Origin of the sequence: Vibrio mangrovi, assembly GCF_024346955.1 — a bacterium.
In the GTDB taxonomy this organism is placed as follows: domain Bacteria; phylum Pseudomonadota; class Gammaproteobacteria; order Enterobacterales; family Vibrionaceae; genus Vibrio; species Vibrio mangrovi.
On record NZ_AP024884.1, the window covers coordinates 634,386 to 749,728 of the forward strand.

Below are 115,343 nucleotides of genomic sequence, written 5' to 3' on the forward strand. Positions count from 1 at the left end.
GGCCGGCGAACTACGTCGAACCCAAATCACCATTTGCCGATGGTTCATCAAATTATCTTGCTGAAATATTTGGGGTCTCTTATCGCTTATCCCATGACATGGGACTTACGGATAATCCGTCCGACTTTCTTCATGACACACTCAGATTACCGGATGATTTCGATTTTGAACCACTCTTGGATCTTAATGAGATCCCTATCAGCCCACGTGAATCTATGACTCTCGTTATTTGGCCGGATGGCGAAATAGCACTGACACGACACAGGCAGAAGAAATTTAAGCCTAACATCATTACCGGCCTGATCAACCCAGAACCGTCTCGTTACTATCAGGCTTATCTACATTGAGGTGAATTACATGCAAGTCTTTTTCATTAGTGCAACACATCGCTTTGGTACATCGTTTAAAAAGAGCCCTCAGGGAGTTCAGTATGACATCTGCAATCTGGCCTATGGCGATCCTGTCGAACCGGTAAGTCAACCGAATATGACCTTTTACGGTCATGGTGCTCAGGTCAGAGAAATTGGTCTGGCGAAAACGGCTATGTCGAGTTTTGAGACAGTGAAAGTCGGACAGCTTATTGAACTCATTTTTACTCCGAATCCGGAAAATCCCCGGATGAATATTGTGTCCGGCTGGAAACCGGTGAAGCAGGAAGGTTAATCCGGTATGGCTTTATGTGTAGAGCAAGGAGAACAGGGATATTTGTACATCTCCGGCTCTGCCATCAACGAATGTTCATCGTTGGTTGTTTTGACCGTCGATGAATATAAAGCAAATACAGTTCAGCTAAATCCTTCAGAAATTTCTAGTCTGTTCTTCTTTGCTTTTGGTCTTGTCCTCGTCTCTTACAAAATATCCTGGGTCGTGGGCGTTATGAAAAATCTCATTGGTAAAATATAGGTGGATTTATGTTCATTCAAAAAATTAAAACTTTCTTGATGGCTTCTTTTGCTATGGCCATTACCGCGCCTGCATTTGCGGAGGATCCTGCAACTTCAAATCCCGTTCAGCAATTGATGGACTCCATTGATATTTCAGGAGTCAGTGCGATCGTTGTTTCCTTTGGCGTGCTTATTCTTGGTGTGAAGTTTGGTGAGAAAGGGATCGTCTTTGCAAAACGTATGATTGGTAAAATCTGATGTATGTTGCGGTTGCCTCCATTCAGTTTTATTGCGTCATTCTGTTTCTGGGGGGACTTTGTGGAATTGCCTGCGTTATAGGCTTCAGGGGGTAACATACCCCTTTTTTACTTGTTAAACAGAGGACTAATTACATGATATTGAAAAAGTTCTTCGTTTACTTTTTTATATTGAATATAGTCATTCTCCCTTTGAAAAAGGCCAATGCGGTTGTTCCTTTAGTTGTGGGTATTGGATATGCGGTTGATGTAGCTGCTCCTATTGCGATTCGCTATCTTGCATCTGATATTGCTATTAGTGCCGTTGCCAAAGCTGTACAGGTTTCCAACGCTTACTATTCAGCGACAGCCACAGCTTCTAACGCAAAGTTTCTGAAATATTTTAAGGGGAAGGCTGCATTAGGAGTTGCTGCATTTGTTGGGGTTCTTGATGCACTTGGTTTATACCTGTCAAATGATAGCTTTTATTCCAAAGATGAGAGTTCTCAGGATCCCGGGGCAGCCCAACAAGGGTATTTCTGGAGCTCTCCGGATGGCCAACGTTCATCTGGTAGTGAAGTTGCTGATATTCGTATTTCAGACCTTAAAGAATCTCATCCAGATAATAATTACATCTATAGAATAGAATCCAGTTCTGACAACTCTATTCGTTATTATTTCTATCGGGTTGATACTGATACTCAAGGGAATGTTTCTGAAATTTATACCAGTGCCCGAACAGTATCTCGTCATGAATGTTCTTCGTCAAATGGGGTTGGTGTATCCAGTTGTTCTTCTGATTTTGATCCTAATTTTGGTTTAAAAGTCGAAGATTCTGATGTGCAGACTTCAGTTCTTGATTATTTATCTTCTCTTGATGAGTCTAAACAGTTGGAATTTTTTGCTGATCCTGATGGTGTTCTAGATTCAGCTTTGGTTGAAGATCTGACGGTTGACGATGCTCCTCCAATGCTTGATGGTGAGAGTCCTATTCCCAATATTGGCGATCAGTCATGGTCTGATGCCCATATGATTACAACGGGTGTCGCTCAGTCTTCAGATTCCTCTGCTGCAAATTATGTCCCTCAGGATGATTGGGATAATGCCTATTATCTGGCAAATACTGTTGCTAATGGGAATGACTATATTACCGGATTGAATTCTGGTGCAGTTTCTATTCCTGATACAACAGGGACGACGCCTAATACCACAACTGGTGAGGGCAGTGTGAAAGTTGATCTTTCCAGTATTGAATCTCGTATTGATACAACGAATTCCCTGAATCAGTCCATTCTTGAGGAATTTCAGAAGATCAATTCAACAACAACTCAGACTAAAAAGTCATTTGATGAGAGCAACCGTTATTCGTTCTGGACTCCTATTTATCCTAATGGATTTGAAGGTGTGTTGAATGCTTTCATTGAAAAAATGAAACAGACTGATGCTTATCAGTTTCTGAGTGGATTTACTTTGAATCTTTCATCTGGAGTCTATCCGGTGACTGAATTTTGCTTTACTGAACTTGGTTTTGGCTGCTTCGAGTTGAAGCTGGATGCGAATGTCTGGCTGGCAATTAAGTCGATGGTGATCCTTTTTTCTCTGGTAATGGCAAGACGTATTGTGTTTGGAGGTTAATCCTATGCTTAACTGGTTTGTGAACCGTTGGAATGACCTGATAGATATTATTTTCAGTGTCTTCCTTGATGTCTGGAATTTTTTAGTCGATATCTTCTGTTTTCTCTTTGAAACCATTTTTAATGTGGTCATTTCTTTGGTCTCTGGCCTCGGTACAGCGTTGTCTTCTGTTTCCGTTCCCCAGTATTTGACTTTTCTTCCTGAGTCGATGCTGAACGTCATGTCTATTGTCGGAATTAACGAAGCATCTGTCATTATTGTGACCGCATTGATTATCCGGTTTACGTTACAGCTCATTCCTTTTATCCGGCTCGGCTCTTGAGGTGAATTATGGCTATTACCTTAGTTAAAGGAACTCCCGGTAGTGGTAAATCCTACGAAACTGTTGTCCATCATATTCTTCCTGTTCTGAAAGATGGCCGGAAGGTAGTGACGAATATCCCGTTGAATATTGAAAGTTTCTGTATGATTTTAGGGGAGTCGGTCAGAGAACTGATAGAAGTTCATCCTTTTGATTTCAGTGATAGCACTCCGGCACTTGCTCATCCGGATGATTATATCCAGTACCAGGACTGGCGAAATGACAAGGGGCAGGGTGTCTTGTTTGTTCTTGATGAATGTCATTATCTGTTTCCCCTTCAGGGGCGCGGTAAAGTGATGACTGATCTCGCAGATGCCCAGGTTCGTTTTTTTTCGGGTCATCGTCATTATGGTTTTGATTTCATTTTTCTGACTCAGAGTGACCGGAAGATCAACAAACTTATTCGGGAAGATATCGAGATTTGTATTGAAGTCAGGAAAGTTAGAGCTGTAGGAGAAAAATCTTATCGTCGCTCTGTCTACTACTATGGTGATTCCAAGAAAAATGGGCTGATTGATCAGGGACTGCGGAAATATGAAGATCAATATTTTGTACTGTATAAATCTCATACAAAGACAGAACAGGTGGTTCAGGAAGCTGGGATTAAAGATGTGAAAAAATGGCATCAAAGCTGGTTCATTCGGTTTGGTATCGCTTTGACTGCATTTGGTGTCTTTTATGTTGGTAAGACACTGACTGGAATGTTTTCATCACATGATGTTCCTACTGTGGCTACCAGTGAAAAAGCGAAGGCTTCTCCCAGATTAATATCCAGTCCTAAACCACAATTCACCGGCCTACCGTTTGGTGATTTTGATATTTATATTGAAGGACATTCCGAATACACCTACCGGGATAAAAAAGATGTCTTCCATATCAGGAAACAGGTTTACTTCTCTGCCCGTAACAAAGCTAACTTTGAGTTGAACCTTAGACTGGAAGACTTCTATCTTGCCGGATATCAGGTTTCAGTTTATGGCCCCTGTATGGTCAGGCTGACATACGGAGATTCAAGCAAGCTTGTTTACTGCCACGGTAAACAACCAAGACCGGAATCCTCTTCAGACCCGGTTCAGAATATAGCATCATTGTAGGCAAGATGAATTCAGAAAAGGGGCCCCACGTCCCGTGGGGTTATTGTTTCTGAATTCATTTGCCGTTCTATGGAAAAATGTCTGAAGAGAACTGAAGCTCGATTTTTACTGCTATATGCTTGCATGTAGAGTAAAAATGAGCAGACAAGCGTAGCGCGTCAGCCTGATGGACAATGATGTTGCAGTACTGCAACTATCAAGCAGTTTGTCGTTCAACTTAGTTCTGTACATTAAGCATTATTTTGCATATAAAAGTTGCCTAAAAATTTATAGAACTGAAATCACACTGATTTATTTCATTATCTAAAGAGGTTTTTTGTGAGTAACAGAGACAAGAAATTATTAAAACGTAAGAGGAAAGCTCAGAAAAACAATAAAGCTAAAAATAAAAATGGTGGGCTATTTTTTACACCTAAAGGAATTCAGATAATGGAAACTCTTTCGTCTGTTGAAGACATGGATTGTTTCGATATACCTGTTCCAGAAGTTGGCGCATACAAAGATGATTTGGATCACTACTTTCGAATTTTATCTGTATCCGAAAGAGATCCTGAGGGGAATTTTATCGTGAGTTACTGCGATATTGTAGATGGTGTTGATATGCCTTCAGAAAATTTAAGTGCTAATGACTGGATAGAGCTTTCAGTGCTTTGTAGCCCAAAGTTATTGTAAAAAATAAAAATTATTTACTTAATTCTTAGTCAGTAGGCAGGTCTCATTTATGTCATCGAAAGACGGTAAGATTGTTTGGTGGGTTAAAGCAACAAAGGTCGCAGCAGAACCTAAAATTATCCACTGGACACCTAAAACAATCCCGAATCCGGATAGCCCGGAACCCGCAGAGAAAGCCCAATCGCTCACGCTCAAAGAACGTCTTGAAAAACAGCGGCTGGAGAATATCAAGGCGAATGATAAAGCATTTGAAGAAGTGCAGCACAATCAGCAACTCAAACGCTTTGCTAAATCGCTATCAATCCCTTCAGGTACTTGTGACATCGGTACACAACGAGAGCCGTTGTCTTCGATTGGTCAGTATGCCGCTTATACGGCATCGCTTAACAATGGTATAGCAGAAGCGGGCAGTGTATCCCGTGTTGCAGGCCAGGCGCTGGCTGAAATTGAAGGAATGGCTGTCCGGCTGATTGGTCTGGCTCCAGCCGCTGCGACTGTGGTGTTAGGTGTATTAATCCCCAATCAACTGGCAGACGGCACTTTGTATAAGGAATCAGAAATCCGACACAAATCAAAGGTGAAAACAAATATTCGTTTAGGGGCGGATGATAACGGCCAGCTCTATGGCTACCATGTCAACGGTACAGACATCCCAAGGCGTAGTGTTCGTCAGCAAGGTGATAAATTCGTTGTGGATTTAGAGCCGGGGATCACGATTGAGTGGGTGCCGGCTAGCGGAGATTTTGGCGGTAAACCGATCCTTGTTAATCCGATCCCGGACATGGAAAAGCTGGATGTCTGGGTGCATCCACAGGTCGATCAGGGTAAAGAGTTTGAAAAAACTTACATTACCCCGATTGAGGATACCGACCTAAAAGATTACATTCTGACATTCCCGGCAGATACCGGACTACCTCCGTTATATGTGGTTTATAAAGAAAGCCCCCGGAATGAATCGGGTGTTGTGACCGGGAACGGTGAAGATGTAACTGGCTTATGGCTGGAAGCAGCCGGAAAAGAGTTAGGTTCTCCGGTGCCATCACAAATTGCGGATAATCTCAGAGGTCGAGAGTTCAGTAGTTTTGACAGCTTCCGGAAAGCGTTCTGGCTGGCTATAAGTGAAGATGAAAATCTAATGTCGCAGTTTAATCGAAATAACCAAAAGAAAATTAGAGCAGGAAAAGCGCCGTTTGCTCCACAGGATCAGAAGTATGGTGAAACAATGAGATTTGAGATTCACCACATAGAAGAAATACAACATGGCGGTGCCGTCTATGATGTTGATAATATGAGAGTCGTTACCCCTAAGAATCATAAGAGAATCCATTATGGAGATAAGCAATGATGCAGTTTAAGAACAATCTCTCTGAGTATACGGAACAAGAATTTACTCAGTTTGTTGAACTTATTTGTGATAATGAATTGTCTGAATCGGAAGAAGATAAACTGGTTAGTCACTTTTCAAAGATAGTTGATCACCCAGATGGTACAGATTTAATCTTTTGGCCTAAGGATGGTCAGGATGATTCTCCAAAAGGCATTGTTGCTGAGGTTAAACGATGGCGAACGTCACAGGGTTTGCCATGCTTTAAGGACTGATTCAGTCTTTTTTTTAAATTCCTCATAGTGCGCATTATGTACGTTATGTTAAATAATATTTATTATACATATTATAATATTCAATCCATTGCCCTTCGTTTCTGTCTTTTGACAAAGCGGGTTTGTTTCCTCTTCTACTTTTAGAATACAGAGCGTGGTAATTAACCACGCTCCTACGATTGTCTGACGGTTTACTCTCCGTAATAGCTTTTACGGTATAAGTTTGTTACATCCTCGACTGTCGGTTGACCTGGATTTGTCAGTGTACATGGGTCGCCATGAGCTCGTTTACTCATCCTTGCCAGAACTTCAGTAAACTTCTCTTCATTAAAATCAACTTCATCGCAATCTTTAAAACATGTCGGAATATTCAGCGCTCTGTTGAGTTCTCTGACGGTTTCAGCCAAATCATTGATGCCGAGCACATTTTCAACTAATTGATATTTATTAGTATATTGTTTATTGAAATCAATAATATAAGGAAGAAGAATTGCATTTGCCAGACCATGTGTGACACCAAACTCCCCACCAATCTTATGGGCCAGTGAATGTACCAGTCCCAGAGATGCATTGGTAAATGCCATTCCAGCTAATGCAGAGGCATTGTGCATGTTATAGCGCGCTTCTTTATGAGTTGGTTCTTTGTAAGCTGTCTCAATATTGTCTATGACAAGTCTGATTGCTTCTATCGAGTAAGGATCTGTGAATGATGTTGCGGCTGTAGACGCTAAAGCTTCCGCAGCATGAGTCAAAACGTCCATTCCGGTATTTGCTGTAATATGAGCAGGCATGGTTTCAGGAAGTTTCGGATCCAGAATCGCAATATCAGGCACCATATCGGCAGCAACAATCGGATATTTTATGTGATTCTCGGTATCGGTAATTACTGAGAATGCGGTGATTTCAGATGCAGTACCGCTTGTTGATGGAATAGCAATAAACTTTGCTTTTTGCCGTAGCGCAGGCATAGAGCCGACTTCAATAATGTCCTCAAATTTCAAATGAGGATGTTCATAGAAACACCACATCACTTTAGCAGCATCAAGTGCAGAACCTCCGCCAATAGCCACAATCCAGTCAGGTTCAAAATTGATCATTGCTTCAGCACCACGCCATACGGTTTTCACCGATGGATTCGGCTCAACGCCATCAATAATAATGCTACTAATACCAGCCTGAGACAAATAATCCTGGCACTGATCTAAAAAGCCAAATTTTTTCATTGAGCTTCCGCCAGTGACAATGACAGCTTTTTTGCCCTGTAGCTTTGCCAATTCAGCTAAAGCCCCTTCTCCATAGACAATGTCCCGGGGCACTGAAAATCTCATGATGCTCATAGTTATCTCCTATATGTTTTCATATGAAAATGTGACTAGGCATACAATATGCTCACAGACGCACTGAAATACTGACATGAGTCATTAATAAGCAAGAAAGTTTATATAGATGAGGTAACTATATATTTTTTATACAGACAGGTGGAAAAATGGGTCACAGAGTGTTCGACCAGAGAAGGTAATAAAACGTAGTGGTGTTTCTGAGAAAGAAAGAGAAGCCTAAATGTGACGCTGTCACCAAAAGGCTTCTTTACATAGCTTTTAACCACCGGCGAGTTTGACAGTATGGCCTTTCTTTTCCAGAAAGACTTTAATTTTATCCCGGTCATCTCCTTGTATCTCAATATGACCATCTTTGACTGAGCCACCACAACCACAGTGTTTTTTTAACTCGGCGGCTAAGAGTTTTAATGCTGTATCTTCAAGATCAAGGCCAGTAATAATACAGACACCTTTGCCTTTTCGTCCTTTGGTCTGTCTTTGAATCCGAACGATTCCATCTCCTTTTGGTCTTGGAGCTTGTGGTTCTTCTGGTTTAATTCGGCCAACTTCTGTGGAATATACTAATGTCATGTTCAATTACTTCTTTGCTGCTGCTTTAGCCTGGCGGAGTTCCAGGATTGTTTTTTCGATGTGTTTTTCAATGGCGAGTTTAGAGCCTTTAATCAGCCGTCCGTTAAATATACAGTACCAGCCGTTTGGCTCACCGGTATCATTCTTTAAGGTAAAGCCGGCAAACTGTTCTTGCATACCTGTGGCTTGTTCTCTTTTTGCCTCTACGGCAGAGAATTCTTTCGGATCAATAATTGAGGCGGTGTCACACCACCAGTCAATACTCTTCTTTACGGCAGCTTTATTGCCGGAAAGAATATGATTCTTTATTTTTACTTGCCAGACCTCTGTGGATTGACCGGCAGATTTAAGGGTGAACCCTCGGTATGTTGCAACAGCCATAGTCTACTCAGCCCTTTTATGTCTTTTTAATATAATATTAATTGTAATCGGCATGTGATCAAGTATATTTAGAACTAATTATCTAGTTATAGTGCATTAGTATGTTGAAAAAACAAATCTTAATCACAAAAAAGACAATAATCGAAGATTATGCAAAACAACTTTGCTCTTTTATTCATAAAGATAACTTAAATGAGCTGACACAATATCAGTACTCAAACAGCTCATTGCTTGCAATGGTCAAGGACTGGAATATCTTTGTCGAATTCTGTCAGAATCAACAAGTCATGCCCTTCCCTGCTTCTCCGAATACAATACGTCTTTTTCTTGAAAAAGAGTCCCAGACAAGAAAATTTTCGACTTTACGGCGTTACACTGTCACTATTACTGTACTCCATAAACTTATAGGATATCCTGATCCGATTGCTCATCATGAGGTTCGCCTACTCTTGATGTCATTGAGGTTAGAAAAGAAAGGTGATAATGCTCAGGCAGATGCATTCAGTTTAGAACACCTTGAACAATTAGATGAATTACTCTCAAATTCGGAAGATATAAAAGATATCCGGGATTTGGCAATCTACTATTTGATGTTTGAGTGTATTCTCAAACGAGCTGAGCTCAGAGAATTGAATATCGGGCAGCTTTCTCTGGAATCGGAATCAGTCGTCTTGGTTCATCTGCGGGACAATCACTATCAACTCTCGCCTCAGGCCTCGCAAGCAATTCAACGCTGGTGTAATCTTATCGATACACTGACCTCTTCCTACGTTTTCCGAGCTATCGATCGTCACCAGAATATTGGTGCTGAAAAGTTAAATGATTCCTCAATCTATCGGATTTTAAGAAATGCAGGAGAACGTCTTGGGATTGCTCACCTGAAATTTTCAGGCCAGTCCACTCGTATTGGAGCCACCCAAGAGCTATATAAGCAGGGAATGAAAATTAAAGAAATTCAGTCATTCGGACGCTGGCAAAGTCCAGTGATGCCTTCTCAGTATGTCGGAAAGCATCACCAGGCTGAAATTGCAATCCAGCAGTTTAAATCGTTTAAACCCTGGAAATAGCTTCCAGCGAACGTTCTACACAATCCGCTAGAAAATCAGCAACCTTATGGCCATTATTTTCTAGCATCTTGGGGAACATCGATATCGGAGTCATACCCGGAAATGTATTGACTTCATTCAGATAAACCAGCCCTTCAGGAGTCAGAAAGAAATCAATTCTGGCAAGATGACGCAGTTTCATGTGACGGAACACTTTTTCGCTATACTCACGAATCGCCGAAAGTTGTTCGGATGTCAGCCCCTCAGCCTCAATTTTGGTGTATGAATGGCTCCCTGCACTGTATTTTTCTTCATAGGTATAAAATGCATCGGCAGGAGCAATCACCTCGCCCGGAGCAGAAACATAAAGTTCACCACCAATTTCATAAGCGGCAACTTCCAGCTCTCTCGGTCTGATTGCTTTTTCAACTAAAACCTGTTCAGAAAACTGAAATGCAGACTCAATTGACTGACGCAACTGGGACAAATCAGTGACCTTGTAACATCCGACAGAAGATCCCTGACGGGCCGCTTTGATAAACAACGCACCCCAGCGGTGGAATGCTTCCTCACTTCGTTCAATCGCCTGCTCAGTCAATTCAGACAGAAACAGATACGGTGTATTAGGAATCCCCAGAGCATCGTACCAAAGTTTAGATGTAATCTTATTAAAGCTATTTGTGCTCGCTTCAGGGCCACATCCCAGATATGGAATTCCGGCCAGCTCCAGCATTGACTGAATATCTCCGGTTTCTCCGGGATAACCGTGAATACATGGCACAACAAAGTCGATTTTCTGGCAACTGATGTCAGTATTTAATGTTGCCGCATTGGTATCTAAATATGCCAGATGCCCGTTTTCGGTAAACCATCCATCGCACTTCATTTCAATTCGTTCAACATGAAAGCGAGGATTCATTTTCAGTTGGTCCTGAACATAATCAGCCGAAACTAATGACACTTCATGTTCTGATGAACCACCACCACAGAGCAACAAAATATTGATACGGTCCATTATTCTTCCACAGTCCCTTTCAGTTTAAACACATCTATATCTTCGCCGCAAAATAACTACGCCTCAGAAACTGTATCTTAAAATCACTTGGGTTATATCATAGATAATTACAGATAAAGTTGTAGACCTAATCTTTCTAAAAGTATCCAACCGTTCACTATCTACACAAAAAAAGGGCCATTGGCCCTTTTTCACACTTAATTCAGCTTATTCAAAGTCGGATATTCCGAGTTTTTGATCGCATCAATACTTTTTACAAAAGGTTTGAGCTGACGAAAATCTGCCGGCAACATCTGAATTGCCTGATGAGCTTCAGCACGTGTGGCAAAATCACCATAGAGAACCGTGTACCACTTTGTACCATTGACCACTTTATAGTTTTCCCAGACTGGCTGACCATTTTTGGGTAACTTGGAAGCAAAACCATCAACTTTATTCTGACTTCCAACTGCGACAACCTGAATGGTGTAACCAAAACGAGGATTCATCGCGACTTGTTTTGCTGTCGGCGGAGTAATTGCAACAGATTTCTGGCTCGGCTGGGAAGCAGTCTGAGGTTTTGCCGGATGATCCATAGTCCGGATCACATTCATTTCTGTCACACCTTCAGCCGTTGTTCCCTGTTGAGAAACAACCGGTTGCTGCATCTTGGCTGTGGGATATTCTTCCTGGTAACTTTCAGTTGTCACATCCGTTACATAAGTACCAGAAGAGCATGCCGCCAACAGTAACGTAGACAATCCGAGAATGACTTTTTTTTCCATAATTTTCGTGCCTTTCATAAAGAGTGTATCAATCATGCCCATAGCCGACTCTAGAATCAAGTTTAGGTAATAAATTCAAATGAATAACATGTGATGTCAAACACAAAGTATTAAACAATTTTAAGCGAATATCCAAGTTTTGCTCACCATATTCCAGCTTTCATCGATCCAATTGTATAATCAGACAGATATCCTTGCTGATGTGAGAAATAAAAATGAACAATCTGTCTCATTTTTTAAGGCCCAGATCGGTCGCCGTTATCGGTGCCTCTAATCGTCCACTCAGAGCAGGTCATGTGGTGATGAAGAATCTGCTTAGCGGTAACTTTGACGGAACCGTGATGCCGGTGACTCCCCGTTACACCTCTGTATGTGGTGTACTGGCATACAAAACCATCGACTCATTGCCTATCATACCGGATATCGCGGTGCTGTGTACGCACGCTTCAAGAAATATTTCTCTCTTCCGGCAACTTGCCGAAAAAAAAGTCGCTTATGTTATCGTCCTCTCATCGGATATGTACGCCAATGACCCGGAAGAACATCAGATCCAGGAACAATGTCTGGCCATCGCAAAAGCCGCAAATATGCGCATTGTTGGCCCGAACAGTCTGGGAATCATTCTCCCCTGGATTTCATTCAATGCTTCTTTTTCGCCGGTCGCAGCGCTACAGGGAAATATTGCCTTTATTTCCCAGTCGGCAGCAGTGTGTACCACGATTCTGGATTGGGCAAATGAAAAACAGATCGGTTTTTCTGCTTTTATTTCTCTGGGCAATGCATCGGACATCGATTTCAGCGATCTGCTCGATCACCTCAGTACAGACCGGCATACTGATGCTATTCTGCTCTATATCGATACAATCCGGGATGCCAGACGGTTTATTTCTGCTGCCCGGGCCGCTTCCCGTAACCGAAGGATTCTGGTTCTGAAAGGTGGAAGAACTCTGGAAGGAAGAAAAGCCGCCAAAGCACATACCGGTGGAATCGATACATTAGATATTATTTATGACTCAGCTATCCGCCGTAGCGGGATGTTACGTGTTCAAAACACACATGAATTGTTCGCTGCCGTTGAAACACTAACCCATCCTCTGCCTCTCCGGGGAGAACGACTGGCTATCATTACCAATGGTGGTGGTCCGGCAATTATGGCGATCGATACCTTGCTCGAACGCGGGGGTAAACTGGCTCGGCTGAATGATGAAATTCTCCAGAAACTGAATCAGAGTCTGCCATCAAGCTGGTCACACGCGAATCCGATTGATCTGGTTGGTGACGCAGGCCACCAACGTTACGTTTCCGCATTGAATGCTGTATTGGACGCAGATGTTGCCGATGCAATTTTAATCATGCATTGCCCGTCAGCGGTTGCAGAGTCAGAACAAACCGCACAGGCGGTGATTGATGCGCTGAACCAGCATCCACGCAACCGCCAGTTCAATATTCTGACAAACTGGTCTGGGGAATTAACCGCCAGAGCTGCCCGGCAGCGCTTTTATCAGGCCGGAATTCCGACTTACCGGACACCGGAAAGCGCGGTGATCGCATTTATGCACATGGTAGAATATAAGCGTAACCAAAAACAATTGATGGAAACGCCAACAACTGCCGACTCTCTGCCACCTGAACAAATTCAGAAAGCGCAGGAATGGATTAATTATCAACTCGAACAAACCAACCAGCCAACTGTATTACTCGATACCCACCAGATTGGCGATTTATTAAAGTGCTTTGAATTTGATGTACTTCCGACCTGGATGGCGCAAGACAGCAGCGAAGCCGTTCATATTGCTGAAACTATCGGCTATCCGGTTGCGGTAAAGCTACGCTCTCCGGATATTGCACATAAGTCAGACGTTCAGGGAGTAATGCTCAACCTGAGAAATCGCTATGAAGTCGAAAGTGCATCACAGGCAATCCTTGACCGGGTCAGTCTTTCTTATCCGGCAGCACTGATTCATGGATTGGTTGTGCAGGCGATGGCAAAGCTCGCCGGTGGTGAAGAACTGCGAATCAAAGTCAAACATGATGAAACATTCGGACCCGTGATCCTGATTGGTCAGGGAGGCTCAGAATGGCAGGAAGCAACAGATGCCGAGGCTGCCCTTCCCCCGTTGAATATGACACTGGCAAGATATTTGATCGTTCAGGCAATAAAAAACAACAAGATCCGTTTACAAAAACTCCCGGTTCCGATTGATATTGCCGGACTCTCCAAGTTTTTGGTCCGGCTTTCACAGTTAATCGAGGCATGCCCGGAAATTCATGAACTGGATATTCATCCACTGCTGGTCAACGGCCATCAGTTTACCATTCTGGATGCAGACTTAACTCTCAAGCCCTATCATGGAGATGCCCAGCAACGACTGGCGATCCGCCCGTATCCGTCAGAGCTGGAAGAACATACGGTCATGAAAAATCAGGAATCGATCTTAATCCGGCCAATTCTTCCGGAAGATGAACCCGATCATGCTGAATTCATCAGCAAAGTTTCAAAAGAAGATCTGTACAAACGTTTTTTTACTGAAGTCGGTGAATTTAATCATGAAGCTTTGGCAAATATGACCCAAATCGATTATGACCGGGAAATGGCTTTTGTCGCGGTCAGATCTTCACCACAGCATGAAATAATCGGCGTATCCAGAGCATTGATTACTCCGGACAACAGTAATGCAGAGTTTGCAATTCTCATCCGTTCTGATTTAAAAGGTCAGGGACTTGGTCAGATACTCATGCGAAAAATCATCGCATACTGTAAAGCCAAAGGTACCGGGCAAATCTCCGGAATCACCATGCCAAGTAACCGCGGTATGCTATCACTGGCTCAAAAACTCGGATTTCAGGTAGAAGTGCACTTTGATGATGGCACCGCTGAAATGCAACTTCAGTTGAACCCTGATAACGAGACTAACAGTGAAACAAGGGATGATGAATAACGGACAGATAAGCAGTGACGGGTAAACCGTCACTGGCTTTACATCATGTTCTGATTCCAGTGGCTCTTCAAATACTGGATACACCAGGATTTGGCCTCTCCCATTTTATTACGGCGCCAGGCCAGAACCAGTTCCGCTTCTTGGGTTTCTGTCCCGTGGATCATTTGTAGCTTACCTGCTTCAATCAAAGGATCAGCAACCGATTTAGGTAATGTACCAATCCCAAGTCCATTCGTCAGCGCCTGACATTTAGCGGCAAAGTTTGTCACTGTCAGCCGGGGCTGTTTCTGCAAAATATTAACACTAATCGGCGGCTGTTCTCTGGCAGTATCCGCGATGGCAATAATACGGTATTTCTGTCTTGCACTTTCATCAAAAGCACCACTTCGCTTGTGAACATAATGCCCGGAAGCTGCAACCCAGACAAAAGACATCCTCCCCAGCGACTCAACTTTGACATCATGAGGCATCGTTTCAAGACGAGGACAAATCAGTAAGTCAGCCCGATCCGTTGCCAGTGATTCCCAGCATCCGGCCAGAATTTCTTCCTGAAGACGAACTCTGGTCTTACTGACATTACCGAGCGCTTCGACTAAAGGGAAGAAATTATCAACCGGGATAATACCATCATATGCCAGAGTAATATCCAGTTCCCAGCCATTCGCCAGAACCGTGGCATCATTCACCAGTTTGTCGGTTTCCGAGAGGATACGCCGACCATGATCAAGCAACAGGCGGCCGGCATCTGTGAAACTGGCTTTATGACCCGAACGATCGAAAATGATGATATCCAGATCTTGTTCCAGCTTTTGAATCTGGTAACTCAGGGAACTCGGCGCCCGGTTCATTTCATGAGCGGCGGCGGCAAAGCTGCCACGCCGTTCAATTGCATCGAGAATATAAAGCGCTTCTAATGTGATAGGACTATGCAAAATAAGTTTCCTTAAAACTATGTTCTTGAAAACAGAACCCAGACAGGTTCAGTATCAGACAAACTGTAATACTGTGACGTATGAACCCACCTCATTCAGCAATCGTCACTTTTTATGCACAACACATGAGCAAGCGGCTCTGATATCATGGCAGTATTCTAATCTGCGGCATCTTATTTGTGTTGGCATTGATACAAATTCCGGTAAAAACAAGCCTAAAACGAATGCTTCTAGTCAAGTTCCGGTTTGACCCACACCCGGCAAAAATCAAACCATCCTAATGCATTGCATTTAGCATTTTGTAGAGCACCACACTGGTCATGGCTCACCCCGAGCCAGCTATGGAATAATGGAACAATCTGATGTTTTTCAATCAGAGATTTGCCGATTTCTTTCGCCGGGAAAATCTGACTGTTTCCGGCCCGCCAGAAATCAATCAACTGCTGCCAGTAAGCAAAATCCTGCGGCTGACTTGTTTCACTGACATCGGAATAGTTCAGCAGCCAGCCAGCCAGCGCATCATCACGATGGTTCGAGATTCCCATCGCTTTAATCCAGATATCAACATCCTGCATAACCTGCACCGAATGTTCATAAGTCATCAGCTCAACCTGAATCCCATCCTGATTTAATAGCGTCTGAATGACCTCAATTAAATGAGGAAACATCGGATGCCGTGCGTGATAAGCGATCCTGAGTGGACGTGAGACAGGAGGAACAATCGGCTGTCTGCCGGGACGATGATGATACCAGCCCGGTTTCAGACCATGCGCCGGTAGCATTCCCCATTCAACAACGGTCTCTTCAGGGAAGAGCTTAAACAAGCTCAATGCACTCAGTTTGCTGCTCAGGTATTCCGCCCACACTTGATCCTGAGCAATTCCGTCTTTTCGGTTCAGTTGCAGATATATACATCCCGGGTCCAAATCAACATCTTCCCGTGAAGAACCCCGTCTCATTTTGATGGGAGTATTTAGAGTCGGAAAAACCAGAGATGAGTGTGCTTCATCAATAACGCAAACTTCAATTTTATCTAACAATGGACGATAACCGAAATAACCATCAAATGCCTGAAGGATTAAGCGCTTATCATCATTAATAACAATCTTAAACGGCCCGGTTCCTACCGGCATCAGATCGAATTCATTGTCCTGCTGAACACTGGAACTGACAATTTTGGCACACGTTTCTGCCAGTAAAACCGGCAGATGAACATCCGGCTTACTGAGATGAATATCAATCACCCAATCTCCCGGAGTTGTGACATCATCAATGTGCTCAAACAGGCGAAAACACTGCAACTCCCGCAGGCTATCCACAACCAGTTCAGAAGTGAGCTGTTCACCATTGTGGAACCGGACACCAGGACGTAAATAAAATCGCCAGTGCTTCTCAGACAGGCTCTGCCAGCTATGAGCCAGATCTGGCTGTAATGTTTCATTCTCATCTAATGTCGTCAGGCCGCTGAATACCTGCCGGGCAATATGTTGCTCTGAACGCCGCATCTGCTTACGGGGATTCAGCATAGACAACGGACGATAATACGGCAGCCGGACAACCTGAAGCCCTTGCTGATGCTGAACGCCAAGATAGCTTTGAATCACTTGGGTAAGCTTGGCTGCATTCTGATCCAGAACCGAAAGCGCCTGACCGAATTTTCCTTCTTCAAGATATCGCCTGGCCAGATTTTCACTGACATCGCTCCGGCTTCTCTTAAAAATCAGATGCGATAGTTTTCCCCGACCGGCAGCAGGATGCCATTCGATCCAGCCTTCTTCTTCCATTTTATTCAGGACAATACGGGCATTGCGTCGGGTGCAGAACAGAATGTCCGTGACATCTTCCAGACGAACTTCGGTGTTTTGCCCTTCAAAGTGTTCGAATAGCGTCTCAAACTGGACGCGTAACCTTGGACTACTCATAGGAATAAATGGGGAAATGGATCATATTTTTCATGGTTCTATATTTCCCTATTTTTCCCGTTTCTGCAAATATAGTCAGCATATTGTTGCTATTTTTTCTTTTTCACTGCAATCGTCAGACGACAGGTACAAACTAATCTGCCTCGTTCATCCTGAATATTGATCTGCCATACCTGAGTTGAAACCCCGATATGCATAGGCTGAGCTATGCCTGTAACTGTTCCGCTTCTGAGTGCCCGAATGTGATTGGCATTAATATCCAGACCGACGCAGTAAGAATCTTCACCAACACAAAAATTCGCCGCCACCGAGCCCAGAGTTTCCGCCAGAACAACAGATGCGCCACCGTGTAACATACCCAGCGGCTGATGGGTAAAATGACAGACCGGCATTGTGGCCGAAACCGTAGAATCAGAGACCTCCGTATACACAATTCCCAAGTGTTCAATCATGGTATTGACAGAAGTTTGATTCAATAAATCGATATCGATCGGCCTTTTCCAGATACTCATAATATACCTTTTAAAATGGATGTAAGGGTCAATGAACCCGAAGATTCAAGTTCAGAAAATATCATGACTGTCATGATGCATGCTATAAACAGATTGTATGCTATAGCAGAATAATGTAACGCAGAGCAGCTACGGAACCAGTTTGCCACCAGCACTCTATCCGATGATTCTCTCTAAAACTATATGCTGAGTGGATAAAAAACTTTAAATTATCTTCACAGCGTGGATAATACGCACTTGTTTTTTACAGGAGTCTAATCATATGGCAACAGAATCAGCGCTGCTTGAACGTTGTGAATCAAAGTGTGAACTATGTTCAGCAACATCCCCGCTTCAACCATTTGTTGTTGCACCACATACACAAATTACAGTCGATCATGCAGTGATGCTCTGTGAAACCTGTAAAACCCAAATCGAAAATCCGGAAGCAACCGACCCGAATCACTGGCGTTGCCTGAATGACAGTATGTGGAGCCAGACTCCAGCTGTTCAGGTTGTTGCATGGCGTCAACTGAAGCGTTTATCTGAGTCAGAAACCTGGGCACATGATCTGCTCGACATGATGTACCTTGAAGACGAAACCAAAACCTGGGCAGAAATCGGCATGGACGACGACGCAGATAAGCCACTTGACGTCAACGGCGTTGAACTGAAAAAAGGCGATGATGTTACTATCATCAAAGATCTGCCGATTAAAGGTTCCAGTCAGGTCATCAAACAGGGAACTGTGGTCAGAAATATCAATGTTTCTGCTGATGATGCCAAACATATTCAGGGTAAAGTGAACGGTCAGGCAATGTATGTCATTGCTGAGTACTGCCGTAAGAAATAATTTTCTGCCCCGGATAAACAATAAAACCCCGGAAACAAAATCTTGGTTCCGGGGTTTTTATATCAACAATGTTACTGATTCAGGTTCAGCTTAATCACGACTCTCCGGTCTGATTTTCTGTCCCGTCCATCCTGTTGAGATAACTCTCCGCGAATCACCAGTTTGTTACTGAGCCATTGACCATAAGGCTGTAGTGTCTCACTTTCAAACAAGACATTAGAAACGGCCAGAGCCCTTTTCACCGAGAGGTCATAATTATACTTATAAGCATCCAGATCATCTTTCGAACCTTTCCATTCTTCACTGGACAAGCCGATCACTTCCAGAGACTTAATCTGATCCGGATACTGTGAAAGGACATCAAATAATGGATTTAGTGTTGAAGTAATTGCCGCTTCAAATCTTGGTGAAACTGCAGACTCTCCGACTTTAAAATAACCATATGAGCCAAAATCCAGTGTCATCCGGTGATAATCAAATGATACCCGGTTTTGCTTAAATGCATCCGAGCTACTGGACTTAATCGCTTCAATTAAACTGTTCAGGTCGTGATTCAGTTGTGATTTCTCTGTATAAAATGCATCGGACGGCAATACAAAGTTAGCTGTCACCCGTTTATTCGCAAGGCTAAGCAGACTTTTGTCCCCTGCTCCGGTGAAAATAACATTCACATTATCAATTTTGCTGAAACTGTCATCGACAGAAGTCACCTGATAATCACTCAGATCGTTTTCGTCGATAATATTCTGAATCAACGGAATGTACTGCTTGTCGACATAAACCGAGACATGACTGTCTCTGACACCCATATTTTCCATTGCCGTATACAATGTATATTTGAACAGTCCCGGTACCAGCATGAAAGGTGTTAATAAAATAAACACGGTCACCAGACTATTAAAAATATTCTTATCTTTATGGTTGATATACATCTTACTGGCGATACCACAATAAAGCAGTGGTGTGAACATCAGTACCGTTGAAAACCAGTCTAAGTCACTTACGGTCGCATAATGAGAAAGAATATAAACCAGTGGAATCAACCACAAAAGACCCAGCAGGGAAATCGAGCCAATCCCGTGATCTTTGATAAAGTTTTTGATCATCCCGCCAAAAACCATTTGTCGCAGATGTTTCTCTTTTTTTGTCATCGACAAGGTTTTAAAAATAAAAGACGGAAGCTTAACCAGAAAGATCAGCGTATTGATCAGCGACAGGGACGAAACTGAAAATAAAAAGATAAATAATGCAGCTAAAAACCCAAATGAGATAAATACAAAACAGATGAATAATCCATCTCCTAATGTAAGTCCCTGAGGATAGAACCCCATAATTGAGCAATATATCAATATTATCACTGCGCCGAGAAAGAACCCAACCTTAGAAATAATGGATATGGATTCACTTATTTTTTGTGTAGTCATTATGAATATATACCTAGCAAAGATATGAAAAACAACGGACTGATCTTAAAGAGATCACCTGTTTAGGCAAGCATAATTCGTTTGATATTTGCTGTTTCTGCATGATTTTTTGGCCAATTCCGCAGAATACTATTGAAAGTGAGATATTGATTCCAATTCTATATAAATGAATTTAAAGGCAGATAACTTCTGCTGAAGAAATATGATGTACTGATGAACTTACCGGGTATACACAAAGCAGCTATCCAGACAAAATAAATAGCTGCCCGGTTCAGTTCATCTATTCATCTATTTAATAAAAACGATATTTTTAATGAAAACGGAAAACGATAGTGTTTACCGGGAACATCTGCCGGTCATGATAACCGACAGATTCAAATCCCTGAGTATGGAAGAAAGTAAACCAGTAATGACCAGATACTCACCCAACTGACAACCACCAGCGCATCAACCCAATCTTTGTGCCACATATTCCCTCCTCACGTATGAGGTGACTCAGACACAGTAGAATAAGCAAAGATGATGCCATTACAGAATATACCGGCATATCCGTTAGGCCAAATCATGAGCCTGAGCTGTCGGAACAGCTCCGTCTGACAGGTGAATCCAGTCCGGTTTATCCTGAAGCATCTCGATTAACGCATCGGCCATCGATACATTCGATACCATTCCGGGCTGGACCATCTCAAGGATTGCTTCATAACCTTCTTTACCTTTCATGGTATATGCTGATGATGTACCACAATAAACACTTGAATCACAAACAGATATCCAATTGCCGTCCTGATGGACTTTCAATTCCTGAATCCGCTCCCCGGCAGGCATTTCTGCCTGATAGTGGAAATCCAGACCATAACAATAAGGATAGCTGCCGGTCCCGGTACTTTCGGCCCGGTAACCTAATGCGTTATCAATAGCACCTTCAAGAAAACTTTTCAGGGTCGCTCCTGTGACATAATAAACACCGATGGGAATCGCAAATGGCAATAAATTACCGGCAATATCGGCAACTGTCAGTATGCCGGTCGGCAAAGAGCAACGCACTGCCCCGGCATTATGAACAGCAAACTGGACCGGATGTTCACGCTTATGCATCGCATAAAAGAAAGCCCGGGCAACCAGTGGCGCAATTTCACTCCCGCCATTCTCTCCGGGAATCCGGGTATGAAATAATGGCTGTGTCAACGTCACGACTTCTTTGGTCTGTTGCTGCCGGACAACCGGAAGATAATGCGAATTCAAGATATCCTGAATACGTGAGTCTTTGCCGCAGACACAAATCAGCGGGTGTTGTTCCAGATAATCACAGGCATGCTGATGTCGCCAGTCACTGCCCGGAGACTGTCTGGCAGCATCAACAAACAGACGCCTGCCGATTAATAGCTCATTTCTCCCCTGAAACCGAACGACTTTTCCTGATACATCGAAATCAATGTGGCAATGCCCCAGAGCCAAAGCATGACATCCGGCTTGCACGATATAGGTTTCTTTTACTCTGATCCCATAAGGATCCTCACAGGACAGGCCGATATCCGCAAGATCACCTTGCAAAACATGGCTATGTCCGCCAACAATCAGGCTGATGCCGGTCACTGATTCAGCAAGCTGCAGGTCCACCTCATACCCAAGGTGACTCAGCAGGATAATCTTATTTATTCCACTGTCCTGAATCGCTTTGACTGTCCGGTGGGCAACATCCAGCGCTGCCACAAACGGCGTATCAGCATCCGGATTTGAGATGTCATCCATCCGATCAAGTGTCAGACCAAAGATCGCAACGGACTCTTGCCCATATTCCCGGACCAGCCACTGAGCTGTCTGCTGACGGACATCATACCGGTAAACATTGTTCTGTTCAGACAGGCGATGTGGTTTTTCCTGTAACTCCTGACTTAAATCCCAGTTGCCGGCCAGTAACGGGAAATCGATATTCCGGGCAAAATGGGCGACCGCTTCGTTTCCCAGGTCCAATTCATGGTTTCCCAGCACCATGGCATCAACACCCAGCTCGTTGAGCAGGGTTGCATTGGCTTCTCCCCTGAACAGCGAGAAATATAATGTGCCCTGAAAGCAATCCCCTGCATGGAGTAACAAGAAATGACGCTCATCACTCCGGGCTTCACCCTTCAACTGATTGACCCTGGTCGCAATCCGGGCGAAACCACCGGCACTGACATACGGTGAAATCTTCTCATGGCGAACGGTCAGTTCAAGTTGCAACGATGAAGGCTCAAAGTACGAGTGTGTATCATTCAGATGAGCGATGGTCATGGAAAGTGGCTGGTGATGATGCATAAACTCAGAAAATTTTTTATATCATGGGTGAAAAATCATGACAGATTCACACGCATTTGTGAAATAGAGTTCAAACTTTTTCTGTATGAAAAGACAGTTGTCGTGTAGATATTGTCCATCTGTGATGTAAGTAACTAGTATCTCTGGCTTTTTATATTATTCTTTAAACATGACGCTATCTCTGGGAAGATGCCTATGCATTTAGAGCGAGTTGAAGTATCCGGTTTCCGAGGAATCCGCCGTTTATCGCTTAGTTTAGAAGAGCTCACAACACTTATCGGAGAGAATACCTGGGGGAAATCTTCGCTTCTGGACGCGCTCAGTATTGCTCTCCCGCCTGATGGCAGCCTGTATCATTTCTCACTCCAGGACTTTCATGTCAACTACGCTATTTCCCAGCCCCGGACGCAACATCTGCAAATTGTGCTCTGCTTTATTACCACGGAAAAAAATGAACCGAAATCCGGCCGTTACCGCAAGCTAAAACCTATCTGGCAACCGGCGCCCCGGGGATTCAACCGGATCATTTACCGGATCAGTGGTACCCGTGAACATGACAGAATTACCACGGTTCATCACTTTCTGGATCTGGATGGTGAACCACTCAAACTTCATCATTCAGAAAAACTTGCGCAAGAGCTAAGCAGTTTACACCCGGTGCTACGGCTCAGAGACTCCCGCCGTCTCCAGATCTCGGCCAATGGTATCAATCAGGGGAAAAATGCCAGAATAGAAAAAAGAATTAACAATACCTGCCGCCGTTTGCTGGCAACTCCCGGACATGTAAATAAAGGAGAAATAAAAAGCAGCCTCAATGCGATGAATGCTCTGGTTGAACACTATTTTTCATTTAAAAGCCGGAGTAAAAAGAAGCCGGCTTACGAGAGAACCAGTCTGGTATACGCTTCCCCGTCATCAGAAAAAACTTTCGTTCAGTATATTGAAGAAACGAAAAACCGTCAGAGCCGCCTTCTGCTGATGCGACTGTTAAATTCCTATCTACAGGCGAAAGGACCGACCGATCTCCGCCGGTGTGCCAGACCGATTCTGATTATTGAAGATCCGGAAGGTCGCCTGCACCCGACGCATCTGGCCCGTGCCTGGACAATTCTGCAATTGCTGCCGATGCAAAAAATTCTGACCACCAATAGTGGAGAACTGCTTGCTGCGGTGCCACTCTACTCAATCAGGCGTCTGGTCAGAATGTCAGACAAAACCAAAGCGCTGTCCGTACCGGAAAAAATGCTTTCTCAGGATGATCTGCGCCGCATCGGTTTTCACATCCGCTTCCATCGTTCCAGCGCCCTGTTTGCCCGCTGCTGGTTACTGGTAGAAGGTGAAACGGAAGTCTGGCTATTCAGTGAACTGGCACGTCAGTGTGGTTATGATCTGATGGCCGAAGGCATACAGATCATTGAATTTGCTCAATCCGGACTGAAGTCACTGATCAAAGTTGCAAAAGCATTCGGCATCGACTGGCATGTTGTCACAGATGGGGATTCCGCCGGGAAAAAATATGCGGCAACGGTTCATTCACAACTGGGACATGATCAGATACTGCATCGTCTGACCGAATTACCGGACCGGGACATTGAGCACTTCTTATATAACCACGGATTCGAATTTTTCTTTAAAGATATGCTCAGAATTCCTCACGATCACCCGATACCGGCCAAAAAAGTCGTAACCCGGGTGCTGAAAAAATACGCAAAACCCGATTTAGCTCTGGCGATTGTTTCCTATTGTGAGCAGCGGGATGTCGTGTGCATTCCGCATCTGCTCAGACAAACCCTGAAGCGGATCGTCACTATGGCAAAAGGCAATACCTGAGCCGTCCACCGGTATCAGGTATTATGAAAGCTGAGAGCGGCCTTCAACCATACGCAGGCCGGTTTCTCTGACACAATCAATCAACGGGTGTTCGCCGATGTCGGCACGCCAGACAAAAGATAAACTGCGATCCATTTTCAGTTGCGGCACATTTAAAGCAACTAACTGTTTACTCTCAATTAGCGGTTTCACTTCCAGATAAGGCAGACAGGTCAGATAATCCGAATGTGCCGTCAGGCTGCAAAGAACCGGAACAAAGTCATACTCCCGCCATACATCTAATTGATGCAGATGAGGATGAATCGCACTTTCAAACACCATCCGGGTTCCTGATCCGGGTTCCCGTAAGACCCAGCGTGCCTGCTCCAGTAACTCAAAACTCACGGACGGTAGTGCGGCATAGGGATGATCGGCTGATGCAACGATAGTCAGATGATCGTTACACCAGATTTCCTGACGTAACCGGTGATCATCGCAACGTCCCTCAATAATCCCCAGATCACTCCGGTAGCTCAATACATCCTCAATCACATTATGCGAACTTTTTACGCTGACTTTTACCCGGACATCAGGGTAGATGCGATCCAGTGAACTGACCAGTTCAGGAAGCAGGTGTTCTGCCGGAGTCTGACTGGCACATATTGTCAGCTCTCCACTAATCCCCTGTAATTCGGAAAACCCGGTTTCTATCTGTCTGGCATCCTGTAACAGGCGTTTGGCCCGTGGCCTGAGCCATTCACCCCAATGAGTCAGGCGCATCTGTTTTCCCTGCCGCTCAAATAAAGAACGTCCCAGCACTTTTTCCAGCTGCGATAAAGACATGCTGGTTGCCGATTGTGTCAGTGACAAATAGTCCGCCGCCTGACTGACACTGCCATATTCTGCAATCGCATCAAAGACCGCGATCTGTTTTAATGTATATCTCACCGACTTTCCCATCGTTATGACGTACTATTTGCTTTATTTTACGGGGCTTACTGCAACTATCAATCAAATTGATAGTTATCTTCAGAATTACCAATTTACCGTATGGCGTAAAATTAGGTACTCTACGCTCAGGAATGTGCAGTAGCACACGATTTAACGCTTAGAGTTGTATCTGGAGAGCGCATATGGCGAACAATACCGATTACTTAACTCCTGCTGAAATGATGGTTGAAGCAGAACATTACGCAAGTAGTAAAACCAAGAAATCAACAGGGACGATTTTAGGACTCGGGATGATGGCTGGCCTGTTTATCGGGCTTGCATTTGTTTTTTACATTACAGTCACAACCGGCTCCTCCGATATTCCCTGGGGACTGGCAAAACTGGCCGGAGGCATTGCTTTCAGCCTTGGTCTGATTCTGGTTGTCATCTGCGGCGGAGAATTATTCACCAGCTCGGTACTAACCATCATTGCCAGAGCCAATAAAGAGATCAATACCTCTCAGATGCTGTCTATCTGGGGAAAGGTATATGTCGGTAACTTCTTTGGTGCCATGTTCCTGCTGGTTTTAGTCATGGCTGCCGGTTTATATAGTGGTGCTCACGGACAATGGGGACTCAACGCACTCAACATTGCTCAGCACAAACTTCACCATACATTTATTCAGGCGTTCGCATTGGGAATCCTGTGTAACCTGCTGGTTTGTCTTGCCGTCTGGCTGACATTCAGCTCAAAAAATGCAGCAACTAAAGCACTGATGACTATTTTACCAGTAGCCCTTTTTGTCTCTTCAGGCTTTGAACACTGTGTTGCGAATATGTTTATGGTTCCACTGGGAATTGCGATTCAGACGTTTGCGCCGGATACTTTCTGGCATGCTGTCGGAACCGATGCCAGCCAGTATGCTGACCTGACCATCTCTCATTTTGTGTTTGCCAACCTGATCCCTGTAACTCTGGGGAACATTGTTGGTGGTGCTTTCTTTGTCGGACTCGCCAACTGGTTTATCTTCAGCCATCCATATCAAAAGAAAGAAACTCCGGTTAATCATACTGAAGTGATTGAAAATAAAGCATAACTCTGTAAGTAATCCGATCAAAAAAGCCTCTCTGTGAGAGGCTTTTCTTTATATTCAGCAGCATCGAATTACTGTTTAATACCTTCAACATAAAGCTGCATATCAACGGTATCGACCATTCCCATCGCCTTAATACCGAAATCTGCCAGTTGCAAAGTTGTCGTCCCTTCAAAACCGGCACGTTCTCCACCCCACGGATCAGCTCCCGCACCAATTAGTTTCGCATCAATACTGATTGGCTTGGTTTGCCCATGCAATGTCAGATCTCCATTCACAGTGAACTGGCCATTGCCTTGATCGACAATCCCGGTACTTTTAAACACGGCCGTAGCGTATTTACCGGCATCAATAAATTCTCCGCCACGCAGATGCTTATCACGCTCGGCATGGTTCGAATCCAGCGAAGTCGTATCGACACTGACCTGAACATTCGATGCGGTCATATTCTCCGGATCATAAGAAAAGGTTCCGTCGAACTGGTTGAAACGTCCCTGAATGTAACTATAACCCAGATGGCTGACTTTAAAGTTAATTGATGCATGGCCTCCTTCCGTATCGATTACATAATCGGCAGCGGCGGCGCCAAAAGATAAAGACGTCGTTAATGCTAACCCTGTCGCTAGTAATGCTTTCTTCATTTAGAGGCTCCTATCATTTTTCGTAGCGTGTCATCTTTAGAAATAAAGTGGTGCTGCAAAGCAGCCAGAACATGAAGAACTGCCATAATAATCAGTGTCCAGGCTGCAATTTCATGAACAACTCCGGCCAAATCAGCCTGCCCTTTAAAGAGCAAGCCAGCACCAGGAATTGTAATCCAGTGAAAAATATCAATTCCCCGGCCATCTTCGGTAGAAATCAGATAGCCAGAGACAAAGATAATGAATAAATCAAGATACATCGCATGATGAACGGCTTTCGATGCAACCTTTTCAAAACGAGACCCTGTCACTTTTGGTGAAGCTGTTGATGCTTTCCAGACAACTCGGAATATTGTCAGAAAAGCCAAAAGCATCCCTACAGATTTATGCCAGAAAGGTGCTTCGTGGTACCAAGTGCTGTAATAAGACAAATCAACCATCCAGACACCAACAGTAAACATCCCTATGATGACAATTGCCGATAACCAGTGCATCATTCTGGCAACAGCGTTATAGTTTTTTACATCGGTGCTCATAATGGCCCTTCCTCATTATTATTGCTTCCATGACATCATTATTGCTCCCACGACATCAGGAATAATTCGCATTCCCAACCTCGTTGTGGCGAGTATTTCTGATAACATCGGCAACGAATACCCAAATAAATTGATGAAGATGTTCTAATTCTTTGAACACCAAGCATACGCTAGCCTGCGCATAGCAAGGAATGTAATAAAAAGTGCTTATTTTGTTACAAAACTTTTCTTCTTCCTCAATCGCCACAGCACAAATGCGATAAAAACGTCACAAAAGCTCAAGATATTCAAGTGTAGATTCCTCCGGAAGATAATAAAAAAATCAAGTTCCGTATAAAATATGCTACGCTGAGCTGTGTCCTTCCATGGAGTGTCGATCTTGTTACTGGATATCCTGATTCAAAGTGTCAATGAATTTCAATCTGACTGTCTCAAGCTATGCGAAAAACACTATCCGACAATTCATAATCAGGGTATGACTGAACATCATCTTGCCAAAGCATTTTCCAGACGACTAACCCGCACCCTGATTGAATTCGGCCATTCCTGTGAATATATGCCGATTGAACTCCATGTACACCGGGAGCTGCCACACCATTTTCGGGTGACTTCAGAAATAGGAACCGTGTGGATTCTGACGCATCACCTTGTCAGTGCCGGAAAAGCATGCCGGGAGAAACTCATCCGGGACATAACAACCTGGAAAGAAGAATACGCCTATGCGATTCAGCCTTCCGATCTGTTACTTCTTCTGGCCGACCACTGGATCACCCGCGGCACTACCAGCCGGGAGTTGTTGTACTGGTGGATGGGACAATTACCGGATGAACTGGATGAATATAACGCTCAGGGAATTACACTTTACGAGAGTGATTCTCTTTTAAGTCAGCATCTGGAAACATGCCACGGCGTCTCACCCTGCTATATAAAGTACGGACATCCGCTCAAGCGTTCAAAAGATCAGCAACTGGTGCGTAAATATATTCAGCTTTATGCTGTATTACAGTGGGCCTGAGTACATTCTGATCAGGACCGACCAGAAACAGAGATGCGCTAAAGCCCACTTAAAATACTGCTTTTTACCAAATTCACAGAAAAAGATACGGCTTTTATTTTTACTAGGAAAATAAAACAACCCCGATTAGAATCGCTTCCCATAAAAATCCATAACAACAGTCATGCACCGTAACAGAAAATATCTGTGCAGATTATGACTGAATTCATACCTCAGGTATGAACTTAAGCCTCAACGTAAACAATAAAAAGGTCCCAAGAATAATGAGCCCAGAGAAACATCTACTCGACTGGCAAGCAGGCCAAACGATTGCGGAATCGATGTCGCCCCTGATCGGGCAGCTATACCGGAATCGCGGGGTTGAAATTATCTTATTCGGTAAAACACTGATCAATGCAGCCACCATTGAGATTATTAAAACACACCGAATTGCCCGCCGTTACACTGGTTCTCCTCTTGATTTACAACAAACCCTGCCTATTTTACAACAACTTACAGAATTAGAGCTGACACCAAGCCGGATCGATATTGGTCGGCTGGCTCATCAGTACTGGCAGAATCATGAAGATGAATCGGGCCTCAAAGATTATCTACAGACAGCGCTGTACGGCACCCTGAATGGCATCCCGAGCTCAGCACAAAAGGATGTCGTTTTATACGGATTTGGCCGTATCGGCCGCTTGCTGGCCCGTCTGCTGATTGAAAAAAGTGGTCCGGGTTATCCACTACGTTTGCGGGCAATTGTTGTCCGTGGCGGTAAAGATGGTGATTTGGAAAAAAGAGCCAGCCTGTTGCGCCGGGACTCTGTCCACGGCCTGTTCAACGGCAGTATTACCGTCGATCATGAGCGCAAAGCCATTATCGCAAACGGTAACTATATTCAGGTCATTTATGCCAACAAGCCAGAAGACGTCGATTATACCAGCTATGGGATCCACGATGCACTTATCGTCGACAACACAGGTGTATGGCGTGATAAAGAAGGTTTAAGTCAGCACCTTCAGAGTCAGGGAGCAGCAAAAGTTCTTTTGACAGCGCCGGGTAAAGGCGATATGAAAAATATCGTTTTTGGTGTGAACGAGTCTGTCATTCAGCCTGATGACACGATTATCTCAGCGGCAAGTTGTACCACAAACGCGATTACACCGGTATTAAAAGCGGTTCATGATCAGTATGGAATTTTGTCCGGCCATATTGAAACCGTACACTCGTTTACCAATGATCAGAATTTGATTGATAACTTCCATTCCGGTGATCGCCGTGGTCGGAGTGCCTCACTCAATATGGTACTGACCTCGACAGGCGCAGCAAAAGCCGTGGCAAAAGCCCTGCCAGAACTAGCCGGGAAGCTCACCGGAAATGCGATTCGGGTTCCGACACCCAATGTATCGATGGCAGTTGCCAACCTGAATCTGGCGACGGATACAGACCGGGACTCACTGAATAACTACCTGCGTGATATCGCACTGAATTCACCGTTGGCACCACAGATTGATTACACCGAATCAACAGAAATTGTTTCGACCGATCTGGTTGGTTCCCGCTATGCCGGTGTCGTCGATGGCGCAGCAACAATTGCCCAAGATTCACGCTGTGTTCTGTATATCTGGTACGACAATGAATTCGGCTACAGTGGTCAGGTTATTCACTGTATGGAACAAATGATGGGGGTTCGCTACAAAACCTATCCGGCGTAATCGTAATAACAGGTTTCATCTCCACAACATAACAATAATAACTGCCGGTGGTGTCGGTCTGTAACACCTCCTAACCATATACCGACAACACCGGAAATGCACCTGAGTGCTTGCCGCTTTCTCCACAAAAGCGGCTTTTTTTTCGATAAAATTCAGTAACAGCAACACTTAAAATGACGATAACGCCACCAGCTCCCGGGTATATTCGTGTTGAGGATTGGAGAAAAGAGCCTGAGTTTCCCCCTGCTCGATGATCTTTCCCTGACGCATTACAATGGTGTAATGGCATAACGATTTTACGACATTCAGATCATGACTGATAAACAGGTAAGTCAGACCATGCTTTTCCTGCAACGTTTTCAGCAGATCCAGAACCTGAGCCTGCACCGTACGATCAAGAGATGAGGTCGGCTCATCAAGTAAAATAAACCGAGGTTGTAGAATCAACGCCCGGGCAACAGCAATCCGTTGACGCTGACCACCGGAAAATTCATTGGGATAGCGGTTCCGGCTTTCCGGGTCGAGCCCGACTTCAGTCATCACATCGCAGATACGCCGATCGATTTCCTGTTCACTCAATGAATGGTGAACCCGCAGCCCTTCCCCAATCACCTGCGCGACAGACATTCTTGGATTCAGTGCCGAAAAAGGATCCTGAAACACCACCTGCATTTGATGCCGGAACGGTAACATGCCTTTACGATCCAGCGACTGTAGTTCAGTATCCCGGAAACGAATCACGCCTTCAGACTGAATCAGTTTCAGGAGAGCCAGCCCCGTCGTCGACTTTCCTGAACCACTTTCCCCGACCAAGCCAAGTGAATGCCCTTCCCGCAGGTTAAAGTGCATATCCGTCACCGCTTTAATATGACCAACGGTTCGTTTCAGTAATCCACCTTTGATTGCAAACCAGATTTTCAGATGCTCAACCTGAAGCAATGTGGGAGCCTGAGAAGAGACTCTCACTGGTTCGCCTCTGGGTTCGGCATTGATCAATTTGTGTGTATACGGATGCTGTGGTGCTTCAAATAACTGCTGAGTCTCACCAACCTCAACCAAACGTCCGTGTTGCATGACCGCAACACGGTCAGCAATGCGTCTGACAATACTCAGATCATGGGTGATAAACAACATCGCCATCCCCAGTTCCTGTTGCAGCTCTTTCAGCAAATCAAGAATCTGAGCCTGCACCGAAACATCCAGCGCAGTCGTCGGTTCATCGGCAATCAGCAGTTCCGGTTCGTTAATCAGAGCCATGGCTATCATCACCCGTTGGCGTTCTCCACCGGAAAGTTCATGAGGATAGGCACTAATTTTGTTCTCCGGGTTACGAATTCCGACTTTTTTCAGCCAGTGAAGTGCTGTGTCTTCAGCCTGACGCTGGCGTAACCCCCGGTGAATCGCCAATGTTTCCACCAACTGGCGACCGACCTTATGCAATGGATTCAGTGATACCATCGGTTCCTGAAAAATCATCCCGATACGACCGCCGCGAATTCCCCGTAACTGCCGGGCGGAACAACTGAGCGTGTTAATGCCATCGAAGCAGATATTCCCTTCAAGATAATGAGCCGCATGAGCAGGAAGTAACTTCAGAATGGCATTGGCTGTCACCGACTTTCCGGAACCGCTTTCTCCGACCAGCGCCAGTGTTTCACCTTTGCTGATCGAAAAAGAAACCTGATGTGTGACCTGTTCGATGCCGTCCTGACGACGAAAACCAATCGACAGGTTGTTAAGATTCAATACTTCCTGACTCATGATCTTTTCCCATACTGATGCGGATCGAAAGCATCACGCACTGCTTCACCGATAAAGACCAATAAGGTCAGCATCACCGATAAAACGACAAATGCAGAAATCCCCAGCCAGGGTGCCTGAAGATTGGCTTTTCCCTGTGCCAGCAGTTCCCCGAGAGATGGAGAACCAACAGGAAGCCCGAAGCCAAGAAAGTCGAGCGAAGTCAGCGTTGTTACCGAACCAGAGAGAATAAACGGCATCATGGTCAATGATGCAACCATTGCATTTGGCAGCATGTGACGCCGCATAATCCGGCTATCGGATACACCCATTGCCTGTGCTGCTCTGACATAATCAAAGTTGCGGCAGCGGAGAAACTCGGCCCGGACAATCCCTACCAGACTCATCCAACTAAACAGCACCATAATTCCCAGTAGCCACCAGAAGTTCGGCTCAACAAAACTAGACAGGATGATCAGTAAAAACAGCGTCGGCATGCCTGACCAAACCTCAATAAAGCGCTGACCGAACAGATCAATCCAGCCTCCGTAATATCCCTGAACCGCACCGACGCCGACACCAATCACCGAAGACACGACCGTCAGAACAAAACCAAACAACACCGAAATGCGAAAACCATAAATAATCCGGGCCAGCACATCACGCCCTTTATCGTCAGTTCCCAGCCAGTTAGTTGCATCAGGCGCAGATGGCACATTCCCGCTATCGACATTAAAATTAATCGTGTCATAACTGAAACGAATCAATGGCCAGACAATGAATCCTTTTTCCCGGATCAGTTCATCGACATAAGGATCAGTATAATCAGCTTCCGTCGGAAACTCGCCGCCAAACTGTGTTTCCGGATAAACATAAACCATCGGGAAATACCACTGATGATCATAGGAAATTACCAGCGGCTTATCATTGGCAATCAATTCCGCAAACAGGCTGAGCAGAAATATCAGACCGAAAATCCACAGCGACCAGTAGCCGCGCTTACTGTTTTTAAACCGCTGCCAACGTTCCGCATTCATCGGATTCATCTTTAATAACGACATCTAACGCGCCTCAAAATCAATACGCGGATCAACCCAGGTATAAGTCAGATCAGAAATAATCCCCAGCACCAGACCAAGCAACGTCATAATATAGAGAGAGCTGAACACCACCGGATAATCGCGCTGTAACGTCGATTCAAAACCCAGTAATCCGATGCCATTTAGAGAAAACATCACTTCAATTAACATCGAACCGGTGAAAAAAATACTGATAAATGCGCTGGGAAATCCGGCGATAATAATCAGCATCGCATTGCGGAAAACATGCTGATATAAAATGCTTCGTTCATCCAGCCCTTTTGCCCGGGCTGTCACAACATACTGTTTATTGATTTCATCAAGAAAAGAGTTTTTTGTCAGCATACTCAGTGTTGCAAATCCGCCAATCACCATTGCCATAATCGGCAATGTCAGATGCCAGAAGTAATCACCAATCTGCTGATACCAGGTCAGTTGATCGAAGTTGTCGGAAACCAGTCCGCGTAGTGGAAACCAGTCGAAATAATTACCGCTGGCAAATACGATAATCAGTAAAATGGCGAACAGAAACCCGGGAATTGCATAACCGACAATAATGGCAGCACTGGACCAGATATCAAAGCGGGTGCCGTGATGAATCGCTTTCATTATCCCCAGAGGAATTGAGATCAGATAAACAATCAGAGTGCTCCACAAACCCAGTGAAATAGAAACCGGTAGTCGTTCCTTAATCAAGTCGATAACATTGCCGCCTTTGAACAGACTCTGACCGAAATTGAAAGTCACATAGTTCTTCAGCATCTCAACATAACGCTCCAGAATCGGTTTATCAAAACCGAACTGGCGTTTAATCTCTGCAACAACTTCGGGATCCAACCCTCTTGAACCTTTGTATCCCGAGTGATCCGCTTTACTGTCTGACAGAGAAACCTCATGTCCTCCACCACTCAGACGCTCCATTACCCCGGAACCTAATCCCTGCATCTGAGCAATAGCCTGTTCAACCGGTCCGCCCGGGGCAATCTGAATAATGAAAAAATTAATGGTAATGATCGCCCACAAAGTTGGGATCACCAGTAGTAAGCGGCGGAAAATATACGCTGCCATAATTCCCTCTAATGGCTTTCGCTATTTGAAAGCGCCTTCTCTTTCTCTGCGGAAATCCACCAGCTATCAACGCCAAGCGAATACTTCGGCATCACATCAGGGCGTTCAAACTTATCCCACATCGCTATGTGATACGCACTCACATACCACTGAGGAATCATATAGAAATTCCACTGTAATACCCGGTCAAAAGCCCGTCCCAGTGCCAGTAGTTTTTCCGGGTCATTCTGATTTGCAGCAATAGCTTCGGTCAGCTTATCAACCACCGGCTCGGAGACTCCGGCCTGATTGTAGGTGGAATCCATAAAACCGGAGTTCCAGATAATCATCAGATCAGTCGAAGGGTACGCATTAGCACTATAACCTCTTGAAATCATATCAAAGTCCCGGTCCCGAAGACGTTTGGTATACTGTGTCGTATCCACGGTACGGATCTTCATGGTAATACCCATCAGCTTTAAATTTTTCTGCAAAGGAATCGCAATACGTTCCTCCGCCGGAGTATAGATTAACAGTTCAAATGACAGCGGCTGACCACTTTTAATATTGGTCATCACTCCGTCTTTCACCTGCCAGCCGGCAGTCTTGAGTAACCTGAAAGCTTTGCGCATCTGAGACCGGATTCGTCCGGAACCATCTGTCACCGGTGGCTGAAATTCCTGAGTAAACACCCGGGGAGGAATCTGAGCTTTGAAAGGGTTCAGAACTGCCAGTTCGGCTTCAGAAGGAAGCCCTTTCGCCTCAAAATCGGTATTCTGAAAATAGCTTCGTGTCCGGGTATACTGACTGTAAAACATGTGTTGATTCATCCACTGAAAATCCAGTGCATAAGTCAGCGCTTCCCGGACTCTCGGATCCTGAAATACAGGCCGGGTGATATTAAACACAAATCCTTTTGCCGGAGCGGGTTTCTGGTGAAGAATCTCTTCTTTGATGATATGACCATTATCAAAATTGACGCCGGTGTATGCCGTCGCCCACTGTTTGGCTTCTCCTTCCTGACGAAAATCGAATTCGCCCGATTTGAAAGCTTCCAGCATCACTGTGTCATCCCGGTAATAATCATACTGAACTACTTTAAAATTGTTTCGGCCGACATTTACCGGCAAGTCCTTCGCCCAGTAGTCCTCCACCAGCCCGTAAGTTACACTCTGCCCCATTTTATAGTCGATAATTTTGTAGGCACCACTACCGACAGGCGGTGTAGCAAGTGGTTCGGCAAAGTTTTTATCTTTCCAGTAATGAGCCGGTAGTACGGGAAGTGTCTCCGCCAGACGAAACAATTTCTCCCGGTTTGGCTGCGCCATTTCAAAGCGGACAGTGCGATCATTAAGAGCCAGCACCGATTTGACGTCTTTATAGTAAACCCGGAACTGAGGAACACCTTCAGTCATCAGTTTATGAAAACTGAACTCAACATCGTGAGCCGTGATCGGTTTTCTGTCATGAAACCGGGCCTTCGTATTCAGATCAGCTTCGAGCCAGAGATAATCATCGGAATAGCGAATTTTGGTTGCGATCAGTGGATAGAAAGTATCGATCTCATCATCGGGGGAATACATCAGGCTGTCATAAAGCTCACCACTGGCAACGGCAGGAACACCCCGGGAAGCATAACGATTAAAATTATCAAAAGTGCCGATCTGACCGTAAGTCATTTTGCCGTATTTCGGCGCATCCGGATTAACATAATCAAAATGCTGAAAGTTTTCCGGATATTTTGCCTGACCATATCCGACCAAACGGGTTGTTTCTATGACTTTGCCAAAACAGGCCACACTCAACATCATCAATCCACAACCCAGTAAAGCCGGTTTTATTTTTCCCATTCTGTTTAATTCCTAGATCAGTAATTCTTTTGCCGCCAGCCGAAGCAAGAATGTTTCTCTTGCCAGATTCTCACCATGATGGGACGGATCCATCATTGCCTGTTCATTATGTGCAATCGCCTGATGAATATCGAGCCAGACAGGTATACTTCCGTTTAGGATCTCATAATCTTCCGGGCTCGGAGTCCCGAGTTCACTATCAACTTTACAGGCATAACAGTAAGAAATGGTATGGAGAACCTGACCTTCCCGCGCCCTTTCCGGGCTGAACTCTTCATAAATACCCAAAGGCTGGATATGGTGGATGTTCCGGGCTCCGGTTTCTTCCTGTAACTCGCGAACCATGCCGGCAATCGGATCTTCACCTTCTCTTAACCCGCCACCGGGTAAAGTGTAATCATCAAAACGGCGGGTATAAAGTGTCAGTATTTCGTTTCGTTCGTTCAGCACAATCGCCCGGCTGGCCAGACGAACTTGTGTCTGAAAATCCTTTTGGGTTTGCACCTCAGGATCGACTGATGTTGCCAAATGTCTCATAAAGGCTTCTCCTTGTCTGTCCTTGCCAGCCTATTGAAATCAGGGATGAGAGTGCGTCATAAAAAACAATAGGTTAGCAATAAATAAAATGCAATGTTTAAGTACATCGTGTTCCATATCCCGAAACAAGTCGGCACAAAATACCATGAATCAGAGATGATTACTGTTTGATAAGGCATATTTTCTTTAATTTTCGTTTAAACATCGTTTTAAACGAACGGTTTGCTATATGCCATTGATTAATAAATATAAATTTTTGGAGATTGTCAATAACTGGTGACTATTATGAAAAATCAAATCTCACCTTCATGGAATCATGCTCAACATGAGCAACAAAAGAAGACCAAAAAAATACTAATTGATACAGGCATACTCATACTGAGTGTCCTCGGAGCAAGTTTGCTGGCGGTTGCATGCCTCTGGGTGGACTACCTTTACGGTGATCATTACATCAGTGAAAAATCAGTGACCGAGTATGTCCAACAGATTCTGTTAGGCATCGCTGTTGTTGCCTTCTATCGTATCAAGGTCGGTCATGAAGCTCTGCGCCATGCTGCAATTTTGATCAGTGGCTTCTTTATGGTCTTATTTATCCGGGAACTCGACTTCCTGTTTGATCATGTATGGCACGGTTTCTGGATTTATCCAGCTCTGTTGGTAACCCTTGCAGCACTGGCTTACGCATTCAGGGGAAGAGACCAAATCCTGCATGAATTTGCTGAGATTCTAAGTGTTCCCAACATGCGATTACTTGTGTGCAGTGTCATGATTTTAATCTCTTTTTCCCGGTTGTTTGGCATGGGAAGTTTCTGGCATATGGTGATGCATGAATACTATATCCGCGATGTTAAAAACATTGCAGAAGAAGGAATCGAACTGCTTTGCTATGCGTTGATCAGCTACTCAGCCGTATCTACTCAACTCTATATGAAAATACGTTATGCCGCGATCCGGAAACGAATGCAGATTAATGTAAATGAGAGTATTTATCATTAAATAAAAAAGGATTATACTCGGGATGTTCCATATCATATAGGATCATCCCGAAACTTCTTTTCAAACAAGCTATAACTGGCTTTATATACAAAGCATACAGATCTTTCGTGATGGTTTGACAACGCATTGCAGCACCTTTGTCTGCATGCTTACAACGAGAGAATCACATGAAGCCAAGAATTCCCCTGCCACTCACTGTAACCGAATCACAAATCATTTCCCCTTCCATCCGTAGAATTACTCTGCATGGTGAATCTATTGCCCATTTTGAACATGATGTTGCAGGACGTTACTTTAAATTTCTGTTCACCCCTGCCGGAACAACCGATTTGACGGAACTTTCGGACGAAGCCCGCCCCGTTATGCGTACTTATACAATTCGAAAGTATGACGCAAACAGCCATAAGATTGAGGTCGACTTTGTCCGTCATCAGATTGAAGATCTCGGTTGTGGCTTTGCTGCCCGCTGGGCCGAGTCAGCCAAACCCGGAGACATGATATCGATTGTTGGCCCCGGACAAAGCACTTATCCTTCATTCGAACATGACTGGGTGTTTTTTGTCGCCGACATGACAGCCCTGCCAGCAATGTCTGTTACATTAGAACGATTAGCAGACTCTGCCCGTGGTTATGCGGTGATTGAAATCGAAACTCAGGCTGATATACAAACGCTACACCATCCGGAAAATGTTGAAGTGATCTGGGCTATCCGGGACCAGCAACAGTCGCTGGAAGAAACCGTTAAATCCATAATCTGGTTAGACGGTCAGGCCGATGTCTGGTGTGCCTGTGAATTTGAAACGATGCGTTCATTACGTCACTATTTCAGAAATGAACGGGGAATTGAAAAAGAACATCTTTATATCAGTAGCTACTGGAAAGACGGCATTAGTGAAGACGGTCATAAAATATTAAAACGTCAGGATATGGAAAAATAACCATCTGACGAGAATAACTCGTCTCCACGAGTTTGATTTACTTGTTCACTCAGCAAACTGTATCTGAGGTCACGGTTAAAGTATCGTGGCGCCATATCGCAATCTCTGCGGCAACAGGTTGTTCCCCGCTATAAACTTTTCTTTCAATTACAATCGCTGGGGTTCCCGTTGCTGCGTGGAGCATTACAGCGGTTTCACCAGTCAGGCAACTTACAGTGACGCTGTCACTGATATGAATGTTTTTCAGTAATTCCCGCTGCCGTAGCCATGCAAACAGCTCCTCCGGAGTATCAACATCTACAGCAGTATTTTTTTCTGCGTGAACCCAGTAACGTACAAAACAAACCGGGCGCTTTTCCAGATAACGTAGCATTTCTACAGCATGAACTTCAGCAAAAGGGCCCAGTTGGAGTAATCCACTTACCTGCTTATTTGCCAGAGTATTTTGTACACGTATGACAGATAAACTTGCCTGGCGTGCCTGTTTTTCTGCCAGTACCAGAAAATCTTCAGCCGTTGACAGCGGAAAGTCGATACGCGGTGGCGCAATAAACCAGCCACGACGATCTTCCCGGAAAATAAGCCCTTCAGTTTCCAGCAACGACAAAGCTTCACGTAGTGTAACCCGGGTTGTTGTAAAAGTTTCTGCCAGTTGCCGCTCAGAAGGTAATTTCTGCCCCGCAGCCAACATCCCCTGCTCAATCTGTTCTGCAATGGTTTCTTTAATCTTAATATATTGCACGGATAACCAACTCAACGTGACATTGTCACAACAAATGGATGAATACTCTCAATTTAGCGGGCTTTCCCTATGGATACAATGAGATATTTCCAACGGATCTGATAAAAATCATTCCAGCCAGTGCTCAGGCAAAAATCACCGCCGATAACTCTGTCAGCGATTGAATTTCATAGTGACAGACAACATTTTCAGGCACAGGCTGCTTAGCCACATTCAGCCAGCAAGTCGTAAAACCATATTGATGACCGCCCTGTATATCCGCCAGCGGATTATCGCCAACCATTAATACTCTGCTCTTCTCGGGATAGCCGATTTGCTGATGGGTATAGGCAAAAATTGCCGGATCGGGTTTGGCAGCACCAATCTGCTCAGAAACGGTCACCTGAGAAAAATAATTTGTCAGTCCGTGTTTTTCCAGACGGTGGGATTGTAAATCGATAAAACCATTGGTAATGATCCCCAGTTGAACCTGTCCCCGTAACTGTTCCAGCAAAGCTCTGGCACCGGGCAGCAACGTAGAAATTTCCGCCATCACCTGAAAAAAGCTCAGATTCAGTTCCTCAGTCGTCCGGCTAAGCCGCTCTGCCCATGAAGCAAAACGTTGGTGCTTCAGTGTCGCTGCATCAATTTTTCCATCCTGATAATCACGCCACAAAGCCTGATTTTTTTCCTGATACTGACTAAAGTCTTCAGGAGTAAAGTCAACGCCAAAAGAGGAAAACATTCTCTTCAATCCACTAAACCCGTCGAAATGAAATAAGGTCTCGTCTGCGTCAAATAATATCCAGTCAAATTTCATAAATTATCCTTTTGTATCACCTCAAAATGCATCTTAAGGTCATTGAGTATAATCAGTTTATACTGTTTTTTAATTTGCTATAATCCCCGCCCAAAGAAACTGACCGTTTCCTATAGGTTAACATCAATGATCAGCCCTAAATTTTCTTCATTGCCGATTTTCGTTGCTGTCGTAGAGCTGGGAAGTTTTTCCGCCGCAGCAAATCAGCTCAATATCACCAAATCAGCAGTGAGTAAGCGCCTGACGCAGTTAGAAAACATTCTCGGTGTCCGCCTGTTTCACCGGACAACCCGGCAGATCCACCTTACCGAAGCGGGTGAAAGGCTCTATTTTTATGCTTCTCAGTCACTCTCCTATGCAAAACAAGGAATGGATGCGGTTTCTGAACTGCAGGGAGAACCTCAGGGCAAACTCAAAATCGCCACCCCGATGTCTTTCGGCATTCGTCACATTGCCCCTTATATCAGTGAATTTTTGAAACGATATCCGAAGCTTGAGATCGATTTACAGCTCGAAGATCAAATGATTGATCTGCTGCAGGGAGGATTTGATCTGGCGATCAGAATCGGGCATTTGCCTGTTTCCAACCTGATTGCAAAACGACTCACCGGCTGTAAATCAGTCTTGTGTGCTTCACCCGGGTATATTGCTCAGGCAGGAATCCCGGAACATCCTGCCGATCTGCGACATCATAACTGCCTGCTGTACTCATATTTCCGCGGCGGGCATGCCTGGACATTTCATCAGCGGGAAAAAGAATATAAGGTCGTTCCCAAAGGTAATCTGGTCATGAATAACAGCGAAGGAATTCGTCGGGCAGCCCTGGACGGCTTAGGCATTGCACAACTACCGACATTTATGATCGGTAAAGATTTAACCGATGGACATCTGGTTCCGGTCATGCCCCGGTATCACCTTCCAGATCATGCGGTCTATGCAGTTTATCCGGACAGGCAGTACCTTCCGCATAAAGTTCGTCTTTTTATTGACTTCATTCAATCAAGATTCGGGGCAGATACGCCATATTGGGATCAGGGATTCCAACGTGCTCAATCAACAGCCCCGGATGATAAAAAACCATGCTAGGCTTATACCCAAGTAAGCTGATAATTCAATAACAGAAAGGATTACAACATGAAAAAGATAGCTGTCATTTTAAGTGGTTGCGGCGTCTTCGACGGAGCGGAGATCCACGAAAGTGTTCTGGCTCTTCTTGCTATCGAACGTAACGGAGCAAGCTGGCATTGCTTTGCACCTGATATCGAGCAGCTCCATGTCGTCAACCATAAAACCGGCGAAGTGACTGAAGAAACCAGAAATGTCCTGACAGAATCTGCCCGTATCGCCCGTGGTCAAATCACCGATCTATCAACATTCAACGCCAGTGAGTATGATGCGCTGCTCTTACCCGGCGGATTCGGTGCAGCAAAAAACCTGACTGATTTTGCCATCAGTGGTGCCGAATGCAGTATTAACACCCATGTAGCTTCCGCATGCCGGGCTTTTTCCCAATCCGGAAAACCAGCCGGATATTTATGCATTGCTCCAACGATTATCCCGATGATCTACGAAAAAGGTGTTCGGGGAACCATTGGTAATGATCCGGACACAGCCGCAGCTTTTCAGGCACTTGGCGGAGAACATATTAACTGCCCGGTAGACGAGATCGTCTACGACGAGCGCTACAATGTATTATCAACTCCGGCTTACATGCTAGCTGGCAGTATTGCCGAGGCTGCTGCCGGAATCGACAAACTGGTCAAAAAACTGGTTGAACTGGCTTAAATACCAAAACCGGTCAGTTCATCATCATTGAATAACAAATCTGACCGCACCGGATAGATGAAACGATCGGAGACTCCGATCGTTTTTTTCTGCCACAACATCAGCTTACCTCACTCAGCACTCTGCACATTTATGGTGCAATACGACCGATTTCCTGATTCAGGAACGGGCAAACGACTCTCCTATGCGATTGGCAAAGTTCTTTTTGTGACGTAAAAATATCGCAACATACTGAATTTGAATATATTTAATTACTTATCTCATTTATCTGTTCACATGGAACGAATTTCGCTACCACTCCGAAAGACGTACTGAACTGAAGAAACATTCTGGTAAGAGATGTACTGCATGATGTATAAAAATAACAAGTAATGAGGATGTTATGGCAACCAATTATCGATATCAGCTTGGGTCGAATGTTTATCAGTTCGCCAGTCTGGCTGAAGTGATGGCAAAAGCTTCACCGCTTCGTTCCGGTGACCAGCTGGCTGGTGTCGCAGCCCAATCTGCACAAGAACGGGTCATTGCCCAGATGGTACTGGCCGACCTGCCATTAAAAATCTTTCTGAACGAGGCGCTGATACCATACGAACAAGATGAAATTACCCGGTTAATTATTGATGAACATAATTCAGATGCATTTACCGAAATCTCTCATCTGACCGTCGGCGATTTTCGCAACTGGTTACTTCAGGAAACAACCACAGCAGTTGAACTGGCCCGGATCCGTTCAGGCATCACTCCGGAAATGGCTGCTGCGGTCAGTAAAATCATGCGCAATCAGGATCTGATTCTGGTTGCCAAGAAATGTAACGTCATTACTCAGTTCCGGAATACTATCGGCCTCGGCGGGCATTTATCAACCCGTCTGCAGCCAAACCACCCGACAGATGACGTCAATGGTATCGCCGCATCTATTTTTGACGGACTGATGTACGGTAATGGCGATGCGGTTATCGGTATCAACCCGGCAACCGATAACGTCAAACAGGCCATCAAACTAATGCGTTTGATGGATGATGTCATTCAACATTATGAGATTCCAACCCAGTCCTGCGTACTGACGCATGTCACCAATACCATTGAAGCAATTGAATGTGGCGCTCCGGTTGATCTGGTTTTTCAGTCGATTGGTGGTACTGAAGCCACCAATCAGGGCTTTGGTGTCAGTCTGAATCTGCTGGCTGAAGCCTATGATGCCGCACTGAGTCTGAAGCGTGGCACAGTCGGCAACAATGTGATGTATTTTGAAACCGGTCAGGGTAGCGCCTTGTCTGCAAATGGACATCATGGTGTCGATCAGCAAACCTGCGAGGCCAGAGCCTACGCGGTAGCAAGGAAGTTTAATCCGCTGCTGGTCAACACCGTTGTCGGTTTTATTGGCCCTGAATATCTCTTTGACGGAAAGCAGATTACCCGGGCCGGCCTTGAAGATCACTTTTGCGGTAAATTACTCGGTCTGCCAATGGGATGTGACATCTGTTATACCAACCATGCTTATGCAGATCAGAACGATATGGATAATCTGCTGACCCTGCTGGGTGTTGCCGAATGTTCCTTCATTATGGGAATTCCCGGCTCTGATGACATTATGCTGAATTATCAGACAACATCTTTTCATGATGCCCTGTATGCCCGTCAGGTGCTTGGCCTGCGGCCGGCACCTGAATTCGATGAGTGGCTGAAAAAAATGCAGATTTCTCCATCAGATAATCACGCCCAGCTCAGCGACACTTTATCACCTTCATTTGCCCAGCCACTCCAGCTGATTCAGGAGGCTTCATGAGTCAGAACAACGTCTCTCCGGACTCAACCCACACGGTAGAAACATTCGTCCATCACGATCCCTGGGAAAAATTACGCCAGTTTACTAATGCCCGGATCGGCATCGGTCGGGTCGGAACCAGTATTCCGACCAGCGAATTACTCCGCTTCCAGCTTTCTCATGCTCAGGCAATCGATGCAGTTCATGTCCCGTTAGATACCCGAGAGTTATGCGCTCAGCTTGAATCAGAACCACGACTCCATTCCTATCTGCCGGCATTTGAACTTCACAGTGAAGTGCAGAATCGGATGGAATATCTGCAACGCCCGGATTATGGCCGCCGTCTGAACGAAGCATCCTTTTATCAGTTGCAGCAATACCACCAGCAATCTGCAGACCACTTTGACCTGGCTATCGTTATTGCTGACGGCCTTTCGTCCTATGCCATCAGTCATCACGCCGCTCCATTCCTGACTCATCTTATCCGCCAGTTACACGATGATCCGGAAAAAGAGTGGCATATTGCTCCGCTGTGTATCGTCAAACAGGGACGGGTTGCTATCGGAGACGATGTCGGAGAAGCCCTGAATGCCAAAGAGGTTCTCGTGCTGGTTGGCGAACGACCCGGGCTCAGTTCCCCGGACAGTATGGGACTGTATCTAACCTGGCATCCACACCGGGGAATGGAAGATTCGCTACGCAACTGTATTTCCAATGTCAGACCGGAAGGGCTGGATTATCAGCGGGCGGCTCACAAATGTTTATATCTGCTTAAAGAATCACACCGTATCCGTCTGACCGGTGTCGGACTCAAAGATCGTTCTGAGGACAAAGAACTCGAAGCCAGAACGACACAAGCTTTTTGTCTGGTCCACACCCAATAGAACCAACTCCGGTAGCCGCTCATGTTCCCGGCTACCGGATTTCTTCCCCCAGAATATCTCCCTTATTTCACAATAAATATCAGGTCATATGTTGATTAATTTATCACCTACCCATGACTTGCTTATTCATCTGATCACAGTTAATCTGTTTGCGAAATTATAAAATAAAACAATATTTCAAAATTAAAACAACGTGATTTTATTTTAAACAATAACAGAAGGAACATCTGTATGAATCACCTAACAACGACAGGGCTGGGTCTCACATCCCTTCTCTGTCTTTCCTCTGCCATCGCTGCCCCACTTTATGACAGTAAGGTTGCTTTAGATGGTTCTGCGGACTTTACTTCAATCCAGGAAGCAATCAACAGTGCTCCGGATGATGGAAGACCGTATGTCATCTATGTTACCAACGGGATATATAACGAAAAACTCGACGTTTCCCGTCCGAATATTACCCTGATTGGTGAAGACCGGGATAACACCGTCATCACAGCAACCACAGCCAATGGTACGCTCGATGAAAACGGTAAGAAATACGGAACTTCCGGCAGTCGTACCGTTTATATTAATGCTGCGAATTTCACCGCCCGTTCTCTGACAATTGAAAATGGTTTTGACTTCCCGGCCAATCAGGCGAAAAGTAACGATGATCCGACCAAGATCAGTGGCACACAAGCCGTCGCTTTGCTGGTTTCCACTAAAGCCGATCAGTCTCAGTTCAAAGATGTCCGGCTTGTCAGCTATCAGGACACCGTATATTTGCGTGCTCCACATACATATATCGATAACTCCGTTATTACCGGTACGGTCGATTTTATCTTTGGTGAAGGGACAGCTCTGTTTGAAAACAGCCAGTTAATCGCCAGATACCGTGATGATGTCAGTCCGGGAAATACTCAGGGTTATCTGACCGCCCCCAGCACCAATATCAACACGCCTTTCGGTCTGGTATTTAAAGATTGCCAGCTATCAAAAGAAGAAGCCGTTCCGGCAGCAAGTTACGGCCTTGGACGTCCCTGGCATCCGACCCGCACATTCAGCGACGGCCGTTACGCAGACCCGGATGCCATCGGTCATACTGCTTTCATCAATTGTGAAGTCGATGATCATATCTACGGCTGGGATAAGATGAGCGGTAAAGATATCAATGGTGACAGAATCTGGTTCTACCCTGAAGACAGCCGCTTCTGGGAATATCAGAATACCGGCGCAGGTACTGCCGATCCTTCCGATACCGGCAGACGACAACTGACCAGTGCTGAAGCCGCGCAATATACCCGGAGCAATATTCTTTCCGGCTGGATTCCGGATGTCTCCCTTGGTGCACAAAGTATGCTGGAAGGTCAGATCATTCATGCCCGCATGTCTTTCCCTGCGAAGGTAACACTTAAAGGGAGCAGTGGTCAGACAGTGAAAACCCTGACCGACTCTTCCGGATACTATCAGGCTTCGATTGCCGGGATGACACCACCAATTCTGGTTTCCGTTGACGATCAGAGCGGGTCATCCTGTTTGCACCGGGACACTTATCGCTCGATTTGTGCCAGTGCTCTGGTCAGCGATATCAACAATAATGGCTCTACCACAGGCAACGTGAATCCATTCAGTGACCTCATCGTCTCTGTTCTGGCTGCTCATGAAGGGATTAACGGTCCGGCGCTTCTGGCTGAAATGGATAAACTACCGGCTTTCTCAGCAGCCGTGCAGCAACAAGCCAGGGATAATTTCATGACGGCATTTGGTTCTGTTGCCGAAGCTTATGGTATTGATCCTCAGGAGCAATGGGATCCGGTCAGTTACACTCATATTTATGAGCCGGTCATCCGTAAACTTGCCAGCCAGGTTATTCATAATCAGGGCTATGATACAAAAACCGGTCTGACTGCAAAAACATACCTGACCGATCTCGCGTTTCATTCGATTCTCGCCTCTGATTCCGTCGCAGGATACAGTGTCACCGGAGAACAGCTTTTCCATACCAAACGCTCAATCCATTCGGCCAATCGCCGGATCTTTCTGGTAGGTGACTCTACAGTATCAAACTACAGTGATGATGTTTATCCACGTATGGGCTGGGGACAGGCGTTTGCCGATATGGTTTCCAATGGCCGCCGCTTACAGGTTGTTAATGCAGCCCGATCAGGTCGGAGTTCAAGAGACTTTATCAATGGCCGCTGGCTCACCCAGATCGAACCGCTTGTCCGGCCTCACGATTTTCTGCTGATCCAGTTTGGTCACAATGATGAGAAATGTAACGAAGCGAAAGCCGATCGTGGTCCAATCGATGTCGCGAACTTATGTACTTATCCGAATGATGGCTGGGGTAATCCTCAGTTTCCGCTCTTTGCCTGGGACTACTCTTTCCAGCACTCACTGGAAAGATACCTGAACTTTGCCCGTCGCCATCATATGCACCCAGTACTGATTACTCCGGTTCCGCGGGCTAAAAGTGTGGACGGCGGCTTAGGAACCCCGATTACTCCGAATCAGCATACAACCAAACAGAATGCTGACAACGGCTATCAGTATGTCGGGAACTATACTCAAACCGTCGAAGATACCGCACGCCTGAACCGGGTGCCGCTGATCGATTTACAGGCTTTGGTGCTTGATATGGCGAACCAGACTTCCGGTGATGAATGGAAAGATATCTGGCTGGCGGTTGATCCGGGACAATATCCTTATTATGCCGACCGTACCGGTTCGCTGGCGAAACCCGATACAACACATTTCCAGGAAAAAGGTGCAAAACAGATTGCCAAACTTGTTATTCAGGCAATTCAACAGAATCCGTCACTCCACTATCTGGCAAGACAGCTCCCCCATACTCCGCGCTACTCTTTCTGAGTGATTTCGGAGTGAACCAAAAAAACCGAGTGGTTATCCACTCGGTTTTTCTTTTTCTGTCTCGATATTCGCAAGACAGGCTCAGTATCTTGCCGGTTTAACGGCTTATTCTGTCTCAGTTTAACAAACCATGCAGAAATTCGGCCCGGGTTGCCGGATTAGATTTAAACAATCCACCCAGTGCCGTCGTTGTTGTTTCACTGGTTGCGTCCATCACCCCACGCGCTTTCACACAATAGTGGGTTGCATCGATCGTAACAGCGACATCATCCGTTTCCAGCAACACCTGTAAGGCTACCAGAATCTGCTGTGTCATTCTTTCCTGTACCTGAGGGCGCTGAGAAAAGAAACGGACGATCCGGTTGATTTTAGATAATCCGATGATTTTTCCCCGGGGAATATAGGCAACCGCAGCCTTGCCATCAATCGTAACCAAATGATGTTCACAAGTACTGGTCACCGTGATGTCTTTAACCCGAACCATCTCGCTCACCTTCATTTTATTTTCAATCAGCGTGATTTTGGGGAAGTTGTGGTAATCCAGACCGGAAAAGACCTCATCGACATACATCTTAGCAATACGATGCGGTGTTTCTTCCAGGCTATCGTCAGTTAAATCCAGTCCGAGCAGATTCAGAATTTCACGCATATGGTATTCAATTCTTTCTTTCTTCTCTTCCCTTCCCACAGGATTGGGATACATTGGCGTTTCTAAACCGCGATGTTCGAGTGCATTTTTGACCAGCAACGCAGACTCGCTCAGACCTGACATGACATTACCTCTCTAATTCAACCCTTTCGGATGGCTGACAAGGATACTCGGAATTTGCAATAATTACATCCACATTTTATGGCAGGAAATTAGAATCACCCCAAGTGCTTGTTCTTTATAGGGCAATTTTGAGGCTTGTGTTGTCATAAAGTGCAATTTATTGCATTAAAATATTCATATACCCAAGTAACCTCAAGATGCAGGATTCAGAGTGTCTTCAATCGGTGCCATTCAAGGAAAATGTCGGCAGGAATGGCATTCCATTTCAACGGCATTTGACGCAGAAAGGGGCCAATTGAAGCACTCCCGAAGGGCGAGTTCACTGAACTCAGAGACAAGGCAGAGATTCTCGCTGAAACTGCATCTTGAGGTCACTTGGGTATAAAAGCGCACCGGCATGAAACCATTCATGCTAAAGTAGCCCCTCAACAATATAAAACATGAATTAGGATAAACAGATATGGGATGCTGTGATACCAAAGGACTTCTCTCGATCAAAGATGCAATTCAAACAATGCTGGCTGATGTATCACCGATAAAAATTAGTCAGAACCTTCCCATAGAAACTGCATTAGGCTATGTCCTTGCCGAAGATATTCGTTCTCCGATAGATGTTCCCCCATTTAATAACTCTGCAATGGACGGCTATGCAGTCCGCCGTCAGGATCTGGCAGAATGCGATACACTGCCTCTCGCCGGAAAAGCCTTCGCCGGACAGCCTTTTGACGGGGAATGGCCGGAAAAGACCTGTGTCCGGATCATGACTGGTGCACCGGTACCTTCCGGCTGTGATGCAGTCATCATGCAGGAAAAAACAGAATCCACAGCTGATGGTATTCATTTTCTTACGACAAAGGTAAAAGCACAGGACAATATTCGCCCGCAGGGAGATGACCTCAGACAGAATGAAATTGTATTTCCTGCTGGCACCCGTCTGACCGTCCGGGATTTGCCATTACTGGCTTCTCTGGGCATCCGTCAGGTACCGGTATTCAGAAAGCCCAGAGTGGCTATTTTCTCAACCGGAGATGAACTGAAACCTGTAGGAGAACCACTCAAAGCCGGAGAAATCTACGACAGTAATCGCTATGCGATTCGCCCCATGCTCGAGAAATTCGGCTGTGAAGTAATCGATCTGGGAATTATTCCTGATGATCAAACACAATTGACTGAAACATTTGAAAAAGCCCAGTCTCTTGCCGATGTCGTTATTACCTCCGGTGGTGTGAGTGTCGGAGAAGCGGACTACACCAAAAATATTCTCGAATCTCTCGGGCAAATCAATTTCTGGAAAATCGCGATTAAACCGGGGAAACCATTCGCTTTTGGTAAACTGAATCATTCTCTGTTTTGTGGTCTGCCCGGTAATCCGGTTTCTGCGGCAGTCACTCTGTATGTCCTCGTTCAGCCAATGCTCGCAAAACTCGCCGGACATACACAATGGCAGGCTCCGGCTCAGATGCAGGCAGTCAGTAAAATTTCCTTTAAGAAATCTCCCGGCAGAGCTGATTATCAGCGAGGCATATTCAGTATTGAAAACGGGCAACTGGTCGTCGATAACGCCGGGAATCAGAGTTCCGGAGCATTCCGGGCGATGAGTGCTGCCAATTGTTTTGTTGTTCTGGAGCAGGAACGGGGATCGGTTGAAGCCGGAGAAATGGTCACCATTGAACCGTTTAATCCGGCACTGTACTAGAGAAAACGAAATGAATACGCATAACGAATTACTCAGCAATGAAGAGTATCTCCGTTATAACCGCCAAATCATACTGAAAAACTTTGACTTTGACGGTCAGGAAGCTCTAAAACAAAGCCGGGTCTTGATCATCGGCGCAGGAGGACTGGGATGTGCTGCCAGTCAGTATCTCACATGTGCCGGAGTCGGCAGTATCACACTGGTTGACGATGACGTTGTTGAACTTTCCAATCTTCAGCGCCAGGTTTTGCACACCGATCAGGACATCGGCCGGATGAAAGTCGATTCTGCCGCAGATGCACTTCGTCAGCTCAATCCTCACCTGAAGATTGAAACCATTGCTCAGCGGCTTGACGACTCAGAGCTGCTGACACTGATTCGGGAACATCATGCGGTTCTGGATGCCAGTGATAATATTGCCACCCGCAATCAGCTCAATAAACTCTGCTTCCAGAGTAAAACACCGCTCATTTCCGGAGCAGCGATCCGTATGGAAGGCTTTTTAAGTGTTTTTACCTATCAGGCCGATGAACCCTGCTATCAATGCTTCAGTGCTCTGTTCGGCAACCACGCGCCAACCTGTGTCGAAAGCGGCGTTCTGGCTCCGGTGGTTGGTATTATCGGTACAATGCAGGCACTTGAAACCATTAAAGTTCTGGCGAATTATGGACAACCTCTCCGGGGAAAAGTGCTGTTACTCGATGCGATAACGCTCTCATGGCAGGAAATGAAGCTGACGAAACGGAAACAGTGCCCGGTCTGCCATTCATAGTACGGCATCAAAAACAGTACGGCACTATAATAAGTGACAACGTCACTCAAAATAGTGCCGTTGTCCTGAAATTTCAATAAAAGGAATGGAACAATGTCACCGCTTGTCTCAGCTCAATGGCTGTCCCAACGTCTTTCTGATCCCAATCTGGTCATTCTGGATGCCAGTATCACCTTTCAGATTCCGACCGAGACTGAAAAAGATACCATTCATAAAATTCCCGGAGCCCGCCGCTTCGATTACGATAAAGTGTTTTGCGATCCCGACAGCCATCTGCCGCACATGATACCGGATGAAGAACGCTTTAATCAGTGTGCCCGCGAGCTGGGACTGAATCAGAACTCCGTCATCGTGGTCTATGACAATAGCGGTACATTCGCATCTCCACGGGCATGGTGGATGTTCAGATCCATGGGACATCAACAGGTCTATATTCTCAACGGCGGCTTAACTGAGTGGAAACAACAGGGAAAACCTCTGGCAACAGAATACCAGACCAATGTGAAACCCGGTGATTTTTCCGGAAATCTGCACGCCGATTTTTTTGTCGACGCTGATTACGTTCTCGGGCAAATTAATCAGGAAAACAGTATTACGATCGATGCGCGATCACAGGAACGTTTCTCAGGTGCTGTACCTGAGCCAAGGGAAGGAATCAGAAGCGGTCATATTCCCGGTTCTGCCTGTCTGTCGTTTACCCAACTCATTGATCAGCACACACTGAAACCCGCCGAAGCGCTTCGTCCCCTGATGGATAAGGTTCTGCCTCATGACGCCGGAGAATATATTTTCAGTTGTGGTTCCGGTGTTACAGCCTGCATCGTTTTGCTGGCCGCATATGTGTGTGGTTATCAGAATCTGAAAGTCTACGATGGCTCATGGACTGAATGGGGAGGCTCACAGCTTCCGATCATGACGGGTGAATGAGCTGATAAGCTCCATTGATGTGTGTACTGACAACTGTTCCTGTTAACACTGGAATAGTTTTACTAACACTGAAATACTTTTACTAACACTGAAATAGCTGTAGGGCGTGTTTATATTCCGATAATCACGCCCTGACACTCATAAATTAAAATCTTTTGTCTGGGGCGTATCAAACACGGCAGCTTCAGAAATATAAACATGTGAAGCAAAGACATCTTTCTGTTCTTTGGTCAGATCTTTCGGATCTTCGACTTCCGGCCAGTCCGGATTATAGAAAAAGATTCGGTTGACCAGACTTTCATCATAAATGGCCAAATGCAGTTTCAGATCATCATAAGGCAGAATCCTGTCTTCAAATCCCAGCGCCGCCACAGCATTACGAGCCACTTTCACCGTATTCTCGTTTTTAAAATCCGTGTTATTGGCGCTACTCTCACGGTTGGTGAATGTCACCCGTGAGCCTATCGGTAAAGCATCAAATAACTCCCGATCGGTTAAATTGGCTTTTTCACCGGTTGCCGGATTCACAAACGGCTCATCCGGTCCGCTTCGGCGCAACCCACTTTTTGATTGCAGTCCGGTACTTTCAAAGCTGCTGATTTTAATTGGTTCACCGGTTTCAAACAGTTCTTTTTTCTCCTCCGGAGAGGCGGAATGATACAACGCATAGAGTTGTAATACCTGTGCATATTCGGCACAGTCTAAATAATATTTCGTCCCCGGTTTTTTCGGCCCGAACAGGTGCTCATCCAGTAACTCCCCCATAGAAATCCCGTCTTTAACAACCCAGGCATTATCTTTATAGTTGGAGAAAATCTCGTCATTCTTAAAATCTTTCTTTACTGCGGTGCGATTCAGAATACTTTTCAGTGTATGTGCATCGATTTCCTCCCCCAGCCCTTGTTTCTTCTTAATGAACTGCACCAATGCATTCGGCTGACCAAAAGTAATCCGGTTTTCAGACAGATGAACCGCTTTGGTCAAAGCCTGCTTATAACGTGCTGATGCCGTTTTTCCATCGGGGAAATTGAGGATATCAAGGCCAGCTTTGGTCAATCCCATTCCGGGAGGAAACGGTGGCATCGAACCGGATGCCGATGATGCTGTTCGTCCCGAATCAGGCCGTGGTTCAGGCGTTGCAGCATGAGTGGATGACGTCTGTCCGGAAACTCCGGGGCGAGCAACTGCCGCAGTATGAGAAGAAGATTCCGAAGTCCGGTGGCTCTCCTGCCCCTGCGTACGAGATTGCCCCTGAGAAGCTTCCTGAGATGAAGGCGACTGGGAATCATGATTCGCCCCCCATAAATAATTAAAGGCTGATGTAACAATATTTACCATTGCGCATGCTCTTATTATTTTCTGAAAATTCAGGAAATAAGTGGCGATTGCTGCATGACAAGTTCCGTTATTCTGATTTAAATGTCATTTGCTCATCAAGGTTGAGTATCGTCAGAGCATTGGAAACACTGGTTGCAATCACATCGATAGCTCCGGTTCTCAGAGCGCCCAAAAGTGCCAGTGGCTTACTGTTTTCGGCTGCGATGGCAATCACCTCGGCAATCGGTCTGAATTCTTCAATGCTCAGGCCAATAATCCGGTCACTCATCACCGTTTTAGCAACTTGCCCGTGAATATCGAAAAAGTCATATCCGGCAAAGTCCCCGACAACACCTTGTTGTAAGCGGGACTGAACAACCTCTTGAGAGGTAAACCATCCCAGATCTACCATATAACTATTCTCGCTCATATCACCGATACCAACTAACGCGACATCAGCTTTTCTTGCCAGATCCAGCGTCTGTTTGATCGTTTCATTTTCCATGAATGCCAGTTTCTGTGCCCGGTTCTCCGCGTAAGCCGGCGCATAAAGTGTTTCCGATGTTCCCCCATATTTTTTCGCCAGTTGACGGCAAATGTGGTCAGCATTAAACATCCCGCCTCTCGGGTGGATTCCCCCGATACTACAGACAAACTTCACATCCTTCGGAGAAATCACCCCGACATGATGTGCCACAGCTGACACATTTCTCCCCTGACCGACCGCAATTACCTGACCGTTGCGTAATGAACCGGATAAGTAATTGGAAACCAGTCCGGCAATTTGCTGGCGTTGCTGTTCTTCTCCGGGCTGATCCAGTGCAATCAGTGCCCGTTTAATCCCAAAACGTTCGATCAGACGCTGCTCAACCTTAGCACTGAATACCGGGTGGTATTTTACGGTAATTTCAACAATGCCTTCATCCCGGGCCTGTCTGAGCATCCGGCCAACCTTCGCTCTGGAGATTGAATACTTTTTTGAGATCTCTTCCTGAGTTGCACCATCCTGATAGTAAGCAACCGAGATCTCAGTTAGCAGATCTGAGTCTTCAACGGATATTTCCTGTGGGCTTGTCATCATTTCCTCCCGGTCATCCGGCTAAAATCCCAGGATAGCGATTCACACGATCCCGGTAATAGATAGTAGTAAACTAGCCTTTATATAACAAATGTTACCACCTGATACAAATGCTCACTATAAATTTGACTCATTCGGATAGAGAAAACCCGAGTAGATGAGCGAAAATTCGGGTTCCAGCAGGGAAACAACAGCTGAACTTTCTGAATATCCGCGTAAGATGGAAGAAATTCATGATAGCCGTTGACTTTCTCTGTGGTTCGGATAAATATGGATTCATCATTTACTCATCATTTGATCATATGTTCAAAGCACTTGAGCAAATGTTGAAGATTTATCAAGCCAACACCGGAATGATGTCATCTCACCATCGATGATGAAAGCGTCCTATGATGAGAATGTTATATCATATGAGTGTTGTGCTTTTGGCCTAAGAGAGGATGATCGGAATATGAGCAATCAACTAGAACAACTTCGCAAATATACCACTGTCGTTGCAGATACCGGCGAAATAGAAGCCATTAAGAAATATCAGCCTGAAGACGCAACCACGAACCCATCGTTAATTCTGAAAGCAGCTCAGATCCCTGAATACGCAGCGTTTATCGATCAGGCAATCAGCTATGCAAAATCTCAGAGTGATGACAAAGCACAACAGCTTGAAGATACTGGTGACATGCTGGCAGTTACCATCGGTAAAGAAATCCTGAAAACCATCCCTGGTCGTATTTCGACTGAAGTTGATGCACGTTTATCTTACGATACTGAAAAAACCATTGAGAAAGCCCGTAAGCTGATTGGCCTGTATAACGATGCTGGTATCAGTAACGATCGCATTCTGATCAAAGTCGCCTCAACATGGGAAGGTATTCGTGCAGCAGAGGTGCTGGAAAAAGAAGGCATCAACTGTAACCTGACTCTGCTATTTTCATTTGCTCAGGCTCGTGCCTGTGCTGAAGCCGGAGCTTACCTGATCTCGCCATTTGTCGGCCGCATCATGGACTGGTACAAAGCCAAAGAAGGCCGTGACTTTGCAGCCAGTGAGGATCCGGGTGTTCTGTCTGTCACCAAAATCTACAACTACTACAAAGAACACGGTTACGATACCGTCGTTATGGGTGCCAGTTTCCGTAATACCGGTGAAATTCTGGAACTTGCCGGCTGTGACCGTCTGACTATCAGTCCTCAACTTCTTCAGACACTGGAAGAAACCGAAAGCCAGATCGATGTGAAACTGACTCCGGCGACAGATGTGAAAGCACGTCCTCAGCCGATGAGCCACGCTGAATTCCTGTGGGAACACAATCAGGATCCAATGGCTGTCGAGAAACTGGCTGAAGGGATTCGTAACTTCGCTATCGACCAGGGCAAACTCGAAGCCATGATTAGCGAAAAGCTCTAAGGTGATTCCAGAGAGGACTGTGTAAAAACAGTCCTCTTTCTATTTATACCCAAGTGATTTTTATACCCAAGTGATCTTAAGATGCAAATTCCGGAAGCATTTGGGTATACACCGTTTCACAATCTTCATTTAATCTTGTTGAAATATTATTGGAAAAAAATATGAACCGTAAACTTCTTGCTAATGCAATCCGTGCGCTGAGCATGGATGGTGTTCAACAAGCCAATTCTGGTCACCCCGGCGCCCCGATGGGGATGGCGGATATCGCTGAAGTGCTCTGGCGCTCTCATCTGAACCATAACCCGCAGAACCCGAACTGGGCTGACCGTGACCGTTTTATTCTGTCCAATGGCCATGGTTCGATGCTGATTTATTCATTGCTGCACCTGACTGGCTATGACCTGTCTATCGATGACCTGAAGAATTTCCGTCAGCTTCACTCGAAAACACCGGGCCATCCGGAGTACGGTTATGCGCCGGGCATCGAAACGACCACCGGTCCGCTGGGACAAGGCATTACCAATGCCGTGGGTATGGCGATTGCGGAAAAAGCACTGGCAGCCCAGTTTAACCGCGATGGTCACGATATCGTCAATCACCACACTTATGCTTTCCTCGGCGATGGCTGTCTGATGGAAGGGATTTCGCATGAAGCCTGTTCACTGGCCGGAACTCTGGGTCTGGGTAAACTGATTGCTTTCTGGGATGACAATGGCATTTCGATTGATGGTCATGTTGAAGGCTGGTTCAGCGACGACACGCCAAAACGATTTGAAGCGTATGGCTGGCATGTGATTCCGGCGGTTGACGGTCATGATCCGGCAGCGATTGAAGCGGCGATTACTGCGGCGAAGGCAGAATCTTCCCGTCCGACCCTGATTTGTACCAAAACCGTGATTGGTTTCGGCTCGCCGAACAAATCCGGTTCGCATGATTGCCACGGTGCGCCACTGGGAGCCGATGAAGTACAGGCCACCCGTCAGCAGCTGGGTTGGGAATATGGTCCGTTTGAAATCCCGGCAGATATCTATGCTGAGTGGGATGCCAAAGCAGCCGGAGCAGCGAAAGAAGCCGCCTGGAATGAAAAATTTGCCGCGTATCAGTCGGCGTATCCGGAGCTTGCTGCTGAATTCACCCGTCGGGTCAACGGCGAACTACCGGCTGACTGGGAAGCACAGGCCAGTCAGATTATTGCGGACCTTCAGGCCAATCCGGCCACGATTGCTTCGCGCAAAGCCTCGCAGAATGCACTGGAAGCGTTCGGCAAGCTGTTGCCTGAATTTATGGGCGGCTCGGCTGATTTGGCACCATCGAACCTGACGATGTGGTCCGGCTCGAAGTCTCTGACAGCAGATGATGCATCAGGGAACTATATCCATTACGGTGTGCGTGAATTCGGGATGACAGCCATCATTAACGGGATTGCGCTGCATGGCGGCTTTATTCCTTATGGCGCCACCTTCCTGATGTTTATGGAGTATGCCCGTAACGCGATGCGGATGGCGGCACTGATGAAAGTGCAGAACATTCAGGTTTACACGCACGATTCGATTGGTCTGGGTGAAGATGGTCCGACCCACCAGCCGGTTGAGCAGATTGCTTCCCTGCGTCTGACACCGAACATGAGCACCTGGCGTCCTTGTGACCAGGTTGAATCAGCGGTGGCCTGGAAACTGGCGATTGAGCGTAAAGATGCACCGACTGCACTGATTTTCTCCCGTCAGAATCTGGTTCAGCAGGAGCGTGACGCAGTTCAGCTGGCAAATATCGCGAAAGGTGGTTATATCCTGAAAGATTGTCAGGGCACACCGGAGCTGATTCTGATTGCGACCGGCTCTGAAGTGGAACTGACTGTTCAGGCTGCGGCTGAGCTGACGGCAAAAGGCAAACTGGTTCGTGTGGTTTCTATGCCATCAACCGACGCATTTGACCGTCAGGATGCAGCTTACCGTGAAGCGGTTCTGCCTGCATCGGTGACAGCCCGGGTTGCAGTTGAAGCCGGAATTGCAGATTACTGGTACAAGTACGTCGGTCTGAACGGTCGTGTTATTGGTATGAGCAGCTTTGGTGAATCAGCACCGGCCGGTGAACTGTTCAAGCTGTTTGGCTTCACGGTTGAAAATGTGGTGGAAGTGTCTCAGTCTTTGCTTGGATAACATAACAACTACAGCAGAAACGCCAGCAGATTGCTGGCGTTTTTTTATAAGTCATCACCGCATAAATTATGACGGAAGAATAAAAAACAGTTCTACCCGCCGGTTGCACGCCTTCCCCTGCTGAGTCTGATTCGTACACGCAGGAACGACATCTCCATATCCCCGGGTATAAATAGAATCGAGAGAAACCCGGTTGCTTGCAAGAATGCGTTTCACCGCCTCAGCCCGCTTTTTCGATAACTGATCGTTGTAACGACTGTCTCCCAAATCATCCGTATGACCATCAATGACCAGTTCGACACCATGAGTCACCGCCAGATAATCTCTGATCTTCATTAGCCACACTAAAGACTCCGGCGCAACATTGGTTGAACCGACATTGAACTGTACCGTACGCTTCACCCGGACAATCATATACTGACCAGGCAGAACTTCGTAATCGATCCCATTACTCAACAGGAAGCTCTGTAATGACTGATAAGTACTATCTGGCCTTTTCTGGCCTTGTGGTCCCCGAACACCGGAACCGCTAACCTGAGCACCCCGTCCCCAGTCAGGATAGATAACATCTGAGTTATTTTTCGGAGCCGTATCTAACATGTTGTCATTAAACAGACGATCAGTGACGAATGAACCACATCCGAAAAGAGAGAAGCTTAATAGGTAAACGACAAACTTCATTGATTTGCGATCCTTGTTTCCGACATACCCACTTTATCGGCTAAATTATAAAAACTTTATAGCTGATTTTTCGACATTTGCCTGATTGTTAAACAAGAAATATTGCCTTTAGAAACACTTTTCTGTGAAATAATGTATCCAGTGCGAATTCAGACAACTTTGTCCAAATACCGGCTCCTGAAGTCGTGTAGAACAGTGGAAGAGTTGCTTTCAACAGAATCATCGATTCAACCCAAGGAATACATTTATCATGGATAAAAATTATATTTTCTCAATTTTCATGTTCATCATCGCCGGTATTTTTCTCTACCGGAACTGGAAACGGAGCCAGTCGGCATCCAAAAATGTCAGTGCTGGGAAAGCCTTTCTGGAACAGAATGCCAAAGAAGAAGGTGTGATAACGACAGAAAGTGGTCTTCAGTACCGAGTCTTACAGGAAGGAACCGGAGAACAGCATCCGGCACTGTCCGATAAAGTCAAAGTTCATTATCATGGAACATTACTGGACGGCAAAGTATTCGACAGTTCAGTCAACCGGAATAAACCAATTACCTTTGGGGTAAAACAAGTGATTAAGGGCTGGCAGGAAGGTTTACAGCTGATGGTCGTCGGACAGAAGGTACGCTTATTCGTTCCAGCTTCGCTGGCTTATGGAAACCGGGGAATCAGAACAATTCCACCCGGTTCTCTGTTAATCTTTGATGTCGAACTACTCGACATTCAATAAAGCTCAACTCATGTGGAGAACTGCATCAGCAGTTCTCATTTAGCTAATATCAGAAGCGAAAAAGAATCGTTCACCCAATAAGCGGATGAAAGACCAACCCTTGTTTGGTTACTAAAATACAGTCCATCCCACCAGCATGAGCAGCCTGTTTCCCCAGCTCAGTATCTTCAAAAACAACACACTCTTCAGGTTTGAGCCGGATCTGATCGCAGGCTTTAAGAAAGGTATCCGGATTGGGTTTATGGTTTTCTACATCACTTGCCGTTACCACAGCATCCAGTTTGTCCAGCAGTCCTGCTTCTTCTAATAATGCCAGTGCATGATCCCGCGGACTACCGGTTCCTACGGCAAGTTTCTTATCACCCTGGGCATCTTCCAGAATGTCACACGTCAGAGCAATCCGCTGACTCGGGCGCTCAAGTAAATGAAATGAATGCTGTTTAAACTGTGAAACTTCCCTTGGATCCAGAGACAAACCATAGCGCCGGTTAATCTCATCAACCACCTTAATGCTTGGCATTCCTCCCATACTCTGGAGCCATTCGGCGGCAAAAGGGAAATCGAAACGTTCTGCGGCTTTTTTCCAGGATTCGACATGAGTCGGCATCGTATCGAGCAGTGTTCCGTCCATATCAAAAATCAGCCCTTTATATTGTGCTAACTGAACAGACAGATCTGGCTGATCCATATTCTTCTCTCCCCTAACAGCTTTGATAATACGGGTATTAATGGTAATTTTTTCTCAGGAAACCGATCAAAAATGGGCCTCACAGGCCCACTTAATTTTCATCCAATGACTTATTTTTCATCCGATGGCTGACAAAATCGCCTGCGGCGTATCCCAGGTATAAACCCACTCAGGGACATCACTCCCACAGGGAGCATGCCATATTCGATCCAGAGTATGCAATCCCCCGAGGTGATCATAAAACTCTATGGCTCTGATATTCTGTTCCATGACTTCAATGTATACACCACTATCCGGGAAATAGTGCTGGATCCATCCGGTAACTTCCTTCAAAAGTAACTTAGCGATACCTTTTCCCTGATATTCAGCAGCAACATGAAGGGATTCAATCACTGTCCCTTTCTCAAAATCATGGTTACCAAACGCACAGATGAAACCGCAGAGTTTGCCATCTTCTTCTGCCAGCACTACGTGCTGGTTAATAGGCGGATTGATCAGCCTGGCCTGCCAAATCAAACGCCGATCCTCTTCCACTTCATCCCGGAGGTAATGTTCTTCCATTACACCCCGGTAATTCTGCTGCCAACTACGGGCATGTAATTCAGCAATTTTTTCAAAATCACTATATTCAGCTACTCGAATATCCATTTAATAGCCCTTCTAACTTCCTGTTAGCTCTATTCTCTTCATTTATACCATTATCATTTTGCTCAAAAGCATAACATTCCAGCAAAAGATTCTCACAATGCAATTACCGTACGACGGCAGTCACACTTTTGCAAGCAATCAACGTCTGGCTGAAGCACATTTAGTTTTTTCTACCGTAATCTTATCCGATTGCATACAATTACTCGGGTCCTATACCCAAATGACCTCAAGATGCAGTTTCAGCGAGAATCACTGGGCACAGAGGCAAAGCAGCCCTGACAATTTACAGAGGATGCTGTATTTCAGAAAGTTTTGCCTGTCTGCTTTCGTTAAGATGAACAGCCAGGAAAATACCAAACGAAATAACAACGGCAACCAAAGAAATATAGACCGAATTCCTGAAACCATAATGCTGGGCAACAAACCCCATTAAAGATGTCCCGCACATGGTTCCAACCGACATCGCATTGGTATAAAAAGCAGAAACCTGCCCCACTCGTTTTGGCGCAGAATCTTGTAAGAGAGTAATGCCCAGACCGACAAATATGCCGTAAAAAAGCCCGTTCACAAACTGAAGTGCCAGCAACCACTCGACCGTTGATGCATATTGAATTCCGATATAAAACACCATGGCAACAGCAAAGCTCACCATCATCAACTGCATTTTTCCGACACGATGTGACCAGGATGCAGAAAGTAACATCACCGGGATCTCCAGTGCCGCAGTTAAGCCCATAAACATTCCCGGATATGACACCGGCAAATCTAATTCTTTGGTAACAAATAACGGCATTGCGTTGATATAAGTACTGTTCGCCATATTCGCAAACAAAATACCCACACCTAAAAACCAGACTTTATATGGAAAAGGAGGAATCGCGTCATGAACATTGGTTTTTCTGGCAGATTTTACCGCAGAAGGTAACAGACGCCACGCCATAATGAACACCAGCAGAGCAATGCCTCCAGCCATCAGAAAGTTGGTCCGGAAACCAAAGGTATCGACAGAAGTAAAAGCCAGAGCAGGACCGACGATCCAGACCAGAGACACCGAAGAACGCATTTGAGAATTGAGTTTCGTACTATCTTTTCCAGACTGTTCAGCAAAACGCCGAATCATTGCCAGCAGTAAAGGAACTGAGGACGCACCGAATGCCATGAAACACCAGCCGACAATAATCGCCTGCCAGAACTGAGTCAGATAATAGAAACATATTGCCGCCAGACACAGAAATAGTACCGAAGTCAGAAGGAGAATCTTACTATCAACTCCTTTATCGGCCAGACGCCCCAATCCCTGACTAATCAGAATCGTTGAAACTGCAGTACCTACGGTATAAAGGCCGATGTACATTGGCTCAATTCCCAGCCCTTCGATCAGAAACAGACTCATTACCGGTAGAATGAATGAAAATGCCATGGCTGACAGGCCATTCAGCCAGAAATAAACACCGGAATCTCCGCGGAGCACCTCAAATCTCATTCCACAACACCTTATGCTCAAAAGCCACAGTACAAGACCTGAATCATCGCTATATACAATATCTTAAGTCAAGCTGTTTCATATTTTATACAGACAAAAAAAGGAGAGCCAAAGCTCTCCTCTCTGAAAACTGAACTACAACTTTAATTAAAGTGCAGCTTTTGCTTTCTCAACAAGCACAGCGAATGCTGATTTGTCAAAGACTGCGATATCAGCCAGGATCTTACGATCGATCTCGATAGATGCTTTCTTCAGACCGTTGATGAAACGGCTATAAGACAGACCATTCTGACGAGATGCCGCATTGATACGTGCAATCCACAGTTGACGGAATTGACGTTTCTTGTTGCGACGGTCACGATATGCATATTGACCAGCTTTAGTTACTGCCTGGAAGGCAACACGATAAACTCGAGAACGAGCACCGTAATAACCTTTAGCTTGCTTTAGAACTTTCTTATGACGTGCACGAGCTTGTACACCACGTTTTACGCGAGGCATTCTGCTTCTCCTAAACTAAACGAATTAAAAACCAAAAAGAATTAAGCGTATGGCAACATACGAGCAACTGCAGCCACTTCACATTTAGGAAGGACAGAGTTTGGACGTAGATGACGCTTGTTCTTTGTAGTACGCTTAGTCAGGATGTGACGTTTAGTCGCGTGCTTGTACTTAACACCACCAGCAGTTTTCTTAAAACGCTTGGCAGCACCTTTGTTGTTTTTCATCTTAGGCATGATGAATAACTCCGCATTGTTTCGATTTTAATAACCATGTAATCAGGGCGAATAAAACCCCACCGTTTATACACGGCAGGGTTCATTACTTGTAAGCCGTTGATTACTTCTTCTTAGGGGCAAGCACCATTATCATCTGACGTGCTTCGATCCGGCTAGGGAAAGATTCTACAACAGCAATTTCTGCCGTATCTTCTTTCAGACGATTCAAAACATCGACACCGATATCCTGGTGTGCCATTTCTCGGCCACGGAAGCGAATTGTTACCTTCACTTTGTTGCCTTCTTCAAGGAAACGCACCAGGTTGCGTAGTTTTACCTGATAGTCTCCAATATCAGTCCCAGGTCGGAATTTTACTTCTTTAATCTGGATCTGTTTTTGCTTTTTCTTCTGCTCTTTTGCAGCTTTGCTCTTCTCGAAGAGGAATTTACCATAATCCATTACACGGCAAACTGGTGGTTCCGCATTCGGACTGATCTCAACAAGATCTAATCCAACTTCTACTGCCGCATCAAGCGCTTCCTGAATTGAAACGATACGCGACTCTTCGCCTTCAGCACCCGATAAACGGACTTCACGTACACCACGAATTTCTCCGTTGATACGATGTTGGTTTTGTTTGGCCTGTACTTGGCCACGTCTTCCACCTTTAATAGTTTATTCCTCCAGATTGAGCTTACGGCTTGAGACTTCGGTCCGGACAAACTCAATAAAATCATCCAGCTTAAATTTACCCAAGTCTTTGCCTCTTCGTGTCCGCACGGCAATTTCGCCAGCTTCTACTTCCTGATCACCACAGACCAGCATATACGGAACACGTTTCAAAGTATGTTCGCGGATTTTAAAGCCAATCTTTTCATTTCTCAAGTCCGCTTTTGCCCGAATGCCACATTTTTGTAGTTTTCGGACAACATCCTGAACATAATCAGATTGTTTGTCAGTAATATTTAATACTACAGCCTGCTCTGGCGCAAGCCAGGTCGGGAAAAATCCGGCATATTCTTCAATCAAAATACCAATAAACCGTTCCAGCGATCCTAAAATTGCCCGGTGAATCATAACAGGGACCAAACGGTCATTGTTTTCACCCACATAAGTCGCACCAAGACGGTTCGGCAGGTTAAAATCGAGCTGCACTGTACCACACTGCCATGCACGGTCAAGGCAATCATGCAATGTAAACTCAATTTTCGGTCCGTAAAACGCGCCTTCGCCTTCCTGAATCTCATAGGCAATATCCATTGACTCAAGAGAAAGTTTCAGGGCTTCTTCTGAACGATCCCAGATTTCATCGCTACCAACCCGTTGTTCAGGACGTGTTGAAAGCTTGACGGCGATATTTTCGAAACCAAATGTCCGGTAAGTATCATAGACCATCTCGATACAGGAAGTAACTTCCTGCTGAATCTGCTCTTCAGTACAGAAAATGTGGGCATCGTCTTGGGTAAAACCACGTACCCGCATAATGCCATGCAACGAACCAGACGGCTCATTCCGGTGACACGAACCAAATTCCGCCATACGCAGCGGCAGATCACGATAGGATTTCAATCCCTGATTGAAGATCTGTACATGTCCCGGGCAATTCATCGGTTTAATCGCGTATTCGCGATTTTCAGAACTGGTGGTAAACATGGCCTCTGCATATTTATCCCAGTGTCCTGACCGTTCCCACAAGACACGATCCATCATCAACGGACCTTTAACTTCCTGATAGCCATATTCAGTCAGTTTTTCACGCACGAATACTTCCAGATCACGGAATACAGACCAGCCATTATGGTGCCAGAAAACCATTCCCGGCGCTTCCTGCTGCATGTGGAACAGGTCCAGTTGTTTACCGATCTTACGATGATCCCGTTTTGCCGCTTCTTCCAGACGAGTCAGATGAGCACTCAGTGCCTTCTTATCGTGAAAAGCTGTTCCGTAGATCCGCTGCAACATTTTATTGTCACTGTTACCACGCCAGTATGCGCCAGCTACATTTAACAGTTTGAAATGTTGACAAAAACCCATATGCGGAACGTGTGGTCCACGACACATATCGATATATTCTTCATGATGATAAAGTCCCGGACGATCATCACGCGCAACATTTTCGTCAAGAATTTCCATCTTGTACGGTTCACCACGGGACTCAAATGTATCCCGGGCTTCCTGCCAGCTCACTTTCTTTTTCACAACCTGATATTTGGTTTTCGCCAGCGCTTTCATCCGCGCTTCGATTTTTTCCAAATCATCTTGTGACAAGGAGTGATCCAAATCGATATCGTAATAGAAACCACTGTCGATCGTCGGCCCGATCGCCATTTTTGCATCTGGGTACAGCTGCTTCAGCGCATGTCCCAGCAAGTGTGCACATGAGTGGCGAACGATTTCCAGACCATCATCTTCGTCTTTGGTTGTGATGATTTCTAGGCTGGCATCGTTTTCAATTAAATCACAGGCATCGACACGAGTCCCATTGACACGTCCGGCAATGGTTGCTTTAGCAAGACCAGCCCCAATGGACTGAGCAACATCTGAAACAGAAACCGGATGATCGAATTGGCGTTGACTACCGTCAGGAAGAGTAATAATAGGCATGATTTGTCCTTTACAGTGGTGTTGCATACCAAGCAACACATGCTTAATTAATTCGTACATTGAGTGTTTTCAGAGAAAAACACGCGACATAAAAATAGTACTCATTCTGATGCAAATACGGATGCACCATCCTGAGTACGTTCTTGTGTATTTTAAATCAATAAGATGAAATCACAACCCATTTATAAAACTTAGCTAATTACTCTGTACAAATATTCCCTCTGAAGTGTTTCTCCTTTCGCAAACACATTTCCTGCGCAATCAACTGATGTGCTTTCTGGCTGATTTCATGCATCTTTTTCTGTAAGACAGCCACTCCTTTATAATCCACCAATAGCATGGATGATAACGCAAGGACTGCCAGTTCGGCTTCATCAGCAATATATTCTAATTCTTTGATTTTATTGTTCATAATAACCTTATGCCTAACGTTGAATTTGTATATTTTGCTATAGTGCAATAAATTTTATGCGATCTGCTACTAACATCTTTCAATCAGTCCGGAAAACAAACCGTACGGAAAAAAAAGTTCAACAGGCGAACTATATGTGCCATAGAACCGACACTTCTAATGATGATATTGTTAATTACCATATATGTTGTCTGAGGACTGATTTTGCATCCCACAGTTATATTCATTCGGAAAATACTAAAAAATAAAGGCCTCTCTTATGCTCAACTGGCAACCCTTTCCGGAATTGACGAATCAAAAATTAAACGCGTGTTATCGGGACGCCAGCCGATGACACTGGAAATGAGAGATCAGATCATGTCGGTACTCGGTATTGCCGATATCACACAAGCCGATCATCTGAACAATACCGAATACCTGACACTCTGGCATCAAATGCCACCCAATCTCAAACAGGTGGTACTTTCTCTGATGACATCGCTCCGCTATGAGACACAGCGTTGAAAAATAATATTAATGAGCAATATGCCAAGCAAACTACTCCACCGGCCAGCTCGCACCGGAGACAATCGCCTTGGCATTTTTTTGAATTTCAACAACGATCGCATTTGCCAGTGCCGTCGCCAATTGTACACTCCAGGCATGTTCTCCTTCTGTTACAAACCCTTGACCTTTCAGTTCTTCCACAATTTTGTCTTTTAGTGATATGTTGTCCAATGCCATTATTTGCCTGCCTTAACTGTTGAAGAAAAATCCGAGTGTGACTTACCGGTAAAGGCACAGATACAGTCGCCCTGAACCACCCCTGAGCCACCATTCATCGTGATTAAGTCTGCGGTAAAACGCATATTGGCAGCCGAAGCTTCCCAATCTTTTTCTATTGTTTCCAGTCGATTGCCCATCACTTTTAGCTGCTCATCGAGTTGAATGACGGTGTTGCGTAGCTGGCCGACAGTCGTCACCCAGTCTCCGGCAGCCGCTACATGCAGGTTTCCCAAACTGCCAAGTTCCAGATTATCTCCGGCCAGCAGTTCAATGGCTCCTAATGCCTCGATCTGTTTTTTGCCTGCAATATTTTCCTGACTGTGTTCCCGGATATTCAACTGGTGCTGCCCGAATTCCCCCAGATACTGCTGGGTATGATCCTGCTTCTGATACGATGAACTCACCATCTGTTGATCGGTTTTATCGGTGATATTACCGACTGCATCAATCCGTCGGCTGACTTCATCCCGCTGTTGCTGTAACTGTTCTCCGGGTTCAATCGACGGCAGTGTATAGTTTTGTCCGTAAACACCCCGGATGATTGGGCGGTCACTACGTCCGTAAGCAAAGGCAATCTCGACCAGCATTCCTTCGAGCGGATATGCCAGTAATCCCGATTCAATACCGCCCATAGATACCGGCAGTGGAATCGAACGGTAAACAGGTACAGCAGTATCTGCCTGAAGATCTTCATCTAACATCTGGACATCGACCGCATAACGGGGACGGAATGAATCGGCAATCTTCCCTCGCTGCACAACATCACGTACCGCTTCAATCCGGCCAAGCAATGGCAAGTGATATCTTGCAGATAATTCCGGAAACTCATTATAAATCTGCTGTTTCCTGGCCACGGCTTCGCTACTGCTCGGTTGCCAGTAGGCCGTCATGTCGTCTTCAATCAGGTCAACCCGGGTGATGCGGTGGCCATTCATCACCCGGCCGGGCCGCAACATCGGATACGGCACAAACGTCACACTGGTTCCGTTCTGGCGTGACATAAACTCTTCCGGAACCGACATCGGTTTCCCGGCAAAGTGGCTGTCTGCATATCCGCCGACATAAACGTTCTGATCAAGATCCTGAAACCAGATACAGTCTTCAATAGCAAAGGCCTTTGCCAGCGCATCCAGACATTGATAACCGTTTCCCTGATGAACAAAATTGGGAATAACCTGCCGCATATATCCGGCATCCGGATATTTAAAGTCCAGCCCGGTCAGCAATGTCAGTTGATCAAGCACATCAATAGCCGTCGGATGTTCAAGACTGATCGGCCAGCGCTGACTGAGAATCCCGGCATTTTCTTTGACCGTAATCTTGTAGAAACCACTTTCTGCCGGCTGAACTTTATCAATATAGCCTTCAAAGAAAATCGACAGATCACGCTCATAGCCAATATCCAGCCGCACCAGCCCGAAGCGTTCCGGTGCATCTTCGGCCTGAATGGTGAAAATAGCTTTCCCGCCCAAAGACAGCTTCAGACTGACCATATGCCGGGCAAGTGAAACCTCTTCCCCGGAAATATAGAGACGTTTTTCCAGATTCATTTAATTGCCTCCCGGTTTTGCTGCAACGACTGTTTCAAACGGGGATTCTGAGTCGGTGTTGCTTTGGTCTGCTCTTTCTGACGTGCTTCTTTCTGCTCAGCCACACTGTTCGATTCCTTAAGCTGGAAAGAAACCTGCCAGGCCATGACATTTTCCTGCTGTGTCGCAGAAAAGCGGCCGGAGAATCTGACATCCTTGATTTTAAATGCGTTAGCCATTTCTTCGACAATCGTATAGACCATCCGGTTACCCTTGCTGTCTTTTGCCGAGCTCATCATTTGTAGAACTCCCAGCTTGTGAATATCGTGAAAAGCAATCAGTCCGGATACATTGAGTATGGCTGCCTTATCTCCCTGTTCTGCTTCTTCAGTTCCTGAAGACTGGGCACTCATATCTTTACTTTTTAATTCCCGTTCAAAACCGACGGTAAGATTCTTTAATCCAAATGTATAACCATTTAAGGCGAACATAGTAACTCCTCGAAGAATGGCATCGGAGATGCACTGAGTATCAGGCTGGCAGCCACGTACTGATGATAATTCGGCGGCAACATCCCGGCGAGCTGGTGACTTAAGCTGGCCGAATCACCATGTAAAGCAACAGACCAGACTTCGGCATTCATCTCTTTCAGTGCCTGTAGTGTGTCATTGACCTCTTGCAGGACGGATAACCGTTTTTCCGCCAGTTGCCGGAGCTTGCCAATAACATTAACCCGGTCACTGGCCAGTGATTCCAGTGTCGCAACTTGTGTTCCCAATGCTGCGTTCATCTCAGCAAACGGCTTTGTCGTTAGTGGCGCCACAGGTTTGAACCGGGGCTGCACGATTGCCGCTGGCTTACGCAGCTTTTCATGTTCGGCGGCAAGTAACGCCTCAGTCTGGCGCTGGGCCTGACACCATTCAGACAATGGCATCACGGTGGTGACACGTTTCAGCCGTTCAGCAAACTGCTGCCTCGTTGCTGCCGTGATCATCACGCCAATTACATAAAGTGCACCAGTTGGCCGGTGTATATCCGAATAGTCCGTTAGTTTCTCAGCTAAACGCTTAACTGCTGCATCGGTATCCAGCACATCACCGGATTTGCTTTCTCCTCCGACCTGAAACTGGTAAGGCGTAACAGTCAGAACTTGCCCCTGACTGAGCAAATGATCCAGTTCAGTACGCAGATTCAATAACGCTTGTGCATTACTGCTAAGCGGATGACGCCCGAAAGCGGCGTCACTTTCAAGAGCTGATAAACGATCCGCAGCATGATCCGTCCCGACTTGATCGATAACAGATGATGCTTTTGTCTGAATATCGTTTACCGAAGCGGGCCATGTCAGTGATGATTCAGTCCACATAATCAGCTCCCATCTGTTGGCCGGACCGGACGCGCATCACCCACGATCACCACATTGCCTTCGGTATCGGTAGTGGTATAGTCGCGCAGTGCAATGGCATAAGTATTCCAGTCAGCAACGGCCAGTTGTTGTCTTTTGGTATCTCCGGTGGCGTGATATTTGAGTTGTACATCGACATCATCGAGTTCAGCCTGAACCCATTGGTATTCAGATGCTGCCGTCACTACAACTGGTATATCAACCCACGAGAGACCGTCTCTTTGCTTTCCTTCAGGAGGCTCGTTGATAACAAATTCTTCAATCTGTTGTTCGGTTAACTCCGTCAACTCAGAATAATCGATCCGGTTAATTTTCAATGCTTTTTCAGAACGGACAAAACCATCATCGGTTACGAAATATCTTATATTCATGCCACCCTCGCTTTTATCTGAATGAGTGCACTAACATCATCGCCTGTATAATTCGTTCGTAAAGATACAGTGTTACTACTGGTATAGCCGGAGCCAATAATAATATTGACAGAGGCATCTCCTCCCCAATGATTTGCTGTCACTGAATCACCTAGTTCTGGGGAGAACGGTTTTATCGTAATGGGAAGTGGGTTACCGTATGGTTGACTTGATTTACCAGCCCGTCCCCACATAGATATCTCACATGTCCCATCAGGCCAGATTTGGGTTCTACTATTGGTTTCTTTGAGCAAAATGAATCCACCCCGCGCCGCACGCTCTGAGTCATCATCAGAAATCACTGGAATTAATCCACACCCGTGAGATAACCCCGCAACTTTGACACCGGAGGTATAAAACGAGAAATCGATCGTCAGCCGGACCATACCTGTGCCTGCATCAACCTCAAGCAGGATGCCATTAGTATCCAAAGCGTCTGCGTAGGTTTGGACACCATTTGCATCAGTGACAGACGCATATAGTCCCTGAAGGGTCGACATTGGGTATTCGCGGTAGATTCGGCCTGATTCGGCTCTCACCGCACCCTGCTCATCCAGATAGATTCCTACAACATCTGTGCCGCAAAACCATTTGTGTGAAAATTCAGAGGCGACCGGAAAATCCTGTGGCAATGTGGTTAATTCACCATCGTCTCCTTCAACGTTCCAGTTCTGATTGCCTTTAAACAGATTCTCCACATATAAAGTTCTGTTGGTGAACACACTACTCCATTCATCTTTGGTTGAATGGTAAAACGCCATGGCCGGAGAACCGGCAGCATTATTTGAAGACACCATGACCGTATAAGCATCATTACCGGCAGCAACTTTAATACCCTGCCATGCGACAGCCACATCGCCGGCAGTTCCCGGCAGCGCAGAAGCGAATGAAATAAATCCGGTTGGTGCAGTATCCAATTCAGCGTTTTCAGTAATCACTCCCAGTTCGATCGGCGAGCCAAACGTACCAAACGGATCTAAGGCTTTTTTTAGCTGCGCTGGTGAAATAACGCCAGTTCCTTTTCCTGCCTTCACATTCCCGTCAGTCGCTAAACTCACCACCCCTTTCCGGGTTGTAGTCGCGTTGGGGAGCTTGCTCTCATCAATCCCTAAGTGTCTGAGATCGGTGACACTCCCATTAGCTTTCACTGAAGCAATCTGTGTCACATAGTGTTGTGTCCCGTTGTCCACATAGTCGGTTAAGCCGGTGGCACTCACAACCAATTTCCACTGGGTTGCCCAACGACTCAACACATTCCCCTGCCAACTTGCATCCAGATATATCCCGTCACCAGCCTGAACATTGGGAAGGGTTTTCTGAGCGTCATTGACACAACGTAACCCTCCTATGTAACCGACACCGGGAGAACACAGATAATCACTGCCCGATTGCTTCACCTGAAATCCAGTGCTAAAAAAAGAGGCTTCACCAAACAGGTCAAAACACGCCAAATGTAAATCGTCATCCATCCCATGCAGACGAGCCTGATAATCGATCTGCCAGCTTTCTGGTGTCACGGTAATATTGGCTGCTGCTGCCGCCCCTGAGTATTGCTGGACACAGGTACGGACACTCGACATCTCCGGCTCTTTGGTTTCCACCAGTTTATGGATCACCAGGCCACAAGAATTTGTAGTGTGTTTATCGTGCAGATAAATAGCATTGAATGTAAATGCCTTCACTGCACCGGGAATCACCACAGAATAGACGACTGAATCATCGTTCAGCTTCGCTTTCTGGCTGATATCCTGTTGATAGACCCAGAAAGACAGATCTGGTAATCCCAGATGGCGATCAATCTCCTGTTCCGGATCCAAATCCGGCAAATAAGCAAACACCATTTCATTCATATCCGGGGCCAGCCCGTTCATGATCCGGTCTTGCAGATAACTCTCAAATTCCAGAGGAATCACAACCTGACTCATAATAAAAACCTTTATCTCCATTTGCTGGGCAGCCAAAGATCAGTATTTTCTTCAACTGTCAGCATCATTCATCATACTGTTCAACTTTTCCTCAACGGGAGGTCAGCCGGTTCAACAGACGCCGCATCGCGCCGGGCTTAGATTGCCCGGATGATGTCTGTTCATTCGTCACTGATGATTCACTACCTAGCAGATCTGACTGAGTTTCCTGTTCAGCTTCAGGTATTGCTTCGACTTCCCAACGATCACTTTCCCGGAGATAACGACACTGCTGCGTCGTACTATCGTGTTCCGGTGGTGGCGTGAATGTGGCACATTGCGGTTTGATGTAATGGTCATAGCCATGTTCAATAAATACCGTACTGGTGCCGACAAACAAATTGGATTCATACGAATAATGGTATGCTGCTGTCTTTCTGTTCATACTTATATCCATCCTCTGAAAATTTTCACTGAAATATTTGCTGTATACGGGCGGTTTTCTGTTGATGTTGGAACAACATTTGATGCATTGAATTCAAGAGCGGGACTAACCGAAATAGGTGATGCACTAGTCGCATTCCCGGCATTTTGCAATTCCCCAATTCTAACGAATGCTCCTTGAGCACTGGAAAACATCCATCCATTGTTGGTATAAAAATAACCTGAAATATTCCGAATCGCATCACCTTGCGTTGTACCATGTGTCACGCCAGACGGCGTTCCACGGCGGAAATGCCCCAGATGAAAATTCGGCAGGGTAAACGTTGTTGAACCGTCACCATCACCGAAATAGGCAGCGTAGGTCATTGGATCGGCATCTTTGGTGGCCTGCTCAATGATCAACTCTGCATCCTGTGCGTATTGCCACAGGATTGCGTCTGTGGTGCGGGACACTTCACCACCATTGGCATTCAGCCAGCCCGGTCTTGGGGCTGCGATTTGAAAATCGGCAATCATCCCGACAAAGCTGCGCTGTATATCATGATAAGTTAATGTGGTGTTCCACTGACTTTGTGTTGAGTGATAGTACGTCATTGCCGGAGGACCACCGGCATTATTCGACGATGCCATAACCGTGTAAGCGCCGTTATCATCGGCAACTTTAATTCCCTGCCATGCGACAGCCACATTTCCGGCGGTTCCCGGCAGCGCAGAAGCAAATGAAATAAATCCGGTCGGCGCTGTATCCAGTTCAGTGTTTGCAGTAATCACACCCAAATTAAGTGGTGTCCCAAAAGCACCAAACTGTGCCAACGCCTGTTTCAGTTGCTCCGGTGACATCACACCGGAACCTTGTCCGGCATTCACTTCATCATCGGTAGCTAAAACAACCACACCTTTTGATTCTGTCGTAGCAGCCGGAAACTTATGCTCATCCAGTCCCAGATGGCGGAGATCAGTCACACTGCCATCCGTTTCAATCCGGGCGATTTGAGTGACATAATGTTGAATTCCACCTGCAACATAGTCACTCAGGGCTGTTGCACTGGCGAGCACTTTCCAGTTGGTTACCCAACGGCTCAGGACTTGCCCCTGCCAACTGACATCCAGATAGATCCCGGAACCGGGCTGAACATCGGTGATTTCAGTCTGAACATGATTAACACACCGCAGACCTGCAACATAACCCAGACCGGTGTCACAAACATACTGACCACCGGAGCGCTTCACCAGAAAACCATCAGCAAAAAATGATGCTACGCCAAACAGGTCAAAACATGCCAAACGTAAATCGTCATCAATACCATACAAGCGAGCCTGATAATCGATCTGCCAGCTTTCCGGTGCCACCTGAATATTTGCGGCTGTTGCTGCACCAGAATATTGCTGAACGCAGGAACGAACACTCGACATCTCCGGTTCTTTGGTTTCCGACACCTTATGAACTACCAGCCCACAAGAGTTCTCGGTATGCTTATCGTGCAGATAAATTGCATTAAAGGTAAATACCTCAACCTCTCCGGGAATGACGACCGAATAAACCACTGAATCATCGTTCAGTTTCGCTTTCTGGCTGATATCCTGCCGATACACCCAGTAAGACGGATCCGGCAACCCCAGATGACGATCAATTTCCTGATCCGGATCCAAATCCGGCAGATAGGCAAACACCATCTCATTCATATCCGGTGCCAGCCCGTTGACCAGCTTATCTTGCAGATAGCTTTCAAATTCCAGAGGAATGACAACTTGACTCATAATAAAACCTTTCTCTTTATCGCGATGTGATTTTGTTCAGTACACGCCGCATCACGGTGGGTTTGGGTTGCTCAATTGCTGGTTCGGGATACGATAATTCAGGACGTTCTCCAAATGGGAAATCTTCACTTTCCGGGTAATCACAAAGCAATTTCCGGTAACCAAGCAAACCTGCATACTCAGTCTCACTCAACGGTGAAGTCCGGTAAGCTTCCTCATAGTTCTGATCTTTTTCGTACTGGTCGATGCGGTCCAACACATTGCGAAGTTGTTCATCGCGCCAGTTTTTCTCTACTGCAGCTTTATAGAGACGCTCTTTCTCGATGTCGTAGGTCCATGAATCCGAATCATAATCCCAGGAATCGAATAGATCAGGGACGCTGACTGTGTGAGTTTCAGGAACGTCCCCTAACTCGGTGATTTCATAATTCTCATCAGTACCACCCGTTTGATCCTTGGCATAAGCAATCCGTCCCCGATAATCTTTTACTTGTTGCCATTGACCATCAATCAACCGGACAACACACTCATCATTTGCTTGTGGCGGTTGTTCTAATGTACAGCCTTCCGGTAGGTCAAAATACAATTCGGCAATTGTGTGCTCATTACCTTCATGATCCCAATAGGTTGAGCCAATCTGATTGCGGTAAACTTTCCACACACCGTCCACATATAAAATAGCTTGGGAGTTCTTATCATAATCTGGAGGAGTCGCTGTAATTGCACCTTCCGGGTATATTCCGTCTGGTACACCAATCGTTAGTATTTCTCCGGTTTCTGAGTAATAAGTCCCCGACGTCATATCATCAATTTCAGCAGACCACGTCCTGCTCTCAGGATTAAAACGCGCAATTTTTCCGCCAGCAGACGGCACATAAACAATCGGAGTACAATCGGCTCCTAAGGTCGTCCCGGCAGCGACATGTTCAACACCGTTACCACACCACCATCCGTTGTTATCAATATACGATACATCGATCAATTGAGACTCAGTAAAAAACGTGCTCATTAGCCTAACCTCACAATCCAGTTGAACTTACGGTTTTTAATCGTGTTTTCTCCACTTCCGGACTCAGAAACCGTGATGCTATGACCGTGAGAACCAAGAGCAATTGTATGACTGTGATTCCCGCTCGCGGAGATAGAATTAATCATCCCATTACCAGAATTCCATCCTCCGTCACCCCCAACTGTATAGATTTTGCCGGCTCCATACCGAGTGTATCCATCAGAACCTGTAGCAGATAATGTATGTGCGTGATAACCTGCAGCAGCAGAAGCTACGTTACCCAAATTAATATCCGCCACCGTTGCATCGTGCCCATGAGATTTAACTTCATCGGCTTCATAAGCAAGAACAGCCTCATCATCTTTTTTACCAACAATGGCAAGCCCACGCATATCAGGTAAAAAACCATCGGTATATAAAGAGGCAAGTACAGGATAAGCCTCCGTATCAAACTGCTGTCCTTTCATCATCGCCCATCCATCAGGGGCTACATCTGAAGGCCACGGTAGTGGAACACCAACCGGGCACATAGTATTAGAATGCTCAGCCAGTAAAGCTTCCGCCCAGCGGTTTCCATGTGAGTGATAAACAACTAAGGCGTTCTTGCCAGCGTCATCTGCTCCAGCAATAACGGAGTAGTAACCATCAGGATGTTGGACTTTCATCCCCTGATATTCTGTTTGTTTTCCGGTTATTAAACTGGATGCAAAGTGAATAAACCCTGTCGGTACATGATCCAGTTCAGCATTATTTGAAATAACGCCTAAATCAACTGGTGTACCAAAGCTACCAAACTGTGCCAACGCTTTTTTCAACTGTTCTGGAGACAAAACACCAGAGCCCAAACCTGTCTTCACTTCATTATCTGTAGCTAAAACTACAGCGCCTTTAGCTGCTGTAGTTGCATCCGGCAGTTTCTGCTCATCCAGACCTAAGTGCCGGAGATCAGTAATACTGCTATCAGCTTCAATGTGTGCAATTTGGGTCACATAATGCTGCGTCCCTTCATCAACATAATCGGTTAATGTTGTTGAACTGACGACCAGTTTCCAGTTCGTTGCCCAACGGCTCAGAACTTGTCCCTGCCAACTAACGTCCAGATAGATCCCGGAATCTGGCTGAGCATCAGTGATTTCAGTCTGTATATCATTGACACAACGTAGACCTGCAACATAACCAGTTCCGGCTTCACAAATATACTGACTACCGGAGCGCCTCACCAGGAAGCCATCATCAAAAAACGAAGCCGGCCCAAACAGATCGAAACACGCCAAACGTAAATCGTCATCCATGCCGTACAAACGAGCCTGATAATCGATCTGCCAGCTTTCCGGTGTCACGGTAATTTTCGCTGCCCTTGCCGCACCGGAGTATTGCTGGACACAAGTACGGACACTCGACATCTCCGGCTCTTTAGTCTCCGCAATTTTATGGACCACCAGACCACAAGAGTCTGCTGTATGTTTGTCATGCAGATAAATCGCATTAAATGTAAAAGTTTCGACCTCACCGGGAATGACGACCGAATAAACCACTGAATCATCGTTCAGCTTTGCCTTCTGACTGATATCCTGACGGTACACCCAATAAGAGGGAGCAGGCAGGCCCAGATGACGATCAATCACCTGTTCCGGATCCAGATCCGGCAAATAGGCAAAGATCATCTCATTCATATCCGGAGCCAATCCATTGACCAGTCTATCTTGCAGATAGCTTTCAAACTCAAAAGGAATTGCAACTTGACTCATAATAAAACCTTTATAGTGATGCACTGTACAGTGCAAAAGTCTGATGGAACCCGTTGGTTGACAGCGTCATGGTTGACGGATAGACAATTTGAAAACGGTAACGGCGACAGGTACGCCCATACTGACGAATTAATGTCTGTACCAACCGGGTATTCATCGAAATATCACTGTCGCTTAACTGGATAAGGCAGACGTCCCATTCTGTGGGATCTTGCCGTTCCTTAAAATCCACTATACCGACACCCAGCCGGGCAAAAATGCGTTTAAACCCCGCCACACTCCCGGCATCTTTGGCATTGATCGCCGCGTATTTCACCCGTGACCGGAACAGACTCAGTGGTTCACCGGCAAAGCGCTGAATATCCCGGTCCCAGGCCAGTAAGTTGAGCAATGATTCATGACAGGTCAGTGCATCGATCTGCCGGAGCGGAAACAACAAACCAGCACGAATTTTATTCAGGAAAGCCGTCACTCCCCGGGTCAGAAAATAAGGCTCTTTGAGTGTTTCCGCAGTCGTTTCACCATCTTCCCACCACGGAATTACTATCTCTTCCATCTGAGGTGCATTTTGATCATTCATCAGCCAACTCCCCGACGGTCAGAGATCTTAAACGCGGCTGCGTATAACCACTGACGATATCTTCCTGAATCTCGCCATCAAGCGTGATGCGGACTGACTTCACGTTTACCATGTTGTTGTGAATCTCAGTTGCCATCCGGGAGATACTAAACCGGCTCTGCGGCGCTGCGCGGGTCATTTCGTCATAAGCTTTCGTTTCACGAAATGCGGCCCGAATGCGATCTTTCACTTCCTGAAGCGTTTCCGTAACCTGAGCTACGGTCAGATTTTTTGCCAGCACTACATCAGCAACCACATCGTGCCGGGTCTCCGGAATCGGTTTACAGGTCAGCACATCGCCATGACCGTGATTCCCCTGATTCATGATGTAATCGTTGAGCGTATCAATGATCGATTGCGGCGTTTCACCCACTTCGACCAGAATCAGTGCTTCTGCCGTTCCCGGCGTTATATCTCCGGTATTGCGGAAGAAAATATTGTCACTACGAATCCCGGCAATCCCGGCAATAATCGAACGATAAACATCATTAATGTGCCACTCACCGGAACCGGTAAAAGCGTTCTGAAGCCGCAGGGCAAGTTCTTCGTCCGTTTCTTCATTGGCACCCAGTTGGGTAATCCATCCGGCCTCGTTGACAACGGATACAATGCCGGGAACTTCTGTCGGCAGAATATTGAGATAGCCGGCCGGCAGGTTATAAGCAACTCCCGCACTTTCTGCTTCAACCGGGATCTGACCGGTTGTCTGTCCGGCAGGAATCACCGTATCTTCGATGACATTCACCCGATATACGACACCTTCAATCGCCAGAGTCTGTACCACCACACCAGTTTCGATAAGCACTTCATCACTGGCATTTTCTTTGGTCATCGTCAGATAGCCACGGGTTTTCACTGCTTGCTTCGGCTCAACATTCAGCTCCCACGCTTTCAGTTCCAGTGCCCAGCGTTCTGCTGTCGCCACAAACATATTTGGCATCACGTGGGTGACTAAAAGAGTTCGGGTCATCCATAACGCAGGTTTGATAACCGCTGCACGAACCCAGCGCCAGAACGGTGACATTTCTGAATCATTCGACAGTAGACTTCCGGCCGCAGAAACTTCGGTTTTCAGTTGCTCTTCTAAAGCCTGTTCGGTCAACGGTACGCCGGAATCCGACAGAATGGTTAAAAAATCAGCTTTTGGTCTGTTACTCATGTGTTCACCTCTGTATTGATCACTCCCTCGCTGTCATATGCCTGAGCAGAGAGACCTACGGCACCGGATAAATCTCCGGTCACTGTGACTGTTCCTGGAATAATCCGGGGATCGTTTTCCGCAATTTGTTCGATTTTCAGTAGCACATTGGCTCGCAGTACCGGGTTTCTTTCAGCCTGAAGCTCTCTTGCCAGACCCGATTCCATGATGGCGTGTTTGACATCCTGTGCGATGCTATATGCATCGCTACAGATGGTTGGCTGTTGCCCGGCATCAATATCCCAGCCGCCATCGACCACTTTGATATCGATATACTGTTTATCCGACATTGATTTCGTCCCATTCCGCCAGTTGATCCGGAGTTAAACCATTCGGTGCCGTGATATATATGTCACCGAAGCGTTTCACTTCACTCACCTGCTGGCCCTGATTGTTAGTCATGTTCTGCACCATGCCTGAAGGCAGAGTGTTCTGTTGCTGCTTGTAGGAAAAAACTGAATTATTCTCAGATGGACGAGCCGCACTGGATTCTGGCGTCTGGGTAACCGGATTTACCTGTTTCTGCACATTTTCAGCAGCGCGGGCTTCTGTTGACACGTTCTGTCCAGATTGTCCGGCAGTATCGCTTCCAAATGAGAGACCCAGTTTGTCTGCTACCCAGGAAATCCCGGATCCTATGGTTTTGAACATCCCGACAATCTTGTCGATATAGAACTTTATTCCATTGAAAATTTTGCCAAAAATTGCTCCAAAACTCGTTCCGGAAAGATAAGAAACAAACTGCCCCCACATTTCCCCCAACCAGCCAAACAAATGACCAATTTGCTGGAAAATTTCGATTTTCGACATAGCAGCAACAAGATCATCCCAGTACTTAATAATCAGATAAACAGCTGCGACCAATGCAACAATACCCAATACAACCCACATCACCGGACTTGCCATTACCCCCATCAGCGTCGAAACAGTGGGAATCAGGCGGCCAAAGACAGTCATGACATTTGAAACGGCACCCATAACTCCATGAAATGTTGCGATAACCTCTGAAGCTGAGCCCATCACGCTTTGGAATATCCCGGCCGAATCGGATACAAAGGTCAATGCCGTTTGCACCCCACCTAAACCACCTGAGGCGGTCTTCATCACACCATCAAGCGATGTCATAGCTGAAGCAACGAAACCAACTTCATCGGAGAGGAATGGAAATTTTTCACCTAAAGCTGTCACTTTGGCGATGCCTTCCCCCATGCCCTGAGACAGCCTGCTTCTGACATTATCGAGCGACGAAGAAACTGGCGCTAAGAATTGTTGTATCTGCCCGCCTATGCCAGATAACCCTGCTGCTCTTTGCGAAATACCGCTGAATTGCTCTTTTGCCACACTGGCGAAACCTCTGATGCCGTCGGCAGAAAACGATGTCGCCAGATTTTTCCCAATATTGATGAAATTCAGAGTCCGCTGTGACAGTGCTGAAAGCTGTGCTCTGGCAACACCAGAAAAATCTTTGGCTTTTGTTTTAGCCAGATCAAAAGTTGCAATAATACTGTCAATCCCCTGATTCAGATTGGCAGCAAATGTGTTGATTCCTCCTTCTGCATTTTTAAACGTTTGAACCAGCTGACTTCCGAGTCCGAGCGATACAATGTCGCCCGATGTTTCAGTAATATGCTCAAGAATGCTACTGACCTCTTCCAGAGAATCAATGCCTCCTAAGTCCCAATCCATAGTCAGTACAGGTTCAAGCGTCTGTTCCAGTTCAGTAAACGTCTGTATGACACCAGAGGCACTGGATTCTACCTTGTCAAAATCGCTACTGGCGGTTTGTACAATCTGATTGATTTGGTTGACGAGACCGGATAAGGGTTGAGTCACCTGATCAATCAGATTAATTTCTATTAAGACTGAATCGTTCATCGGTGATTAAATAACCTCGCAACTGCACTCATAACCGCGATTTCCATGCGCTCCTTCTCGTGTTGATCGAGCCAGAGCGCCCTTGCTAAATCTTGCGGTTCATCCTCTCCATCAGGAAAGTAATGTCGCCGCAGGGTGAGCGCTTGTTCCAACCCATTGGTTTCAATGCGCTTCACCCTCTCCGTTAGTTTTTTAGGGTAATTGAAATCCCGCCTTTGGAAGATTCATGAACCAGACCAAAGACTTCCATCACCAAGCCGGGAACTGTATTCATCAGCTCGACCAGTTCGTCCTTCTGTGCTACATCAACCGTCCGCTCAAGATAAGTACGTGCCGGTTCAACTTTGCTGTCCATCGACACATGGTTGGTGTAGTTGTTGGCATCATTGACTGTTGGTTTAAAAGTGAAGTCGGTTTCACCAATCGAGACAACAACAGGTTTGATTGTAAAAGCAGCTTTAGACATATATTTCTCTCTTCATATGGTGCCATCAAGACACGTATAAAATCGGTTAAAAATGGGGTACAACCGTCAATTCAGGCCGCAGAAATCCCTCAGGGCTGACCCTGATACAGTGGTTTCTCGATGATTTTCTCAGCCTCGGTAACTGCGAACCTGACCGTGGTGGTCGTTCCCCGTTGTTTGCATTCCGGTTTAAAAAACCGTGTTTAAAGCATCTCTGATTTTTATATTCCCTCAGGCAAACATGCCATAAGTTTCAATTCAATTATTCAGTATTAGCCGATCAGATTACGGGTATCTGCCTGAGACAGATAAGGTACGCCGTTGATCTTCACAAAGTTCGGGCTGGTTACAAATCCGGTCAGTTTGCGGGTTGATTTGTCGGCACTTTCTGAATCAATGTTCAGCAGATCTGACACCAGGAATTTCACACCATACAGTTCGATCTTGTCTTCATCTTCACCGTTATGGGCATAAAACTGGATATCCTGCAGAGGAATATCACGATAGCTTCCTGCACTTTTTGCTGCGGCATGTACTTTCTGGAACTGTTTCAGATCCATTTCGATTTCAACATCACAGCTCACCTTACCGTCGGTATAGCCATCTGTCACACCGCGGGTAAATGCAACGGCCGACTCATCACTGATAGTCGCTGTCGCACTTTTAACGTGGACATACACTCCAAATAGTGTCGTATCAAAGCTACGACCGGAAAAACGGGCACTCATGCTTCATCTCCTTGGCTGATATAGATTGCAACAGTAATTTTGACTGGGCACTCATATGGCTGAACCGCCATATAAATTTCAACTTCAGTGCTGTTGACCCATTTGATTTGAATGTCATCTTCTTCCGGCGGATAGATTTCACCCGGATTGCCGGTCAGTGCCATTTCACGCAGATCCTGCGTCATAAAGAGTTTCGCCTGAGCTTCACTTTGTGGTGTCGAGTTGAATGTACGATCAGCAATCCGGGCAATGGCACGGATACGAACCTTACGGGCCGCTTTCATTGCAACACGGATATGACGGATATCCTGAAAATCACCGCCTTCGACATCCAGTGTACGGCCGGTTGTCCAGTACTGACCATCGTAGTCCGGATACCACATCGGGCACGCAATACGATTTGACTCCAGTGTTTTCAGCACAGACAGCTCTAATGCTTTGCCATCTTTGTCAGTCAGAAAATCAGTCGAACCTACAACACTACCGGTTTTCACCCGGGCCGGAGAATCAGCAATTGACGCATCAACCTGATTTGCCAGACGACCGCAGTATTTACCTAATGTTGAACCGTCAGCATGAACCAGAGGAACAACCGTGATGTACTGACTGGCAACGCCATCAACAATCGCGACTGATTTTGCTAACCAGGCTTCCCAGGTTTCACCATTCGCCACATCCGAGTTATCAACTTTCGGCAGGCAGCAAACCGCAAAAGTTTCCCGGCCAAGTGCATTTTTCAGCTCAGTACGCATTGCCACAGCATTCTCAAGCAAGGTTTTATCTGTTGCTGGGAAATCAAGCACAAATGCTTCGAAACTTGCCGTTTCATTGGCTTTACGAACCGCATCCTGCCAGTTGTCGGCTTCATCGAGCACCATAACTCCGGCAGTCCATTCGCTACCACCGTTCAGTTGTGCAGCCATCACGGTGGTCAGCAGAGATTCTCCGGCTGAAGACAAAGCTTCTTCCAGATCTGTCGAGGCATCAACAACCGTTAACTCACGTTCTGCACCGGAAACAGTACCGTATCCGACAAACAGAAAATGATATTCCACCCCGGCAATGGGGCCATTCATCATGTTTTTAATATTGATAATAACGCTGGGCCACGCCATGTTATCTGCTCCTATTTAATGTGATCATCCGATTGTTCTTTCTTGCTTGTCATTTCATCAACTTACGTCACTTAATCGACTTACAAGGCCAGACAACCGTTCTGTGTGATTAAATCCCGACCGGAATTCAATCGCCTTTGGTTCAGAGTGAATCAGAAATAATGTTCTGCAATCCCCGGGTCGCTTAACGCCGACCCGTAGTGAAATTACCCAATGTTTCCGCCACCCAGATTTCATATGCGTCGATGCGCCACTGTTTACCACGCCAGTAAACCGGCCCGGCAGCGTCTTCTGTTACACTGACCGGCTCTTCAAACTCAATATCGATAGCAATAGTTGAATAGCTATCATCAACCGTCGTCATTTCAATCACCGGATTTTCCAACACCTCCGCCGCTTCCCGGTCAGGATCCTGATCCATCAGCCATGCGCCGACATTGGCAAAAAGAACCGCCGGACTATAAGCGAGATGCGGAAAGTTATTGAACGTCAGACGAGCGTGATAGCGCATCCTCATCAACTCACAACCGTTGCCCAGAAATTTACTGTCCAGACCCAGAGAAATATTCTGCATCTGGGCCGTCAGGGTCTGTGCAATTTCATCTCCGACACAGTTTTCAATGAATGCTTTGAGTTTTCTGAGCTTGTCACCCGCTTCATACTGAGCCATGAAACTTTCACCTTACTATGCGTTGGTTTTTCAGAAACGGAACTATCTTTCCTCGCAATTTTTCTATAAATATCAAAGCATTTGATACTAACAATTCCGTTTTATTTCCCCGAATTGTCCGGGTTGAGATAAGAATACCCGGTCTGAAAAAAAGGTTCATTATGTTGAATTCGGCCTGATTCGGATATCGTGCAAAACGGAACAGACTGGAATTAATCAGGATAAATCAGTGAGAAAATACTTCTTTTTTTCCGGTATTTTGTTCATACCAGAAAAATTCAGAGCGTGGCTTACAGCACAACTCAGGAAAGAGCCCGGCCACGAAAAACACACATTACAGACCACTCCGGCAATGAACCGTATTTGTTCGCACACCATGGTAAGTTTTTTTACATTTCTCTATCTGTATGCCATCGCTTTTGTTATAATGAACTCAATTATTCATCAGAGGGAAAGGTATAAATATGAGAGTGTTATGCCCTGAGTGTGGCCAGAAAAGCCGGATCCAGAAATCAAACCGGATTACTAACAGCCATGCCGATTTATACTGCAGTTGCAGTGATCCCGAGTGTGGTCATACATTTGTGATGAATCTGTCTTACAGCCACACCTTAAGCCCTTCCGCCAAGGCCGCGAACCAGCTGGTCTGCAATCTGATCAAGTCTCTTCCCCCCGAAAGCAGAGCCACTCTGCAACAAGAATTATCTTTAATCTAATCTGTTTCTCTCCCTTTTAGTCAGCCGTTTTTATCATTCTTTTTCTGAACCGGCTGACTAATCTTTTTCCCCAGTCTTTATTGGTCATATTTACCAGATAAATGTAAATTATCTTTCATTACGACATGCAATAAAGTGTCCATCATAAGTTCTGGCATAAAAAAATCTTTCTGTTTTCTCCCCCAACTCAGGATAGACAGAAAGATTTCATCATTGATTTGCGGATTGGGTTACTCACCCTGATCGGCTTGCTCAGAATGTAAACGGGTGGGATTTCAGGGGGTGGCTTTTGATGTCCGCCATTGCAGATAATCATCCGCCCGGGCAGCACACTGACTCAGAGCAGACTTCAGCCGGGGAATATCTTCCGTAACAATTTCCGGCCACGTACCGCTGATACTGGGTTTGTAACAGGGAATAATCATTCCTTCCGGTGGCAGAATATACTGGACCTGAATCACTGGCTGCGGTTCAGTATGACTCACGCAGCCGCTCAGTAACGGAAACAGGGACAACACAAGTATGGCCGGATATTTCCTGTTGAAGCGTTTGAATTTCATGGCGTAGTTTTTCCTCGTTATCAGCACTTGTCCTAGCTCTCCTGATCAGGATCTGGTTCATCTGTTCCCGCTCCTGAGAAACCTGATCAAGCACATTTTTCTGCATCATAATTTGTACACTGGACTGAGACACCTGTGCGGTTAGTTTTTCATTCTCGGTAACCAACCATTTGATTCTGAGAATCACACCGGCAACCAGGCATCCAAACAGTATCAAAATGCCAAGTCTTACATATCCTTTAAAGGCCATACATCACCTCAGCATCTGAAGGGGCATGCCCCAGTTTGATTAATGCATCCCTGACAGAAATCTGTCCCTGACAAAGCCGGGTTTCAATCTCTCTGCGGGTGACAATTCCCCGGCAATGATTCTGTTCCGCCCGGCAGTCTTTACCATTCAGAAATACCCACCGGTTAAACTCAAGACAAGCCCCTTCAATATCCTGCTGCTTCAGTTTGCGATAGAGTGTCGAACGGCGTAGTGCGTTCGTTCCCAGGTTATAGCTGAAATCAAGTGCGGCAATGTGAACGTTTGGTGGTAATTGATAATGCAGATTCTCCAGTGGCTGGTTGTGATAATTCAGAGAACTGGCAAGCATCATGGCACACTGTTCATCGCTATAGGACATATCCTGACGAACACCTGCCGTTTCTCCGAAACAGACCGTCCACACGCCTCCCGGATCCTGATAAGCCGTATTTCGCTGGCCTTCCAGTGTTCCGGTGATGGCTACGGCACCAAAAAGTACCGTACCAATCAGTCGGTTATATTTCATGCTGACCTCTATCTTTACCTTTGTGACTGAAACAGAAACAAACGCACCAATGTAATACCAATGCCGATCACGGATAATGTAGTCCCAATGAGGAAAGCGATGTCTGAACCGTACCAGACAAAATTTCCTGCCAGAATGTCATGTAAACTTGAATTCATCATCGACTGATAATTCTCTGCACCCTGGGCGACACTGACACCAACCCCCGTACCACTTCCAACAGCAATTGACATCGTTGCTTTTTCAGAAATAACAGCTCCCCCCTGTCCGGTTTTAAAAGAAAAAAGACTCATCGTTTTGTATCTCCTGTCAGACAGAAATGATGATTTATATCGAAGCTGAATGAACTGAAATGAACCCAGGCAGATTGCTTTTCGAACATTCATGCATCCTCATGAATCTGTAACTTGCTCATATCCCGATCCCAATGTTTAAACAGATGTTTGCCGGGATGTTTGCCTTTATCACAGCGGTAGTCGTGTTCCAGCCATGCCTGACAAATGGCATCAGTCGGAGCAAACTGATAATGATACATCCGTGTTTTAAACCGGGCCGCGATTACAGACAGTCCGGTCGCATGCTTAGCAGAAATACCTTTCTGTACCATATTGGTTACCGTGCTGTATTTCACTCCCAGATAGTTGGCAATATACTCATAAGCCTTACATTTGTTCATCGGCATCCGCCGGACCAAAGCCGAAAAGGCATGATTCATCAGTTCCTTACGCATGGCATTGATTTCTACTGTGGTAAATTCCATGATTTATTTCCCCATTTTATTAGTCTTATATCGCTGCCCTAGCTCAGCGACACGCTTAAAGATGCCGGTTAAAGTGCTCGGATCCGGAACTCCCCGCTCACAACGCAACCGATCGAACTCGGTAGTTACGGCACGTGGCGACAATCGGGCGGATTCCGGCGGTAACATACCGTTACGTTCACGCTGTAACCATTTGTTATATGTACGTTCAAAGAGACTCCTGGCTTTTTCTTTATCCAGCTTGCGAGCATCAAATTCACACTCATTGCGCACAAGCTCCTCCAGACGACTGAGTGACGCGCTCCGGTCCATCATGCGTTGCCAGGCTGCCAGCCACTCTCCGTCATCAAGACACCAGGCACAGAATTTTCCCGGCCCTGGAATAAAGTCTGACGGATTTGCCCGGGCCATTCTCAGACCCCTTTGAACCAATGCCATAGTATTTACACCCTGCTCCATCATGGCTTTAACGTAATTCAGCTTCAGGGTTTCATACTCCTGTTCACTTCGGATAGAAGAGCGCCATGCCGGATGAATTCCCCGTAATTCACGCAAAATCATATTGACGATCTGTGCGGCAAAAGTATCGGGAGCCTGCTGCTCTCCGGAAGTTTCACTACCAGCCGACAAGACATTCAGTTCATTACGTATTGCTTCATAGGTTATTGGTTTCATTAAGAATTCCCTCACCAGTGTTATGAATCAGTTATATTGTTCTGAAGACTGATGTAACGCATGGATCCAGCGAGTGTCCTCATCATCAGGCTCCCAGTGCCGGGACGGCCGACCCACAGCAACAGCAACAGCAGTGGTACCATTCTCCCGGACATACCGGGCCTGCGAGAGATAGCCTGGAAACTTATTGATATTGAAAAGTGTGGCTGGACGCAGATACTGACGCATCCGGGCATCATCTCCCCATTCCTGAACCTTGTGATCAATCACGGCCATCAGATCCTGGACTGAAAAACCATCCTGCATGCGGGCTATGATCAAACCAGCCGTCTGACCTTTAGGCTGAAAGCGCGTCTGTGCAGCATTATTCAGATGAAAAACAACATCTTGCATATCATTTGCTTGCTGTAGCTTCTCTGAAACTGAGTCGTTACCTTCTGACTGCTGCGCAAGGATCAATAATTGATCCTTCCGTTTTTGTTTTGGATCAGTCTTTACTTGTGTCGGCTGAGCCGGATCTGGTTGAGCCAGATCTGGCTTATCCGTTTCAGAACAAGAGACTGAACGAACAGCCAAATCCGGATTCACCGTTTTTGGTTCATCAAAAACAATATATTCAATCTCTCCGCTGGCACGCTTCTGTGTAGTCACATAACCGACCTGCCGCAGCTCTTTCAGAATGGCATATACGCCATCCCGGCCAGTTTTCTTTGCTGCTCCCTGAGTGACATTGGCTAACTGAGCAGGACTGACCTGCCAGTGATCCGGTTTTGACAACAGATAAGTCAGCATCCCCATCGCCTGAAAAGATAAATGCCCTTCCTGAAAAATATGATTTCCGACCAACGTAAAACACTGATCCCGTTTGGCCCGTCTAATGCTCATTCATACACCTTTTAAAAGCCGAAATATCACGTCTTGCCATACTAAAAACCCGGAAAAGATCTAATGTCTCATCATGATTTTGATAGCAATGGTAAGAAAACTTTCATTGAATGTAAATATAATGACGTAATGAAATTTTCTTTTTTTATGTAAAAATCATTACAAAAGTACTGTATACTTTGACAGAAAAGGGCTATGATAAGCTCTCTGAATGCGAACATCAGTTGTAATGCAAACAGATGAGAAACTTCCGGCTGATGACCTGATACCAGCCCGAGTTCTAAAGAGAAACGACCAATTGAGGATATCCCGTTATAACGGGCATTGTGATTTATGATTGTTGAATTAGGCGAACGTCTCAAAGCCAGACGAGAGAGTTTAGGGCTCACCCAGGACATGCTGACAGCCCGAGTGAAAGAGATAGATTCATCTCTGAGTCTGAACCGGATTACGATCAGTCAGATCGAAAACGGGATTCAGTCGAGTATGAAAGACCGCTTATTACTGGCAATGTCTAAAGCATTAGAATGCTCACCGGAATGGATTGTATACGGAACCGACTCAGCCAATAGTGATATATCGTCTTCTTCTTCACAGGCCAATGTGAGTAATGGTCCCTCAGCATCAGCGATGTGTCCGGTGATATCCTGGGTCAAAGCCGGTGATTTTTCCGAAGCAGTCACACCTTACGCCCCCGATGAATACGAATATTATCCCTGCCCGGTGCATAGTGGCCCGGGAACTTATATTCTCAGGGTCCGGGGAGATTCAATGGAACCCCGGTTTGAGGAGAACGACCTGATATTTATCGATCCGAATCTGGTAGAACCCGAGCACAACAAGTTCGTCATTGCCATGCTGACCGATTCAGCAGAAGCGACATTCAAGCAGATACAGGTCATTGATAATAAAAAATTTCTAAAAGCTCTCAATCCATCCTATCCACCGGAACTACGCTTCTTATCCATCAATGGCAATTGTCAGATTATTGGTACGGTGATTGCCCACATGAAGCCAATCTAGATTTTAGAACTCAATGTAAGTTAATTTACATTACAACTCCGCATATGCAAACAGAAAAGCCAACAGATAAACTGTTGGCTTTATATCAATCTAAACGACTCACAGTAGAGGCTTCAATATATCGAGGATAACCCGAATGTATCTGCTCTAATCGTGATACATATAATCCCGCGTCAGTGGCAGAACATATCGATCTGCTTTTGTTGCCACGATCTGATGCAGCGCAACCCAATTGTGATGAAATGCATGAGCACATCCTGCCAGATAAACCCGCCAGATCCGGAACTGTTTATCATCAACCATGGTTTTCAATTGTTCACTTTGTGCCTCAAACCGGGCAGCCCAATGCTCCAGAGTCATCGCGTAGTGGTGTCGTAAATTTTCAATATCAACAGGTTCCAGACCCGCAATCGCCATCTCTTTTAAAACCAGACCAATGTGAGGCAATTCACCATTCGGGAAAACATAACGATCAATAAACTTTCCGGCTCCGGATGGTGCTGAACCGGATTTAGGATCTGTGGTGGTGATCCCATGGTTCATCATGACGCCATCCTCTGCCAACAACGAATTCAATTTAGAAAAATACTCATTCAGGTGTTTTAATCCGACATGTTCGAACATACCAACACTGGTAATCCGGTCAAAGGTACCATGAACATCCCGGTAATCGAGCAAGTGAACTTCACAAACTGATTCCAGTCCCGCAGCCCGAATACGTTTCTGTGTTTCCAGGTATTGCTGTTCAGAAATGGTGATTCCCGTCGCTTTCGCCCCAAACTTCTGTGCTGCCCTGATGATTAACGCTCCCCAGCCACACCCGACATCCAGCAAAGTTTGCCCGGGCTGGAGCTGAATTTTATTCAGAATATGGTCTATCTTTTGCTCCTGAGCCAGATCCAGCGAGTCATCCATGGTTTTAAAATAACCACAAGAATAAACCATATTCTTATCGAGCCATGCCTGATAAAACTCATTTGAAACATCATAATGATAAGAAATTGACTCTGAATCGAGTTTACGCGTGTGATGATAGCGCCGGGAACCGCCATGTTTCCCGGTATAGTTAGATCCATATGCAACTAACTGGTTGGCAATTTCAACCACATCCATGACTTTACCTTTGACATGGAGTTTCCCTTCGACATATGCATGACCCAACTTATCCAGTGATGGGTTAATTAAATGTTTTAATGAAGAAAAGTGTGGTACTTCAATAACGACTTTGGGCTCATCCGTCAGGTGAACCTCACGACCATTCCATAACTGGATGGTCATTGGCAGTGACTGGCTGTCACTAATCCGATCTATAAATTTCTCAAATTTTCTTTCCCAGAACATACTTCTGTCTCCTATGTCTGACGACACTAGGCTACGAAATACTTCAGGCAATATAATGGCCCGGTATAAACAACTTTACATAATCCTGTTGCTAATGAACTCTCTATTCCCTATTTCGTACCTCTAATCGGTTATCCTACGCCCGTTGTTCTGAAAAATCTATTCTTGTTACATCAAAAGTTGTGGCATATATCACCTCAAAATATATGTGCCTTTATTAATATTTCAGATAAATATAGAACAATAAAATCGAGATATGCATCAAATATCTGGAAAGAAGATCAAAGAAGTGGAATAAGTAAGGGAAGCCGAAGCTCCCCCGTAGAAAATAACTGTTCTGTTTACACCAGTCCGGTTTACAGAACCATGCCACCAAAAATAAAGCCGAATGTGACAGCAGAAGCAATTGTTACAACGCCCGGAATAAAGAATGGGTGATTAAAGACATACTTACCGATCCGGGTTGAACCGGTATCATCCATCTCTACAGCTGCAAGAAGTGTCGGATAGGTTGGAAGCACAAATAACGCACTCACCGCAGCAAAAGAAGCAACAGCTGTTAATGGTGCAACACCGATCGCCAGTGCTGCCGGCATCAGCGCGGTTGTTGTCGCACCTTGTGAATAAAGCAACATCGAAGCAAAGAAAAGTGTAATTGCCAGCATCCACGGATATTGTTCGAGAATATGAGCAGACAGCTGCTTAATTTCGTTAATATGACCGGAGACAAAAGTATCACCCAGCCAGGCTACACCAAGAACGCAAACACAAGCACTCATCCCGGATTTAAACGTTGAAACCGATGTAATCTTTGAAGCATCAATCTTGGTAAACAGAATGATTGCCGTTGCTGCCATCAGCATGATTGCCATAATTGCCTGATTCCGGCCAATGGCAGGATCCGTGATAAGACCGACAGCTTTACTAATCATCGTCGCATAGGCAACCACTGCAACAATCGCAATGACAAAAATGTAAACCGACATTTTTGCAGAAGGCAGAATGTCACGTTTTGTAGCGCCACGCACTTTAATCAAGCCTTTTTCCAGACGTTCCTGATAGATAGGATCATTTTCCAGATCGCCTCCCAGGAAGTTAGCAACAAAAGCACCGACCATACAGGCTGCGAAAGTTGTCGGGATACAAATCGCCAGTAAAGTCAGATAACCAACACCCAGCGGCTCAAGAATTCCGGAGAAAAAGACGACAGCAGCTGAAATCGGAGAAGCAGTAATTGCAATCTGTGATGCAACAACTGCAATAGAAAGCGGACGGGAAGGTCTGACTTTTTGCTCTTTAGCAACTTCAGCAATAACCGGCAACGTCGAGAATGCAGTGTGTCCGGTGCCTGCCAGCAGCGTCATCAGAAAAGTGACGATTGGCGCATAAAAGGTAATCTGTTTCGGATTTTTTCTTAGAAATTGCTCAGCCAAATCAACCAGCCAGTCCATACCACCGGCAACCTGCATTGCCGCAATTGCGGTAATGACTGACATAATGATCAGAATAACGTCTACCGGGATGGTTCCTGCATTCATTCCCAGCCCCATGGTCAAAATAATCACACCTGCTCCACCGGCAAATCCAATGCCTATACCGCCAATTCTGGCTCCGAGAAAAATGAAGAGCAGGACAATCAACAGCTCTACTGCTACCATGATGATACCTCGTTAAGTTATTGTAATTTAATTAATAATTCTTATTCCAATATTGAATAATCACTTGGTGGGTCAATTGATAGCAGATCCATTGCAAGAACCCATCACAAACTAAAATCCCTTACCGTTCCGGAAATTGAATATAAAGACTTTAATTTACGAACACCGTCTTGCTTTTTGTCACAGGAAATCAGACGATAGCTAACTTCCTCATCACAAAAATATATTTATGAAATGAATACTCTCCATTAATTCACAAATAGCAAACACTCTATTCCTATATTTGAAACAATCGATTTAACTTTAATAAGTTTCTATTTAAATAAATTCCTATTCATGAACTACATAATGAATAAATTATTATTTGATGTTGTTTCATATCGTAACAACATCATGAAAAAGATAGGAATCCTGGCAGGTTAGCCTGAAAAGAGGAGACTAACTGATAAGAGCGGGAAACTTCTCTCATGCTACCCATCTAAGGATCCTTAGTTTATTATCTCGGAAATCACAAACTGATTACCTTTTAGTAAAATATAAGAATCCTTTCTGCAAAAAGATTAGTTTAAAAATCTATCCTGATTTTGAAGCACATCATACCGCACCAACATAAAAATAATAGTACTCAGATCACCTTTTTGGTGCATCGTTTTATTGACTAAAAAATAAATAACCAAAGTTTGATCTGAATGAAATAATCAGTACACATAAAAAAACCAGCACAATAAATATTGTGCTGGTTCTGATAAATAAATTGATTTGAATCAATCAACCATTACGATAAATATAACTATATGCATTAATTGCAGGAACACCACCTAAATGTGCATATAGTACTTTTGAACCTTTCGGGAAAAAGCCTTTCCGGGTCAGATCAATCAATCCCTGCATTGATTTTCCTTCGTAGACAGGATCAGTCATCATACCTTCCGTCCGGGCGGCAATCCGAATTGCATCGTTGGTTTCTTCGGATGGCACTCCATAAGCCGGATAAGCGTAGTCATCAATAATGATGATATCTTCTTCGGAAATTTCCTGTCCAAGTTCAACTAAATCTGCCGTATTCCGGGCAATGCGCAAAACCTGCTCATGATTTTTCTCCGGCGTTCCCGAAGCATCAATGCCAATCACCTTTTGTGCTCTGCCGTCTGCTGCAAAGCCGACCACCATACCGGCCATTGTTGAACCCGTCACCGTACAAACCACAATATAATCGAATTTGATCCCCATTTCGGCTTCTTGCTCGCGAACTTCTTCAGCAAATTGCACATATCCCAATCCACCATATTTATGCTCTGATGCACCGGCAGGAATCGGATAAGGAACACCACCATTTGCTTTCACATCTTCAATCGCATTTTCCCAGCTTTCCCGGATGCCAATATCGAATCCCTCATCGACAAGCTCAACATCTGCACCCATAACCCGGCTCATCAGGATATTCCCGACCCGATCATACACAGCATCCTGAAACGGCACCCAACTCTCCTGAACCAGACGACATTTCATACCAATTTTGGCCGCAGTTGCCGCAACAAGACGGGTATGATTTGACTGTACACCACCGATTGTGACTAGTGTATCTGCACCACTGGCAATGGCATCCGGAACAATATATTCCAGCTTACGAATTTTGTTTCCACCAAAGGCAAGACCACAGTTGCAATCTTCCCGTTTTGCGTAAATTTCAACATCTCCGCCAAGAAATTCACTGAGACGGCTGAGTTTTTCAATCGGAGTTGGGCCAAAAGTGAGCGGGTAACGTTCAAACTTGTCTAATTTCATGCCAGATTTCCTTTATATAATGCGTTGATTCCGAGAAGTTCTAATAAAAGATATGCTTCTAGACTACCCAATCTGAAATGAAATGTGCTTCCTATTTTTATTGAAATTTTTCATATAAATTTTACATAAAGAAAATAAATCGTTACTTTAATGAAAAATATGACATAAAAGTGGAATAAATCATCATGGACAAATCACTGGACAAGGTAGATCTGAAGCTGCTCCGCCTGTTGCAGCAAGATGGCAGAGTAAGTAATGCGGAGCTGGCAGAAAAAGCCAACATCAGCCCGGCAACCTGTCACCGGCGAGTTGAACGCCTGTTCAGTCAAGGGGTGATTCAGTCGGTCAGGGCAGAAATAAATCCACAGGACATTCATCTGGGAGCTTTGGTTATTGTTGGTGTCGTACTGGATCGTTCGACACCGGAGAGTTTTGCCGAGTTTGAAGCAGCAATTGTCCGCTTGCCCGTCATTATTGACTGTCAGCTGGTCGCTGGTGAATTTGATTATTTTCTCCGGGTACGAGTCAATGATATGGCAGATTTCAACCAGCTTCATGCCAGTCAGCTGATCGCCCTGCCCGGAGTCCGGCAAATCCGGACTTTCTTTGTAATGAAAGAGGTGATTCAGCACGCACCGCTACGCTTCTAAGCGTCCGTTGCGTAGCCTTTCCCCTCAATCAGCAGCTTCGAAAATCACGATGAAAGCATATAAAAAAACGGGACTTTATGTCCCGCCTTTTCATATTTAAGCAATGTATGAAATATTCAGAAATGTAACTGGATCACAGAGACGACAATACAGCCGGGCCGGCGTACACCCTCGATCTCAACTCTGATTTCACGCTCAACTTCCAGCCCTTTACGCACCGGAGTCACTTTCGTCAGGATACTTTTCGCCCGAACCCGATCACCAGATTTTACCGGATACGGAAAACGAACCTGATTCATCCCAACGTTCACAACCATTTTTGCCGTAGGAAACAACGAATCATCCGGATCGACACTATCTGTAAGTTTCGGTAGCAGCGCCAGGGTTAAGAACCCATGCGCAATCGTAGTCTTAAACGGTGACTCAACCGATGCCCGCTCAGGATCCGTGTGAATCCACTGTGTATCTTCAGTCACATGACCAAATTGGTTAATGCGTTCCTGATCGACATGCAGCCAGTCTCCGACGTGGATCACTTCACCGATCTTCTGCTGTAACTCATCGTACAATGTCTGCGCTTCCGACGTTAACTTCATAGGTTCCTGCCGGAAGAGTGCAGATTCCCGCTTTAACGCGGCGGTTTCTGCATCAGTTGGCAGATTAACGTCTTCATTCACCGCTGGCTGATGAAAATCTCTGATCCAGGAAAACAGGTGAAAATGGTTCGTTTTTGTCAGTAACTCTTCCCAATATTCGCGCATAGCTGGTGGCATTTTCTGCATCAGCTCAGCATGCTGCTTACTCAACATTTCACCACGTTGTTTGAACAGTTCAACGACTTTCATCTCAACTCCTTGCTTCATCTTAATGAAGTCAGTAACAGTTTGATTTTGAACCACTTCACATAAAGGTGCAAATACTTTCGGGCGTACATGCGTTAACTAAACACGACATTTTCTATACTTTACATGGAGTTACAAATAAAACACCATTTTATTAGAAGTGTAATTCACAACAGGTCTTATGTGTTTGTGATGACAGAAATTATTCCCATCAATACGAAGTTTTTCTATTTTTTATCTTCTAATTCAAGTAAATAGAAAACTTATCACTCCTGTCATACAGGATTCACAAAGATCTGCTGAGAAAATAACCTTTCTGCCATAACATTCAAAATCAGTGCCAGCACGCTTATTTTTTCTCTGGTACGGGGCCATGTACAATATTTCAACAACATACAGCCAGCTTATAGCAGATGGATCACCGTGTTGACGAGCCTCCCGCCAGAAATACGACGGCCCTCCTGTTGCCACCACACGCTATCCAATCCTATAAGCGGCCAAAATGTGCCGATAATGATTTAAAAACAGCAATTATTGCTAGGACGGTCATCTCTGTCATCATCAATACTATGTCCCTAACGAGAAGATGCGTTATCGTCTCTTTCAGTCACACCATGACTGTTTTCCGGAGCGGTACTCACATTGAAACAACCATCCTTCAGGGATAACAAAGAGTGAAATCATGCGGGACAATCTATACAAAACTGTCGATGAGCGAATTCATCAGGTATGCCACTATATTGAAAATCATCTCTGTGATGATCTGACACTTGATCATCTGAGTCAGATTGCGGCACTGTCCCGGTATCATTTTCATCGTGTCTTCTCAGCCTACATTGGAATGAGCGTTGCCAGATATATTCAGTTAATGCGACTGAAACGGGCATCCATGCAGTTAGCCTTCGAAACGGATTTACGGGTGATCGATATTGCCCTGGACGCAGGTTATGACAGTCCGGAATCTTTTGCCCGGGCTTTTAAAAAAACCTTCGGTCAGTCTCCGTCCGGATTCCGAACCGCACCTGAATGGCTCAACTGGCATGCTCAATTCCAGTCACACAAACAACCTTGGGGAGAACAACACATGCATGTTGAAATCAAAAATTTCAGTGAAGCCAAAATCGCTTTCATTACCCATCAGGGGCCGATTGAGCTGGTTTATGAAACAGCAACACAATTTATTGCCTGGCGTAAAGAAAGCGGACTATCACCAGTGAGCACATCAAAAACATACGGAATCCCTTATGGCAACCCAGATGTTGTTGCCCCGGAAGCATTTCGTTTTGATATCGGAGGCTCGGTTGAGCAGGATGTTCCGGAAAACACATACGGTGTTCAGACAGGAACAATCCCCGGAGGCCGCTGCGCGGTTATTCGTCATAAGGGGAGTCATGACCGGTTGGGAGAGTCTATTTACTATCTCTACCGGGACTGGTTACCCCAAAGTGGTGAAACACTGCGTGATTATCCTTGTTTCTTTCACTATCTCAACCTGATAAACGAGGTACCCGAGAGCGATTTAATCACCGATGTTTATCTGCCGATCCAATAATATTTTTCCCCCTGTCTTGCAGGGGGTTCCGGTTTTATATCTCCCAGCACCCGGATGTTTTAAGACTCAGGATCCAACTTCACTTCTTCTCATCCATTGCTTTTGCCTATTACAGATATCGGTCCGGCAGAAAAAATATTTTGCTATGCTCAGTAGACAAGATAACAATTTGAAATGATAATTATTATCATATAGAGTAATTCATTATCGTTCCTGAAGGTTACAAATTGTATGAAAAAACATCTGTTTACCGCGTTCTGTTTCATTCTGATGCTGTCACCCGGACAAAGCTGGGCAAAGTTTAAAGTGATTACCACATTTACGATTATTCAGGACATGGCGCAGAATATTGCCGGAAATGCCGCTGATGTTGTTTCTCTGACTAAACCCGGCGCAGAAATCCACAATTACCAGCCGACGCCGAAAGATATTATCAAAGCGCAGTCTGCCGATCTGGTGTTGTGGAATGGCCTGAATCTGGAACAATGGTTTCAGCGCTTTTTCTCCAATGTAAAAGATGTCCCTTCAGTCGTTGTCAGTGAAGGAATTCAGCCCCTTTCGATCTATACCGGTCCTTATAGCGGCAAGCCCAATCCTCATGCATGGATGTCGCCGCAAAATGCACTGATCTATGTAGAAAATATCCGTAAAGCACTGGTGAAGTATGATCCGGAACATGCTGAAACTTACAATCATAATGCCAGCGTTTATCAGGAAAAGATCACACAGCTGAATCACCAGATCCACACGCAACTTGCTGCCGTTCCTGAAGAAAAACGCTGGCTGGTCACCAGTGAAGGTGCTTTCAGCTATCTGGCGCGGGATTATGGCTTAAAAGAAGCCTTTCTCTGGCCGATTAATGCCGATCAGCAAGGTACACCACAGCAGGTCAGAGGCCTGATTGATACCATTCGTCAGCATCACATTACCGTGTTATTCAGTGAAAGTACCATCTCTGACCGCCCGGCCAGACAGGTTGCCAGAGAAACCGGGGCTGCCTACGGTGGTGTTCTTTATGTCGATTCTCTTTCAACCGGCAGCGGTCCGGTCCCGACATACCTTGACCTGCTCCGGGTCACAACCGATACCATTGTCAGAGGATTACAACCATGACATATCAGCCTGTCAGTCTTGAAGCAACACAAGTCAGTGTGACTTACAATAATGGTTTCAAAGCAATTCACGATGTCAGCTTTCGCCTGCAGGGTGGAACGATCTGTGCTTTGGTCGGTGTCAACGGCGGCGGTAAATCCACGCTGTTTAAAAGCATTATGGGGCTGGTCAAAACCTCTCAGGGAGAAATCCTGCTGTCCCGGCAACCGATCCGGCACGCCCTGAAACAAAATCAGGTCGCCTATGTACCGCAAAGTGAGGATATTGACTGGAATTTCCCGATTCTGGTCCGGGATGTCGTGATGCAGGGGCGCTACGGTTTCATGAACTTTCTGCGTCGTCCCAGTACTGTGGATAAAGACAAAGTCCGGCAGGCCATGCAGCGCATGGGGATTGAAGATCTGGCAGGCCGCCAGATTGGAGAACTCTCCGGCGGTCAGAAAAAACGTGTTTTCCTCGCCCGGGCACTGGCACAGGAGAGTCAGACGATTTTACTCGATGAACCGTTTACCGGTGTCGACTTCACCACTGAAGAAGCCATTATGAATCTGCTGCGGGAGTTGCGGGAAGAAGGCCATCTGATTCTGGTATCGACGCACAATCTGGGCAATATTCCCGATTACTGCAATGAAGTGGTTTTTATCAACCGGACCATCGTTGCTGCCGGAAACATTCAGGATACGTTTACACAGCAGAATCTGGTGGCAACTTTCGGCGGCGTCCTGAAACATGTCGGCATCCTCGGTGAAACGCTCCATCAGGACGATGATGAACGTTCAGTCACCATTATCTCTGACCACGAAAAACCAGCGGTTTTCTATGGTAAAGATCACCAGAACGCTACGCTGATCCGGGACAGACAATCTCCGGAACAGCCTCACCATACGCCGAGGTAACGTTATGCTGGATTTGCTTCTGGAACCCTTACAATATCAATACATGCAGCACGCCATTTTCAGCAGTTCAATTGTCGGTGCCGTTTGCGCATTCCTGTCGGCCTTCCTGATGCTGAAAGGCTGGTCTCTGATTGGTGATGCCCTGTCTCATTCTGTCGTCCCCGGCGTGGCCGGCGCCTATGCACTGGGACTGCCATATTCGGTCGGAGCATTTATTGCCGGTTTTCTTGCTTCACTGGGGATTGCATTGCTCCGGACGCTTTCTCATCTGAAAGAAGATGCCATCATCGGCTTCATTTTTACCACCTTCTTCGCCGCCGGTTTACTACTGGTATCACTCAACCCGACATCGATTAATATCGAAGGTATTATTTTTGGCAGCATTCTGACGGTCAGCCAGTCCGACTTAATCCAGATGCTGATCATCGCCGGTATTTCGTTTGTGGTACTGGCTCTGTTATGGAAAGACCTGATGCTGGTTTTCTTTGATGAAACTCAGGCATCGTCCGTCGGTCTGTCTCCTACGGTTTTGAAAGTGGTTTTCTTTACCATTCTCAGCGCCTGTACTGTAGCGTCCCTGCAAACCGTCGGCGCGATTCTGGTGATAGCGATGGTGATTACGCCGGGAGCAACAGCCTATCTGCTGACCGATCGGTTCGGTCTGTTACTGATCATTGCGATTACTCTTGGATTTATCACCAGTGCCTTTGGCGCTTACCTCAGTTACTACCTCGATGGTGCAACCGGTGGCACTATTGTACTGATTCAGACACTCATTTTTTTCTGTGCCTTCTTTTTTGCTCCGAAATACGGTGTTCTGGCAAACCGGAGAAGTGCGAAAAAACGTGTTGAATCCGGTGAAGAAATACAACACAGACAGCATGTCAGGTGGTCATGATGGATAATCTTATACAGTGGTTCAGTGAACCCTTCCAGTTTGAATTCATGCGGCGGGCTCTATGGGCCGGACTGGCAGTCGGCGCTGTCTGTGCCGTTCTTTCCTGCTATCTGGTGCTGAAAGGCTGGTCACTGATGGGAGATGCGATTTCTCATGCCGTGTTACCGGGGATCGTGATTGCCTATACGCTGGGAATCGCCCTGCCCATCGGCGCGTTTATCTCAGGTCTTGCCTGCGCATTAATGAGTGGCTATATCAAAGAAAACTGCCGGGTTAAAGAAGACACCGTAATGGGCATTGTCTATTCCGGGATGTTCGCACTGGGTCTGGTTCTGTTTACCAAAATAGAAACCGAGCAACACCTGCTGCACATTCTGTTCGGTAACATGCTCGGCATTCAGGATTTTGAATTTACCCAGACAGTCACCCTGTCGTTGATCGTCTTCGCGATTGTAGTCACGTTCAGAAAAGACTTTTTACTCTACTGCTTTGACAAAAGCCACGCCCGGGTTGTCGGATTACCTGTGGTGCTAATTCACTACAGCCTGCTGGTTCTGCTGTCACTGACCATTGTCGCAACCATTCAGGCCGTCGGTGTTATTATGGTTGTCGCGATGCTGGTTTCTCCGGGAATTACCGCTTTTGTCCTGACCAGACAGTTTAGTCATATGATGTGGATCGCACTAGGCGTGTCTCTGAGCTCCATTGTGCTGGGCATTCTGGTCAGTTTTCATATCGACGGCGCAACCAGTGCCTGTATCGTTCTGGTTCAGGCATGTTTCTTTTTGTTGGCGCTGGTCGCATCAAAAGTAATAACCCGGACTGCCGCACAACACGAAATACCACCAGAAACACATGTCAGTCCATCGCATTAAATATTCCCATCAGGAAAAATACCGCCATAACGGCGGTATTTTTAGGGTAAGCAGTATGTTTAATCATTAACCTGCCGCCCAGAGCAGCACAGCAATAACCTGCGGCGTTAAGATCCTCAGACACATCACCAACGGATAGACCGTTGCATAGGCCAGCGATGAGGCGCCGCTGGTGGCATGCATGGCATTGGCAAATGCCAGCGCCGGTGGATCGGTCATCGAACCAGCCATCAAACCACAAATGGTCAGATAGTTCACTTTCCCGAAGAAACGGGCGAACAAACCGACACTAAGCAGAGGAATCAGTGTAATCGCAATCCCGTATCCCATCCATGTCAGTCCGTCACCATCGACCATGGTGGAGAAGAAATCACCGCCAGAGCTGATCCCGACCACCGCTAAGAAGAGAACAATACCAATTTCCCGTAACGCCAGATTCGCACTGGGCGGCATAAACCAGTAAAGACGCCCGATACTGCCGATTCTGGCCAGAATGATCGCCACAATTAACGGGCCGCCGGCTAATCCCAGTTTCAGCGGTGCCGGCAGATGCGGAAGCTGGAATGGAATCGAACCCAGCAGCACACCCAAACCAATTCCGATAAAAATAGGCAACATCTGTACATGATGCAGTTTACTCGCTGCATTTCCGATCATTTTACCGACATACTCGATATCTTCTTTCTGACCGACAATATACAAAATATCCCCGAATTGCAGTACCGAATCCTGACTGGCAACCAGTTCGACCCCGGCCCGGTTCAGGCGTGAAATGACGACATTGTGCTTGTATTTGAGGCTCAGCTCACCCAAATGCTTACCGAGAACCTTCTCATTGGTCACCACCACCCGATCGCTTTTCAGAACCGTTCCTTTGGTCGACAGAGATTCCGAAACCTCCCGGCCGACAATCAGTACAGCTTTATGCAGCAGCTCCTGACGGTCACTGACAAAATGCAGATAATCACCGACATTCAGAATGGTGTCTTCTCCGGGAACCACCAGATTACCCTGAGTTTTCATTCTTGAGCAGACAACACCCTGACCGATCAGCGTGACCAGTTCAGCAAATTTCATCTTGTCCATATTGGGGTTTTCGATCATCACGTTAACCGACAGCAGGTCTCTGCCTTTCCCCTGACTACGGCTGTCATAGGCTTCAGCCTCTTTATCGACATTGATTTCAAACACGATCCGGATAATCCACATCGACAGCAAGATACCGATAATCCCGAAGGGATATGCCATCGCATAACCCAAACCCAGCATATCGACCTGACTATCGATTTCTCCCAGTTCATGCAGGATCTGCTGTCCTGCTGCCAGAGAAGGCGTGTTCGTCACCGCCCCGGAGTAAATTCCGAGGAAAATATGCAACGGAATATTGAAGATAAAATGGAGCACAACGGCAGTCAGGCCACCGATGACGACGATTCCGGCAGCCAGCCCGTTCAGCTTCAGACCACTGCTTTTCAGAGATGCAAAGAATCCCGGCCCGACCTGAATCCCTATAGTGTAAACGAACAGGATCAAACCAAATTCTTTAATAAAATGCATAGCATGACTATCAAGGTGCCAGCCAAACTGATTGATGAAATGCCCGACGAAAATACCGCCAAACAGCACACCACCAATACCGAGTCCGACTCCTTTGATTTTCAAGCCACCTAACCACAACCCAATCACTGCCACCAGGGACAGGACGAGTATTGAGAGTGCGACTTCGCCCATAGTTATTACTTCCGTTACCAGATTTAAAAAATGAAAAAATTAAATTTATTTGCACTGAATAAAATATTTTTGAATTTTGTAGAGCGTGCAAAAATAAATGTTCTGAAAATAAGTCTATAACCTTCGATCTGTCCTATTTTTGACAGAGGTTAAAAATTGAAACATTAGTCAGACTTCAGGAAAAGGAAGTTTTCAATTTGTGAGGACAATAGGTTTTGCGATTCAATTCAATGATTTTCCGGCATTTAATCGTTTCGAAAAAATGAGAAGTGTTCCTGTTAATTATCTGAGAAAATCTACCAGAAAACATCTCACCAGCTCAAAAAAAACCTATTGATTTTATACACTTTAACTGATAAGTTCAGTTAAATATATCTATGTAAATCATATGGATATATTTAATAACAAGACGATAATCCAAGCGATTATTCTATTTTATGCAAACAATGCACAATTATGGCTATGGAAATACAATGAAAAAATTATCTCTATTATTATTCGCAACACTTCCTTCAACAATGGCTTTTGCCGGTACTCATTCGGTTCCTTTTGCAATTCCGGGTAATCAGTATTGTGGCGGAACTCATACTTCTGATATGTCTCTTTCTGTTTCCAACTTAAGCAGCCATGAAGCAACCATCAAACTTGATTTGTATGATGGGAATGGCAATCAATTAAATCTTGAAGGGACGGAGAACAGCGGCATACAATCGAATATTATACCGGGCACCGAAATGACCATTGCGCCCTATACAACCGTTCATTATCACAAAGGCTATGGCACATTCAGCAATACTCCAACCGATTGTAATCGTGCTTACCGGGGAGAACTGACGAATTTAAACACTGATGCTCAGATCATTGCTTCCGGCTGGATCTCCGGCTTTGCTGGTAATGGTCAGTATTATCGCTCCGGCTCTACCATTATTATCAATAACGGTCAGGCATTTTAATCCTACAATGCACAGAGCATGAGTTGCTCTGTGCATTTTTGACTTCCTTCCATGCCGGAAATAGTTATTCAGGTTGATTTAGTAGGCTGATGACACTATCCCGAATCACCAGTGTCGGTTCCAGATGAACCACCTGTGGATCGGCGGTCTGTTTTTCGAGACGGTTAACCAATGCTTCAACCGCAGCAGTCCCTAAACGGTGTTTCGGCTGGTGGATGGTCGTCAGAGAAGGTGTAACATACTTGGCAATGTAGATATCATCGTAACCGATAATCGACAGATCCTGAGGAATCCGGATGCCCCGGGTATGCGCTTCATTCACCACACCCATCGCCATCATATCGTTACCGACAAATATCGCACTGGGAAGTTTGCCGCGCTGACAGATACGCTGGAGTGCATCCGCACCACCATCACATTCAAAATTGGCTTCGGCGATCCATGCCGGGTTAATCGGCAACTTTGCGTCGGTCATGGCTTTTTTAAATCCTTCGTAACGCATATAAGCCTGATGCAGCTTCAGAGGACCAGTGATACAACCGATGTCGCGGTGACCGCATTCAATCAGATAATTGGTCGCCATAAACCCACCCAGCAGCGAGTTATCCTGAATTTTATCACAGGCAAAATGGACCGGGCCGCGATCCATCACCACAACCGGTATATCGGGGAAACGATCAAACGCATCAATATGTTCCCCTTCCAGTGCGGCGCACATCAGGATCAGACCATCAACCCGCTTTTCAAGCAACGTATTGATCGACTCTTTCATCCGATGACCATCGCCTTCGGTATTGCATAAGATGAGGTTGTAACCTTTCTGATAGCAGCTACGCTCAACACCTTTCACGACTTCGCCGAAGAACGGGTTAGTCGAGGTGGTCACCAACATACCGAGTGTCTTGGTTCGATTCATTTTGAGACTACGTGCCAGTGCAGAAGGCGCATAGTTCAGATCTTTCGCCGCCTGATTGACTCTGGCAGCAATTTCGTCACTGACGTAACGGGTTTTATTGATCACATGACTCACTGTCGATGTTGAAACACCTGCGCGTTTCGCAATATCTTTCATGGTTGCCATGTGATCTCTCCCTGTTCTTTATTTACCAGTGTCTTGCCCGGCAAGAAAAGTATCAACTTCCTGTCGGGAAGGAATGGAAGTCTGCGCACCGAAACGGGTCACGGAAATCGCCGCTGCCGCATGGGCAAAACGAATGGCATCATTGAGAGGTAAATCTTCCAGCAAACCTGTCACCAGAGCACCGTTAAACGTATCTCCGGCTGCCGTCGTATCCATTGCATCAACCCGGAATCCCGGAATCAGTTGTCCCTGGCCGTGTTCACTGAGCCAGACACCCTTTGCACCCAGCGTGATCAGTACTGTCGCAATCCCTTTTTCATGGAGGATCGCCGCAGCCTGCCCCGCACTTTGCTCATCAGTGACGGCAATTCCGGTCAGAACTTCCGCTTCAGTTTCATTCGGCGTGATCATATCAACACAACCAAGCAGTTCATCTGGGAGCACTCGTGCCGGTGCAGGATTGAGAATCACCTGAGTCGTATACTTTTTCGCAGCCTGAGCCGCCCGGATGACACCATCTAAAGGAGTTTCCAGCTGAGTCAGAAAGTAATCGGCCTGCTGAATCCGGGCCAGATCGCTGTCCAGCGCCTCAGCGGTGAGCAAAGCATTGGCTTCGGAAGAAATACAGATGGCATTTTCACCGCTATCGGTAACCTGAATCATCGCAATCCCGGTCGGGCAGTTCGGCTGCATCTTCACACCGGAAATATCCATCCCTTCCAGCTTAAAGTTTTCCCGGATATTGACACCAAACGGGTCATCACCCACGCTGGCAATAAAACTGATATCTGCGCCTAAACGAGCCGCGGCAACCGCCTGATTTGCCCCTTTCCCACCGGGAATCACCTGATAATCATGCCCATGAAGCGTTTCTCCCGGACGTGGAAAAGCAGGAATCCGCAACACATGATCAGCATTGACACTGCCAAGTACCACTAATTTACTCATAAGGTCTTCCTCGAAATCAGTTCAATATATGAAAGGTCTGAACTCTCGTAAAAATGCAGGCCTTACTGATATTGTCTGTCTGTATCAAGATCTTTGCCCGAGCTTCACTCGCAACAGCGAAGCAGAGAAGTAAGGTCAGCTACACCGGTAGCTGACCTCAATAAGCATTAGTTGCTGATCACTTTCAAAGGAACAGGAATATTGCTGCTAACTTTACCTCCTTTCAGTACTTTATCGGCAATATCAACACCCAATGCACCAATCACATCTGGTTGTTGTGCAATCGTTGCAGCCAGTTGACCACGCAGAACTGCTTTCATACCGTCATCTGTACCGTCAAAGCCAACAATCATCACTTTCTTGCCGGCAGCCTGTACCGCACGGATTGCACCCAGAGCCATTTCATCATTCTGAGCAAATACAGCTTGTACGTCAGGATTTGCAGCCAGCAGGTTTTCCATAACGTTCAGACCTTTTGTCCGGTCGAAATCAGCAGGCTGACTTGCCAGAAGGTTCAGGTGACGTTTTTCAACAGCTTTCATGAAACCTTCACCACGTTCACGGGCAGCAGAAGTACCGGCAATGCCTTCCAACTGGATAACTTTAGCATTGTCACCAGCTTTATCGGCAATAAAGTCACCGGCCATCTCACCACCGGCAACGTTATCCGATGCGATATGGCTGACCACATCACCATGGTTGGCACCACGGTCAAGGGTAATGACTGGAATGTTAGCTCGGTTTGCCATGCGAATCGCATTAGAAACCGCATCGGAATCAGTCGGGTTGATCAGAATGGCTTTCACACCACGAACCGTTAAATCTTCCACGTTAGAAAGTTCTTTACTCGGATCGTTTTGTGAATCCAGTACGATGAGGTTGTAGCCCAAATCTTTAGCTTTGGCTTCGGCCCCATCTTTCATGCTGACAAAAAATGGGTTGTTCAGAGTCGACAACACAATCGCAATGGTGTCCTGCGCCTGCGCTGCAATCGACATCGTAGACGAAAGTAAAGCTGTAGAGATCAGAGTAACTAGTTTTTTCATCTTCTTTTCCTTATTTTCAGGGTCTGAACCGAAACTTCACCCGATTCAGGATTCCGTGATTGTATGACTACTATGGTGTTGCTAATTACTTATTTAAACTAATTATTTATTTTTAACTACTTACTTGTTTTTATTATCTACCAGTACTGCCAGCAGTATGACGATCGCTTTAGCAATCATCTGATAGTAGGAAGAAACATCCAGCAGGTTCAGTGCATTATTCAGAAATCCGATAATTAACGCCCCGACCAGTGTTCCCATAATCCGGCCTTTACCACCCATCAGGCTGGTGCCGCCCAAAACCACAGCGGCAATTGCATCCAGCTCGTAACCCATACCGGCTGTTGGCTGTGCGGAGGAAAGACGCGATGTCACAATCACTCCGGCCAACGCCGCCATAAGGCCACAGATGGCATAGACACCAACTTTCACCCGGTCAACATTAATACCGGACAAGCGAGTCGCAGACTCATTGCCACCCAGAGCATAAACATACCGACCGAACCGGGTGTGGTTCAACAGATACCATGCCAGTCCGAAGACAACGGCCATCAGCCAGACCGGTACAGGAATACCCAGCATATAACCGGTTCCGAACCAGGCAAAACTATCGGCAACATCGGTAAATCCAGTCGATATCGGACGACCATCGGTATACACCATGGTCACACCACGTAGCAGCGTCATTGTTACCAGTGTTGCAATAAATGCCTGAACCTTCCCTTTGGCAATAATGATCCCGCTCAGACCACCGAGGCAGGCACCGGCCAGTAATGAAACCGGAACAGCAACAAACACCGGCACTTCCAGCGCGATCATACTGGCTGCGAATGCGCCACACAGAGCCAGCACCGAGCCGACACTCAAGTCAATTCCAGCGGTCAGAATAACTAATGTCATCCCTACAGCCATGATGGCATTAACCGATGTCTGACGCAGGATATTAAGAATATTATCAACAGTGAAAAAGTTCGGGTTCAGAAACGACACAATTACAATCAAAACCAACAACGCAATCAATGACTTCTGTTCAATCAGCCACTCTTTACTGAACCACTTACGTTGTTTTGATGTCGGTTGATTCATGGACTTGGTATTCATGCTGCTTCCTCGTGAATATTCTTACCCACGGCACACGCCAGCAGGTTCTCTTGATTGGCATCTTGCGCCGCAAACTCGCCACTAATCCGTCCTTCATGCATGACAAGAATTCTGTCACTCATCCCGAGGACTTCCGGCATCTCAGAAGAAACAAGAATAATGCTCATTCCTTCCGCTTTAAATTGGTTAATCAGCTGATAGATCTCTTTTTTCGCCCCGACATCCACACCACGGGTCGGTTCGTCGAGAATCAGTACTTTCGGCCGGGTCATCAGCCCTTTGGCAATCGCTACTTTCTGCTGATTACCTCCGGAAAGGTTGCCGATGATCTGATCCTGCGACGGAGTTTTAATATTAAACAGGCGGATAAAGTCACCCACAGCTTCTCTTTCGTCCTGATGACGAATCTGCATACCGTTCGACAGATGATTCAACGCACACAGGGACATGTTTTCTTTCACTGACAGTCCTAAAACCAGTCCGTCCCCTTTGCGATCTTCTGAAATATAAGCGATCCCGTTTGCCAGACCTTCCTGTGGACTATTCGGAGATATAGTTCGCCCTTCCAGCCTGACTTCTCCTTCTTCCCGGGCAAGCGCACCATAGATGACTTTCATCAGTTCGGTTCTTCCCGCTCCCATCAATCCGGAAACACCGAGAATTTCTCCCCGTTTCAGCACAAAGCTGACATCATGGACTCCGGAGCCGGTTAAGTTGCGGACTTCCAGCGAAACATCACCACTTTCAATATTCATCCGCGGATACTGTTCATCCAGCTTACGTCCGACCATCATTTCGATCAGCCGGTCTTCATCAATATCTTCAACCGGACACTGACCGATAAACTTGCCATCACGCAACACAGTGACATCGTCACAAATTTCAAAAATCTCTTTGAGCCGGTGAGAAATATATACAATGCCACAACCCTGAGCCCGTAATTCGCGGATCACACTAAACAGCGATTCGGTTTCGGTATCAGTCAGCGCATCGGTCGGTTCGTCCATAATGATGACTTTGGACTCAAACGAAAGAGCTTTGGCAATTTCAACCATCTGCTGCTCACCAAGGCTCAGCTGGCCCAATGGCATTTTTGAACTGTGGCGGACATTCAGACGAGCCAGTAACCGATCGGCTTCCTGATACATTTCCTGCCACATAATCCGGCCGAAACGGTTGGTCTTCTCCCGGCCCAGAAAGATATTTTCTGCAATGGTCAGTTCAGGAATCAGGTTCAGCTCTTGGTGGATAATCGAAATCCCTGCTTCCTGAGAGTCTCTCGGCCCCTGAAAGGCCACATGTTCCTGCTGGTAAAGAATTTCACCGCTATCTTTGGTGTAGATTCCGGTCAACACTTTCATCAGTGTCGATTTACCGGCGCCGTTTTCTCCCATCAACGCCATCACTCGTCCCGGATATACATTCAGGCTGGCACCATCGAGCGCTTTCACGCCGGGAAATGCTTTGTCTATCTGGCTGAGCGCTAAAATGGGTTGTACCATGATTTCACCTCAATTCACTATGGAACGAAAAATGCCTCCGAAACGACAATATGTCTCCGGACTAAAAAACAACACCGGCCTGAAAAATAACATTGGCGTACGGTGTGCATTCCCCGGTCCGTACGATTGCCCGGCTTTCCCCGGAACGTACTTTAAACTCTTCGTGACTGACATAAGTTCTGCTGACAGTCTTACCGGACTGTTGCTCTTCGCTTTCCAGTAAATCCAGCAACGCAGCATGTAAGATTGGGCTGACCTCACGGAATTCTTCCGCAATAATGACACCTTCAATCTGCATTTCTGCCAACAGAGTCCGGGTCGTTTCAATAAATCCCGGCACACCATGAGTCAGTGCCAGATCAATACGCTGTGTTGTCTCCGGAATCGGCAGTCCGGCATCACATACGGTAATTTCATCCGTATGCCCTAATGTAGCAACCAAATAAGAAAGCTCTGAGTTCAGTAATTGATTTTTTTTCATCACAATGCCTCGACAATCCTGCAAAATGCCGATCGTTTCGCAATCGGTTTTTGCCACTTAAGCTCCGAGTGAAATGTATAAAAAACACTCATCGAAACGTTTCGATGAAATCATATCGCAATCTGGAAGATTTGAATCCCGGTAAAATGAAGACTGTGAAGCAGATCGATGAAAGCAGGTTAAAGGCCATAAAAATATTGAAGAAGATCACTGAACAAAAAAGATATGATGAGTGAATAGTTATTATGAAACATGGAGTATGAAATCAAAGGAACAGACTGCCGCTTACGCGACAGCAACAACCGCTTCAATTTCAATCTTCAGCTCGGGAGAAAATAATCCGGCAACATGAATCAACGAACTGGCTGGCAGGTGCTCGCCATAGACTTCAAACAGAGCCTGACGTAATTCACTCATACGGCTCAGATCAGTGACAAAAGCCGTGATTTTAATCAGATTCTCTAATCCGGTATTTTCTGCCTGACAGATACTCCGGATTTGTTCAAAAATAGCTTTGGTCTGCAATTCAATCGGATCAAACTGCGCAGATGTACCAAATGCTGTCAGCCCTGAGAGATATAATGTATTTTCGTGTCTGACTGCATGAACATAAGGCCCGATCGGCTCATCCAGACTGGCATAATTTTTTCTTTGCAGGTTCATTGGCTACTCTCATGACTAGGAATTCTTATGATTGTCATAGCATAACATCCTGATTTCCCGGAAATCAAAGTGATTATTCATGCACTCGGCGGATTTTTTTCAGCCACAGTTTTTTCAAACATCAGGTGGTGGAGTAAAACCCGGCATAACAGATGATGCAACAGCACCGAAAGTCCCACCGGCAGCAGAATCAGGCCCAGCAACATTTTGATGGCAAACTGAATCACCACCAGCATTCCCCGTTCGACTTTATGATGAAGTTTTGCTGATGTTGCCTTATGCAGCAATGCCACACTACTTTTGGCATGTTCTTTCAGATCGCCATGATGATTGTTGTGACCTCTCAGCTCACCGGCAACCGCAGAGAAATAACTAAAACCGGTCGGCTCTGAGAAACCTTTCTCGACCATGGTTGTGACCACGATACTCAGGTGAAGTGCATAGGGAATGACCAGCCAGCAGAGAATAAATAGTCTCCCGACAAGGCGTAACAGTTTTCTTGCTACCAATAGTTGCAGAACAACACGATGAAACAGGGCCAGAGCCAGCCAGACAATACACAGACTGATAAATATCAGAAAGAGCCAGGGAGTTGCCGCTTCCGTGAAAATTATAATCACCCGCAGCAGCGCTATCGCAGCCAGAGAAAACGTTACAGCTTCCGTACCCCGTTCAAGAACCCGATTGAGACTATTCAGAATCCGGCCGACTTCAACATTCATATCGACAATGAATGACACACCGAACTGACTGCTTCCGGCCACGTTGGTCAAAGCATCCAGTTCCAGCAAATTTAGCAATTCAGAGCCGGTTTCCTGCTCCGTATGCTCCAGATACAACAAATTTGAACGGTACAAATGATCTTGCTGATGCGCACCGGTAACCTGAGAGAGCTGACCGGAAAACCAGAAAAAAAGTGTAGCACTAAGGATTAAAATGGCGCAGAACAGCCACCAGCGGCTTATTTCCGGAGCTTTTTCAGGTGGTAATGACTTTTGCGGCTGTAGCGTTTTTGCCGGATCTGATGATTCTTCCTGCTGAGGCCGTTTGCCCGGTTGGGATGGTTTTTTCGGCGGGGCTGTCGTACTCATACAGCCTCCTGACGTACCCGACAGCGAATCGTTTCTAATGCTGTGTTTTCAATGGCTTTGTCCAGATCAACTGCTCCCCTGATTCCCGGTAGCCGCCCTTGTTCGGAATGCTGCCAGAGCTGAATATGTTCCAGTCCTGCCGGCCGGGCCATCTCCGGCGAGTAATCGGCCAGCCAGAACGGATAACGATTAAATGAACGGCCGATATAAGTCTGCCAGAAATCACCATAAGAATAGATAACCGGCGTACACCCCGTAGCCTGTTGTATTCCCTTTAAAAACTGCCGCAGACGGGATTGCAGAACCAGAGGCTTAACACCTCTGGAAACTTCAACATCAACCATCGGTGCCAGAGTCAGCTCATGCCCTTTCGTCGCACTCAGAAAATTTGCCAGTTGCTGGTGGGGATCATCACCCGCTTCAAAAAAGTGATAGGCACCGACAGGAATCTGGTGCGGGGCAATCGCCTGAACATTCACAGCAAACATCGGGTCATGGAAAGTCATACCGTCTGATGCCTTCAGATAGACAAAACCAATACCGGACTGAATCACATCACGCCATACGACACTTCCCTGATCATGAGAAACATCAATCCCTCGCGTATGTTGACGTACCACTACAGTTTTGTTCTCTGGTTTCTCTGTAACTTCAGGTTCTGCCGTTCTTCTATCCGCACCCGGTACCGGTGTTTCTGCCCGATTTGTGGTGTCCACAGCAGTGATGACCAAAGATGGCGTCGACCCGGACGGCATCGAGCTGGATAATGAATGAACCAATGGTCGGGAGAAAAAGAGATAACTCCCGGCAAAAACCCCGACGACAACGGCAAATAACACGGTTTTCCCTGCCATAAAATACTCCTATGCTGACTTCTGTCCCGATCCATCAGCAATCAGGCCAGTTACGCCATTTTACAGACCGGGTCGCCATGAAACTCGGAGATTCTGATGAACTCCTGTGGGCACTTCTTACTGCATCAGGCAGGCAGAAAAGTCCTCCATCAGCCAAACGCACAACGAGACAATGACCCAACCGCCGTACATAGAGATTTAGGTATATAATCATTTTATCAGTTGCCGAATTATATAAGGTGATTCAGATGAGCCAGCCAGCAATACTGATCATTGTTTTTCTGGCGGTATCTCTTGTTGTGATCGTGGCAAGAGCCATTATTCTCGAATGCATCAACCAGAGAAATACCAGACAAGATGCAGCCAGTGTCCGGCCAGCAACACCGCCGACAACCAAGAGCATTTTTTCCGGAACCACACCGCATGAGATGACCGGAGAAGTTGCTCTGGTTCTGCAAGAAAATATTCAGTTGCCGGATTCCGGATGGACGGAAATCGAGCCGCCTGACGGATTGATCGATAAAGTCATTCAGGCAGCTCAGGCCGTGCGTACCTTCTCGGCTTTATCCTTCCAGAGTACGGCTACAGAAGGTGTACTCCAGAGTTGGCGGATCGATTGCACCAAACCGGATGAAGCCCATGTCAGTCAGGCGATACGGGATGGTGAAGGATATGCACTGGATGAATGGGTCAGTCTGCATAATCAGTTATTCATTAACACCGGAATCTGGTTTGATATTCAGGATCACTCGCAAATTGAAGAACGCACCACCTTTAATCAATACTTCATGCCAGAAAATGTCGTCTCAGAACTGTCTGACCAGCATATCGAATATGTCGGCCGCGCCACGATTCATGAAAACGCTTATCTGTTCCTGCAAACATCACTCATTCAAAGTGATCCGAATACATCGGTACGTCTGCAATTATGGCTGGACGCTCACACTCTGTTCATTCAGAAACGCCGCCTGATTGTCTATGAAAATGAGCAAATTAGTGCCGAAGACATGACCGCATACACACAACCACAGGATTCCTGTTCGATTTCAGCCCCGGACTGGATCAATGTCAATGATGGTGTGATTACCAATACATCGGTTTGTATTGTTGAGCACTGGTGAGCGGAATTTAAGATAAGTACAACATCACCCAGAAAGCCTTCCCATATTGCGAAGCGGTAACAATCGCTTATTTGTGTTCCGTGCCACATGTGCGGCTGGCATTAGTCGATCAATCACTCAGAAACGGTATGGTATTCCAAAGAACCCCAAACCAATATCTGACCACGAATCATATGAATCGATTTGGAGATCAATATGCCCCGCACTTTAACAGGAAAACTTTTCAACCTTCCCTTTCTCATATTGCTTAGCAGTTGCACAACCGCAGTGAACAAATCTCCCGAAGATCTAACCGCAACAACAGCTCGAGGTGACGGGACATTCATTCACTGGCAGCTCAACGCAATATCATCCGATACTTCACAGCCACTATTACTGGTCGCGCAAGGTTCCGGGTGTCTTCCGACAAGAGCAAATAAAAATATCGAACTGTTGCGCCGTGTTTTGCCGGAATACGCAATTCTTACTATTGAAAAATATGGCGTTAACCCTGAAGTTATCCCTAAAGATCCGATGAATAGTTGCTCCAGTGAATTTTATGCGAATCATACGGTTACCCGCCGCGTCGAAGACGCCAGATTAGTTTTGCATGATCTGCAAGCCCGAAACCTCTGGCACGGCAATCTGATCCTTTTCGGTGGTTCAGAAGGCGGCGCCGTAGTTTCCATTCTGTCACATGAAATCGATGCTGTAGATGCCGTCGTCGTGTTCTCGACCGGAACCGGAATGACGATGGCTGAGTTCTTTCCACAAATCGTACCGCCGCCAGTGGCAAAACAGATGCAGGCCGTATTTGAGCAAGCGCGAGCCAATCCGATGTCACAGGAGATTGTCGGCGGAAATTCACTCAGGTGGTGGGCTGATATTCTTGATCGCCGGCTCTCTGACGACTTGCTCAAATCATCTGTCCCCGTATTATTAATTCACGGAGAAAATGACCGTCACGCTCCGGTTGCCGCTGCACGTGCAACACAGAGCGCTTTTGCATTCGCCGGAGAATCTGAACATCTGACCTACTGGGAACTTCCCCACCGGGATCACCAGATGAGAGATGAAGAAGGCAAATCTCATCTTGAAACAGTATTTGATCAAGTTGCAGCCTGGATACGAACCCAAATGTACTGAATTGATAGTAAAGAACAGCATGACCAGATCAGATAGCTTTTGAACCAAACCCATAAATCATGAACTGTGATCACACAAATTACAGGATAAACTTCCGTTCATAGAATAAATTGATTTGGTTTATATATAAACGTTTGATTTATCTTATTGTCTCTAATTGTTGTGAAATCTAAACAGGGAAATAAACGATGGATAATCTATTGATAGCGATCGGAATCGGAGTCATTGCCGGGCTCATTGATGTTGTTCCAATGATAATCCGAAAGCTGGATAAATATTCATGTATCTCGGCTTTTATCCATTGGGTTGTGCTTGCTTTGATTATTCCGTATGTAAACTGGGAAATTCAGCCTTGGTTGAAAGGTTTGCTGATTGCAGAACTAACCGCGATTCCAATCATGATCATTGTCTATCCACAAGACCCTAAATCAATCATTCCAATGATCGTTTTTTCTGCGGTACTTGGCATCGCGGTTGGTGTCGTAAGCATGAAATTGATAGGCTAACCAATGAGCAATTTGATAAAAAAAATTCATAATGGATACATGTTAAAAAACACCGGCAGTTGGTTATATTGCGACAAATGCAATAATACTGTCGGTTATCTGTGCTATTCCACCTATCAGAGTTTTCATCTGGATTTTTTATGTCATTGTGGTAATTCAGGCGTATTCCACCTGACCTATAACACTGACCCAAAAATTACAGATTCACCCATTAAATTGAAAAAGAATAAAAACAGACTGTGTTGTCCAAATGACAATGCGCCGCTTTTTACTATCGTAGAAAAGCATATTAAAGACTTCTCTTATTCTGTTTGTTGCAATAAATGCTATACTCGCTTTTCCAGATAGAAAGATGCTCCAATAAGTCAGGAAAAACGAATTAATGAACGAACAGCAGTATATTGCGGAACGGGTTGATGACCAAATCACCTGGTATAGTAAAAAGAGTCAGAAAGCCCAGCGTTGGTTTAAGCAGTTAAGAATAGTCGAAATCTTGTCCGCAGCCGCCATTCCGCTCATTGCCGGGTTTGCTAAAGACCCATTCCCGGTAACGCTGACAGTTAGCCTTCTGGGAGCGCTAATTGCGGTCATCTCCTCAGTCATCAGTCTGAACCAGTTTCAGAAAAACTGGACAGAATACCGAACAACCAGCGAGTCCCTGAAACATGAAAAGGTCCTCTTTCTTACGAAGACGGAACCGTATCATAAGGAAGAGGATTCATTCCGCCTGTTTGTTCAACGGGTTGAAAGTCTGATTTCAAAAGAAAACAGCGCGTGGCTTCAATATACACAGTCTGCACAGGAAAAAAACCCGTCAGAGCAAGAAAGTTAGAATAAATATTCCTGTCAGGCAAGAATGATGGAAACCTCGTCCTGAGGTTTCCCTCTGAATTAAAGTACCTCAATCGCTTTACTCACGTCTAAAAATTGAACAAATCCAGCAGATACACCATTATTATACTAATTGCTTATCGACAACTTGCCAACATAGTGATTTAGCCTGAGTTGGCATGACCCGTTCATTTATGAGGAGGAGACATGTCTGAAGATACTGACGACCTCAAACCACTGACCCCGCCTAATGATATGGGTATCAGAAGACGGGAATATTTATCCAACCGGCAGATTTCTATACTTTCTTATACCGGCCTGCTGTTTGTAATTGCAGCACTTGGTTGTCTTGCAGCACTTGTCTGGCAACTGGCCAACACAGCAGGATATA

Annotated in this window: 116 protein-coding genes and 1 pseudogene (2 of these 117 cut by a window edge); 45 read left to right on the forward strand and 72 right to left on the reverse strand. The window is 45.8% G+C overall.

The genetic code is table 11. From position 1 onward, the window contains the following. The 10 genes from OCU74_RS19040 to OCU74_RS19085 all read left to right on the forward strand — a co-directional run. Positions 1 to 347: the 3' end of a phage/plasmid replication protein, II/X family gene (locus OCU74_RS19040; RefSeq protein WP_087480806.1), read on the forward strand. Its footprint begins 1,231 nt before the window's first position; only the last 347 of its 1,578 coding nucleotides appear in the window; the start codon falls outside the window, past its left edge; its stop codon occupies positions 345 to 347. 10 nt (positions 348 to 357) lie between these two features. Then, a complete protein-coding gene (locus OCU74_RS19045) occupies positions 358 to 663 on the forward strand; it encodes a hypothetical protein (RefSeq protein ID WP_087480805.1) in 306 nt (101 codons plus the stop codon). 6 nt (positions 664 to 669) lie between these two features. Beyond that, a complete protein-coding gene (locus OCU74_RS19050; RefSeq protein ID WP_087480804.1) occupies positions 670 to 903 on the forward strand; it encodes a hypothetical protein in 234 nt (77 codons plus the stop codon). Between the two features lie 8 nt (positions 904 to 911). Next, a complete protein-coding gene (locus OCU74_RS19055; RefSeq protein ID WP_087480803.1) occupies positions 912 to 1,142 on the forward strand; it encodes a hypothetical protein in 231 nt (76 codons plus the stop codon). A 134-nt stretch (positions 1,143 to 1,276) separates the two neighbouring features. Further along, a complete protein-coding gene (locus OCU74_RS19060; RefSeq protein WP_087480802.1) occupies positions 1,277 to 2,755 on the forward strand; it encodes a hypothetical protein in 1,479 nt (492 codons plus the stop codon). Positions 2,756 to 2,759: 4 nt separating this feature from the next. Further along, positions 2,760 to 3,077: a DUF2523 family protein gene (locus OCU74_RS19065; protein WP_087480801.1), complete on the forward strand. Its 318-nt coding sequence runs from the start codon at positions 2,760 to 2,762 to the stop codon at positions 3,075 to 3,077. A gap of 8 nt (positions 3,078 to 3,085) precedes the next feature. Then, on the forward strand, positions 3,086 to 4,210 hold the full coding sequence (locus tag OCU74_RS19070; RefSeq protein ID WP_087480800.1) for a zonular occludens toxin domain-containing protein: 1,125 nt from the start codon (positions 3,086 to 3,088) through the stop codon (positions 4,208 to 4,210). A gap of 318 nt (positions 4,211 to 4,528) precedes the next feature. After that, positions 4,529 to 4,882, forward strand: coding sequence for a hypothetical protein (locus tag OCU74_RS19075; protein ID WP_087480799.1), 354 nt, complete (start codon positions 4,529 to 4,531; stop codon positions 4,880 to 4,882). A 49-nt stretch (positions 4,883 to 4,931) separates the two neighbouring features. Continuing rightward, the gene (locus OCU74_RS19080) at positions 4,932 to 6,227 is read left to right on the forward strand and encodes an S-type pyocin domain-containing protein (RefSeq protein ID WP_087480798.1); all 1,296 of its coding nucleotides are present in this window, start codon (positions 4,932 to 4,934) and stop codon (positions 6,225 to 6,227) included. Then, the gene (locus tag OCU74_RS19085; RefSeq protein WP_200807712.1) at positions 6,224 to 6,481 is read left to right on the forward strand and encodes a bacteriocin immunity protein; all 258 of its coding nucleotides are present in this window, start codon (positions 6,224 to 6,226) and stop codon (positions 6,479 to 6,481) included. Before OCU74_RS19080 ends, OCU74_RS19085 begins: the two co-directional genes overlap by 4 nt. Before the next feature lie 191 nt (positions 6,482 to 6,672). Here OCU74_RS19085 and OCU74_RS19090 read toward each other — a convergent pair whose 3' ends face one another. From OCU74_RS19090 to OCU74_RS19100, 3 genes are all read right to left on the reverse strand, one after another. Continuing rightward, positions 6,673 to 7,818: an iron-containing alcohol dehydrogenase gene (locus OCU74_RS19090; RefSeq protein WP_087480797.1), complete on the reverse strand. Its 1,146-nt coding sequence runs from the start codon at positions 7,816 to 7,818 to the stop codon at positions 6,673 to 6,675. 261 nt (positions 7,819 to 8,079) lie between these two features. Continuing rightward, the gene (gene yciH, locus OCU74_RS19095; protein WP_087480796.1) at positions 8,080 to 8,391 is read right to left on the reverse strand and encodes a stress response translation initiation inhibitor YciH; all 312 of its coding nucleotides are present in this window, start codon (positions 8,389 to 8,391) and stop codon (positions 8,080 to 8,082) included. Between the two features lie 6 nt (positions 8,392 to 8,397). Continuing rightward, positions 8,398 to 8,772 (reverse strand): DUF3319 domain-containing protein, encoded by a 375-nt coding sequence (locus OCU74_RS19100; RefSeq protein ID WP_087480795.1) that lies wholly within the window; start codon positions 8,770 to 8,772, stop codon positions 8,398 to 8,400. A 101-nt stretch (positions 8,773 to 8,873) separates the two neighbouring features. Here OCU74_RS19100 and OCU74_RS19105 point away from each other — a divergent pair, with 101 nt between their 5' ends. After that, the gene (locus OCU74_RS19105; protein ID WP_087480794.1) at positions 8,874 to 9,839 is read left to right on the forward strand and encodes a tyrosine-type recombinase/integrase; all 966 of its coding nucleotides are present in this window, start codon (positions 8,874 to 8,876) and stop codon (positions 9,837 to 9,839) included. Here the strand turns inward: OCU74_RS19105 and OCU74_RS19110 are convergent. Together OCU74_RS19110 and OCU74_RS19115 are read right to left on the reverse strand one after the other, a co-directional pair. Then, positions 9,823 to 10,833 carry a D-alanine--D-alanine ligase gene (locus tag OCU74_RS19110; RefSeq protein ID WP_087480793.1) on the reverse strand — a complete coding sequence of 337 codons (1,011 nt, stop codon included), beginning with the start codon at positions 10,831 to 10,833 and terminating at the stop codon, positions 9,823 to 9,825. The two genes, OCU74_RS19105 and OCU74_RS19110, sit on opposite strands and share 17 nt — an antisense overlap. Before the next feature lie 197 nt (positions 10,834 to 11,030). Then, complete coding sequence (locus OCU74_RS19115; RefSeq protein WP_087481171.1) at positions 11,031 to 11,597, reverse strand: SPOR domain-containing protein; 567 nt, start codon at positions 11,595 to 11,597, stop codon at positions 11,031 to 11,033. Between the two features lie 215 nt (positions 11,598 to 11,812). Between OCU74_RS19115 and OCU74_RS19120 the strand changes: the two genes are divergently transcribed. Continuing rightward, a complete protein-coding gene (locus OCU74_RS19120; protein ID WP_087480792.1) occupies positions 11,813 to 14,536 on the forward strand; it encodes a bifunctional acetate--CoA ligase family protein/GNAT family N-acetyltransferase in 2,724 nt (907 codons plus the stop codon). A 38-nt stretch (positions 14,537 to 14,574) separates the two neighbouring features. Here the strand turns inward: OCU74_RS19120 and OCU74_RS19125 are convergent, their stop codons facing one another. The 3 genes from OCU74_RS19125 to OCU74_RS19135 form a co-directional block, all read right to left on the reverse strand. Continuing rightward, entirely contained in the window at positions 14,575 to 15,468 is an 894-nt protein-coding gene (locus OCU74_RS19125) for a LysR substrate-binding domain-containing protein (RefSeq protein WP_087480791.1), read from the reverse strand. A gap of 230 nt (positions 15,469 to 15,698) precedes the next feature. Then, positions 15,699 to 17,390, reverse strand: coding sequence for an SgrR family transcriptional regulator (locus OCU74_RS19130; RefSeq protein ID WP_087480790.1), 1,692 nt, complete (start codon positions 17,388 to 17,390; stop codon positions 15,699 to 15,701). A gap of 89 nt (positions 17,391 to 17,479) precedes the next feature. Then, on the reverse strand, positions 17,480 to 17,902 hold the full coding sequence (locus OCU74_RS19135; protein WP_087480789.1) for a hotdog fold thioesterase: 423 nt from the start codon (positions 17,900 to 17,902) through the stop codon (positions 17,480 to 17,482). Positions 17,903 to 18,164: 262 nt separating this feature from the next. On the opposite strand from OCU74_RS19135, the gene OCU74_RS19140 reads away from it, so the two are divergent. Next, a complete protein-coding gene (locus OCU74_RS19140) occupies positions 18,165 to 18,734 on the forward strand; it encodes a PhnA domain-containing protein (RefSeq protein WP_087480788.1) in 570 nt (189 codons plus the stop codon). 71 nt (positions 18,735 to 18,805) lie between these two features. Here the strand turns inward: OCU74_RS19140 and OCU74_RS19145 are convergent, their stop codons facing one another. Together OCU74_RS19145 and OCU74_RS19150 are read right to left on the reverse strand one after the other, a co-directional pair. Then, positions 18,806 to 20,065: an OmpA family protein gene (locus tag OCU74_RS19145; RefSeq protein WP_087480787.1), complete on the reverse strand. Its 1,260-nt coding sequence runs from the start codon at positions 20,063 to 20,065 to the stop codon at positions 18,806 to 18,808. Positions 20,066 to 20,710: 645 nt separating this feature from the next. Beyond that, positions 20,711 to 22,453 carry a bifunctional metallophosphatase/5'-nucleotidase gene (locus tag OCU74_RS19150; protein WP_087480786.1) on the reverse strand — a complete coding sequence of 581 codons (1,743 nt, stop codon included), beginning with the start codon at positions 22,451 to 22,453 and terminating at the stop codon, positions 20,711 to 20,713. Positions 22,454 to 22,648: 195 nt separating this feature from the next. Here OCU74_RS19150 and OCU74_RS19155 point away from each other — a divergent pair, with 195 nt between their 5' ends. Beyond that, positions 22,649 to 24,283: an ATP-dependent endonuclease gene (locus OCU74_RS19155; protein WP_087480785.1), complete on the forward strand. Its 1,635-nt coding sequence runs from the start codon at positions 22,649 to 22,651 to the stop codon at positions 24,281 to 24,283. Positions 24,284 to 24,304: 21 nt separating this feature from the next. Here the strand turns inward: OCU74_RS19155 and OCU74_RS19160 are convergent, their stop codons facing one another. Beyond that, entirely contained in the window at positions 24,305 to 25,210 is a 906-nt protein-coding gene (locus tag OCU74_RS19160) for a LysR substrate-binding domain-containing protein (protein WP_087481170.1), read from the reverse strand. A gap of 185 nt (positions 25,211 to 25,395) precedes the next feature. Between OCU74_RS19160 and focA the strand changes: the two are divergent. Further along, positions 25,396 to 26,268 (forward strand): annotated as a pseudogene (gene focA, locus OCU74_RS19165) (formate transporter FocA); the annotation flags it as partial. An 89-nt stretch (positions 26,269 to 26,357) separates the two neighbouring features. On the opposite strand, the gene OCU74_RS19170 reads toward focA, so the two are convergent. Together OCU74_RS19170 and OCU74_RS19175 are read right to left on the reverse strand one after the other, a co-directional pair. Then, positions 26,358 to 26,927 (reverse strand): YceI family protein, encoded by a 570-nt coding sequence (locus tag OCU74_RS19170; protein ID WP_087480783.1) that lies wholly within the window; start codon positions 26,925 to 26,927, stop codon positions 26,358 to 26,360. Beyond that, a complete protein-coding gene (locus OCU74_RS19175; RefSeq protein ID WP_087480782.1) occupies positions 26,924 to 27,463 on the reverse strand; it encodes a cytochrome b in 540 nt (179 codons plus the stop codon). The genes OCU74_RS19170 and OCU74_RS19175 overlap by 4 nt, the downstream gene beginning before the upstream one ends. 379 nt (positions 27,464 to 27,842) lie before the next feature. On the opposite strand from OCU74_RS19175, the gene OCU74_RS19180 reads away from it, so the two are divergent. Together OCU74_RS19180 and OCU74_RS19185 are read left to right on the forward strand one after the other, a co-directional pair. Then, entirely contained in the window at positions 27,843 to 28,478 is a 636-nt protein-coding gene (locus OCU74_RS19180) for a hypothetical protein (RefSeq protein ID WP_087480781.1), read from the forward strand. A gap of 263 nt (positions 28,479 to 28,741) precedes the next feature. Beyond that, positions 28,742 to 30,175: a glyceraldehyde-3-phosphate dehydrogenase gene (locus OCU74_RS19185; protein WP_087480780.1), complete on the forward strand. Its 1,434-nt coding sequence runs from the start codon at positions 28,742 to 28,744 to the stop codon at positions 30,173 to 30,175. 168 nt (positions 30,176 to 30,343) lie between these two features. Here the strand turns inward: OCU74_RS19185 and OCU74_RS19190 are convergent, their stop codons facing one another. The 5 genes from OCU74_RS19190 to OCU74_RS19210 are packed head-to-tail and all read right to left on the reverse strand — an operon-like array spanning position 30,344 to position 36,428. Next, positions 30,344 to 31,936: an ABC transporter ATP-binding protein gene (locus tag OCU74_RS19190; RefSeq protein ID WP_087480779.1), complete on the reverse strand. Its 1,593-nt coding sequence runs from the start codon at positions 31,934 to 31,936 to the stop codon at positions 30,344 to 30,346. After that, a complete protein-coding gene (locus tag OCU74_RS19195; protein ID WP_087480778.1) occupies positions 31,933 to 32,976 on the reverse strand; it encodes an ABC transporter permease in 1,044 nt (347 codons plus the stop codon). The genes OCU74_RS19190 and OCU74_RS19195 overlap by 4 nt, the downstream gene beginning before the upstream one ends. Continuing rightward, positions 32,977 to 34,062, reverse strand: coding sequence for a microcin C ABC transporter permease YejB (locus tag OCU74_RS19200; RefSeq protein ID WP_087480777.1), 1,086 nt, complete (start codon positions 34,060 to 34,062; stop codon positions 32,977 to 32,979). It lies immediately after the preceding gene. An 8-nt stretch (positions 34,063 to 34,070) separates the two neighbouring features. Beyond that, a complete protein-coding gene (locus OCU74_RS19205; RefSeq protein ID WP_087480776.1) occupies positions 34,071 to 35,891 on the reverse strand; it encodes an extracellular solute-binding protein in 1,821 nt (606 codons plus the stop codon). A 12-nt stretch (positions 35,892 to 35,903) separates the two neighbouring features. Beyond that, positions 35,904 to 36,428 (reverse strand): NUDIX hydrolase, encoded by a 525-nt coding sequence (locus tag OCU74_RS19210; protein ID WP_087480775.1) that lies wholly within the window; start codon positions 36,426 to 36,428, stop codon positions 35,904 to 35,906. Between the two features lie 285 nt (positions 36,429 to 36,713). Between OCU74_RS19210 and OCU74_RS19215 the strand changes: the two genes are divergently transcribed. Both OCU74_RS19215 and OCU74_RS19220 read left to right on the forward strand, forming a co-directional pair. Next, the gene (locus tag OCU74_RS19215) at positions 36,714 to 37,424 is read left to right on the forward strand and encodes a hypothetical protein (protein ID WP_087480774.1); all 711 of its coding nucleotides are present in this window, start codon (positions 36,714 to 36,716) and stop codon (positions 37,422 to 37,424) included. Positions 37,425 to 37,591: 167 nt separating this feature from the next. Beyond that, positions 37,592 to 38,362: a siderophore-interacting protein gene (locus OCU74_RS19220; protein ID WP_087480773.1), complete on the forward strand. Its 771-nt coding sequence runs from the start codon at positions 37,592 to 37,594 to the stop codon at positions 38,360 to 38,362. 49 nt (positions 38,363 to 38,411) lie between these two features. On the opposite strand, the gene OCU74_RS19225 is transcribed toward OCU74_RS19220, so the two are convergent. Both OCU74_RS19225 and yjjG read right to left on the reverse strand, forming a co-directional pair. Then, entirely contained in the window at positions 38,412 to 39,104 is a 693-nt protein-coding gene (locus OCU74_RS19225; RefSeq protein WP_087480772.1) for a GntR family transcriptional regulator, read from the reverse strand. Positions 39,105 to 39,228: 124 nt separating this feature from the next. Further along, positions 39,229 to 39,903: a pyrimidine 5'-nucleotidase gene (gene yjjG, locus OCU74_RS19230; RefSeq protein WP_087480771.1), complete on the reverse strand. Its 675-nt coding sequence runs from the start codon at positions 39,901 to 39,903 to the stop codon at positions 39,229 to 39,231. A gap of 126 nt (positions 39,904 to 40,029) precedes the next feature. On the opposite strand from yjjG, the gene OCU74_RS19235 reads away from it, so the two are divergent. From OCU74_RS19235 to OCU74_RS19255, 5 genes are all read left to right on the forward strand, one after another. Next, the gene (locus tag OCU74_RS19235; protein ID WP_087480770.1) at positions 40,030 to 40,989 is read left to right on the forward strand and encodes a LysR family transcriptional regulator; all 960 of its coding nucleotides are present in this window, start codon (positions 40,030 to 40,032) and stop codon (positions 40,987 to 40,989) included. Positions 40,990 to 41,037: 48 nt separating this feature from the next. Further along, on the forward strand, positions 41,038 to 41,688 hold the full coding sequence (elbB, locus tag OCU74_RS19240; RefSeq protein ID WP_087480769.1) for an isoprenoid biosynthesis glyoxalase ElbB: 651 nt from the start codon (positions 41,038 to 41,040) through the stop codon (positions 41,686 to 41,688). 382 nt (positions 41,689 to 42,070) lie between these two features. Continuing rightward, complete coding sequence (locus OCU74_RS19245; RefSeq protein WP_087480768.1) at positions 42,071 to 43,474, forward strand: ethanolamine ammonia-lyase subunit EutB; 1,404 nt, start codon at positions 42,071 to 42,073, stop codon at positions 43,472 to 43,474. Continuing rightward, entirely contained in the window at positions 43,471 to 44,337 is an 867-nt protein-coding gene (gene eutC / locus OCU74_RS19250; RefSeq protein ID WP_087480767.1) for an ethanolamine ammonia-lyase subunit EutC, read from the forward strand. Before OCU74_RS19245 ends, eutC begins: the two co-directional genes overlap by 4 nt. A gap of 231 nt (positions 44,338 to 44,568) precedes the next feature. Beyond that, complete coding sequence (locus OCU74_RS19255; protein WP_087480766.1) at positions 44,569 to 47,187, forward strand: pectinesterase family protein; 2,619 nt, start codon at positions 44,569 to 44,571, stop codon at positions 47,185 to 47,187. Positions 47,188 to 47,302: 115 nt separating this feature from the next. On the opposite strand, the gene folE is transcribed toward OCU74_RS19255, so the two are convergent. Beyond that, on the reverse strand, positions 47,303 to 47,959 hold the full coding sequence (gene folE / locus OCU74_RS19260) for a GTP cyclohydrolase I FolE (protein WP_087480765.1): 657 nt from the start codon (positions 47,957 to 47,959) through the stop codon (positions 47,303 to 47,305). A 460-nt stretch (positions 47,960 to 48,419) separates the two neighbouring features. Between folE and moeA the strand changes: the two genes are divergently transcribed. From moeA to OCU74_RS19275, 3 genes are all read left to right on the forward strand, one after another. Next, positions 48,420 to 49,655 carry a molybdopterin molybdotransferase MoeA gene (gene moeA, locus OCU74_RS19265; protein WP_087480764.1) on the forward strand — a complete coding sequence of 412 codons (1,236 nt, stop codon included), beginning with the start codon at positions 48,420 to 48,422 and terminating at the stop codon, positions 49,653 to 49,655. A 10-nt stretch (positions 49,656 to 49,665) separates the two neighbouring features. Then, a complete protein-coding gene (gene moeB / locus OCU74_RS19270) occupies positions 49,666 to 50,427 on the forward strand; it encodes a molybdopterin-synthase adenylyltransferase MoeB (RefSeq protein WP_087480763.1) in 762 nt (253 codons plus the stop codon). Between the two features lie 93 nt (positions 50,428 to 50,520). After that, a complete protein-coding gene (locus OCU74_RS19275; RefSeq protein WP_087480762.1) occupies positions 50,521 to 51,354 on the forward strand; it encodes a sulfurtransferase in 834 nt (277 codons plus the stop codon). Positions 51,355 to 51,492: 138 nt separating this feature from the next. Here OCU74_RS19275 and OCU74_RS19280 read toward each other — a convergent pair whose 3' ends face one another. Both OCU74_RS19280 and OCU74_RS19285 read right to left on the reverse strand, forming a co-directional pair. After that, on the reverse strand, positions 51,493 to 52,692 hold the full coding sequence (locus OCU74_RS19280; protein ID WP_087480761.1) for a hypothetical protein: 1,200 nt from the start codon (positions 52,690 to 52,692) through the stop codon (positions 51,493 to 51,495). A gap of 67 nt (positions 52,693 to 52,759) precedes the next feature. After that, positions 52,760 to 53,749, reverse strand: a complete 990-nt coding sequence (locus OCU74_RS19285) for a sugar-binding transcriptional regulator (RefSeq protein ID WP_087480760.1) — start codon at positions 53,747 to 53,749, stop codon at positions 52,760 to 52,762. A 451-nt stretch (positions 53,750 to 54,200) separates the two neighbouring features. On the opposite strand from OCU74_RS19285, the gene tal reads away from it, so the two are divergent. Both tal and tkt read left to right on the forward strand, forming a co-directional pair. Further along, positions 54,201 to 55,151, forward strand: coding sequence for a transaldolase (gene tal, locus OCU74_RS19290; RefSeq protein ID WP_087481169.1), 951 nt, complete (start codon positions 54,201 to 54,203; stop codon positions 55,149 to 55,151). A gap of 161 nt (positions 55,152 to 55,312) precedes the next feature. After that, on the forward strand, positions 55,313 to 57,307 hold the full coding sequence (gene tkt, locus OCU74_RS19295) for a transketolase (RefSeq protein ID WP_261856171.1): 1,995 nt from the start codon (positions 55,313 to 55,315) through the stop codon (positions 57,305 to 57,307). 66 nt (positions 57,308 to 57,373) lie between these two features. On the opposite strand, the gene OCU74_RS19300 is transcribed toward tkt, so the two are convergent. Next, complete coding sequence (locus OCU74_RS19300; RefSeq protein ID WP_087482064.1) at positions 57,374 to 57,988, reverse strand: OmpA family protein; 615 nt, start codon at positions 57,986 to 57,988, stop codon at positions 57,374 to 57,376. Between the two features lie 250 nt (positions 57,989 to 58,238). Here OCU74_RS19300 and OCU74_RS19305 point away from each other — a divergent pair, with 250 nt between their 5' ends. Then, positions 58,239 to 58,715, forward strand: coding sequence for an FKBP-type peptidyl-prolyl cis-trans isomerase (locus OCU74_RS19305; protein WP_087482065.1), 477 nt, complete (start codon positions 58,239 to 58,241; stop codon positions 58,713 to 58,715). 70 nt (positions 58,716 to 58,785) lie between these two features. Here OCU74_RS19305 and OCU74_RS19310 read toward each other — a convergent pair whose 3' ends face one another. The 8 genes from OCU74_RS19310 to OCU74_RS19345 all read right to left on the reverse strand — a co-directional run bounded on the left by OCU74_RS19310 (position 58,786) and on the right by OCU74_RS19345 (position 65,270). Continuing rightward, positions 58,786 to 59,403, reverse strand: a complete 618-nt coding sequence (locus OCU74_RS19310; RefSeq protein ID WP_087482066.1) for a beta-phosphoglucomutase family hydrolase — start codon at positions 59,401 to 59,403, stop codon at positions 58,786 to 58,788. A gap of 117 nt (positions 59,404 to 59,520) precedes the next feature. Further along, positions 59,521 to 60,051: a GNAT family N-acetyltransferase gene (locus OCU74_RS19315; protein WP_087482067.1), complete on the reverse strand. Its 531-nt coding sequence runs from the start codon at positions 60,049 to 60,051 to the stop codon at positions 59,521 to 59,523. Between the two features lie 283 nt (positions 60,052 to 60,334). Then, complete coding sequence (locus OCU74_RS19320) at positions 60,335 to 61,534, reverse strand: sugar efflux transporter (RefSeq protein WP_087482068.1); 1,200 nt, start codon at positions 61,532 to 61,534, stop codon at positions 60,335 to 60,337. A 147-nt stretch (positions 61,535 to 61,681) separates the two neighbouring features. Further along, the gene (gene rplT / locus OCU74_RS19325) at positions 61,682 to 62,035 is read right to left on the reverse strand and encodes a 50S ribosomal protein L20 (RefSeq protein ID WP_021019837.1); all 354 of its coding nucleotides are present in this window, start codon (positions 62,033 to 62,035) and stop codon (positions 61,682 to 61,684) included. Between the two features lie 41 nt (positions 62,036 to 62,076). Continuing rightward, complete coding sequence (rpmI, locus tag OCU74_RS19330) at positions 62,077 to 62,271, reverse strand: 50S ribosomal protein L35 (protein WP_027694124.1); 195 nt, start codon at positions 62,269 to 62,271, stop codon at positions 62,077 to 62,079. A gap of 103 nt (positions 62,272 to 62,374) precedes the next feature. Next, the gene (gene infC, locus OCU74_RS19335) at positions 62,375 to 62,926 is read right to left on the reverse strand and encodes a translation initiation factor IF-3 (RefSeq protein ID WP_087482069.1); all 552 of its coding nucleotides are present in this window, start codon (positions 62,924 to 62,926) and stop codon (positions 62,375 to 62,377) included. Positions 62,927 to 62,929: 3 nt separating this feature from the next. Next, positions 62,930 to 64,858 (reverse strand): threonine--tRNA ligase, encoded by a 1,929-nt coding sequence (gene thrS, locus OCU74_RS19340; RefSeq protein ID WP_087482070.1) that lies wholly within the window; start codon positions 64,856 to 64,858, stop codon positions 62,930 to 62,932. A gap of 199 nt (positions 64,859 to 65,057) precedes the next feature. Then, a complete protein-coding gene (locus OCU74_RS19345; RefSeq protein ID WP_087482071.1) occupies positions 65,058 to 65,270 on the reverse strand; it encodes a hypothetical protein in 213 nt (70 codons plus the stop codon). Between the two features lie 204 nt (positions 65,271 to 65,474). Here OCU74_RS19345 and OCU74_RS19350 point away from each other — a divergent pair, with 204 nt between their 5' ends. After that, positions 65,475 to 65,774, forward strand: a complete 300-nt coding sequence (locus OCU74_RS19350; protein ID WP_159457457.1) for a helix-turn-helix domain-containing protein — start codon at positions 65,475 to 65,477, stop codon at positions 65,772 to 65,774. A 33-nt stretch (positions 65,775 to 65,807) separates the two neighbouring features. Here the strand turns inward: OCU74_RS19350 and OCU74_RS19355 are convergent, their stop codons facing one another. The 19 genes from OCU74_RS19355 to OCU74_RS19440 form a co-directional block, all read right to left on the reverse strand. Then, complete coding sequence (locus OCU74_RS19355; protein WP_087482073.1) at positions 65,808 to 65,993, reverse strand: hypothetical protein; 186 nt, start codon at positions 65,991 to 65,993, stop codon at positions 65,808 to 65,810. Further along, entirely contained in the window at positions 65,993 to 67,585 is a 1,593-nt protein-coding gene (locus tag OCU74_RS19360) for a hypothetical protein (RefSeq protein WP_087482074.1), read from the reverse strand. The genes OCU74_RS19355 and OCU74_RS19360 overlap by 1 nt, the downstream gene beginning before the upstream one ends. Beyond that, positions 67,582 to 68,055 (reverse strand): baseplate complex protein, encoded by a 474-nt coding sequence (locus OCU74_RS19365; RefSeq protein WP_087482075.1) that lies wholly within the window; start codon positions 68,053 to 68,055, stop codon positions 67,582 to 67,584. The genes OCU74_RS19360 and OCU74_RS19365 overlap by 4 nt, the downstream gene beginning before the upstream one ends. Next, a complete protein-coding gene (locus tag OCU74_RS19370; RefSeq protein ID WP_087482076.1) occupies positions 68,043 to 68,930 on the reverse strand; it encodes a hypothetical protein in 888 nt (295 codons plus the stop codon). The genes OCU74_RS19365 and OCU74_RS19370 overlap by 13 nt, the downstream gene beginning before the upstream one ends. 2 nt (positions 68,931 to 68,932) lie before the next feature. Beyond that, on the reverse strand, positions 68,933 to 69,340 hold the full coding sequence (locus tag OCU74_RS19375; RefSeq protein ID WP_087482077.1) for a hypothetical protein: 408 nt from the start codon (positions 69,338 to 69,340) through the stop codon (positions 68,933 to 68,935). Next, complete coding sequence (locus OCU74_RS19380) at positions 69,337 to 71,304, reverse strand: phage tail-collar fiber domain-containing protein (protein ID WP_159457458.1); 1,968 nt, start codon at positions 71,302 to 71,304, stop codon at positions 69,337 to 69,339. The genes OCU74_RS19375 and OCU74_RS19380 overlap by 4 nt, the downstream gene beginning before the upstream one ends. 91 nt (positions 71,305 to 71,395) lie before the next feature. Beyond that, positions 71,396 to 71,728 carry a hypothetical protein gene (locus OCU74_RS19385; protein WP_087482079.1) on the reverse strand — a complete coding sequence of 111 codons (333 nt, stop codon included), beginning with the start codon at positions 71,726 to 71,728 and terminating at the stop codon, positions 71,396 to 71,398. Between the two features lie 2 nt (positions 71,729 to 71,730). Next, positions 71,731 to 73,485 (reverse strand): phage tail-collar fiber domain-containing protein, encoded by a 1,755-nt coding sequence (locus OCU74_RS19390; RefSeq protein ID WP_087482080.1) that lies wholly within the window; start codon positions 73,483 to 73,485, stop codon positions 71,731 to 71,733. Between the two features lie 16 nt (positions 73,486 to 73,501). Then, complete coding sequence (locus OCU74_RS19395; protein WP_087482081.1) at positions 73,502 to 74,494, reverse strand: hypothetical protein; 993 nt, start codon at positions 74,492 to 74,494, stop codon at positions 73,502 to 73,504. Then, positions 74,494 to 76,242, reverse strand: a complete 1,749-nt coding sequence (locus OCU74_RS19400; RefSeq protein ID WP_087482082.1) for a tail fiber protein — start codon at positions 76,240 to 76,242, stop codon at positions 74,494 to 74,496. Before OCU74_RS19400 ends, OCU74_RS19395 begins: the two co-directional genes overlap by 1 nt. 10 nt (positions 76,243 to 76,252) lie before the next feature. Continuing rightward, on the reverse strand, positions 76,253 to 76,822 hold the full coding sequence (locus OCU74_RS19405) for a phage tail protein (RefSeq protein ID WP_087482083.1): 570 nt from the start codon (positions 76,820 to 76,822) through the stop codon (positions 76,253 to 76,255). After that, the gene (locus OCU74_RS19410; RefSeq protein WP_087482084.1) at positions 76,815 to 78,020 is read right to left on the reverse strand and encodes a baseplate J/gp47 family protein; all 1,206 of its coding nucleotides are present in this window, start codon (positions 78,018 to 78,020) and stop codon (positions 76,815 to 76,817) included. The genes OCU74_RS19405 and OCU74_RS19410 overlap by 8 nt, the downstream gene beginning before the upstream one ends. Continuing rightward, positions 78,017 to 78,349, reverse strand: a complete 333-nt coding sequence (locus OCU74_RS19415) for a DUF2590 family protein (RefSeq protein WP_087482085.1) — start codon at positions 78,347 to 78,349, stop codon at positions 78,017 to 78,019. The genes OCU74_RS19410 and OCU74_RS19415 overlap by 4 nt, the downstream gene beginning before the upstream one ends. Continuing rightward, positions 78,339 to 79,934, reverse strand: coding sequence for a phage tail tape measure protein (locus tag OCU74_RS19420; RefSeq protein WP_087482086.1), 1,596 nt, complete (start codon positions 79,932 to 79,934; stop codon positions 78,339 to 78,341). Before OCU74_RS19420 ends, OCU74_RS19415 begins: the two co-directional genes overlap by 11 nt. Beyond that, positions 79,931 to 80,110 (reverse strand): DUF6890 family protein, encoded by a 180-nt coding sequence (locus OCU74_RS22125; protein WP_087482087.1) that lies wholly within the window; start codon positions 80,108 to 80,110, stop codon positions 79,931 to 79,933. The genes OCU74_RS19420 and OCU74_RS22125 overlap by 4 nt, the downstream gene beginning before the upstream one ends. An 8-nt stretch (positions 80,111 to 80,118) precedes the next feature. Next, a complete protein-coding gene (locus OCU74_RS19425) occupies positions 80,119 to 80,400 on the reverse strand; it encodes a putative phage tail assembly chaperone (protein WP_087482088.1) in 282 nt (93 codons plus the stop codon). A 272-nt stretch (positions 80,401 to 80,672) separates the two neighbouring features. Next, complete coding sequence (locus tag OCU74_RS19430) at positions 80,673 to 81,128, reverse strand: phage protein (RefSeq protein ID WP_087482089.1); 456 nt, start codon at positions 81,126 to 81,128, stop codon at positions 80,673 to 80,675. Continuing rightward, positions 81,125 to 82,243: a DUF2586 domain-containing protein gene (locus OCU74_RS19435; RefSeq protein WP_087482090.1), complete on the reverse strand. Its 1,119-nt coding sequence runs from the start codon at positions 82,241 to 82,243 to the stop codon at positions 81,125 to 81,127. Before OCU74_RS19435 ends, OCU74_RS19430 begins: the two co-directional genes overlap by 4 nt. A gap of 184 nt (positions 82,244 to 82,427) precedes the next feature. Beyond that, the gene (locus OCU74_RS19440) at positions 82,428 to 82,913 is read right to left on the reverse strand and encodes a phage tail protein (protein WP_087482091.1); all 486 of its coding nucleotides are present in this window, start codon (positions 82,911 to 82,913) and stop codon (positions 82,428 to 82,430) included. A 464-nt stretch (positions 82,914 to 83,377) separates the two neighbouring features. On the opposite strand from OCU74_RS19440, the gene OCU74_RS19445 reads away from it, so the two are divergent. Then, positions 83,378 to 83,629 carry an ogr/Delta-like zinc finger family protein gene (locus OCU74_RS19445; protein WP_087482092.1) on the forward strand — a complete coding sequence of 84 codons (252 nt, stop codon included), beginning with the start codon at positions 83,378 to 83,380 and terminating at the stop codon, positions 83,627 to 83,629. A gap of 275 nt (positions 83,630 to 83,904) precedes the next feature. Here the strand turns inward: OCU74_RS19445 and lysC are convergent, their stop codons facing one another. The 7 genes from lysC to OCU74_RS19480 form a co-directional block, all read right to left on the reverse strand. Continuing rightward, positions 83,905 to 84,114 carry an Rz1-like lysis system protein LysC gene (lysC, locus tag OCU74_RS19450; protein ID WP_200807774.1) on the reverse strand — a complete coding sequence of 70 codons (210 nt, stop codon included), beginning with the start codon at positions 84,112 to 84,114 and terminating at the stop codon, positions 83,905 to 83,907. Continuing rightward, positions 84,101 to 84,439, reverse strand: coding sequence for a hypothetical protein (locus OCU74_RS19455; protein WP_087482093.1), 339 nt, complete (start codon positions 84,437 to 84,439; stop codon positions 84,101 to 84,103). The genes lysC and OCU74_RS19455 overlap by 14 nt, the downstream gene beginning before the upstream one ends. After that, positions 84,429 to 84,965, reverse strand: a complete 537-nt coding sequence (locus tag OCU74_RS19460) for a lysozyme (RefSeq protein WP_087482094.1) — start codon at positions 84,963 to 84,965, stop codon at positions 84,429 to 84,431. Before OCU74_RS19460 ends, OCU74_RS19455 begins: the two co-directional genes overlap by 11 nt. 14 nt (positions 84,966 to 84,979) lie before the next feature. Further along, entirely contained in the window at positions 84,980 to 85,258 is a 279-nt protein-coding gene (locus OCU74_RS19465; protein WP_072959891.1) for a hypothetical protein, read from the reverse strand. An 89-nt stretch (positions 85,259 to 85,347) separates the two neighbouring features. Further along, entirely contained in the window at positions 85,348 to 85,725 is a 378-nt protein-coding gene (locus OCU74_RS19470) for a hypothetical protein (protein ID WP_087482096.1), read from the reverse strand. 3 nt (positions 85,726 to 85,728) lie between these two features. Next, a complete protein-coding gene (locus OCU74_RS19475) occupies positions 85,729 to 86,400 on the reverse strand; it encodes a replication protein P (protein WP_087482097.1) in 672 nt (223 codons plus the stop codon). A gap of 27 nt (positions 86,401 to 86,427) precedes the next feature. Next, the gene (locus OCU74_RS19480; protein WP_087482098.1) at positions 86,428 to 87,285 is read right to left on the reverse strand and encodes a conserved phage C-terminal domain-containing protein; all 858 of its coding nucleotides are present in this window, start codon (positions 87,283 to 87,285) and stop codon (positions 86,428 to 86,430) included. Positions 87,286 to 87,618: 333 nt separating this feature from the next. On the opposite strand from OCU74_RS19480, the gene OCU74_RS19485 reads away from it, so the two are divergent. Next, a complete protein-coding gene (locus OCU74_RS19485; protein WP_087482099.1) occupies positions 87,619 to 88,308 on the forward strand; it encodes a S24 family peptidase in 690 nt (229 codons plus the stop codon). Positions 88,309 to 88,455: 147 nt separating this feature from the next. Here the strand turns inward: OCU74_RS19485 and OCU74_RS19490 are convergent, their stop codons facing one another. The 3 genes from OCU74_RS19490 to OCU74_RS19500 form a co-directional block, all read right to left on the reverse strand. Then, the gene (locus tag OCU74_RS19490) at positions 88,456 to 89,649 is read right to left on the reverse strand and encodes an SAM-dependent methyltransferase (RefSeq protein WP_087482100.1); all 1,194 of its coding nucleotides are present in this window, start codon (positions 89,647 to 89,649) and stop codon (positions 88,456 to 88,458) included. Positions 89,650 to 90,005: 356 nt separating this feature from the next. Continuing rightward, a complete protein-coding gene (locus OCU74_RS19495; RefSeq protein WP_087482101.1) occupies positions 90,006 to 91,307 on the reverse strand; it encodes an anaerobic C4-dicarboxylate transporter in 1,302 nt (433 codons plus the stop codon). A gap of 768 nt (positions 91,308 to 92,075) precedes the next feature. Beyond that, positions 92,076 to 93,092 carry a 1-aminocyclopropane-1-carboxylate deaminase gene (locus OCU74_RS19500; protein ID WP_087482102.1) on the reverse strand — a complete coding sequence of 339 codons (1,017 nt, stop codon included), beginning with the start codon at positions 93,090 to 93,092 and terminating at the stop codon, positions 92,076 to 92,078. A gap of 185 nt (positions 93,093 to 93,277) precedes the next feature. Here OCU74_RS19500 and OCU74_RS19505 point away from each other — a divergent pair, with 185 nt between their 5' ends. Continuing rightward, positions 93,278 to 93,742: an Lrp/AsnC family transcriptional regulator gene (locus tag OCU74_RS19505; RefSeq protein WP_087482103.1), complete on the forward strand. Its 465-nt coding sequence runs from the start codon at positions 93,278 to 93,280 to the stop codon at positions 93,740 to 93,742. A 116-nt stretch (positions 93,743 to 93,858) separates the two neighbouring features. Here the strand turns inward: OCU74_RS19505 and OCU74_RS19510 are convergent, their stop codons facing one another. Further along, on the reverse strand, positions 93,859 to 94,587 hold the full coding sequence (locus OCU74_RS19510; RefSeq protein WP_087482104.1) for a MaoC family dehydratase: 729 nt from the start codon (positions 94,585 to 94,587) through the stop codon (positions 93,859 to 93,861). A 679-nt stretch (positions 94,588 to 95,266) separates the two neighbouring features. Between OCU74_RS19510 and OCU74_RS19515 the strand changes: the two genes are divergently transcribed. From OCU74_RS19515 to OCU74_RS19535, 5 genes are all read left to right on the forward strand, one after another. Further along, positions 95,267 to 96,136 (forward strand): AraC family transcriptional regulator, encoded by an 870-nt coding sequence (locus tag OCU74_RS19515; protein ID WP_087482105.1) that lies wholly within the window; start codon positions 95,267 to 95,269, stop codon positions 96,134 to 96,136. Between the two features lie 231 nt (positions 96,137 to 96,367). Continuing rightward, positions 96,368 to 97,249 (forward strand): metal ABC transporter substrate-binding protein, encoded by an 882-nt coding sequence (locus OCU74_RS19520; RefSeq protein WP_087482106.1) that lies wholly within the window; start codon positions 96,368 to 96,370, stop codon positions 97,247 to 97,249. Then, positions 97,246 to 98,145 (forward strand): metal ABC transporter ATP-binding protein, encoded by a 900-nt coding sequence (locus OCU74_RS19525; protein ID WP_087482107.1) that lies wholly within the window; start codon positions 97,246 to 97,248, stop codon positions 98,143 to 98,145. Before OCU74_RS19520 ends, OCU74_RS19525 begins: the two co-directional genes overlap by 4 nt. 4 nt (positions 98,146 to 98,149) lie before the next feature. Further along, positions 98,150 to 99,043: a metal ABC transporter permease gene (locus tag OCU74_RS19530; protein ID WP_087482108.1), complete on the forward strand. Its 894-nt coding sequence runs from the start codon at positions 98,150 to 98,152 to the stop codon at positions 99,041 to 99,043. Beyond that, complete coding sequence (locus OCU74_RS19535; protein WP_315972463.1) at positions 99,040 to 99,918, forward strand: metal ABC transporter permease; 879 nt, start codon at positions 99,040 to 99,042, stop codon at positions 99,916 to 99,918. The genes OCU74_RS19530 and OCU74_RS19535 overlap by 4 nt, the downstream gene beginning before the upstream one ends. Positions 99,919 to 99,984: 66 nt before the next feature. Here OCU74_RS19535 and OCU74_RS19540 read toward each other — a convergent pair whose 3' ends face one another. Then, entirely contained in the window at positions 99,985 to 101,649 is a 1,665-nt protein-coding gene (locus OCU74_RS19540) for a putative transporter (protein ID WP_087482110.1), read from the reverse strand. A 473-nt stretch (positions 101,650 to 102,122) separates the two neighbouring features. Here OCU74_RS19540 and OCU74_RS19545 point away from each other — a divergent pair, with 473 nt between their 5' ends. Next, complete coding sequence (locus OCU74_RS19545; RefSeq protein WP_087482111.1) at positions 102,123 to 102,602, forward strand: hypothetical protein; 480 nt, start codon at positions 102,123 to 102,125, stop codon at positions 102,600 to 102,602. A 64-nt stretch (positions 102,603 to 102,666) separates the two neighbouring features. Here OCU74_RS19545 and OCU74_RS19550 read toward each other — a convergent pair whose 3' ends face one another. From OCU74_RS19550 to OCU74_RS19590, 9 genes are all read right to left on the reverse strand, one after another. Next, positions 102,667 to 103,683, reverse strand: coding sequence for a substrate-binding domain-containing protein (locus tag OCU74_RS19550; protein WP_087482112.1), 1,017 nt, complete (start codon positions 103,681 to 103,683; stop codon positions 102,667 to 102,669). An 18-nt stretch (positions 103,684 to 103,701) separates the two neighbouring features. Further along, positions 103,702 to 104,631, reverse strand: a complete 930-nt coding sequence (gene rbsK / locus OCU74_RS19555) for a ribokinase (protein ID WP_087482113.1) — start codon at positions 104,629 to 104,631, stop codon at positions 103,702 to 103,704. Positions 104,632 to 104,798: 167 nt separating this feature from the next. After that, complete coding sequence (rbsB, locus tag OCU74_RS19560; protein ID WP_087482114.1) at positions 104,799 to 105,677, reverse strand: ribose ABC transporter substrate-binding protein RbsB; 879 nt, start codon at positions 105,675 to 105,677, stop codon at positions 104,799 to 104,801. A 120-nt stretch (positions 105,678 to 105,797) separates the two neighbouring features. Next, complete coding sequence (gene rbsC, locus OCU74_RS19565) at positions 105,798 to 106,778, reverse strand: ribose ABC transporter permease (protein WP_087482115.1); 981 nt, start codon at positions 106,776 to 106,778, stop codon at positions 105,798 to 105,800. Further along, positions 106,775 to 108,280, reverse strand: a complete 1,506-nt coding sequence (rbsA, locus tag OCU74_RS19570) for a ribose ABC transporter ATP-binding protein RbsA (protein ID WP_087482116.1) — start codon at positions 108,278 to 108,280, stop codon at positions 106,775 to 106,777. Before rbsA ends, rbsC begins: the two co-directional genes overlap by 4 nt. A 61-nt stretch (positions 108,281 to 108,341) precedes the next feature. Further along, positions 108,342 to 108,761, reverse strand: coding sequence for a D-ribose pyranase (rbsD, locus tag OCU74_RS19575; protein WP_087482229.1), 420 nt, complete (start codon positions 108,759 to 108,761; stop codon positions 108,342 to 108,344). 285 nt (positions 108,762 to 109,046) lie between these two features. Next, positions 109,047 to 109,424 (reverse strand): RidA family protein, encoded by a 378-nt coding sequence (locus OCU74_RS19580; protein WP_087482117.1) that lies wholly within the window; start codon positions 109,422 to 109,424, stop codon positions 109,047 to 109,049. 77 nt (positions 109,425 to 109,501) lie between these two features. Continuing rightward, positions 109,502 to 110,515, reverse strand: a complete 1,014-nt coding sequence (locus OCU74_RS19585; RefSeq protein ID WP_087482118.1) for a hypothetical protein — start codon at positions 110,513 to 110,515, stop codon at positions 109,502 to 109,504. Continuing rightward, entirely contained in the window at positions 110,512 to 111,369 is an 858-nt protein-coding gene (locus OCU74_RS19590; protein ID WP_087482119.1) for a glycoside hydrolase family 25 protein, read from the reverse strand. The genes OCU74_RS19585 and OCU74_RS19590 overlap by 4 nt, the downstream gene beginning before the upstream one ends. A gap of 248 nt (positions 111,370 to 111,617) precedes the next feature. Here OCU74_RS19590 and OCU74_RS19595 point away from each other — a divergent pair, with 248 nt between their 5' ends. The 5 genes from OCU74_RS19595 to OCU74_RS19615 form a co-directional block, all read left to right on the forward strand. After that, positions 111,618 to 112,490 (forward strand): hypothetical protein, encoded by an 873-nt coding sequence (locus OCU74_RS19595; protein WP_087482120.1) that lies wholly within the window; start codon positions 111,618 to 111,620, stop codon positions 112,488 to 112,490. Between the two features lie 195 nt (positions 112,491 to 112,685). Then, the gene (locus OCU74_RS19600; RefSeq protein ID WP_143693271.1) at positions 112,686 to 113,615 is read left to right on the forward strand and encodes an alpha/beta hydrolase; all 930 of its coding nucleotides are present in this window, start codon (positions 112,686 to 112,688) and stop codon (positions 113,613 to 113,615) included. Between the two features lie 188 nt (positions 113,616 to 113,803). Beyond that, entirely contained in the window at positions 113,804 to 114,121 is a 318-nt protein-coding gene (locus OCU74_RS19605) for a hypothetical protein (RefSeq protein WP_087482122.1), read from the forward strand. 382 nt (positions 114,122 to 114,503) lie between these two features. Next, positions 114,504 to 114,953, forward strand: coding sequence for a DUF4231 domain-containing protein (locus tag OCU74_RS19610; RefSeq protein WP_087482123.1), 450 nt, complete (start codon positions 114,504 to 114,506; stop codon positions 114,951 to 114,953). A gap of 206 nt (positions 114,954 to 115,159) precedes the next feature. Beyond that, a protein-coding gene (locus OCU74_RS19615; protein WP_087482124.1) for a hypothetical protein crosses the window boundary here: on the forward strand, positions 115,160 to 115,343 show its beginning. Its footprint extends 503 nt past the window's final position; 184 of the gene's 687 nt are visible here — the first part of the coding sequence; it begins with the start codon at positions 115,160 to 115,162; its stop codon lies off the right edge, out of view.

Excerpts from the sequence above, each read along its gene's own strand:
- OCU74_RS19535 (WP_315972463.1), top strand. The coding sequence starts at position 99,040 with ATGATGGATAATCTTATACAGTGGTTCAGTGAACCCTTCCAGTTTGAA.
- OCU74_RS19285 (WP_087480760.1), bottom strand. The coding sequence starts at position 53,749 with ATGACAAGCCCACAGGAAATATCCGTTGAAGACTCAGATCTGCTAACT.
- OCU74_RS19505 (WP_087482103.1), top strand. The coding sequence starts at position 93,278 with ATGGACAAATCACTGGACAAGGTAGATCTGAAGCTGCTCCGCCTGTTG.
- yciH (WP_087480796.1), bottom strand. The coding sequence starts at position 8,391 with ATGACATTAGTATATTCCACAGAAGTTGGCCGAATTAAACCAGAAGAA.
- OCU74_RS19530 (WP_087482108.1), top strand. The coding sequence starts at position 98,150 with ATGCTGGATTTGCTTCTGGAACCCTTACAATATCAATACATGCAGCAC.
- OCU74_RS19120 (WP_087480792.1), top strand. The coding sequence starts at position 11,813 with ATGAACAATCTGTCTCATTTTTTAAGGCCCAGATCGGTCGCCGTTATC.
- OCU74_RS19195 (WP_087480778.1), bottom strand. The coding sequence starts at position 32,976 with ATGTCGTTATTAAAGATGAATCCGATGAATGCGGAACGTTGGCAGCGG.
- OCU74_RS19105 (WP_087480794.1), top strand. The coding sequence starts at position 8,874 with ATGTTGAAAAAACAAATCTTAATCACAAAAAAGACAATAATCGAAGAT.
- OCU74_RS19540 (WP_087482110.1), bottom strand. The coding sequence starts at position 101,649 with ATGGGCGAAGTCGCACTCTCAATACTCGTCCTGTCCCTGGTGGCAGTG.
- OCU74_RS19115 (WP_087481171.1), bottom strand. The coding sequence starts at position 11,597 with ATGGAAAAAAAAGTCATTCTCGGATTGTCTACGTTACTGTTGGCGGCA.
- OCU74_RS19080 (WP_087480798.1), top strand. The coding sequence starts at position 4,932 with ATGTCATCGAAAGACGGTAAGATTGTTTGGTGGGTTAAAGCAACAAAG.
- OCU74_RS19445 (WP_087482092.1), top strand. The coding sequence starts at position 83,378 with ATGAGAGTGTTATGCCCTGAGTGTGGCCAGAAAAGCCGGATCCAGAAA.
- OCU74_RS19310 (WP_087482066.1), bottom strand. The coding sequence starts at position 59,403 with ATGGATCAGCCAGATCTGTCTGTTCAGTTAGCACAATATAAAGGGCTG.
- OCU74_RS19130 (WP_087480790.1), bottom strand. The coding sequence starts at position 17,390 with ATGAGTAGTCCAAGGTTACGCGTCCAGTTTGAGACGCTATTCGAACAC.
- OCU74_RS19300 (WP_087482064.1), bottom strand. The coding sequence starts at position 57,988 with ATGAAGTTTGTCGTTTACCTATTAAGCTTCTCTCTTTTCGGATGTGGT.
- OCU74_RS19435 (WP_087482090.1), bottom strand. The coding sequence starts at position 82,243 with ATGGCGTGGCCCAGCGTTATTATCAATATTAAAAACATGATGAATGGC.
- OCU74_RS19480 (WP_087482098.1), bottom strand. The coding sequence starts at position 87,285 with ATGAGCATTAGACGGGCCAAACGGGATCAGTGTTTTACGTTGGTCGGA.
- OCU74_RS19610 (WP_087482123.1), top strand. The coding sequence starts at position 114,504 with ATGAACGAACAGCAGTATATTGCGGAACGGGTTGATGACCAAATCACC.
- OCU74_RS19155 (WP_087480785.1), top strand. The coding sequence starts at position 22,649 with ATGCATTTAGAGCGAGTTGAAGTATCCGGTTTCCGAGGAATCCGCCGT.
- rplT (WP_021019837.1), bottom strand. The coding sequence starts at position 62,035 with ATGCCTCGCGTAAAACGTGGTGTACAAGCTCGTGCACGTCATAAGAAA.
- OCU74_RS19380 (WP_159457458.1), bottom strand. The coding sequence starts at position 71,304 with ATGAGTCAGGTTGTGATTCCTCTGGAATTTGAGAGTTATCTGCAAGAC.
- OCU74_RS19135 (WP_087480789.1), bottom strand. The coding sequence starts at position 17,902 with ATGAGTATCTGGAAAAGGCCGATCGATATCGATTTATTGAATCAAACT.
- OCU74_RS19485 (WP_087482099.1), top strand. The coding sequence starts at position 87,619 with ATGATTGTTGAATTAGGCGAACGTCTCAAAGCCAGACGAGAGAGTTTA.
- rbsK (WP_087482113.1), bottom strand. The coding sequence starts at position 104,631 with ATGAGTAAATTAGTGGTACTTGGCAGTGTCAATGCTGATCATGTGTTG.
- OCU74_RS19205 (WP_087480776.1), bottom strand. The coding sequence starts at position 35,891 with ATGGGAAAAATAAAACCGGCTTTACTGGGTTGTGGATTGATGATGTTG.
- OCU74_RS19050 (WP_087480804.1), top strand. The coding sequence starts at position 670 with ATGGCTTTATGTGTAGAGCAAGGAGAACAGGGATATTTGTACATCTCC.
- yjjG (WP_087480771.1), bottom strand. The coding sequence starts at position 39,903 with ATGAAATTTGACTGGATATTATTTGACGCAGACGAGACCTTATTTCAT.
- OCU74_RS19600 (WP_143693271.1), top strand. The coding sequence starts at position 112,686 with ATGCCCCGCACTTTAACAGGAAAACTTTTCAACCTTCCCTTTCTCATA.
- OCU74_RS19385 (WP_087482079.1), bottom strand. The coding sequence starts at position 71,728 with ATGAACAGAAAGACAGCAGCATACCATTATTCGTATGAATCCAATTTG.
- rbsA (WP_087482116.1), bottom strand. The coding sequence starts at position 108,280 with ATGGTACAACCCATTTTAGCGCTCAGCCAGATAGACAAAGCATTTCCC.
- OCU74_RS19315 (WP_087482067.1), bottom strand. The coding sequence starts at position 60,051 with ATGGATATTCGAGTAGCTGAATATAGTGATTTTGAAAAAATTGCTGAA.
- OCU74_RS19455 (WP_087482093.1), bottom strand. The coding sequence starts at position 84,439 with ATGGCCTTTAAAGGATATGTAAGACTTGGCATTTTGATACTGTTTGGA.
- OCU74_RS19220 (WP_087480773.1), top strand. The coding sequence starts at position 37,592 with ATGAAGCCAAGAATTCCCCTGCCACTCACTGTAACCGAATCACAAATC.
- OCU74_RS19465 (WP_072959891.1), bottom strand. The coding sequence starts at position 85,258 with ATGAGTCTTTTTTCTTTTAAAACCGGACAGGGGGGAGCTGTTATTTCT.
- rbsD (WP_087482229.1), bottom strand. The coding sequence starts at position 108,761 with ATGAAAAAAAATCAATTACTGAACTCAGAGCTTTCTTATTTGGTTGCT.
- OCU74_RS19395 (WP_087482081.1), bottom strand. The coding sequence starts at position 74,494 with ATGAGCACGTTTTTTACTGAGTCTCAATTGATCGATGTATCGTATATT.
- OCU74_RS19175 (WP_087480782.1), bottom strand. The coding sequence starts at position 27,463 with ATGAGCACCGATGTAAAAAACTATAACGCTGTTGCCAGAATGATGCAC.
- OCU74_RS19210 (WP_087480775.1), bottom strand. The coding sequence starts at position 36,428 with ATGAGACATTTGGCAACATCAGTCGATCCTGAGGTGCAAACCCAAAAG.
- OCU74_RS19360 (WP_087482074.1), bottom strand. The coding sequence starts at position 67,585 with ATGAATCTGGAAAAACGTCTCTATATTTCCGGGGAAGAGGTTTCACTT.
- tkt (WP_261856171.1), top strand. The coding sequence starts at position 55,313 with ATGAACCGTAAACTTCTTGCTAATGCAATCCGTGCGCTGAGCATGGAT.
- OCU74_RS19370 (WP_087482076.1), bottom strand. The coding sequence starts at position 68,930 with ATGTGGACTGAATCATCACTGACATGGCCCGCTTCGGTAAACGATATT.
- OCU74_RS19420 (WP_087482086.1), bottom strand. The coding sequence starts at position 79,934 with ATGAACGATTCAGTCTTAATAGAAATTAATCTGATTGATCAGGTGACT.
- OCU74_RS19100 (WP_087480795.1), bottom strand. The coding sequence starts at position 8,772 with ATGGCTGTTGCAACATACCGAGGGTTCACCCTTAAATCTGCCGGTCAA.
- OCU74_RS19510 (WP_087482104.1), bottom strand. The coding sequence starts at position 94,587 with ATGAAAGTCGTTGAACTGTTCAAACAACGTGGTGAAATGTTGAGTAAG.
- OCU74_RS19545 (WP_087482111.1), top strand. The coding sequence starts at position 102,123 with ATGAAAAAATTATCTCTATTATTATTCGCAACACTTCCTTCAACAATG.
- OCU74_RS19595 (WP_087482120.1), top strand. The coding sequence starts at position 111,618 with ATGAGCCAGCCAGCAATACTGATCATTGTTTTTCTGGCGGTATCTCTT.
- moeB (WP_087480763.1), top strand. The coding sequence starts at position 49,666 with ATGAATACGCATAACGAATTACTCAGCAATGAAGAGTATCTCCGTTAT.
- OCU74_RS19410 (WP_087482084.1), bottom strand. The coding sequence starts at position 78,020 with ATGAGTAACAGACCAAAAGCTGATTTTTTAACCATTCTGTCGGATTCC.
- OCU74_RS19070 (WP_087480800.1), top strand. The coding sequence starts at position 3,086 with ATGGCTATTACCTTAGTTAAAGGAACTCCCGGTAGTGGTAAATCCTAC.
- OCU74_RS19305 (WP_087482065.1), top strand. The coding sequence starts at position 58,239 with ATGGATAAAAATTATATTTTCTCAATTTTCATGTTCATCATCGCCGGT.
- OCU74_RS19280 (WP_087480761.1), bottom strand. The coding sequence starts at position 52,692 with ATGGTAAATATTGTTACATCAGCCTTTAATTATTTATGGGGGGCGAAT.
- OCU74_RS19355 (WP_087482073.1), bottom strand. The coding sequence starts at position 65,993 with ATGGCATTGGACAACATATCACTAAAAGACAAAATTGTGGAAGAACTG.
- OCU74_RS19400 (WP_087482082.1), bottom strand. The coding sequence starts at position 76,242 with ATGAGTCAAGTTGCAATTCCTTTTGAGTTTGAAAGCTATCTGCAAGAT.
- OCU74_RS19490 (WP_087482100.1), bottom strand. The coding sequence starts at position 89,649 with ATGTTCTGGGAAAGAAAATTTGAGAAATTTATAGATCGGATTAGTGAC.
- OCU74_RS19605 (WP_087482122.1), top strand. The coding sequence starts at position 113,804 with ATGGATAATCTATTGATAGCGATCGGAATCGGAGTCATTGCCGGGCTC.
- OCU74_RS19440 (WP_087482091.1), bottom strand. The coding sequence starts at position 82,913 with ATGGCTCAGTATGAAGCGGGTGACAAGCTCAGAAAACTCAAAGCATTC.
- OCU74_RS19495 (WP_087482101.1), bottom strand. The coding sequence starts at position 91,307 with ATGGTAGCAGTAGAGCTGTTGATTGTCCTGCTCTTCATTTTTCTCGGA.
- OCU74_RS19475 (WP_087482097.1), bottom strand. The coding sequence starts at position 86,400 with ATGAAACCAATAACCTATGAAGCAATACGTAATGAACTGAATGTCTTG.
- moeA (WP_087480764.1), top strand. The coding sequence starts at position 48,420 with ATGGGATGCTGTGATACCAAAGGACTTCTCTCGATCAAAGATGCAATT.
- OCU74_RS19090 (WP_087480797.1), bottom strand. The coding sequence starts at position 7,818 with ATGAGCATCATGAGATTTTCAGTGCCCCGGGACATTGTCTATGGAGAA.
- OCU74_RS19055 (WP_087480803.1), top strand. The coding sequence starts at position 912 with ATGTTCATTCAAAAAATTAAAACTTTCTTGATGGCTTCTTTTGCTATG.
- OCU74_RS19365 (WP_087482075.1), bottom strand. The coding sequence starts at position 68,055 with ATGTTCGCCTTAAATGGTTATACATTTGGATTAAAGAATCTTACCGTC.
- OCU74_RS19585 (WP_087482118.1), bottom strand. The coding sequence starts at position 110,515 with ATGAGTACGACAGCCCCGCCGAAAAAACCATCCCAACCGGGCAAACGG.
- OCU74_RS19590 (WP_087482119.1), bottom strand. The coding sequence starts at position 111,369 with ATGGCAGGGAAAACCGTGTTATTTGCCGTTGTCGTCGGGGTTTTTGCC.
- OCU74_RS19150 (WP_087480786.1), bottom strand. The coding sequence starts at position 22,453 with ATGCATCATCACCAGCCACTTTCCATGACCATCGCTCATCTGAATGAT.
- OCU74_RS19460 (WP_087482094.1), bottom strand. The coding sequence starts at position 84,965 with ATGAAATATAACCGACTGATTGGTACGGTACTTTTTGGTGCCGTAGCC.
- rbsB (WP_087482114.1), bottom strand. The coding sequence starts at position 105,677 with ATGAAAAAACTAGTTACTCTGATCTCTACAGCTTTACTTTCGTCTACG.
- OCU74_RS19520 (WP_087482106.1), top strand. The coding sequence starts at position 96,368 with ATGAAAAAACATCTGTTTACCGCGTTCTGTTTCATTCTGATGCTGTCA.
- OCU74_RS19580 (WP_087482117.1), bottom strand. The coding sequence starts at position 109,424 with ATGAACCTGCAAAGAAAAAATTATGCCAGTCTGGATGAGCCGATCGGG.
- OCU74_RS19235 (WP_087480770.1), top strand. The coding sequence starts at position 40,030 with ATGATCAGCCCTAAATTTTCTTCATTGCCGATTTTCGTTGCTGTCGTA.
- OCU74_RS19060 (WP_087480802.1), top strand. The coding sequence starts at position 1,277 with ATGATATTGAAAAAGTTCTTCGTTTACTTTTTTATATTGAATATAGTC.
- folE (WP_087480765.1), bottom strand. The coding sequence starts at position 47,959 with ATGTCAGGTCTGAGCGAGTCTGCGTTGCTGGTCAAAAATGCACTCGAA.
- rbsC (WP_087482115.1), bottom strand. The coding sequence starts at position 106,778 with ATGAATACCAAGTCCATGAATCAACCGACATCAAAACAACGTAAGTGG.
- OCU74_RS19470 (WP_087482096.1), bottom strand. The coding sequence starts at position 85,725 with ATGGAATTTACCACAGTAGAAATCAATGCCATGCGTAAGGAACTGATG.
- OCU74_RS19425 (WP_087482088.1), bottom strand. The coding sequence starts at position 80,400 with ATGTCTAAAGCTGCTTTTACAATCAAACCTGTTGTTGTCTCGATTGGT.
- OCU74_RS19405 (WP_087482083.1), bottom strand. The coding sequence starts at position 76,822 with ATGAATGATCAAAATGCACCTCAGATGGAAGAGATAGTAATTCCGTGG.
- tal (WP_087481169.1), top strand. The coding sequence starts at position 54,201 with ATGAGCAATCAACTAGAACAACTTCGCAAATATACCACTGTCGTTGCA.
- OCU74_RS19170 (WP_087480783.1), bottom strand. The coding sequence starts at position 26,927 with ATGAAGAAAGCATTACTAGCGACAGGGTTAGCATTAACGACGTCTTTA.
- OCU74_RS19140 (WP_087480788.1), top strand. The coding sequence starts at position 18,165 with ATGGCAACAGAATCAGCGCTGCTTGAACGTTGTGAATCAAAGTGTGAA.
- OCU74_RS19415 (WP_087482085.1), bottom strand. The coding sequence starts at position 78,349 with ATGTCGGATAAACAGTATATCGATATCAAAGTGGTCGATGGCGGCTGG.
- OCU74_RS19320 (WP_087482068.1), bottom strand. The coding sequence starts at position 61,534 with ATGAGATTTGAGGTGCTCCGCGGAGATTCCGGTGTTTATTTCTGGCTG.
- thrS (WP_087482070.1), bottom strand. The coding sequence starts at position 64,858 with ATGCCTATTATTACTCTTCCTGACGGTAGTCAACGCCAATTCGATCAT.
- OCU74_RS19065 (WP_087480801.1), top strand. The coding sequence starts at position 2,760 with ATGCTTAACTGGTTTGTGAACCGTTGGAATGACCTGATAGATATTATT.
- OCU74_RS19500 (WP_087482102.1), bottom strand. The coding sequence starts at position 93,092 with ATGAAATTAGACAAGTTTGAACGTTACCCGCTCACTTTTGGCCCAACT.
- OCU74_RS19255 (WP_087480766.1), top strand. The coding sequence starts at position 44,569 with ATGAATCACCTAACAACGACAGGGCTGGGTCTCACATCCCTTCTCTGT.
- elbB (WP_087480769.1), top strand. The coding sequence starts at position 41,038 with ATGAAAAAGATAGCTGTCATTTTAAGTGGTTGCGGCGTCTTCGACGGA.
- OCU74_RS19045 (WP_087480805.1), top strand. The coding sequence starts at position 358 with ATGCAAGTCTTTTTCATTAGTGCAACACATCGCTTTGGTACATCGTTT.
- OCU74_RS19515 (WP_087482105.1), top strand. The coding sequence starts at position 95,267 with ATGCGGGACAATCTATACAAAACTGTCGATGAGCGAATTCATCAGGTA.
- OCU74_RS19110 (WP_087480793.1), bottom strand. The coding sequence starts at position 10,833 with ATGGACCGTATCAATATTTTGTTGCTCTGTGGTGGTGGTTCATCAGAA.
- OCU74_RS19145 (WP_087480787.1), bottom strand. The coding sequence starts at position 20,065 with ATGGGGTTCTATCCTCAGGGACTTACATTAGGAGATGGATTATTCATC.
- OCU74_RS19085 (WP_200807712.1), top strand. The coding sequence starts at position 6,224 with ATGATGCAGTTTAAGAACAATCTCTCTGAGTATACGGAACAAGAATTT.
- OCU74_RS19550 (WP_087482112.1), bottom strand. The coding sequence starts at position 103,683 with ATGGCAACCATGAAAGATATTGCGAAACGCGCAGGTGTTTCAACATCG.
- OCU74_RS19185 (WP_087480780.1), top strand. The coding sequence starts at position 28,742 with ATGAGCCCAGAGAAACATCTACTCGACTGGCAAGCAGGCCAAACGATT.
- OCU74_RS19525 (WP_087482107.1), top strand. The coding sequence starts at position 97,246 with ATGACATATCAGCCTGTCAGTCTTGAAGCAACACAAGTCAGTGTGACT.
- eutC (WP_087480767.1), top strand. The coding sequence starts at position 43,471 with ATGAGTCAGAACAACGTCTCTCCGGACTCAACCCACACGGTAGAAACA.
- OCU74_RS19275 (WP_087480762.1), top strand. The coding sequence starts at position 50,521 with ATGTCACCGCTTGTCTCAGCTCAATGGCTGTCCCAACGTCTTTCTGAT.
- OCU74_RS19215 (WP_087480774.1), top strand. The coding sequence starts at position 36,714 with ATGAAAAATCAAATCTCACCTTCATGGAATCATGCTCAACATGAGCAA.
- OCU74_RS19430 (WP_087482089.1), bottom strand. The coding sequence starts at position 81,128 with ATGAGTGCCCGTTTTTCCGGTCGTAGCTTTGATACGACACTATTTGGA.
- OCU74_RS19345 (WP_087482071.1), bottom strand. The coding sequence starts at position 65,270 with ATGAACAATAAAATCAAAGAATTAGAATATATTGCTGATGAAGCCGAA.
- OCU74_RS19245 (WP_087480768.1), top strand. The coding sequence starts at position 42,071 with ATGGCAACCAATTATCGATATCAGCTTGGGTCGAATGTTTATCAGTTC.
- OCU74_RS19200 (WP_087480777.1), bottom strand. The coding sequence starts at position 34,062 with ATGGCAGCGTATATTTTCCGCCGCTTACTACTGGTGATCCCAACTTTG.
- OCU74_RS19390 (WP_087482080.1), bottom strand. The coding sequence starts at position 73,485 with ATGAGTCAAGTTGTCATTCCTCTGGAATTTGAAAGCTATCTGCAAGAT.
- OCU74_RS19375 (WP_087482077.1), bottom strand. The coding sequence starts at position 69,340 with ATGAATATAAGATATTTCGTAACCGATGATGGTTTTGTCCGTTCTGAA.
- rpmI (WP_027694124.1), bottom strand. The coding sequence starts at position 62,271 with ATGCCTAAGATGAAAAACAACAAAGGTGCTGCCAAGCGTTTTAAGAAA.
- OCU74_RS19190 (WP_087480779.1), bottom strand. The coding sequence starts at position 31,936 with ATGAGTCAGGAAGTATTGAATCTTAACAACCTGTCGATTGGTTTTCGT.